We start from the raw sequence: 115,343 nt of genomic DNA, 5'->3' as shown, positions 1-115,343 counted from the left end.
CCGTGGTGGGCTACCTGCTGCAGGCGGTCGCGCTCGTGACGCTGCTCGAGGTCGCGCTCGGCCTCCTCGGGGCGTGAGGGGAACGGGCCCCGTGGCGCGACGACGCCGCGCCACGGTGATCGTCGGCGGAATCCCGGTAGAGGTCGAGCGCGGGGGCGTCCGCAGGCTCAACCTGCGCGTCCGCGCCGACGGGAGCGCCCGCCTCAGCGTGCCGGCGCGCGTGCCCGCCGAGGATGTGCGGCGCTTCCTCGCCGAGCACGAGGGGTGGCTGCGCGCCCACGTCGAGCGCCGCCTCGCCCGTCGCGCGGACGGAGCCGGCGCGGACGGCCTCGTCGCGCTGTGGGGGCGCCTCGTCGAGCTGCCCGGGGGCATCGCGCCCGACGAGCTCTGGCGCGACGAGCTCGAGCGCCGCCTCCCCGGGGTCGTCGAGCGCATGGAGGCCGCGACCGGCGCGCACGCGAGCGGGTGGCAGCTGCGCGCCATGTCCACGCGCTGGGGGTCCTGCACGCCGCGCACCGGACGGATCCGCGTGAACGTGCGCCTGGCCGCCTACCCGCCCACCTGCCTCGACTACGTGGTCGCCCACGAGCTCACACACCTGCTGGAGCCGAGTCACAACGAGCGGTTCCACGTCCTTCTCGCCCGCGCCTACCCCGACGAGGGCCTCGCCCGGGCCCTGCTGAGGCGCGACGCGCGGGACCTCGCCGCAACCGGCTTTTCTCGCCCCGGCAACGAGGCGGAAGCAGGGGGTCGGTAGGCTTTCCCAATCGTCACCCGTCGAGAGGAAGACCGTCCATGACCTCCCGCCCGCGCATCGCAACGACCATTCCGGCACCGGCCGGCGAGCGCGCGTGGTGGTGGACAAGGACGACCCTCATCCCGGGCTGACGACGGCCAGGCGCACGACGCTTACCCACAGAGGGCCCTCGGACTCAGTTCCGGGGGCCCTCTTTCGTGCGCGCACCCACCCTCGAGAGGAGCGAGACATGACCACGACCACCCCCTACCGCACCTACCTCAGCGAGCAGCAGATTCCCACGGCCTGGTACAACCTGCGCGCCGACATGCCCGAGAAGCCCGAGCCCATGCGCCTTCCCAGCGGCGCGGTCGCCACCCATGCCGACCTCGCCCCCGTCTTCGCCGACGCCCTCATCGACCAGGAGCTCGACGACGAGACCCCCTACGTGGAGATCCCCGGGCCCGTGCGCGAGATGTACAAGGTCTACCGCCCGAGCCCCGCGCACGGTTCTCGGCCCCGAAGCGTGCGTTTGGCTCGGGACTCGAGGCGCGCGGCGAGAAGCACGTGCTGGTTGCGGACGGTCCGGGGGCGGGAACCGTCCGTAACCCGCACGTATCCAGACTGCGTGCTGGTTGCGGTCGGAATCGGGCCCCAAACCGTCCGCAACCCGCACGTTCCCGAAACGCGTGCTGGTTGCGGTCGGAATCGGGCCCCAAACCGTCCGCAACCCGCACGCCCTCCCGACGAGAACGGCCCCGACGCCGAGCGTGAACTGCGCCCCAAAACTTGGACGCATAAATAATAGCCGCTATGCGGCGTCGCGAAGGGCCTGCTCCCGGAACTCCACCGGGGTCAGGCCCTTCAGCCTGACCTGGCGCCTCACGTGGTTCCAGTGATGGATGTAGGCCTCGAGGTCCGCCTTGAACCCCTCGAACGTGTCCCAGTCGCGCCCGCGGAGGAACTCGTCCTTGATGTGTCCGAACACCTGCTCGGTGGCGCCGTTGTCGATGCAGTTGCCCTTGCGCGACATGCTCTGGACGATCCCCATCCCCTCGAGCGCGGCGACGAACTCGGCGTGCTGGTACTGCCAGCCCATGTCCGTCTGCATGACCGGGCTGGCCCACGCGGGCTTGGCCTCCGCGAGCATGGAGAGCATCTCGCGCTGCTGCTCGAGGTCGGGGTGCTCCGAGATCGAGTGCGCCACGATCTCCTTGCTCCCGAAGTCGTACACCGGCGCGAGGTAGGCCTTGCCGAAGGAGAGCCTGAACTCGGTGACGTCCGTCCCCATCTTCTGCCACGGGCCGTCCGCCTCGAAGTCGCGCCCGAGCACGTTCTCGAACACCTCGCCGACGACGCCCCTGTAGGAGTTGTACCTGTGGTAGTCGGTCTCGCGGCGGATGCCGCAGCGCAGGCCCATCTCGCGCATCATCTTGAGGACGGTCTTGTCGGCTATGCGGGCGCCGTCCACGGCGCGCAGCTCCATGGCGACCTGGCGGTGCCCGACGCCGTTCGGGAGCCTCCCGAAGATCTCGGCGACGCGCGGCCGGAGCTCGGGCCTGGTCGGGCCCTTGGGGTGCGCGAGCGCGTAATAGTATGTGGACCTGGCGAGGCCGGCGGCCCCCAGCAGGTCGGCCAGGTCGTGCCCCAGCCCTGAAAGCTCGGCGACCGCTAGGGCCTTCTCCCGCCTCGGGAGCGCAGCTCCGCCTTCAGGGCTATCGATTTTTTTAGGTACGCCACCTGCGCCTCGAGCCTGCGGACCTCGCGCTCGAGCTCCTCCTCGCGCGTCGCCGGGGCGCCGGGAGCCTTGCGCGGCCTGCCCCTGGGCCTGGGCCGCAGGGCCTCCGCGCCGCCCGCGCGGTAGAGCCGGCACCACTCCTTCAGCGGCGACAGGCTCGCCACCCCGAAGCGCTCCATCGCCTCGGGCTTGGACATCCCGCCGTCGACCACGGCGCTCGCCGCGGCGACCTTCGTCTCGTAGTCGTACCTCGCCTTGCCCGCGCCCATCCTCAGCAGCCCGTCCCTTCCCGCGGCCCGGTAGGTGTACTGCCATTTTCTCACGGCCTCCTCGGGGACGCCGAGGAGGCCGGCAACGGCCGCCCTCCCCAGCCCCCTCGCGAAGAGGTCCGCGGCGCGCCCCCTGAGCGACGTGTCGTGCCTCAAGCGCTGGTCGGTCGACATGAGAAAGCCTCCCATCCCTCGGACTTTACTTTTCAGTCCAAGAAATGGGAGGCAGTTCAGCGGGCGCCGGGGCCGAGGAAGCGTCCTCTGCCAGAGGGGACTACTCGCCGCCGCAGTTCTTGCGCCCGAGCTCGCTCCACTCGGGCTCCTCGTCGGGAAGCGACCCGGCGTCCTTGCCGAAGAGCTCCCTCAGGCAGTTGTACGCCACGATGAGGCCGAGCACCACGAGCAGGATCGCGAAGACGAGCTGCAGGCCCGAGGTGGCGACCACGGCGGCACCGCTCGTCGCGAGGGCGCTCGCGCAGCCGATGATGCTCTGCACGAGCGAGGTGAACGTGCAGACCAGCAGAAACGCCACGGGCACGTAGAGCATCCAGCCCTTGCGCCCGGTGCACTTGCAGAAGACCGCCAGCATGATCATGGTCATGCCGCCGAGCAGCTGGTTGGAGGCGCCGAAGAGCGGCCAGATGTTGTTGTAGCCGCCGAAGGCGAGCGCAAGGCCGAGCGCCAGCGTGAGCACGGTGGCCACCCACGTGTTGGAGAAGAACCTCGCCGCGCCCGTTGCGTCGGCGCCCGCCTCCTCGGCGGCATCGTTGCTCTTGGAGAAGAACTCCTGGAACGAGAGGCGCCCGATGCGCGCCACCGCGTCGACGGAGGTGAGCGCGAGGGCCGAGACGCACATGGTCATGAAGACGGTGGCGAGCGTGGCGTCAACGCCGAAGGCCGTCATGCCGCGCGCCACGCCCTGCGAGAAGATCTGGAACGGCGTGCCCACGGCGGCGCCGAGCGCACCGCTCGTGTTGATCTGCGAGAACATGATCGCCGCGAAGACGATGGCGAGCACGCCCACGAAGGACTCGAGCACCATGGCGCCGTAGCCCACCGGCAGCGCGTCCCTCTCGCTCGAGAGCTGCTTCGAGGAGGTGTTGGTGGAGACGAGGCTGTGGAAGCCGGAGAGGGCCCCGCACGCCACGGAGACGAACAGCAGCGGGAAGAGGTAGGAGCCCTTGGCGGCGAGGGCGGAGACGTCGGCGACCATGGGGGCCGTCATCGTGGCCTGCCCGCCCGCGCCGAGCACGAAGATGCCCACGACGGCGCACGCAATCATGACGAGCATCATGATGGAGGTGAGGTAGTCGCGCGGCTGCTTGAGGGTCTGGATGGGCATGGCCGCGGCGAAGAGCAGGTAGACCGTGATGACCGCGAACCAGCCGAGCTTGTCGAGGTACACCGGGAACTGCATGCCCACGGCGAACATGAGCACGAAGAGCACCACGGCGAGCACGAGCTCCCTCCACCCGGAGAGGCCGAAGCGGCGGTTGATCCAGCCGAAGGCGATGGCGACGAAGGTGAACAGGATCGAGATGGTGCCGGCAGCGCCGCCCGCGTAGGAGGCGGACGCGTCGACGGCGCCCGCGGCGTCGAAGGTCGCCTTGAATGTGCCGGCGACCATGTCCACGAACGCGGCGATCACGATGATGGTGAAGAGCCAGCTGAACAGCAGGAACAGGCGACGGCCGGTGCGGCCGATGTACTTCTCGATCAGCTGGGCGAGCGACTTGCCGTTGTTGCGCACGGAGGCGTAGAGCGCGCCGAAGTCGTGCACGGCACCGAAGAAGATACCGCCCACGAGCACCCACAGCAGCACCGGCAGCCAGCCGAACATCATCGCGGCGATGGTGCCCGTGACGGGGCCGGCGCCGCAGATGGAGCTGAACTGGTGCGAGAAGGCCGTGAAGCACGAGGCGGGCGAGAAGTTCTTCCCGTCCTCCATGCGACGCGCGGGCGTGAGGGCCTGCTCGTCGATGCCCCACGTGCGCGCGAGCCAGCGTCCGTAGAGCAGGTACCCGGCGACCAGCACCACGGCCGCAACGAGCACGATGACGATTCCGTTCATGTTTCCCCCTTTTCTAAAACGTAGGAGCGGCGTACATGGTGCGCGCGCGAGATCGGACGCGCCTCCACGATTCCGACATAGTTTCGTGCCGCTAACCACCAAGAAACATACCGTTCACGGAAAGGGTCGACCGGGGTGCGCGGGGGCATCGGGGGCGAGGCGCCCGGCGAGCCGGTGACGAAAGCGTCACGGGACCGCGCGGGTCCCGGCACCTATACTCAAGGCACCTCGAAGATAGGAGAACCATGCACCTGCCGCACATCCTGCTCGCCGAGGACGACCCGCTCATCGTCGAGGGGCTCTCGGAGCTCCTGGCCAACGAGGGCTACGTCGTCGACTCCTCCCCCACGCAGTCCGGGGCGGTCGAGCTGGCGAGCAGACCGCACGCCAACTATGCGCTGGCCCTCGTCGACCTCACGCTCGCGCAGGGCAACGGCTTCGCCGTGTGCAACGCCATCAAGTCCGTCTCCCCCGGCGTCCCCGTGATCTTTCTCACCGCAGCCGACGACGAGCTCAACACCGTGACTGGCCTCTCGATGGGCGCCGACGACTACGTGGCCAAGCCCTTCCGCCCGCGCGAGCTCGTGGCGCGCATCCAGGCTGCCATCCGCCGCGCGCGGCCCGAGCGCGTGACGCTGCGCCTCGGCAGGGTGAGCATCGACCCCGACCGCGCCCACGTCGAGAAGGACGGTCGCGAGGTCGTCCTCTCCGCGCTCGAGTACCGGCTGCTGCTCCTCTTTGCCAAGAACGCCGGCCGGCTGGTGACGCGCGACATGATGCGCGACGCCCTCTGGGACGACGCGGGGGCATACGTGGAGGAGAACACGCTCTCGGTCTACATCAAGCGGCTGCGCGACAAGCTCGAGGACAACCCCTCCGATCCGCGCCTCATCGTGACCGTGCGGGGCCTCGGCTACCGCGCCGGGGACGAGGGGTAGGCTCCCGTGCTCCTGAGGAACCGCGAGGTCTGGCGAACGGTCGTGGCATTCGTCGCCGTGGGCGCCGTCGGGACCGCGGCAGCCTGGGGCGTCGCGGGGCGGGCGGCCGGGGCGTGCGTGGCGGCGACCTCCGCCGCGTTGCTGCTCGTGCTGGTCGTCGCCACCCGGGCGCGCTACCGGGCAATCGCTCGGCTGGCGGCGCAGGTCGACGACGTGCTGCACGGCGCGCGCGACGTGAGCTTCGAGCGCATGCGCGAGGGGGAGCTCGCCATTCTCGCCTCAGAGCTCGACAAGATGCGCGGCAGGCTGACCCTCGCGAACGAGGAGCTCGCCCATGAGAGAAACGCCCTCGCCGACGCGCTCGCCGACATATCGCACCAGCTCAAGACTCCCCTGACGTCGCTCGCCCTCATGACGTCGCTCGCGCGCCGCGAGCTCGCCGCCGAGGGCGGCCACGAGGGGGAGCTCGCGCGCCTGCGCACCATGGAGCGCCTCGAGGACCGCATCGAGTGGCTCGTCTCGAGCCTGCTCAAGCTCGCGCGCATCGACGCGGGCGTGGTGCGGCTCACACGGGGGCACGTGGACGGCGGCCAGCTCGTCGCGCGGGCGGCGGAGCCGCTTGCCGTGGCGTTCGACCTCGCCGACGTGCGGCTCGTGCGCAGCGTGGAGCCGGGCTCGGGCTTTCGGGGCGACATGGCCTGGACGGCGGAGGCGCTCGAGAACGTGCTCAAGAACTGCCTCGAGCACACGCCCGCCGGCGGCGAGGTGCGTGTGAGCTGCGCGGAGGACGCGCTCGCCTTCCGCCTGCGCGTGGAGGACACCGGCCCCGGCATCGCCGAGAAGGACCTGCCCCACGTCTTCGAGCGCTTCTATCGGGGCGAGCAGGGCGGCGGCGCGGAGGGGTCCGAGGTCGACCCCACGGGCGTGGGCATCGGCCTCGCGCTCGCCCGAAGCCTCGTCACCGCGCAGGGCGGCTCCATCCGGGCCGCCAACCGCCCGGGCGGCGGGGCCGTCTTCGACATCGTGTTCTTCAAGGCAACGGTCTAGCCGCCGCGCGGCGGGGGCGGCGCGCGGCGGGGGCAGCGTGGCGGCGCGCGGCGTGGCGGCGCCAGAAATGTCCGGCCATTGGGTACCCGCGCTCTCGAAAACGCCCAATCTGGCGAGAAGCCCCGGCAATTGGGTAGTCGCCCGACCGGTCGCTCGGCTCCCGTCGGCGCATGGCACCGCGCGGGGCACCCAACCACCGGGGAAACGTGGCAATCCCGACCCACGAGGCCGCATCGGGAGGCGTCCGCGCCTTCGCAGGGCCAGCGTCCGATGAGCCCGCCCGGTGCTCGCCACCCAATCGCCGGGGCTTCTTGCCCGGAAGGGCCGATAGCACGAGCAGGACCTGCGACGGCGCGAGCGGGCCCTGCGACGGCGCGAGCGGGCCCTGCGACGGCGCGGGCGGGGCGCGCGGCGGCGCGGGACCCGTCCGCCCCCGGCGCCGGCCGGTGACGAATCCGTCACGCGCGCGTCACGGCCGAGCAGGCGGCCTTCCCCATCATAGAATCGTCACTGAAAGCGCCTTCAGGGAGGCAGCATGGACATACTGCAGATAGAGCACCTCACCAAGACCTACGGCACGGGCGGCACCGCCGTGAGGGCCCTCGACGACGTGAGCTTCTCGGTTGGCGCCGGTGAGTTCGTGGCCATCATCGGCAGCTCCGGCTCGGGCAAGTCGACGCTGCTGCACCTCATCGGAGGGGTCGACCGGCCCACCTCGGGCACGGTGCGCCTGAACGGGGAGGACGTCTTCCAGCGCAGCGACGAGCAGCTCGCTGTCTTCCGGCGCCGTGAGGTGGGACTCGTCTACCAGTTCTACAACCTCGTCCCCGTGCTCGACGTGGTGGAGAACATGTGCCTACCCGTGCTCATGGACGGTCGCGCGGTCAACGAGAGGCGCCTCGCCAACATGCTCCACGTGCTCGGTCTCGAGGGGCGCGAGCACCACCTCCCCAACCAGCTCTCCGGAGGCCAGCAGCAGCGCGTGGCCATAGGCCGGGCCCTCATGAACGCGCCGGCCGTGGTGCTGGCCGACGAGCCCACGGGCAACCTCGACTCCAAGAACTCCGCCGACATCATGGCCCTGCTGCGCAAGTCCAACCGGGAGCTCGGCCAGACGCTCATCGTGATCACGCACGACGAGAACATCGCCCTCACGGCAGACCGCGTGATCGCGCTCGAGGACGGGCGGATCGCCTCCGACACGAGGGTGAGCTAACATGGCCGCCCACAGGCACGACCCGGGCGAGAAGGACCTGGCGCCGCGGCGCGCGGGAGGGCCCGCGCGGTCCGTGTTCGTGCGGTTCACGCTGCGCTCGCTCGCGGCCAACCGGGTGCGGACCGTGGTCTCGGTCATGGGCGTGGCCCTCTCCGTGGCGCTCATCGCCGCCGTGCTCACGAGCGTGGCCTCGCTCTCCGACATGCTCGTCCGGCGCACCGCGGCCGACGAGGGCTGGTGGTACGCGGAGGCGGCCGGCATCACCGAGCAGGGCCTCGAGCAGCTCGAGGAAGACCCGGAGGTCACGGACTGGGCAGCCGTGACCGACCTCGGCACCGTGTCCCTGGGCGAGAAGAACAGTGACCTCTTCGGCCCTTACCTCTACGCCAAGACCTGGCCCGCCGCCGGCGCCGGCAGCGACGCCAGCGAGCCGCTCCTCCAGGCGCCCGAGCTCGTGGCCGGCCGCGCGCCGGAGGCCGCGGGCGAGGTCGTCCTCCCCCACTACCTGCGCGGCGCCGAGCTCGAGCCCTGCGGCATCTCGACTTCGGACGGTGGCGCGATCCAGCTGGGCAGCACCGTCACGCTGGACCTGGGCACGCGGACCGTGGAGAACCTCGCCGACGGCAGCACCTACACGGCCACCTCCGTGAACGGCTCCTACGTCGACGAGACCACGCAGCGCGAGTCCTTCTCAGCCAATCTCGGCCGCATGGAGGCCACCGTCGTGGGCTTCTACCGCTCCTACGGCTTCTCGAGCACCATGGCGCTCCAGGGCAACAGCGCCTACGTCTACGACGACGGCAGCGCCCTCGCCGGCGCGCTCTCGGACGACTCCGCGGCCACCTGGGCATCCGCGGTCTTCCGCACCGCCGACCCGGCCAAGGCCGCAGACGTTGCGGCCGCACTTGCCGAGTCCTGCGACGCGGCGATGGGCAGCTCCGTGCACAGCTCCCTCATCCGCTGGATGGGCGCCACGCCGGACACCGCCATCTGGAACACGCTCTACCAGATCGCGGGCATCCTCGCCGCCGTGGTGGTCGTGGCCGGCGTCTCGCTCGTCTACAACAGCTTCGCCATCTCCGTGGCCGAGCGCACCCGTCAGTTCGGCCTGCTCTCCTCCCTCGGCGCGAGCCGCCGGCAGCTCCGCCGCACCGTGCTCGTGGAGGCGCTCGTGATCGGCGCCGTGGGCGTGCCTGCGGGCCTCGTGCTCGGGCTCGCCGGCTGCTACGTGGTCTTTGGCCTCGTGGGAGAGGGCCTCGCGGCGCTCGCCGGCGGCGGTGCGGCGCCGTCCATGGTCGTGAGCCCCGGGGCGCTGCTGGCAGCCGCGCTGCTCGGCCTCGTCACGCTGCTCGTGAGCGCGTGGGTGCCGGCAGTGCGCGCGAGCAGGGTCTCCGCCGTCGACGCCATCCGCCAGACGCAGGACGTGCACATGGGCCGCCGGGCGAGAAGAACCCGCCGCCCCGCGCTCGCGTCCGCGCGGCACGGCCGGGCCGGCGGCCCGCGACTCGGCCTCGCCGGGCAGCTCTTCGGCGTCCCCGGCTTCGTCGCGCACCGCAACCTCTCCCGAAGCTCGTCGAAGGGCAGGGTCACCGTGGCCGCGCTCGCCGTCTCGTGCGCGCTGCTCATCACCTCTGGCTCAATCGCCGACGTCATGGGCTACGCCACGGAGACCTCCGTGGACACCATGACGGGGCAGGACCTCCTGCTCTACCTCGACGCCACCGGCGCCGGGGCGGACCAGACGCTCGCGCTCGCCGATGGCAAGGTGGACGGGCACGGCATGCAGGAGGCGCTCGCCAGCTTCTACAACGAGGTCAAGGACGTGGACGGTGCGCACGCCAACGGCTATGCCACGAGCTACGTCGCCGAGGTCCTTCTCCCCGCGGGCATGGCCACGGACGACATGGCGGGGCTCGAGGGCAGCTACACGCACCTCGCGGACGGCTCGTGGTACGGCCAGGCCTACGTCGCGTTCCTGGACCAGGAGAGCTGGGACGCCTACGTCGACGAGCTCGGCCTCTCGCGCGACGAGTTCTGTGACCCTGCGCACCCGCGCGCCGTCGCGCTGAGCGCCTACAACATCCGCGGCGGCGAGACCTACGCGCGCCTCGCCCCGCTGGCCGCCGGCGGCACGGTGACGTCGCTCGAGTTTGCCGACCTCGACGGGCGCTTCGTCGACGGCCTGCGCGACGGCGCGGACGGCCAGCCCGAGGCTTACTACTACGACGACAGCGGCAACGAGCAGGCGCTGCCCCTCGACCAGGCCGTCGCCCGCGAGCAACAGATCGAGGTGGGTGCGCTCGCCGACCATGCCCCCGTGGGCGTGAGCCTGAGCGGCAGCCTCCAGCTCGTCCTGCCCGCCTCGGCCATCGAGCTCGCCGACACCATGGGCTACCTGCGCGCGAGCTGCTCGTTCTCCACGGACGGCGACGCCGCGCGCGCCTCGGACGCCCAGGAGGAGATTCAGGAGATTGCGGCCGACCACCCCGCGCTCGACGTCACCTACACCAACGTCGCCGAGGACAACCTGCAGAAGCGCCTCATGGCCACCGCCGTGAACACCTTCATCTACTGCTTTGCCGCCATCACCGGGCTCATCGCCGTGACCAATGTCTTCAACACGCTCGCCAACGCCCTGATCCTGCGCCGCCGCGAGTTCGCCGTGCTCAGGTCCATCGGCATGGGCGGGGGCGCCTTCCGCCGCATGATCGCCTACGAGTGCGCGAGCTACGCCCTGCGCGGACTTGCGCTCGGCTTCGCGCTGGCGCTCGTGGCCAACGTCGGGCTCTACGAGGCCATGGCGCTCTCCTTCTCCACCTACGAGTTCGCGCTGCCCTGGCCGCAGATCGCCCTCTCCGTCGTGGCGGTGCTCGCCGTGATCGCCGTGAGCGTGGCCTATGCCCTGCGCCGCTGCGGTGCCGCCGGCGTGGCCGAGGCCCTGAGGTCGGAGGTGCTCTGATGAAAAGGGACAGTCCCTTTTCATCATCCGTGTTCGCGCGGTTCACGCTGCGCTCGCTCGCGGCCAACCGCGTTCGCACCGCCGTGACCGTGGTGGGCATCGCCCTTGCGACCGGCCTGCTCATGGCCGTGCTCGCGAGCGTCACGAGCCTGCAGGCGGGGCTCGCCAACCAGAGCCGCGAGACGGACGGCGTCTGGCAGGTCAAGTTCCCCGCGACCGACGACGCCGAGCTCCAGAGCCTCCGCGACGTCGCCGGAGACCTCCTTGACCGCCTCGCGACCCAGCGGGACCTGGGCTCGGCCGCCTTCTCCGCGAGCGACGCCGAGCGCAACGGCACCTACCTCTCGGTGCTGGGCCTCCCGGTGGAGCAGGGCGGCACCGCGCGTGCCATGGGCGACGACGCCTACGAGGTCCTCCTCGCCCCCTCCGTCACGTCGGGCCGACTTCCCGAGAAGGGCGGCGAAATCGCGCTCACCTCGAACCTGCGAGGCATCGAGCTCACGCCCGGCGCCTCCGAGCTCCCGGGAATCGACGCCGGCGTGGTCGCCGACGGTCCGCTCGAGCTCGGCTCCCAGCTCACGCTCTCGCTTGGCCGGCGCGTCCAGCGCTACGAGGACGGCTCGGACGACGAGGTGGGCGCCGAGAGCAGCGTCATGTACCGGAGCGTCGTCTACGGGACGGACGCGGACGGCACCGCGGACATGGGGCAGGGCCAGATCTCCGAGACCCTCGAGGGCGTCAGCGCGCCGCGCACCTACACCGTGGTCGGCTTCGTCGAGCCCGATTGGACCATCCCGGGCTACATCGGCTACGTGAGCCCCGACCAGACCGGAGGGGCAGCCCTGCCGCGCACCAACGCGTACTTCTCCACCTCGTGCTCGAGCCGAGAGGAGCTCGACGAGCTCGTCGAGCGGCTGCGCCCCGCCGGGGGAGATCGCGCGTCGGTCCTCAACAGGGGCCTGCTCACCTACCAGGGGCTCGGCGGCGACCGGCTGATCTTCGACACCCTCGCCATGTTCGCCGCAACCCTCGCCGTGGTGATCGTGGTCGCGGCGGTCTCGCTCATCTCGAACGCCTTCACCATCTCCGTCTCCGAGCGCACGCGCCAGTTCGGCCTGCTCTCCTCGCTCGGCGCCTCGAGGCGACAGCTCAGGCGCACGGTCTTTGTCGAGGCGGGCGTGCTCGGGGCCGTCGGCATCCCGCTCGGCGTTGCCATCGGGATCGCGGGCGCCGCGGTCGCCTTCGCCGTAACGGGCGAGGGCTGGGCGCGCATGGTCGGCACCGACTCTGCGGTGACGCTCGTCGTGAGCCCGTGGAGCGTGGCGCTCACTGTCCTTCTCGCCTCGCTCACGCTGGTGGTGAGCGCGATGGTCCCCGCCGTGCGCGCCAGTCGCGTCTCGGCCGTGGACGCCATCCGTCAGTCGTCCGACGTCCGCCCGAGCAGGAGGCTGCGTCGCGTCTTTGCCCGGAGGACCCGCCCCGCAGACGACCTCTCCCCCGACGGCTCGCGGCCGCGCGGCCTCGCGGCGCGGCTCGGGGGCGTCCCCGCCTTCCTCGCCCGCCGCACCCTGCTGGTTTCCTCCAGCAAGGCGCGCGTCGCGGTGCTCTCGCTCGCCGTCTCCGTCACGCTGCTCGTGACGGCGGGCGTCGTGAACGACATGCTCACCGGCGCGACGGACGCGACCCAGCTGGGCTCCGCGACGTCGTTCGACCTCGAGCTCACCGTGGCGGACCGCCAGGACGAGCCGGAGGAGGGCGACGGGGCGGACCGGGGCGGATCAGTCTCTCTCGCCGCGGCCGACGACCTGCTCGCCCGCATAGGGCAGCTCGACGGCGTCGAGGGCGCCTCCTACTACGGAAGCCTCTCCGCCGCGATCCGGCTCTCGGGGGGCCTACTCGGCGGCGCGACGACCGCAGGCGGCGACCTCCCGGCGAGCGAGGTCGGCAACGTCGACGGGCAGGGCTACGCCTCGGCCGACGTCTTCCTCGTCGACGACGCCACGTGGCGCTCGCTCGCAGAGCGGGGCGTCCTGGGGGCCGAAGCCGCCGACCCGTCGCGTCTCAGCGCCCTTCTGGTCGGCACGGTCTACGCGAGCGACGGCTCGCGCTACGTCCAGAGCGAGCTGCTCCCCGCCCAGACGACGGGCGAGGTCGACCTGCTCGCGATCGACGAGCGCGCGGGCTACGAGAAGCCCCTCCTGGCATGGGGGGAGGACGGCACGGTCGTCTACTACGCCCCCGAGGACAGCTCCTCCGACCTCGAGGTCCCGCTGAGGGAGGCGGCGCGCGTCGTGACGAGCGTGCCGGTGACGGTCGTGGGACCCGACCTCGGCGAGGACTTCCCCCTGAGCCCGGGCCAGCTCTCCAGCCAGTTCCCCACCCTGGTGATGCCCGCGCGCGCCGTGCGGGAGTCGGGGGTCGCGCTCGACCCCATGGTCCAGAGCCTCTACACGCCGTGGGTGAGCGTGCTCGCGCGCCTCGAGGAGGGCGCCGACGACGCCGAGGCGCTGCGCCAGATGGAGGGCGCCGCTGAGCAGATCGGCGGCATCGACGTGCTCGGCTCCACCAACCTCGCCGCGACGCTGCGCGACGCGCGCGCCATGTCCTTCACCGTGCAGGTCTTCCTCTTCTGCTTTGCGGCGATCCTGGCGCTCATCGCGGTGGCCAACGTCTTCAACACCATCGCCTCCGGCATGATGCTGCGCACGCGCGAGTTCGCGGTGCTGCGCTCGGCCGGCATGGGCGAGCGGTCGTTCCGGAAGATGATCTTCGTGGAGTGCGCGGACTACGCGCTCAAGGGGCTCGTGCTGGGGGGCGCGCTGGCCCTGATCGTCGAGTGGTTCCTCTGGCAGGCCATGTCGCTTTCTGTGAGCGGCGTTGCGCTCGTGGTGCCGTGGGGTCACCTCGCGCTCGCGTTTGCCCTGGTCGTGGGGGTGCTCGCGGCAAGCGTCCTCTACGCGCTGAGAAAGACGCACGCCATGAACCTCGTGGAGGCCCTGCGCGCCGACGCACTCTAGGGTTTCTGTCAATCGGGGCCTGGCCCCGATTGACAGCTTCTGACCGGCCGCGCGCCGAGTAAGAGCTTTGTGCCAAAACAGGCCCCGCTGACGTCATATTTTGGTCAAAAGCTCTTACTCGGCGTCCTTGTGGGGTGTGCTGCCAGCGCGAATCCGGATACAATGCCCCCTCGGGACACGACACGCGACCGGAGGGACCCCACATGACCGCACCCCAGACGCCCCGCCTGCCCGAGGCTGTCATCTTCGACATGGACGGCACGCTCGTCGACACCGAGCGCGTGAGCCAGACCGCCTGGCGGCGCGCCGCCGCGGACTTTGGCCTCGAGGTTCCCGAGCGCATCTGGAACGCCTTCGTGGGCTGCAGCCTCCCCGACGCCCGCGCGATGATCGACGACGAGTTCGGCGACCCCGCGCTCACCGAGCGCCTCTTCGCCCACCAGCGCGACCTCTTCTTCGAGATCGAGGACGAGCAGCTCGAGCCCTGCACGGGCGCGCTCGAGGCCCTGCGCGCCGTGAGCGAGGCCGGCATCGCCGTCGCCCTCGCGACCTCGACCGCCCGCGAGCACGCCCTGCCCCTCATGGAGCGCTTTGGGATGGCCCCGTTCTTCTCGTCCATGACCTTTGGCGACCAGATCGAGCACGCCAAGCCCGCGCCCGACATCTACCTCGAGTCGGCACGGCGCCTGGGCCTCGACCCCACGACGTGCGCGGCGGTCGAGGACTCGGTGAACGGCGCGCTTGCGGCGTGCGCGGCCGGCATGGCGACCTACCTCGTGCCCGAGTGGGCGACGCCCACGCCCGAGCTGCTCGAGCGCTGCGAGGCGGTGCTGGGAAGCCTGCTCGAGCTGCCCGCGGCAATACTGGGCGCGTAGGGAGCGCGCGTCGACGCCGGGGCCCCGGAAGGCCCGAGCCGGACACGAGGGTGCGGACCGCGTGCGTCTCGAGGGCTCGAGGCGTCCGCGGCCCGCGCGCAGTCAAAAGACGTGCCGGCTGCGGGCGCCCTTCTCGGCCGGACCGTCCGCAGCCCGCGCGCTGTTGGCGGGCTACCGCTCCGCCGTGGGCGCGGGCGGCTCGCCGGCGTCGCGACCCGCCGAGCTCGCGGCGACCATCTGCTCGAACATGCCCGCCGTCTGCGAGAAGTCGCTCGGCAGCACCACCGTCGACGCCTTGCCCGTCTTGGCGAAGTCGCTCATCATCTCCGTCCACTGCGTGAACATGAAGAGCTGGTTCGCCTCGGCGTTGCCGACGCCCGTCTCCTGGATGGTCTCGAGCGACTCCTTGATGCCCGCCGCGATGGCCTTGCGCTGGTTGGCGATGCCCTCGCCGGCCTTCTCCATGGCCTCGGCCTCGGCCTGGGCCTCGGTCACGCGCCGGATGCGGTCGGCCTCGGCGAGGTCCTGGGCGGCGGCCTTGGTGCGCTGGGCGGCATTGATCTGGTTCATCGAGTCCTCGACCTCGGCCGGGAGCGCGATCTTGGTGATGAGCGTCGAGACGAGCGTGAAGCCGTAGGCGTCCATCTGCTCGGACACGGTGGCGTTGACGTCCTTGGCGATGTCGTCCTTCTTGGCGAAGACCTCGTCGAGCGTGTAGACCGGGATCGAGGAGCGCAGCGCGTCGGTGATGAAGTCGCGCATCTGCGCCACGGGCTGCTGGAGCATGTAGTAGCTCTTGTAGACGCCCGACTCCTGCGGGGTGGCGCCGCGCTCGTAGCTCACGTGGTACTGCGCGGAGACCTCGAGCCCGATGGTGACGTTGTCCTCGGTCTTGACGTCGATGTTGAAGCCGTTCTTCATGGTGCGGAGGCTGACCGTGGCCGCCTTGCGGTCCACGAAGGGGATCTTCACGTGGAAGCCCGCTCCCACGATCTTGTGGAACTTGCCCAGGCGCTCGATGATGACGGCGTGCTGCTGCTTGACGACGTAGAACAGGTTGCCCGTCACGAGACCGACGATGACGAAGATCGCGAGGACCACGAGCACAAGACCGATTAACTCGAACATAGGCACTCCCTAGAACGCCCCTAACGTGTCCCTAGCATACCCAACCTGCCGGACACAAATATAATGGGGACGATAATTTCGCCGTACGGAGGGGGCTGCCGTGGCAATGTCTCGATTCTCTCGCTCCAGCGACTCACAGATCGACCCCTTCAACGCGGGCGAGCCCGAGCTGCCCGGCGGCGAGCCCGAGCCGCTCGGCGAGGGGCCGGCGAGCGGGGCGGCCGACGTGGGCCCCGACTACGCCCCGCACGGGGACCCGACCGGCTCCCCCCACAAGCTGGAGGACGACTACCGCGCGCCCAGCACGGGAAAGCGTGACTACGACGCCCCCTCGACCGACGAGCCCCGGCGCCGACGGCGGCGCCCGGGCGGGCGCTCCGCCGCGGGCGGGGACGTGCAGAGAAGGACCTCGCGCGACCAGAGGCTGGTCACGCGCGTCGTCATCGCGATCGTCCTTCTCGTCGCCTTTGGGTCGAGCATCGTGAGCTGCGCGGCGAGCGTCCTGACCGATGCCGGCGAGGGCGCGGTCGACGCCGTCCAGAACCTCGGGGAGACGCTCTTCGGCGACGACTCCGACGGCGCGGACGACTGGACGGACTACGTCCCCGAGCAGGACGAGGGCGACCGCGCGGCCACCGAGGCCCTCCAGGCGCGCCTAGACCAGCTCGACCCCGGGCAGGGGCCCACCTTCGAGCAGGTGCGGACGTACTTCGAGCAGAAGATCCTCGACGTCGAGGGCCACAGCGCCGAGGAGCTCGGCGTCGACGCCTCCGCGTTCGCGCGCATGGTCGTCGGGGGGATCTCCCAAGCCAGGGCGGAGTACGCCTACGACTGGGGCGACGGCACGGCGACCGCCTACGCGAGCATCTCCGCGCTCGACGCCAACGACCTCTTCTGGGCCCTTGACGAGGCGGTGGGCGACTACCTCATCGAGCACGACCTCTGGGGCGAGGAGGTCATCGAGCCCACCGAGGAGCAGCGCTCGTACATGAGCGACGCGCTCAACGAGGCGCTCGAGGAGGTCGCGGCCGCGGAGCCGGACTCGTTCGGCCCCTACGGCATCGAGCTCGAACTCGTGGACGACGTCTGGGTCGTGAGCGAGCAGAGCCTCGCGGAGACACTCGAGATGGCGCTCTCGCTCTACTAGGCGTCGCGCCGCGCGCCGCCCGATTTCGCGCGCGGTGAATACGGCGGGCGCGGTTGGGGAACAAAAAAGTGTCTGAATCTTGAGGCGGCGGGAGACCGACCGCCCCCACCGCCACCGACGAGACCCCAAGGAGGCCCCATGGAAGAGACGAACACCCGAAGCCCGCAGGCCTCCGACCAGGGCATCTCTACGGCGATCCACTCCGGCATCTTCGAGGTGGCGGACTCCCCCAACGAGCTCGTGCCCGCCGCCGACGGACCCGCGCCCATCGAGGGGCGCCTGCGCAAGGCCCCGCTGCGCGTGCCCGAGAACTACGAGGCCTGCAGTGGCTTCACGCTCTTTGGGCGCCGCATCAAGACGCTCCTCTACTCCACCGACGTCGCGGCCATCCGCAACTCCAACGCCGACGCGATCTTCGCTGTCTACCCCTTCACCGCGCAGCCCGCCATCACGCAGGCGCTGCTCACGGTTGCGGAGGCCCCGCTCTTTGTGGGCGTGGGCGGCGGCACCACGACCGGCCGCCGAGCCGCCGAGCTCGCCGCCGTCTCCGAGATGCAGGGCGCCGCGGGCGTCGTGCTCAACTCCCCCGCCACGCCCGAGATGGTCGCCCAGGTCGCATCGACCGTCGACATTCCCGTGATCGCCACCATCACGCGCTTCGACAACGAGGCCGTCGAGAAGATCCAGTCCGGGGCGCGCATCATCAACGTGGCGGCGGGTCGTCGCACCGCCGAGGTCATCGCCGAGCTGCGCGCCGCGTTCCCGGCGCTGCCCATCATCGCCACCGGCGGCCGGGACGACGAGGCGGCGGCCGCGACGGTCGCCGCGGGCGCGAACGCGCTCATCTGGGCTCCTCCGAGCGTGGTGGAGCTGCAGCGAGACATGATGGTCCGCTACCGCGAGAAGGCCGAGGCCGCCGCGGAGGCGGCGGGCGAGGAGCAGCCGGTCGCCACCGTCGTGCCCGACATCACCGACATGCCCGTCGCCGACGTGCCCAACGGCGTCGTCGAGAGCGTGCCCGCCGACGTGGAGGCGTCCGAGCAGATCGGCGAGGAGGACTTCGTGAGCCCGTATCGCGGCAGGCTGCCGCGCCTGCCCTTCTTCGGCCGCCGCATCTACTACTAGGCGCATCGCACTAGGTGCATCGCGCGCTGGCCCGAGCCTCGCGCACGCTTCGGCGCTCGCCCGAGCCTGGCGCACGGCCTGAGACCCCAGAGCGTGCGAAAGACGCGGAGCATCAGCTCGCACCCCGGTTCGTCCGAGCCCAACGCACGTTCCGAGGCATGAAACCGTGCGCCTGGCTCGGTCCTGAGGAGCCTACTCGTCGGGTACGTACTCGAGGATGTCGCCGGGCTGGCAGCCGAGCTCACGGCAGATCGCGTCGAGCGTGGAGAAGCGCACCGCCGAGATCCTTCCCGTCTTGATGCGCGAGAGGTTGGCCTCGGTGAGACCAACCCTCTCGGCGAGGTCCTTGGAGCGCATCTTGCGGTCCGCGAGCACGCGGTCGAGGCGCAAAACGATCACAGCTCCCCCCTCACAGCGTCTCGTCGTCCTGCCGCTGCAGGATGCAGCCGTACTCGAACATCCGCGCGACGGCCATGAACAGCAGGCCCTCCGCGCAGCAGATGAAGTCGCCCGCCACGAGCGAGGCCGCCGCAAGGGCGGCCGTCACCACCGCCGCCACCCAGCAGAGCGCCGACGCCACCCTCGCCATGCGCCGGATCCTCAGGTCAGTCTGCTCGCGCGTGAGGCTGAGATCATCTGTTTTCCTCGTCATGGCGACCGCCTCCGTTCTCTGTGCTTCCTCTTGTCGTTCTTGTACCAAAAATTGTCGATAAACGACAAGTTGCGAGAAGTTTTCAGGTGAGCAGCACGTCGCTGGCGGCGAGCGTGCATAATGTACGGAATGCCATCCGACGCACGAGGGGAGCCACGCATGAGGGAGCTTGAGGGTCGCATTCGCCAGGACGGGATCGTGCGCGAGGGCAACGTCCTCAAGGTCGACAACTTCCTCAACCACCAGTGCGACGTGGCGCTCTACGACCACATGGGCGCCGAGTGGGCGCGTCTGTTCGCGGGCAAGCGCATCGACAAGATCCTCACGATCGAGGCGTCGGGCATCGGCATCGCCTGCGTGGCGGCCACGCACTTCGGCGGCGTGCCCGTGGTCTTCGCCCGCAAGACCGAGTCGAAGAACATGGACGGCGACCAGTACCGCACCAACATCAGGAGCTACACCAAGGGACGCGAGTACCAGGTCATCGTGGCCAAGCGCTTCCTCACCCGCGGCGAGCACGTACTCGTCATCGACGACTTCATGGCCATGGGCTGCGCCATGAACGGCCTGCTCGAGATCTGCGACGAGGCGGGCGTCATCGTGGAGGGCATCGGCATCGCCATCGAGAAGGGCTTCCAGCCCGGCGGCGCCCAGCTGCGCGAGCGTGGCTACCAGGTCGAGTCGCTCGCAATCGTGAAGTCCATGGACGCCTCCACGGGCGAGATCACGTTCGCCTAACGCTGTGCCGGGGATCCGCCCCGACTCCCCTTCAGCCGAAGCCCGACGCGCCCCGCCAGGCGCCTCTGCGGCCCTGTACCCAGAGTTGTATGCAGTTTCCTGGCTACGCCTCATGTATCACCTTGCAGGTAGCATTTCACTACCTGCTCTTTTTGCGTCCAGTCCCCGCGGATACTCGGGCTTCCTCAAAAAACTGCATACAACTGCCCATCCCGCCAGGCAGCAACATCACCCGTCAGCCCGCCGGCATCCCCCAGTCGAAAAACCCTGTTGACATATGAACGCGTGCTCATATAATCATGCGTAGCTAATACATGAGCGAGTGCTCATATATTCAGATGAAGGGAGCGACATGTCCGATGGGATTGCCGTCGGCGAGACGCCCGACGAGCTGCCCGACGAGGAGCTGCTCTATGACCTCGCCGACCTCTTCAAGGTCTTCAGCGACACCACGCGCATCAAGATCCTCTTCGCGCTCATGGGCCGCGAGCTCTGCGTGGCGGACATCGCCGAGCAGACCGGCACCACCCAGAGCGCCGTCAGCCACCAGCTGCGCACGCTCAAGCAGGCCCATCTGGTGAAGTTCGAGCGGGACGGCCGCAACGTGGTCTACTCGCTCGCCGACGACCACGTCTACACCATGCTCAACCAGGGCATGAGCCACATCTGCGAGTAGGAGATCGGATCGTGGGGCCGCGGCCCCGACAGCCATCCTCGGGAAGGGAACCACCATGCGCAAGTCATTCAAGCTCGACGAGATCGATTGCGCCAACTGCGCGAACAAGCTCCAGGACGCCATCGCGCGCCTCGACGGCGTCGACGAGGTCTCCGTCAACTTCATGACGCAGAAGCTCACGCTCACCGCCGCCGACGAGCGCTTCGACGACGTCCTCGACCGCGTGGTCGCGCTCGCCGCCGACATCGAGCCCGACTGCGAGATCGTGCGATAGCGCATCGGCCGCCCGGAGCGGTCCTTGTCGTGCCCTATATATGCACGTATGTTCATAGATTCATCTGGGAGCAAGCATGAACAAGAAGCTGCGCCGGTGGCGCAACAGGATCGTCCTCGCGATCGCCATCTTTGCCGCGATTCTTCTGGGCGAGCGACTCGGGTTGCTCGGGGCCCTCTTCGGCGGCGCCGAGCCCTACGTCGCCTTCGCCCTCTACCTGATACCGTTTCTCATCGCGGGGCACGACGTCCTCAGGAAGGCCTGGCGCAACATCCGACGGGGCGAGGCCTTCGACGAGGCGTTCCTCATGACGGTCGCCACCATCGGCGCCTTCGCCACGATCGCCTTCCCCGACGCGGAGCCCCAGATGGCCGAGGGCTGCGCCGTCATGCTGTTCTACCAGGTGGGCGAGATATTCCAGAGCTACGCCGTGGGACAGAGCCGCAAGTCGATCGCGGCCATGATGGACATCGCGCCCGACTACGCAAACGTCGAGCGCGACGGACGCCTCGAGCAGGTCGACCCGGGCGAGGTCGCCGTGGGCACCGTCATCGTGGTCAAGCCCGGCGAGCGCGTGCCCATCGACGGCGTCGTCACCGAGGGCGCGAGCCAGCTCGACACCGCCGCCCTCACCGGCGAGTCCGTCCCGCGCCACGTGGAGGCGGGCTCCGACGTGGTCTCCGGCTGCGTCAACATGACGGGGCTCCTGCGCGTGCGCACCACCAAACCCTTCGGCGAGTCGACCGTGAGCCGCATCCTCGAGCTCGTGGAGAACGCGAGCGAGAAGAAGGCGCGCACGGAGAACTTCATCACCCGCTTCGCCCGCGTCTACACGCCGATCGTGGTCTTCGCGGCCCTCGCGCTCGCCGTCGTCCCGCCGCTCGCGGGGATGGGACCCTGGAGCGACTGGGTGCTGCGCGGGCTCACGTTCCTCGTGGTGAGCTGCCCGTGCGCCCTCGTGATCAGCGTGCCGCTCAGCTTCTTCGGGGGCATCGGGGGCGCATCCCGCCTGGGAATCCTCGTGAAGGGGTCCAACTACCTGGAGCTCCTCTCGAAGGTCGACACCGTGGTCTTCGACAAGACGGGCACGCTCACCTCCGGGACCTTCAACGTGGTGGCGGTCCACCCCGAGGCGGGCGTCGACGCCGACTACGTGCTCTCGCGCGCGGCCCACGCCGAGGCGTTCTCGGACCACCCCATCGCCCTCTCCGTGCGCGCCGCGTACTCCGGCACGATCGACCGCCAGCGCGTCACCGACGTCACCGAGGAGTCCGGCCACGGCGTGCGGGCGAGCGTCGACGAGCACGTCGTGCTGGTCGGAAACGACAAGCTCATGGCCGAGCACGGCGCAAGCTGGCACGAGTGCGACCTCGCCGGGACCGTCCTGCACGTCACCGTCGACGGGACCTACGTGGGGCACATCGTGATCGCCGACGTGGTGAAGGACGACGCCGAGGCCGCCATCCGCGACCTCCACGCCGCCGGCGTGCGTCGCTGCGTCATGCTCACCGGCGACCGAGCCGACGTCGCCGAGGCGGTGGGCGGGCGCCTGGGAATCGACGAGGTGCGCGCGCAGCTCCTGCCGCAGGACAAGGTCAGCGAGGTGGAGCGCCTGCTCTCGAGCGAGAAGGACGGTGCGAGGCTCGCCTTCGTGGGGGACGGCATCAACGACGCCCCCGTGCTCATGCGCGCCGACGTGGGCATCGCCATGGGCGCCATGGGCTCGGACGCCGCGATCGAGGCGGCGGATGTGGTCCTCATGGACGACCGCCCCTCCAAGGTCGCGCTGGCCATGCGCGTGGCGAGAAGGACCATGCGCATCGTGTGGCAGAACATTATCTTCGCGCTGGGCGTCAAGATTGCCATCCTCGTGCTCGCGGCGCTCGGCATCGCCAACATGTGGCTCGCGGTCTTCGGCGACGTGGGCGTGGCGATGATCGCGATCCTGAACGCCATGCGCGCCATGCGCGTGGAGCGCTAGGCGGCACGGGCCGGACCGGGCGGCGGCGTCGGGCCGGGCGAAAGCCCGATACGGACGCACGGAACACGGTCGGGAACCGTGCGCGAAAGGCGGAGCATCAGGACCGCCCCAGCCTTGCCCGAGCCTCGCGCACGGTCCAGCGGCAGATTCCGTGCGAGAGGCTCGGGCTTCTATGCGAGAAGAACCATGAGCCCGAGCCCCGCGCACGGCCCGACGCCTAATTCCGTGCGAGAGGCTCGGGCCTTCCGACACGCGACCCCGGCGGCAGGCCCCGGCGCGCCCTAGAGGCGCTCGAGCTTGGTCGCGACCACGCGGCGCACGGACTCGTCGATCCTCTCCTCGGAGAGCTCGCCGGAGGCGACGGCGTCCAGGACGCCCTGGTAGGCCTCCTCGAGGTCCGCGGGCATGAGCACCATGTCCACGCCGGCGAGGAGCGGCTCGACGCCGAGGCGCCCCGCCGGCAGCGAGTCGGTCGCGGCACCCATGGCCATGGAGTCGGTGATGATGATCCCCTCGTAGCCGAGCTCGTCGCGCAGCAGGTCGCTCACAATCTCGCTGGAGAGCGTGGCGGGGTCGTCGTCGCCGGTGACGGCGGGCGTCGAGAGGTGCCCCACCATCACGAACGGCACGCCCGCCTCGATGGCGGCGACGAAGGGCCGAAGCTCCTCCGCGCGCATCTCGTCGAGGGTCCTCTCGGAGTAGATGCGCCCGTCGTGCGAGTCCCCGGCGGCGCCCCCGATGCCCGGGAAGTGCTTGGCGGCGCAGAGCACCCCGGCCTCGGAGAAGCCCTCGACCTGAGCCGCGACCATCGGGGCGACCGCGTCCGCCGTGGTGCCGAAGGAGCGCCGCCCCATCGTGCCGGCGGGGTTGCTCGCGATGTCGGCGTCGGGGGCGAAGTCGACGTTGAAGCCGAGGGCGCTCAGATAGGTGCCGACGTGCAGCGCGACCTCGCGGGCGTACCCCGCGTCCCCGGTTGACCCCACGTCGCGCATGTCGCCCACGTTGTCGACGCCAAAGCCGGGGTTGCCGCCCACGCGGGAGACGGTGCCCCCCTCCTCGTCGACGCACAGGAAGGGCGGGAGGCCCGTGAGCTCCTCGGAGTAGCGCGCGGTGTTCGAGAGCATCTCGCGCGTCTGGTCGGCGTCGAGGAGGTTTGCCGCAAAGTAGCAGATGCCGCCCACCGGCATAGACTCGAGCGCCCTCCGGGTGGCCTCTCCCGCTGCGACCTGCACGCCCACGCCCGTGAGCGCCTCCGGCTGGACGACGAAGAGCTGCGCCACCTTCTGCTCGAGCGTCATGCCCGAGACGACGCGGTCGACCTCCGAGGCGTCGGCGCCGTCGTCCGGGCGCGTCGCGTCGAGGTCGCGCACCGGGACCTCCCGGTCCCTCTCCCCCGCATCCGGGTCGGCGCCGTCGACGCCGGGCTCGCCCGCGCACGCGCCCAGGGCGAGCCCCAGGCACGACGTCGCCGCGACAAGGGCGCCGCGCCGGCTCGTCATCGCCCTCTTCAGCATCTGCTCCCCCTCGCAACGGGCGCTAGGCGCGCGCCAGGCGGTCCTCGACGATCCCCATGAGCACGTCGCCGAGCTCGTGGCCCGCGACGCGCATCATCTGCGGGAAGCGCGAGTAGCGCGTGAGGCCAGGCATCGAGTTGACCTCGTTGAAGACGACCTCGCCCCCGGGCGTGACGAAGAGATCGACGCGGGCCAGCCCCTCGCAGCCGAGCGCCTCGTAGACGGCGGTGCCCGCGTCGCGCACGCGCGCAAGCTCGTCGGCGCTCAGCTCCGCGGGGCAGCGCAGCTCGGTGTTGGCCCCGGGGTCCTTCTCGAGGTGGATGCGGAAGAAGCCGTCGTCGGGCACCACGATCTCGTCGGGCTCGCCCATCCAGGTGCCGCGGACCGCGTCGCCCACGATGGCGCAGCCAACCTCGACGCCGACGATCGCCTCCTCCACGGCGACCTTCTCGTCGAGCTCGAAGGCGGCGTCGAGGGCGGCCGCGTAGGCGGCCTCGTCCGCGGCGCGCGACACGCCGATCGAGGAGCCCCCGCGCGCGGGCTTCACGAAGACGGGGAATCCGCCGCAGGACCGCGCCGCGGCGGCGCGCTCCTCGTCGGAGCAGCCGCGCCAGAGCACCTCGCAGCGCGGGGAGCGCACCCCCGCGGAGGCGGCGAGGCGGTGCGCGGCGTCCTTGTCCATGCACACGGCGCTCGCCATGACTCCGCAGCCCACGTACGGCACGCCCGCGACCTCGAGGGCGCCCTGGACCGTGCCGTCCTCGCCGCCCTGGCCGTGCAGCACCGGCAGCGCGACGTCAACCGGGAGGCGGCGCGGCGCGCCCTCTCCGAGCTCGACGAGCCCCGCCCCCGGCACGAGCGCGACGGGCACGCAGTCGTGCCCCTCCCAGCCCGCCGTCAGCTCCGACGGGTCGCCGGAGTAGCGGAGCCAGCGCCCCTCACGCGTGATGCCAATGAGGACGAGGTCGCAGCGGTCGCCGAGCGCCGAGGCGACGTTGTCCGCGGACCTGCAGGAGATGTCGTGCTCGGTGGACACGCCGCCGAATATAAGAGCCACCCTGGTCATGTTGATCCTCCAAACGGGAAATGACGTGCGCCCATTATAGAGATGTGGGGCGTCGGGCGGCGCGGTATAGTTGAGGGGCCGAGAAGAACGTGTCTCCATAAGGAGGAACCATGTCCCAAGAGCGCAAGATCCTCAAGATCCTCTGCTTCCTGCTCGTCGTCTGCGCCGTCGCCTGCGTCGTCCTGGGCGTGACGGCCCTGCTCGGCTCCGGCTCCGCCGCGGCGGACCTCCAGGCGTGGTCGCTCGGCCTGGGCGTCTGGGGCGTTGCGGAGGGCGCGCTGGGGCTCCTGCTCTCCGGGGCGGGCATCCGGGGGGCCAACACGCCCCGACGCGCGGGAGCCGTCAAGGTGCCGGGCGTCGTGGTGGCCGTGCTGGCCGCCGCGGGAGCGGCGGCGTCGGCCGCGCGTCCCGACGGGCCGGACGTCGCGACGCTCGTGGCGGCCGTCGCTGCGCTCGCGCTCGCCGTGGGCTGCGTCGTCCTCTCCGGCAAGGTGGACGAGCAGGCGCAGCGCTAGGGCCCGAGTGCGCCCCCGGCGTCCCGGCCCCTGCGCAGGGTCCGGGACGCCGGGGGCGCGTGTCACCAGCCCTTCTCGCCAGTTACCTGCACAAGACATCGTATTCCATGTGTCAAAATATAACGTGAGTACGAGAAATACTAGCATATTGTCATAGTATCTATCATTTTGCGCGTATACGCTCTCTGGCGACTGAGCTACACTAGGCGCGTCCTGACCTGCCAGAGAGGACGTGCCGTGACCTCCCCCACTCCCAACCCGCTCCGGGCGTCCGTGCCCGTCCGGGAGCTCCTACCGCTCCTGGCCCTCACGCTCTCCGCGTTTCTCCTTAACACGTCGGAGTTCGTACCCATAGGGCTTCTGACGGACATAGCGGGGGCCTTCGGGCTCTCCGAGTCCGGCGCGGGCATGATGATCTCCCTTTATGCCTGGGCGGTCGCGGCGCTCTCGCTCCCTCTCATGATGGTGGCGAGCCGCGTCTCTCCCAAGGCGATCATCACCGCGGTGCTCACCCTCTTCTGCGCAGGCCAGGTCGCCTCGGCCCTTGCCCCCACCTTCGAGCTGCTCGTGATGGCGCGACTCATGGTGGCAGCCTCCCACGCCGTCTTCTGGTCCGTGGCGTCCCCCTTCGCCGTACGCGTGGCGGCACCGGAGCACTCCTCGCTCGCCATGTCCATGATCGTCACGGGAACCTCCGTCGCCATGATCTTCGGGCTTCCGCTTGGTCGCGCCCTGGGTATCGCCCTTGGCTGGCGCATGGCCTTCGCGTGCGTGTGCGCGATGGGCCTCGTGGCGCTCGCCGGGCTCGCCGCCTTCTTCCCGCGCCTTCAGAAGGGCGAGCCGTTCGGCATCTCCCGCCTTCCCGAGCTTGGTCGCAACCGCGCGCTCGTGGGCCTCTACGTGGCGACCGTCCTCTTTGCCACGGGCTACTACACCGCCTACAGCTACATCGAGCCCTTCCTTCAGCAAGTCGCAGCCCTGCCGGACGGGCTCATCACCGGTGCGCTCACCGTCTTTGGCGTGGCGGGGCTGGCCGGCAGCTGGCTCTTCGCGCGCCTCTTCGATGCGCATCGCACGGCCTTTCTCTCGGCCGCCATGATGGGAATCACCGTTGCCCTGCTCGCGCTCGCGCCGCTCTGCGGATGGCCCGCAGGGCCGTTTGTCTGCTGCATCGTCTGGGGGGCCTCCGCCACGGCATTCAACGTGGCAGCCCAAGCGGAGGTCATCCGCACGACCTCCGAGGAGGCCTCTCCCGTGGCCATGTCCGTCTTCTCGGGTCTCTTCAACGTCGGGATCGGCCTGGGGTCGGTCGTGGGAGGCGTCGTGTGCGACGGCCCCGGCATCGCCCTTGTGGGTGCGGTCGGCGGCGCCGTGGCATCGGCGGGAGCCCTGCTGTGCGTCTGCTGGCTGGGGCCCGAACTCCAGCGTGCGGGACGCAGGGCGTGAGGCGGACGGCGGACGGCCCGCTTCCCACCCCTCGTCACGAGCGCACGAGAAGACCCTCCTGGCCGAGTCGCCGGGGCCCCTCGCGCGCCCGTGACAGTGATAGACTTTCCCGCGCACCCGAGTCCAAAGGAGCGACAGATGCCCCATCCCGTCTTTGACCTGCACTGCGACACGGCTGACCGCCTGTCGTGGCACACCCTTCCCGCCGACATCCGTGCCACCTGCAAGATGGACTACTACGGCCCCGAGGACGAGGCCGACCCGGCGGGCTGCGAGCGGCTCGCGCGTAACCACTGCCACCTCTCGATCGAGGCGACGGTCGGCACGCCCTGGGCCCAGTGCATGGCGTGCTTCGTCCCCGACCAGCTCGACCCCGAGCAGGCCGCCCGCTTTGGCGACCACGTCCTCGGCTACGTCGAGCGGGAGGTCGCGGCGAGCGCGGGGGCGGCCCGCCTCGCCTCCTCCGTCGATGAGATTCGCGCCGGCCTCGCCGCGGGAGGGTTCGTCGCGGTGCGCACCATCGAGAACGCGCGGATGTTCGCCGCCGACCCCGGCCTCGTCGAGCGGCTCGCGCGACGCGGGGTCGTCATGGCATCGCTCTCGTGGAACGCCTCGGGGCCGCTCGCGAGCGGACACGACTCGCACGACGGGCTGACGCCCGCCGGGGTCGAGGCGATCTCGCTCATGGAGCGGGCGGGCATGGCGCTCGACGTCTCCCACCTCAACGACGAGTGCTTCGCCGACGTGTGCGCGCACGCCACGCGCCCCTTCGCGGCGAGCCACTCGAACTCGCGGGCGGTCTGCGGCCACCCCAGGAACCTCACCGACGACCAGTTCCGCGCGATCTGCGAGCGCGGGGGCGTCGTCGGCCTCAACTACTGCCGCGACTTCATTCGCGAGGACGGCGTCGACCCCGACTTCGACGACGTCGCTGCCCACGTCGAGCACTGGCTCGATCTCGGGGGCGAGGACGCGGTGGCGCTCGGGAGCGACTATGACGGCACCGACGTCCCCGGCTTTCTCGACGGGGCGCGGAGCATGCCCGCGTTCCAGGAGATGCTCGAGCGCCGCTTCGGGGAGACGGTCACGGCGAAGCTCTGCGCCGGCAACGCGCTCGCGTTCCTCGAGCGCGTCGAGCGCGGGTAGCCTTCGCGGGACCCCGGAGGCGGGGAATCGCCTCGCGCGGGCGCACACCGAGACGCGCCCCGCGGGACCCGGCGTCCGGGCGGCCCGCGGGGCGCGTCTCGGTGCGGCGGTGCCTCGGCTACGCGCTCTTCTCCGGGTAGCGCGGCGGCACGAGGCCGGCGCGCTCGAGCGAGACCACGATCGGCACGACCACCGCGAGCTGCAGCACGATGCCCACGAGGCTCGTCGCGAAGGAGGCGGCGACCCAGGCCTCGAGCGAGTAGGCGCCCGGCGAGAAGATCAGCGCGCGCAGCACGCCGTTGACCACGCGCCCCGCGACCATGGCGCCGACGAGCGAGATGTAGAGGTCGGCGGTGACGCGGCCGGTGCGCACGTACCTGGCGAGCAGCCCCGAGACGAGGCCGTAGGTGAGGAGCTCGCAGGTCATGGGAGGCAACATCGGCGCCGGGGGCATGCCCGTCAGGACGCCGGAGAGCACGGGTCCCAGGATGCCCGTCACGGCACCGGCGACGGGACCGGCGACGAGGCCGGAAATCATGACGGGGATGTGCATGGGCAGCCAGGTGGCCCCGGCGTTGGGGATGGAGTGGAAGGCCATCGGCAGCACGATGCACAGGGCCGCGCAGACCGCGGCGATGACGATTCTCTTGACCTGACTCATGGGCGTCACTCCCTTTCCTCCCCGCGGTCGGCCGGGCGCCCCGGGGAAATTCGGTACCCGCGCGCCTCCATGGCGACGGACAGCTCGTCGGCGCGCCGGAGCGCGGAGACGAAGATAGGCACGAGCAGCCGCACATAACTGACGACGCGTTGCATAATACCATGAGAAGCGACGCTACCACAACGTATAGTCTGCGCACGCATGAGCTGCCGGCTCTCGCGCAGCAGCGTCGGCACGAACTGGACGGTCACGCCCACCGCGAGCGCCGCCGCCTCGACGGGCAGGCCCAGGCGAGCGAGCGGGCGCAGGGCGGAGCGGACCCCGTCGACGAGCTCCTGCGGGCGCGTGGTCGCGGTGAGCAGCGTGCCCAGGACCACGACGAGCAGGGTCCGCGCCACGACGCGCGCGCCCTGCGAGAGGCCCGCCCACGTGAGGTGAAGCGGCCCCAGGTCCCAGAGCGCATCCTCGGCGCTGAAGAGCAGCGCGTTCATGACCAGCACCGCGAGCAGGAACCACCGAAGGCCCCAGGCCGCGCGACCCGCCGCGCGCCACCCCACGCGCGAGACGCCGACGAGGGCGGCGACGAGGGCGGCGACGAGGGCCAGCTCGAGCGGCGTCGTCGCCAGGACGACGAGCGCCACGAGGGCGAGAAGCCCGGCGAGCTTCGCCGCGGGCCGCGCGCGGTGCAGCGGCGAGTCGGCCCACACGTACCCCCCGATCGCCCTCATGCGCGCCCCCTCCCCCGCACGATGGCCCGGGCGAGCTCCTCCGCGTCGAGGGGGAGCCCCTCCACCGCGACGCCCGCTCGCCTGAGCGCCGCCGCCGCGCGAGCCGCGCACGACGCCTCGAGCCCGTGGTCGCGCATGAGCGCCGCGTCCCCCAGGAGCTCCCGGGCGGGTCCGTCGAGCGTCACGCGCCCGCCCTCGAGGCACACAACGCGGTCCGCGACCTCTGCGAGCGCATTGGCGTCGTGGCTCGCCATGACGACGGTTGCCCCCTCGTCGGCCGCGGCGCGCACCGCGGCAAGGCACGCCTCGCGCGCCCGCGGGTCGAGCCCCGCCGTCGGCTCGTCGAGGAGCAGGAGCGCCGGGCGAACGGCGAGCACGGAGGCGATGGCCACGCGGCGCTGCTGGCCCCCGGAGAGGGCGAACGGCGAGCGACGACCGAGCTCGTCGAGCGAGAGCCCCATGAGGTCGAGGGCCCACGCGGAGCGCTCCCGGGCCTCGGAGGAGGACGCCCCGCGCGCTCGGAGCCCGAAGGAGACCTCCTCTTCCACGGTCGGCTCGAAGAACTGGCGCTCGGGAATCTGGAAGACGAGCCCCGCCGATGCGCCGAGGAGCCGCCCTCCCGCGCCCCGCGCCGCGTCGAGGCCGTCCGCGAGCACCCTCCCCGAGTCGGGGGCGAGCACGCCGGCCACGGCCTCGAGCAGGGTGGTCTTCCCGGACCCGGTCTGCCCCATGAGGCCGGTGACCCCGCCCGAGAACTCGAGCGAGACGCCCTCGAGCGCCCGGGTGCGCCCTCCCGAGGCGTCCTCGAACGAGACGCAGACCTTGTCGAGCGTCACCCGCACAGCGCGCTCACCAGGCCCTCGACCGTGACCGGGGCGGGACCGTCGGCGGCGCCCATGCGGACGAGCTCCGCCCACGTGCGCGCCGCGAGGGGCTGCTCGAGGCCGGCGCGCTCGAGCAGCGCCGCGTCGGTCAGCACGTCCGCGGGGGCGCCCGACGCGAGAACCTCGCCCGCTCCCATGACCACCACGCGGTCCGCGCGCGCGGCGAGCTCCATGTCGTGCGTCACCCAGACGACGGTGGCGCCGAGCTCGCGGCGGACGCGCTCGACGGCGGCCATGAGCTCGTCGCGGCCCCGCGGGTCGATCATGGACGTCGCCTCGTCGAGGACGACGACCTCCGGGCCGCTCGCGAGCACCCCCGCGAGCGCGACGCGCTGCTGCTGCCCGCCCGAGAGCGCGTGCACGTCGCGCCGCTCGAAGCCCTCGAGCCCCACGGCACGGAGCGCCTCGAGGGCCGCCTCGCGGGCGCGCTCGCCCCCTGCTCCGAAGTTCTCGGGGCCAAAGGCGACGTCCTCCCCCACGACGGACGACACGAACTGGTTCTCGGGGTTCTGGAACACCATCCCGCAGGCGCGGCGCAGCTCCCAGAGGGTGCTCGGGTCCGACGCGTCGAGCCCCGCCACCCGAAGCGCCCCGGCCTGCAGCCCGACGAGGGCGTTGAGGTGGCGGGCGAGCGTCGTCTTGCCCGACCCGTTCTCCCCGACGACGGCGACGAGCTCCCCGCGGCGCACGTCGAGGTCCACGTCGCGCAGGTCGGGGCGCGCGGGCACGTAGGCGTGACGGATGCCGCGCGCCTCGATGACGCGGTCCTCGTCGCACCGGGCGCCCCCGGCGGCGGAGCCCTCGTCCTTCTCCCCGCGCATGTCCCACCCCCTTTATTGACAAACGGTCGCCTATTTTATCGCATGAGCGCCGGCAAGGTCGCGCGCGGCGGCCGGCCGGGCGAACGACGTCCGCTCCGTTGTGCACCCAAAAGTGCAACGCTTCACGCGGACGGGCCGTCTACCTGCGGTATCATGGGGTATTCCCAGAACATAACCCCAAGGAGGACACGTGCTCACGTTCGAGAAGTACGTCTGCCCCGCCACCCCGCGGGAGGCCTACGACCTCCTGCAGGAGAACCGGCTCGCCACCGTCATCGGAGGCATGATGTGGCTGCGCCTCGCGGACCGCACCGCGCCGCTCGGCATCGACCTCTCGCGCTGCGGGCTGGACGAGGTCGAGGAGACGCCGGACGCCTTCAGGATCGGCGCCATGGTCACGCTCGGGCAGCTGGAGCGCCACGAGCGCTTCTCCGCCGCGACCTGCGGCATCTTCGCCGAGGCGGTGCGCGACGTCGTGGGCACCCAGTTCAGGAACCTCGCCACGGTGGGCGGCTCGGTCTACGCGCGCATGGGCTTCTCGGACGTCGTGTGCGCGCTGCTCGCGCTCGACGCCGAGGTCGAGCTCGAGGGGGCCGGCGTCGTGCCCATCATCCCGTTCGTGGAGCGCGGGGCGAGGGGCGACATCCTCACGCACGTGATCGTGCGCAAGCATCGCTACCAGGGCGCCTTCGAGTCCGTCCGCAACGCGGCGACGGACTTCTCGGCACTGAACGCCGCGGCCGCCTGCTGGCAGGGGTCGTGGCACGTCGCGGTGGGCGCGCGCCCCAAGAAGGCCGCGCTGCTCACGGGCGGCGAGCGCACCCCGCTGCGCCGCGACTTCTCCCCCGCCGAGCTCGACGCCGTCTGCGAGCTCGCCGAGGGCCTCGACTACGGCTCCGACCTGCGCGGAACCGCCGAGTGGCGCCGCGCCGTGGCGCCGGCGCTCATCCGCCGCGCCGTCAGGCGAGCCGCCGACAAGCCCCGCGCCGACAAGGAGGCCTAAGCATGCTCGTCACCCTCACCCTGAACGGCGCGCGCCTCGAGCGGGACGTGCGGCCGGACATGACCCTCTTCGACTTCTGCCGAGCGCACGGGCTCAAGTCCGTGAAGTGCGCCTGCGAGACCTCCAACTGCGGCCTGTGCACGGTGCTGCTGGACGGCGAGCCGGTGCTCTCGTGCTCGGTCCCCATGGCGCGCGTCGACGGCCGCGAGGTCACCACGCTCGAGGGCATGCGCGACGGACGCCGGGAGCTGCTCGCCCGCTGCCTCGCCGAGGAGGGCGCGGAGCAGTGCGGCTTCTGCGCGCCGGGCACGGAGATGGCCGTGCTCGCGCTCGACGCCGCGAACCCGGGCGCCACCGACGAGGAGGTCCGCCGCTACCTCTCGGGCAACCTCTGCCGCTGCTCGGGATACGCGAGCCAGATGCGCGCGGTGCGCCGCTTCCTCGCCCGCCACGACAACGGCGGCGAGCTGCCGCCGCGCGCGGTGCCCGACGACTCCGTGACCGAGTCCGGCGAGCGCCACGCCCAGATCGCGCGCCCGGTGGCGAAGAAGGACTCCGACGCCCTGCTGGCCGGGCGCCCCGTCTACACGGCCGACCTCGCCCCCGAGGGCGCGCTCGTGGTGAAGCTCGTCCGCAGCCGCCACGCGCACGCCCTGGTCACGGACATCGACCTCGAGGCAGCCCGCGCGCTCCCCGGCGTCGTGGCCGTCTTCGGGCCGGACGACGTCCCGCACAGGCGCTTCACGCTCGCGGGCCAGTCCTTCCTCGAGCCGAGCCCCTACGACACCGTTCTTCTCGACCGCCACGTTCGATACGTGGGCGACGAGGTGGCGATGGTCGTGGCCGAGGACGAGGCCTCCGCATCCGCCGCGGTGCGCGCCGTCAAGGTGACCTACGAGCAGCTCCCCGCCATCGTGAGCGTCGAGGACGCGCTCGACAACCCCACCGTCATCCACGACGAGGACGACTGGGCCGCCGGCTCCGACACGTCCGGGGACCCTTCGCGCAACCTCGTGGCGCACGGCCAGCGCGTCCACGGCGACCTCGACGCCGCCCTCGCCTCCTCCGACGTGGTGATCGAGCGCACCTATCGCACCCAGGCCACCCAGCAGGCCATGATGGAGACGTTCCGCTCCTTCGCCTACACCGACGCCTTCGGACGGCTCACCGTGGTGAGCTCCACGCAGGTGCCCTTCCACATCCGTCGGCAGGTCGCCACGGCGCTGGGGATCCCCAAGAGCCAGGTGCGCGTGATCAAGCCGCGCGTGGGCGGCGGCTTCGGCGCCAAGCAGAGCGGGTGCAACGAGGCCTTCGCCGCGTGGGCCGCGCTCGCCACCGGGCGCCCCTGCGTGTGCACCTACACGCGCGAGGAGACCATGTGCTGCTCGAACACCCGCCACGAGATGGTGATGCGGGTGCGCGTGGGCGCCACGCGCGACGGCGAGATCCGCGCCATCGACCTCCACGCGCTCTCGAACGCCGGCGCGTACGGCTACCACGGCACCACCACGGTGACGCTCGTGGGCGGCAAGGCGCTGCCCATCTACAACCACGCCGCGGCGAGCCGCTTCACCTACGACGTGGTCTACACCAACACCACCCCGGGCGGTGCGTACCGCGGCTACGGGGCGACGCAGGGCTGCTTCGCCGTGGAGTCGGCCGTCAACGAGCTCGCCGACGAGCTCGGCATAGACCCGTGCGAGCTGCGCCTCAAGAACCTGGTCAAGCCAGGGGAGACCCTCTGGCAGCTCAACGACGAGAAGCTCCACAGCTGCCGGCTCGACGAGTGCCTCGGGCGCGCCATGGAGATGGTGGGCTGGGGCGACCGGCCCCTCTCGGAGGACCTCGGCGACCGCGTGCGCGGCATCGGCGTCGCCCTCACGATGCAGGGCTCCGGCATCGCCAACGTCGACATCGCCAACGTCGACATCCGCCTCGAGGACGACGGCTTCTACGTGCTGTCCATCGGCGCCACCGACGTGGGGACCGGCGCCGACACGATCCTGGCCCAGATGGCGGCCGAGGCCCTGGGCTGCGACGTCGACCGCGTCGTCACCAAGGGCGTCGACACCGACACCTCCCCCTTCGACACGGGCGCCTACGCGTCCTCGGGCACCTACACCACCGGCGGCGCCGTCGTGCGCGCGGCCGAGGACCTCGTGCGACAGATTCGCGAGCAGGCGGCGAGCTGGTGGGGCGTCGACGCGGCTGACGTGGAGTTCGACGGCGAGCGCGTGTGGGCGCTCGGCTCGGGCGCCCCGGGCGACCCCGAGCACCAGATGAGCGTCGCAGCCATGGCGAACAAGATGATCGGCTTCGGGATGCAGCCCGGCATGCTCGAGGGCCACGGCTCCAACGCCCAGCCGACCTCCCCGCCGCCCTACATGGCCGGCATCGCCGAGGTCGAGGTCGACAAGGCGACGGGCAGGGTCACGGTCACCGACTACGCCGCCGTCGTGGACTGCGGCACCGTGATCAACCCGGCGCTCGCGCGCGTCCAGGCGGAGGGCGGCATCGCCCAGGGCATCGGGATGGCGCTCACCGAGGACGTGCTCCGCGACGAGCGGGGCAACCTACGCACGGGGTCCTTCATGACCTACAAGATCCCCACCCGCATGGACGTGCCCGAGCCGCGGGTCGAGTTCATGCCGAGCTTCGAGCCCACGGGGCCCTTCGGCGCGAAGTCCATCGGCGAGGTCGTGATCAACACCCCGTCGCCCGCCATCATGAGCGCCGTGGCGCACGCGACCGGCCGATACGTCCGCGACCTGCCCATCACGCCGAGCAAGGTGCTCCTCGGGGAGTAGCCCGCACGGCCTGGCCCCATTCCGTCCGCGGCCCGCACGTTGTTGACGTACGTGCGGGCCGCGGACGCTTCGGGGCCCGATTCCGACCGCAACCCGCACGTTCCCACAACACGTGCTGGCTGCGGACGTTCCGGGGCCCGATTCCGACCGCAACCCGCACGAACCCCAGACACGTGCGGGTTCCGGACGTTTCGGGGTCCCAAAGTGACCGCAGCCCGCACGTTCTTCTCGGCTGGCCTCCGCGCCCGACCGGCGCGGGACGGCCCCCTCCCGCGCTAGAATTGGGGGGCATCGAACGTTCTCGCGGAGGTCGCATGTTCAAGCTCAGGAGGTACCTCGCGGGCCACTACGCGGAGTGCGTGGTCGCGCCGCTGTTCAAGGGGCTCGAGGCGCTGCTGCAGCTCCTCGTCCCGCTCGTGATGGCGCAGGTCATCGACGTCGGCATCGCAAGCCGCGACGCCTCCTACGTGCTCGCCCACGGCGCGCTGCTCGCAGGCGTCGGCGTCTTCGCCTGGGTCATCTCGGTCACGGCGCAGTTCTTCTGCTCGCGCCTCGCCTCCGCCTTCGGGACCGCCATGCGCGACGACCTCTTCGCCCACGTCCTGACCCTCTCGCGCGCCGACGTCGAGCGCATCGGCCGCGCGAGCCTCGTGACGCGCATCACCAACGACTCCCAGCAGGTGCAGGACGGCCTCAACATGTTCTTCCGCCTCATCCTGCGCTCCCCCTTCGTCACCTTCGGGACGGTGGTCGCGGCGTTTCTCGTCGACGGCGTCGAGGGGGCGGCGCTTCTCGCCGCCGTCATCGTCTCGGGCGCCATAGTCATGGGCTTCATGCGCGTGACCACGGGCCGCTACCGCCAGATACAGCGGGGCCTTGACGACGTCCAGCTGCGCGTCGCCGAGAATCTTGAGGGCGTGCGCGTCCTGCGCGCCTTCCGCCGCGAGGAGAGCGAGCGCTCCGACTTCGCCGGCGTCGCCGGGGCGGTCCGCGACCGGCAGGTGACGACCGGCGACATCTCCGCGCTCGTGAACCCGCTCACCTACGTCGCCATCAACTGCGGGCTCATCGCCCTGCTGTGGCTCGGCGGGCCCCGCGTGAGCGCCGGGACGCTCACCCAGGGCCAGCTCGTGGCGCTCGTGAGCTACGTGAGCCAGGCGCTCGTCGAGCTCCTCAAGCTCACCAACCTCATCATGCTGCTCTCCAAGGCGTCCGCCTGCGCGCGGCGCGTCAACGAGGTCTTCGAGACCGAGCCCTCCATGGCCGACGGCCCGCTCGAGGCGGTCCTCGCGCCCGACCGCCCCGCCGTCGCCTTCGACGACGTGAGCTTCACCTACCCGGGGGGCGCCGGGAGCGCCCTCAGCCACGTGAGCTTCGAGCTCATGGCGGGGCGGACGCTCGGCGTCATCGGGGGCACGGGCTCGGGGAAGTCCACCCTCGCGAGCCTCGTCATGCGATTCTACGACGCCACGTCCGGCTCGGTCCGCGTGGGGGGCGTCGCCGTGCGCGACCTCACGCGTCAGAGCCTGCGGCGCGTGGTGTCCCTCGTCGAGCAGGGCGCCACGCTCTTCTCGGGGACCATCGAGTCCAACCTTCGCTGGGGCGGGCCCGACGCGGGCGAGAAGGACCTCGAGGCGGCGCTCTCGACCGCGCAGGCCGCGGGCATCGCGGGAGGAAGGGAGGACGGCCTCGCCGCGGAGGTCGAGCAGTTCGGGCGGAACTTCTCGGGCGGCCAGCGCCAGCGCCTCGCCGTCGCCCGGACCCTCGCGCGCAGGCCGGGCGTGCTCGTGCTCGACGACGCGTCCTCCGCGCTCGACTTCGCGACCGACGCGGCCCTGCGCCGGGCGCTGAGGCGCGACTGCTCGGGCGCCGCGGTCATCCTCATCTCCCAGCGCGTGACCACCGTGCGCCACGCCGACCAGATACTCGTCCTCGACGGGGGCAGGCAGGTGGGGCTCGGGTCGCACGAGGAGCTGCTCGAGCGCTGCCCCGTCTACCGGGAGATCTGCGAGTCCCAGCTCAGCTCCGAGGAGGTGGCGCGATGAGTCGCGAGGCGAAGCTCGCCGCGGACGGCACCGTCCGTCGCATCGCGAGGCTCTTCTCGGCAGAGCGCGGAAAGGTGGCCGCTGCCGCCGGCCTCACGGCCTGCGTGGTCGTGGGGACCCTCGCGCTGCCCGTGCTCTCGGGCCGGGCGGTCGACTGCGTGGCGGGGCCCGGCAGGGTCGACTTTGCCGGGCTGCACGAGACCCTCGCGCTCATCGCCGTCGCGCTCGCCGCCACGGCGTGCTGCCAGTGGGCGCTCAGCGCCGTCACCAACCGCCTCGCCTTCGGGGCCGCGCTCGAGCTGCGCCGGCGCGCCTTCGACCACCTGCAGGAGCTGCCCCTCTCCTACCTCGACGCGCACGGGCACGGCGACCTGGCGAGCCGCATCGTGACCGACGCCGACATGCTCACCAACGGCCTGCTCATGGCCTTCCAGCAGCTTCCGACCGGCGTCCTCACCATCGTGGTGACGCTCGCCTTCATGTTCGCGCTCAACCCGGCGATCGCCGCCGTGGTGGCACTTCTCACGCCCGTCTCGATCTTCACCGCCCGCTTCATCGCCACGCACAGCGCGCGGCACTTCTCGGGGCAGACGCGCCTGCGCGGAGAGCTCACCGCCTACGTGGAGGAGATGGTCGGGGGCATCTCGGCCGTCGAGACCTTCGAGGTCCAGGACCGTGTCCACGCTCGCTTCGCCGCGACGGACGCCGCGCTCGGACAGGAGAGCTTCAAGGCCGTGTTCTTCTCGTCGCTCGTGAACCCGACCACGCGCTTCGCCAACGCCCTCGTCTACGCCGCCATCGGCATCTTCGGGGCGTTCGTCGCCATGTCGGGCGGCATCACCGTGGGTGGCCTCTCGGCCTTCCTCGGCTACGCGGACCAGTACGCCAAGCCCTTCAACGACATATCCGGCGTCGCCACCGAGCTGCAGAACTGCGTCGCCTGCGCGCGCCGCCTCTTCGACCTGCTCGACGAGCCCGCAGAGGACGCCGACGCCCTGGGCGCCGTCGCGCTCGCGGAGCCGCACGGCGAGGTGCGGCTCGACCACGTCGCCTTTGGCTACGACCCGGGCCGCCCGGTGCTGCGCGACGTGGACCTCGCGGTGCGGCCCGGCACGAGGGTCGCCCTCGTGGGCGAGACGGGCTGCGGCAAGACCACCCTCATCAACCTGCTCATGCGGTTCTACGACGTAAGCGGCGGCGCGGTGGTCGTGGACGGGCACGACGTGCGCGAGCTCGAGCGCGAGAGCCTGCGCGCCGGGTGGGGCATGGTCCTGCAGGACACCTGGCTGCGCAGGGCGACGGTGCGCGAGAACGTGGCGATGGGAAGGCCCGACGCCACGCTCGAGGAGGTGCGCGCCGCCTGCCGCGAGGCGTACGCGGACGACTTCGTCATGCGGCTGCCGCAGGGCTACGACACGGTGCTCGACGGCTCCGCATCGCTCTCCGCGGGGCAGCGGCAGCTGCTGTGCATCGCGCGCGTCGTCCTCGCGCGGCCCGCCATGCTCATCCTCGACGAGGCGACGAGCAACATCGACACCCGAACCGAGCTCCTGGTCCAGCGCGCGCTGGCGCGGCTCATGGAGGGTCGCACGAGCTTCGTGGTGGCGCACCGGCTCTCCACCGTGCGCGACGCAGACCTCATCTGCGTGGTCGCAGACGGGCGCATCGCGGAGCGCGGCACGCACGAGGAGCTGCTTGCCGCGGGCGGTCGCTACCGAGCGATCTACGAGGCACAGTTCGCGCCGACGGAATAGCGGGCGCGGCGTCATATGATGGATGGGGCCGCAGTGACGCGGCCGCCACGTGGCTGGAGACAAGTGAGGTCGACATGCGGCAATCAAGGGCGTTCTGGGCGGCGTTCGCGCTGCTGACGGGGGCGACCTCGCTGAGCGCGGCCAACCCGTGCGTGGGGGTGTTCGCCGTCTTCTACCTGGCGCTGGCGCTCGTCTCGCTTGTCGCCTACCTCGTCATGCGCTCCGGCGCGCGTCGCCTCGCGTCCGCCGCCGGGCGCACGGCGACCGACGGCGCGGGGGCAATCGACCGCGATGCGACGCGCAGGGGCGTCAGCCACATGAGCCGCGCGCTCTTTGGCATGGTCGCGCTCCTGTCGGTGGTGGTCGCCGTTGCGACCCTGCTGCTCACGATGCTCGGGCTGGACCCGCGCTCCGGCGGGAGGGCGATGCTCCCGGTGCAGTTGGCGCCGTTCGACACGGCGTTCGACCTCTGGGCGGTCTCCGCCGTCATGGGCGTGGTGGGCGGCGTCCTGCTCGTCACGGCGGGCAAGGACGTGCGCGCCTGGCTCGGCTCCGTCGCGTAGGCGGGGCGGCGCCCGCACGCGACGAAGCCGCGCCGACTACACGCAGGTCCAGCCTCCGTCGATGTAGATGGCCTGCCCGGTGGCGTGGCTCGACACAACCCTACAGCCCGTGGGCGGAGAGGCGCGAGTCTATCTCCCTGAGCGTGACGCGAGCCGCGAAGAGCTGACGGTACGTTGCCGTCTTCACCTTGCCCGCGGCGGCGAGCTCGGACATCTTCTCCCTGGTGCTCGCCAGCTCGGCACGCACGTCGCGGGCAAAGGACTCGTAGGCCGCCAGGCGCTCGACGTCCTCCGCGCCCAGACCCTCCCCCATCAGAAGTTCGCCCCGTTCCACCCAAAGTTGGGCGTGGAGCCGTAGCTGAGGTAGATGCGCTCCGGGTCGACCCCGAGCGCGCGGGACACCACGGGGGTGACCTCCTCCGTGAAGCGCTCCCACGCGGCCGCCGGGACCTCGGAGCGCGCAAAGACGCTCACCTCGACGAGGGCGGAGGGCCTGGAGTCGTCCCCTCCAAAGTACATGGGGGCCGACTCGTCGAAGACGCACATGAGCCACGCCTCCGACTTGCCCGGAACGGCCTCGATGGCCTTGCCGTACGCGGCCTTGAGGACCTCGCGGGCCTCGACGGGGATGGGCTCGGAGCAGTGGGTGTGAACGACGGGCATGACGTCCTCCTATCCAAGGGCATCGGCTTTTGGGTGCGGGCGCGCGACGGCAATCCCGCTCGCCCGCCCTACCATTGGCATCATAATATCACAATACTAGAACATGTGTACGTGTCTTTTCTCATGACCGGAGACACTTATGTCCGGAGCGGCACCTACCATGTCCGCAGGGACGCCAGGGAAGGAGGAGCTCATGTACGAGCCGTCACGTCACATCGCCACGTTCAACATCGCCGGCTTCCAGCACTGGGACGGCGCCACGGTCATCGATCAGCTCAAGGTGGGGTCCCCGCTCCAGCTCGTCACGGAGCCGGACAACCCCCACGACTCGGAGGCCGTCGCGATTCGCTGGCAGGGGACAAAGCTCGGCTACGTCCCCTCGGGCGAGAACCACCTCCCGTCGCTGCTCCTCCACTATGGTCACGCCGGGGTGCTCGAGTGTCGCGTGCTCAAGGTCGACCCTTCGGAAAGCCCCTGGAAGCAGGTCATGGTCGGCCTCTACCTCACTGATGCCCGCGACACCTGACGGAGCGCGAGCGAGGGTCGAGAGCGGGGCGCGCAGCCCCTTTCGCTGACGCATTCCGACCGTCCGTAGAAAAGCGGCCAGATAAAAAGTTCGCCCCGCATCGTCCGAGGACGGTGCGGGGGTAACTTTACGGGTAAGTCAGATAGCTGACTTCCCTTGTCTGGAGCCGCACCCTTCCCCAAGGTGAGCCGCTCTAGGGATAGTCTAGCACCTCTTCTCCCCTAATGAGGCAACATTCTATGGCCGGCAGAACCGTTCTCATTCAGAGCAAGGCGCACCTCAGCATCCAAGACGGCATGCTCAGCGTGAGGACCGACAGGGGAGCGACGACGCTTCCCCTTGAGGAAATCTGGGTCGTCATCGTTGAGTCCCATCAAACCACGCTCACCACCGCCTGCCTGTCAAAGCTCAACGACGCCGGCATAGGCGTGATGATCTGCGGGGACGACCACATGCCCAATGGGCTGCTGCTCCCCATCGGCGCCCACTCTCGACACGCGGCAATCGTCGAGGACCAGCTGACCATGACAAAGCCGCTTACCAAGCAGCTCTGGAAACGGGTCGTGCGGGCAAAGATCCTCAACCAGGCAGCCGTTCTCGATGAGCTCGGCCTCCCCTCCGGCACGGTCCGTGCGTTTGCGAGCGACGTCCTCTCTGGCGACACGAGCAATCGCGAGGGAGCCGCCGCCTCGGCATACTTCCAAGTCCTCATCGAGCACGGAACGCGACGGAGCAGCGCGTACAGCTCCGCGCTTGACTACGGCTACGGCGTGCTCAGGGCGGGAATCGGACGCGCGGCGGTCGGAGGAGGCTGGCTCGTCTCTCGGGGTATCCATCACCATAGCGTCTACAACGCCTTCAATCTCGTCGACGACCTCATCGAGCCCTTCAGGCCGCTCGTCGACCTCCTCGTCATGACGTATCACGTCACCGATCCCCTGACTCCGCAGAGCAAGGCGCTCCTCGCGCGCGTGTTTGAGCACGTCATGGTCATGGATGGCAAGCGGTGCAGCTGCGTGCAGTGCATCGAGGTCATGTTCTCGTCACTGCGGTCCGCCGTCCTGGAAAGGAACGCCGGGAGGCTCCTGCTCCCCAGGCTCGACGGGCTCGAGACCGTGCCGATCGAATAGGAGCGGAGATGAGGGTCATGAGGCTGCTCGTGATGTTTGACCTCCCCACGGGGAGCAAGGCGGAGAGGCGCTCCTACGCGGAGTTCCGAAAGTTCCTCGTGAAGGACGGCTACCACATGGAGCAATTCTCCATCTACTCTCGCCTCCTCCTGACGCGCGAGTCGTCGGCGGCCCATGTCGAGCGGCTGAGATGCAACCTGCCCCCCGCCGGCGTCGTGACCGTTCTCGAACTCACCGAGAAGCAGTACTCAAGCAGGCTCAGGCTTCTCAACACCAATCCCCCGACCTCGTCCCACGACGAGCAAGGAGCCCAGCTCACCCTGGTCCTCTAAGCGGGGGACCCAAATGGCACGGCGACCCTTTCCAGCTCGCCACTGAGGGGTCTCTTGTGTCCGGTCCATGTCCTATGGTGGTACCGTAGCTCGAGTCAGCACTCTTTCAGATTGGATTGCCATGCAGCCTGAGTCCGTTCGCCTCTTTGGAAAGCTTGGGGTTCGCCGCTACCTCGTCCTTGGACTCGATCCCGGGGTCGCCAGCTGCGGCTTTTCTCTCATCGACCTCCACAACCACGAGATTCTCGAGATGGGGTCCCGTCTCTTCGACTCGCCCGTCGTCCCCAAGACGCAGCAGAGCAAGGCGGCGGTGCGACGGGGCTTCCGCTCAACCCGTCGCAACCTCGACAGGACGCAGAATCGTCTGAAGCACTGCCTTCGCCTCCTCAAGGAGCAGGGCCTCGTCCCCGCCGGCGCCACCCCCGAGTTCTTCCACACCGCAAAAGGCGACCAACCGCCCATCAGGCTGAGGGTCGCCGGACTCGACCGGCTTCTCACCGACCGCGAGTGGGCGATCGTCCTGTACTCGCTCTGCAAGCGCCGCGGCTACATACCCCACGGTGAGGGCGGGGAGGGTGACGTCGACAGCGCAAGCGAGGACGGAAAGGTCCTCAAGGCCATAAGCCAGAACAAGAAGCTTCTCGCGGAGAGCGGTGCCAGAACCGTCGGTGAGTGGCTTGCTACGCAGCCGCGCAGCAGGAACCGCTCCGGGGAGTACGACAAGTGCGTCACCCACGCACAGCTCACCGATGAGGTGCGCGCGCTGTTCAGCGCGCAGAGGTCCTTCGGAAGCACGTCTGCCACGGAGGATCTCGAGGACGCCTATCTTGAGGTCTTCGACTGGGAGAAGCCCCGCGACGCGTTCGACAGGCGAAGCTACGAGCTCGTCGGCAACTGCGTGTACTTCCCCGGCGAGAAGCGCGCGGCGCGCTGCACGCTCACGAGCGAGCTCGTCTCCGCATACGGCGCCCTCGGCAACGTCACAATTCAGTTCCCCGACGGCACGACGCGCCCGCTCACCGCAAAGGAGCGCGACACCTTCATCGACACGCTCTTCTCCCCCTCCGCGCTCAAGGGCAACAAGGAGTGCAAGGTCAAGTTCTCCGACATCAGAAGGCGCCTCGACCTCGACGCCCGGACCTCGTTCAAGGGCATCTCGTCTGATGACGAGAAGAACCGCGAGGTATACCGGCCGCAAGGCTGGAGAACGCTGCGAAAGACGCTCGGCTCCGAGGGGACGGCCCTGCTCACGAGGTTTCTCGCCGACCGCGACCTCGCGGACGCGACGATGGAGGCCGTCGCGTACTCCTCGTCCCTCCCCGTCTTGAGCTCGCGTCTCGAGGAGCTTGAGCTCACCGATGACGAGGTCGCCCTCGTCGAGCGCCTCCCCTACTCGAGCCGTGCCCTCAACGGATACGGGTCCCGCTCCAAGAAGGCGCTTGACCTGCTGCTGGGCGCCTTCGAGGAACCCGAGGTACTCACTCTCACGGACGCCGAGACGGCCACTGGCCTTGATGAGCTTCGCAAGCACGGCTCAGCCGGCATCGAGCGGTCGACAAAGCTGATGCCGTACGCCGCATGGATCGCCCTCACCGGCCGCACCAACAACAACCCCGTCGTCCTCAGGGCGATGGCTCAGATGCGCAAGGTCGTCAACGCCGTCTGTGGTGAATGGGGCGTCCCCAACGAGATTCACGTCGAGCTCGCCCGCGAGCTCGCGCTACCCAAGAAGGCCAAGGACTCCATCGCCCGTGCCAACCGTCAGAACGAGAAGGATAACGAGCGCATCAGGAAGCAGATCTCCGAACTCACGGGGCGAGACCACGACCGGATCAAGAACTCACTTGTGGCAAAGTGGCGCCTCTGGGAGGAGCAGGGGAACTGCGACATCTACACGGGCGAGAGAATCGACGCCCTGCGGCTCGTCAATGACGACACGTACACCCAGGTCGACCATATCCTCCCCTTCTCTCGCACGGGAGACAACTCGCGCCACAACAAGGTGCTCGTCCTTGCCCACAGCAACCAGCTCAAGCGCGAGCGGTCTCCCTTCGAGTGGATGACCTCCGAGGAGGCGGGCGCGCCCGACTGGAACTCCTTTGTCGCATCCGTCCAAGAGAACCGCAGGATCAGCCCGCGGAAGCGTGGCTTCCTCCTCGAGCGCGACCTCATGTCTAAGGAGGGCGACTTCCAAAGCAGGAACCTGACGGACACGGCCTACATGGCCCGCGAGGTCTGCGCCTATCTCTCGGACTGCCTCGCCTTCCCGAACGACGGCAGGAAGGTTCACGTCGTGCCGACCAAGGGCACCGCCTCGGCGTGGCTCAGAAGGTCCTGGGGGCTCAACTTCGGCATGGCGGGGGAGAAGGACCGCTCGGACGACCGTCACCACGCAACGGATGCGTGCGTGATTGCCGCGTGCTCTCGCTCGCTCGTCATTCAGACGGCAAAGCTCTCCGAGCACCACTACACGCTCAACGAGCAGGGTCGCGACGAGGCGCTTCTTGGGTCTATGCCCTGGCCATCCTTTGCCGATGACGTCCGACAGATGCGCGAGAAGGTCATCCCGACCAGGTTTGTCCCCCGCGTCGGGTCGGGCGAGCTCTTTGAGCAGACGATCTACTCCTATGTCGGAACCGACGACAAGGGCAAGGACCTTCTCTCGGCAAAGGGCGGCAAGCCGAAGCCCGCTGGCAACGCAGTTGTCTCCGATGACGAGAAGTCCGCCATCAAGGTCGGAGGAATGATCTGCCTGCGCCTCTGGCACGATGTCGATGCCAGAAAGGGGCGTGGCCAGTGGTACGCCGACCCGATCTACTATGCCGACCTACCGGCTCTGCGAAACGGGACGTATGTGCCGCGGATTGCCCAAGCGCATAAGGGGAGAAAGACTTGGAAGCCCATTCCTGAGCGGGTCCTTTCCGGCAAACCGATTTGTCTCTATCTCGGAGATGCGGTGCGGGTTGACCATGAGATCGGCAGATTTTCTGGCTTTGACATCGATGCAGCCAATTGGTCACTAAAGAGTATTTACTCTGGGGAGAAGATTTGTTTTCCTTCTATTGGAAAGATTGATAATATAACTTTTCCAATTAAAATCACAGAGGATATCCTTGGTAGATGTTGGGGAAATTTGTAGGCATACTTTGTGACCGTCTCTCTCTTGCGAGAGACGGTCACATTTCATCAGTCATTGCCACGCACCCTTCCCCAAGGTGATACGCTCCTCGCCTACGGCTTCACCGCCGAGGACGTGTCTTGAGCACGCACCCTTCCCCAAGGTGATACGCTGCGCCGCGCCGTCGAGATGACCGAGTACCTGTCTTGAGCACGCACCCTTCCCCAAGGTGATACGCTGATGCCCTCGGCCATGCCCTCCATTGTGTAGTCTTGAGCACGCACCCTTCCCCAAGGTGATACGCTACGGGTCTTGTACTTGCCCGTGCGCGGGTCGTCTTGAGCACGCACCCTTCCCCAAGGTGATACGCTTCTACGCTCGTGGGCATGCGTCAAGCTATCGGTCTTGAGCACGCACCCTTCCCCAAGGTGATACGCTGATGGCGCCGCACTTGTGGCACACCCGGCAGTCTTGAGCACGCACCCTTCCCCAAGGTGATACGCTTGGGCAAGGATAGGGGTGCAAGCACCCCTAGTCTTGAGCACGCACCCTTCCCCAAGGTGATACGCTGGCGCTCATGGCAGCGTCTGCCGAGCCGGAGTCTTGAGCACGCACCCTTCCCCAAGGTGATACGCTGGAGTCGGAGACGCAGGAGATCAAGCACGTGTCTTGAGCACGCACCCTTCCCCAAGGTGATACGCTAAATGAACGGGGTACCGACATGGCGAAATGTGTCTTGAGCACGCACCCTTCCCCAAGGTGATACGCTGGCGGTGCTCCCGCCGTACTGGAAGACGTTGTCTTGAGCACGCACCCTTCCCCAAGGTGATACGCTCTCGCAGGCACGGAGCACCTTGTTCTCGGAGTCTTGAGCACGCACCCTTCCCCAAGGTGATACGCTATCACCATGAGCGGCAGCTTCGTCACGGTCGTCTTGAGCACGCACCCTTCCCCAAGGTGATACGCTCCCGCTGTCCGACTCGGTGCAGGTCTACCTGTCTTGAGCACGCACCCTTCCCCAAGGTGATACGCTCTTGCTGCCGTCCATATCCACAAGCTCTATGTCTTGAGCACGCACCCTTCCCCAAGGTGATACGCTCTTGCTGCCGTCCATATCCACAAGCTCTATGTCTTGAGCACGCACCCTTCCCCAAGGTGATACGCTATTGTCCTGATGCTCCTGCCAGTCCTGATAGTCTTGAGCACGCACCCTTCCCCAAGGTGATACGCTCTCTCGTCGAACTCGGCCCCGCACTCGGAGGTCTTGAGCACGCACCCTTCCCCAAGGTGATACGCTCGCTGCGCCTTGCATCACCGTTGCCATAGTGTCTTGAGCACGCACCCTTCCCCAAGGTGATACGCTAAATGTCGAACGTGAGCGAGATCGGGGACTGGTCTTGAGCACGCACCCTTCCCCAAGGTGATACGCTCACGCGGTCGACGGACCGGACGAGCTTACTGTCTTGAGCACGCACCCCTCCCCAAGGTGATACGCTTCGGGCGGGGTTGCCCCCGCCCTTGGTTTCGTCTTGAGCACGCACCCTTCCCCAAGGTGATACGCTCCCGGGTGTGGCGCCCTAGCTCGTCGGATGGTCTTGAGCACGCACCCTTCCCCAAGGTGATACGCTAGGACGGCCCTGACTGTCTCGCGCTCGTGCGTCTTGAGCACGCACCCTTCCCCAAGGTGATACGCTGAGTACGGCGACAGGGTCATCGACAGGTCAGTCTTGAGCACGCACCCTTCCCCAAGGTGATACGCTGGGTTCGTCTATGTATACCAATCGCCCGTTGTCTTGAGCACGCACCCTTCCCCAAGGTGATACGCTCACGGCGTCGACTACGGCATATGGCTTGAGGTCTTGAGCACGCACCCTTCCCCAAGGTGATACGCTTTCCGCTCCGGGCTGATAGACTCGCCATTCGTCTTGAGCACGCACCCTTCCCCAAGGTGATACGCTTCGTGGGGCCGTCTCCGTTGTGCGGAATGAGTCTTGAGCACGCACCCTTCCCCAAGGTGATACGCTCATCGACATGGCGTTGTCCTCGCCGAGTGAGTCTTGAGCACGCACCCTTCCCCAAGGTGATACGCTGGCACCAACGCCATCCAGCTCTGTAGCCGAGTCTTGAGCACGCACCCTTCCCCAAGGTGATACGCTGACACCATGCCAAAAACAACGGCGCTCAAAGTCTTGAGCACGCACCCTTCCCCAAGGTGATACGCTTGGAGGAGCGCGAGCCGGACGGCCTTCTCAGTCTTGAGCACGCACCCTTCCCCAAGGTGATACGCTCGCCGACGGCGTGCTCACCGTCCACGACAAGTCTTGAGCACGCACCCTTCCCCAAGGTGATACGCTATGTGGACTAGGGAGAACTGGAACACCATCGTCTTGAGCACGCACCCTTCCCCAAGGTGATACGCTCATCAAAGTATTCACGCAACAGCTCCTTGAGTCTTGAGCACGCACCCTTCCCCAAGGTGATACGCTGGCGGAGAGCTGCGTGCTCGCGGACGCGGAGTCTTGAGCACGCACCCTTCCCCAAGGTGATACGCTGCAACGTTGTGTTTCAGCTAATCACACCTAGTCTTGAGCACGCACCCTTCCCCAAGGTGATACGCTGCAACGTTGTGTTTCAGCTAATCACACCTAGTCTTGAGCACGCACCCTTCCCCAAGGTGATACGCTCTTGGTAGGGCATTCATGAAACCTCTGATAGTCTTGAGCACGCACCCTTCCCCAAGGTGATACGCTCTTCGCGTTCACGTCAACGATGATCGAGCAGTCTTGAGCACGCACCCTTCCCCAAGGTGATACGCTCTGACGCGTAGTGATCGACCCTCATGATTCGTCTTGAGCACGCACCCTTCCCCAAGGTGATACGCTTAACGTGCGCGCTCGCTGTCTTGTATACAAGTCTTGAGCACGCACCCTTCCCCAAGGTGATACGCTAGTAGCGAGGATATGGGAAGCCTCTTTCGCGTCTTGAGCACGCACCCTTCCCCAAGGTGATACGCTGGCGGTCGTGCGTGGGTACAGTACTGGCCGGTCTTGAGCACGCACCCTTCCCCAAGGTGATACGCTTTTCACTCCTTTCACCCGACGCGCAGCGCAGTCTTGAGCACGCACCCTTCCCCAAGGTGATACGCTGAGCATCGGCGTTATGGCGGACACGACCTGGTCTTGAGCACGCACCCTTCCCCAAGGTGATACGCTCAGCTCGTCCGCGCCCCACCACCACCACCAGTCTTGAGCACGCACCCTTCCCCAAGGTGATACGCTCAAGTATCTCGGAGGCGGCTCTCGCGGCGGGTCTTGAGCACGCACCCTTCCCCAAGGTGATACGCTCAAGCGTCAACGGCCCTGTCTCCACGTCGGGTCTTGAGCACGCACCCTTCCCCAAGGTGATACGCTGGAATCGTCCTGGTACTCGACCTTCTGGATGTCTTGAGCACGCACCCTTCCCCAAGGTGATACGCTGAGGAAGAGGAACAGGACATGACAGACGCAGTCTTGAGCACGCACCCTTCCCCAAGGTGATACGCTGCGGGGTCAATGAATCAGGGTCTGTCGGTCGTCTTGAGCACGCACCCTTCCCCAAGGTGATACGCTTGCACGACCTTCTGCCGCATGTCCTCGCCGGTCTTGAGCACGCACCCTTCCCCAAGGTGATACGCTTGGTTGGAACTGGGCGAGCGTGAACTACAAGTCTTGAGCACGCACCCTTCCCCAAGGTGATACGCTCGAGAGCGCGCACAGCACGGTGGCGATGAAGTCTTGAGCACGCACCCTTCCCCAAGGTGATACGCTGAAGGCGCCCCAGTTCATGCGCGGCTCGGTGTCTTGAGCACGCACCCTTCCCCAAGGTGATACGCTGGTAATCACGACCACGGCTGGCTCCCCGCGGTCTTGAGCACGCACCCTTCCCCAAGGTGATACGCTGAGTACGCGACCGAGGCCACGCTGAACGATGTCTTGAGCACGCACCCTTCCCCAAGGTGATACGCTACCTCTCGAACGCCACCGTTACGAACGAGAGTCTTGAGCACGCACCCTTCCCCAAGGTGATACGCTGTGCGGCACTACGACGCGAGCAGGAAGGCGGTCTTGAGCACGCACCCTTCCCCAAGGTGATACGCTGCTACCGTCGGACGTGACACCAGCGCCGTTGTCTTGAGCACGCACCCTTCCCCAAGGTGATACGCTGAGCAGATTTGCTCAGAGCTCGGCGACAGCGTCTTGAGCACGCACCCTTCCCCAAGGTGATACGCTTGCGGGCCGAGCGCGCAAGAGCCGGGCTCAGTCTTGAGCACGCACCCTTCCCCAAGGTGATACGCTGATGTCGCACTGGATGGTGCCGGTCACGGAGTCTTGAGCACGCACCCTTCCCCAAGGTGATACGCTCGACCGCGCTCGGGCCTTTCATCTGCTCGGGTCTTGAGCACGCACCCTTCCCCAAGGTGATACGCTCTTCCGGTCGTGTCGGCTGGCCCTCACGGTAGTCTTGAGCACGCACCCTTCCCCAAGGTGATACGCTGTGGTAGCTAACGTGACAGCCGAGCAGATTGTCTTGAGCACGCACCCTTCCCCAAGGTGATACGCTGGCGGTGTACGTGTCCTGATATGAGTCGACGTCTTGAGCACGCACCCTTCCCCAAGGTGATACGCTGGCGAGAGCGCGGAGCGCGACCTCGGCAAGGTCTTGAGCACGCACCCTTCCCCAAGGTGATACGCTGCAGGTGGTCGCGACGGCGTCGCAGACGCCTGTCTTGAGCACGCACCCTTCCCCAAGGTGATACGCTTGTTCGCGAACGGACGGCGCGACCCGCGCAGTCTTGAGCACGCACCCTTCCCCAAGGTGATACGCTGTCGGCGAGGTTCCGCTACCACAAGGAGGAGTCTTGAGCACGCACCCTTCCCCAAGGTGATACGCTGATGGCGTCGGTGATTGAGGTGACGGACTTGTCTTGAGCACGCACCCTTCCCCAAGGTGATACGCTGGACGAGAAGACCATGGCCACCATCAGGCTGTCTTGAGCACGCACCCTTCCCCAAGGTGATACGCTGCTGACGGCAAGCTCACCGCCCACGACAAGGTCTTGAGCACGCACCCTTCCCCAAGGTGATACGCTGGCATCGAGTGCGCCGTCATCGGCGACCCGGTCTTGAGCACGCACCCTTCCCCAAGGTGATACGCTCATCGAGTCGGCGCATATCCACGTCGGAGAGTCTTGAGCACGCACCCTTCCCCAAGGTGATACGCTTTGCCTATACGTGGATTGTACCCGCAGCTAGTCTTGAGCACGCACCCTTCCCCAAGGTGATACGCTGTCAGGATCGCCGAGCAGGAGGGCTTCACGGTCTTGAGCACGCACCCTTCCCCAAGGTGATACGCTATACAGCCAAGCGGTGGAGTCGACCGAGTCGTCTTGAGCACGCACCCTTCCCCAAGGTGATACGCTTGAGACGGGTGACGCCGCCACCTACCAGCTGTCTTGAGCACGCACCCTTCCCCAAGGTGATACGCTACCTCGACGCAGAAAACCCCTTTCAACAGGGGTTTTCTGCGTTGTGGAGACGAGCAAAATCGCGTGGAAGGCACCGATTCATCATGCTCGTCAACGGTTTTTATCCGTCTTGCAAGCCTGTCGCGGTGCCAATCATCAGCTGAATCCGTGTGTGGATTATGTGAGCGGCGCATCCGCCCCGAGGCACAAGCTATGAGTCCTCCAAGGAGACCTCGACGTCTAGGAATACCTTGACGATGCCGATCTCCGTTGGCCAGTTGTCGACGTACTGTGTCTCGACCGCGGTAACGGTACCCTGGACCCTTCCCCTCGACTCGAGGGAGCGAAGCGTTCCGATGTCGAGCCCGCCATCCTCGAGATGTGAGTCGAACTCGTGGCCCCTCGCGTCCCTGAGCGTGCAGACGGGGTAGACGGAGCCCGGGTAGCTCGACGGGGAGCAGGACTCGACGAGCTCGACTCGCTCCCCGACCGCAAGGGACTCGAGCGCCCTCATGGTTCGAGAGTCCTCCGCGCTGGGGATGCCAAGGGACTCCCACGTGAAGCAGCTCGTGAAGACAGCGCGGCCCACGTCCACCGTGATCGTCCCGCCATCACCCCCGCCCAGGCGGATGGCAGCAGGAAACATGCCCAGCGCGGACAGAAACGCCCGCCTGCTGACGCCCCCTCCCCCGGCGTCCACGCCTACTCACCCTCCACGCGGCGGCGAAGCTGCTTGACCTTGCCTCGGGCGCGCTTTGACTCGAGGCGCCGCCTGCGCTGGGACGCCGGCACGTGCGTCTTCTTGCGGGGCCGAGGCGGGCGGGCCCGCCGGCGGCACAGCTCGATGATCTTCTCGACGCAGCGCTCACGATTCTGGAGCTGGCTTCTCGACTCGCGAGACACCACGGTGATGCCCGTCGGCACATGGCGCATCCTCACCGCCGAGTCGGTGGTGTTCACGCCCTGCCCACCCGGGCCGGTCGCACGAAAGACCTGCACCTCGCAGTCACGCGCGATCTCCTGGGGCGTCTGCCGCGCGAAGGCGGCGTAGTCACGATATGTGAGCCCGTTCTTCTCCATGTGAACCATCCTACTCGAGATGGGCCGAGAAGAACCTAAGGTCGAGGGGAAGCCCTACAGCACGACCCCGGCCCTGACGCGCTCGACGGCGTCGTCGCCGAGATAGTGGCGCACGATCTCGAGCGCGAAGAGCATCGCGGTGCCGGCCCCCTGGCTGGTGATGACGTTGCCGTCGACCACGACCGGCTCGTCGGGCAGCAGCTCTGCGCCATGCTCGGCGAGCACGTGCTGGAAGCCCGGGTTGGACGTGGCGCGACGGCCCGTGAGCAGGCCAAGCTCGGCGAGGATCGACGGCGCGGCGCAGATGGCGGCAACGGGACGCCCCGCGGCGACGCGCGCCGATACCTCGGAGCAGAGCGGCTCGCAGGCACGCAGGTTGGGGGTCCCGGGAATCCCGCCGGGCAGCACCAGCATGTCGTAGTCCGCGAAGGAGAAGCCCTCGTCGGCGATGGAGCGCTTGCAGACGATGGTCACCTCGTGGGAGGAGGTGACCTCCCGATCCGGCGTGATGGCCACGGTGTCGCAGGGGATGCCGGCACGGAACAGCAGGTCCACGACCGTGAGCCCCTCGATCTCCTCGAGGCCCGGAGCAATGAGTACCGCGACGCGACTGTCGGTCTCCTGCCTGAACATGCGATCCCTCCTCGCTCGTGGCCCCCGGCGAGCCGGGGGCGCGGTCGTCCCTAGTCCTCGATGCCGGCGTTGATGGCGTCGGCGATTGCCTGCGGGTCGTCGGAGCCGCGCAGGAGGTTCTTGAAGTCGTCCTTCATGAGCAGGACCGCGGTCTTGGACAGGAGCTTGATGTGGGTAGTGCCCGCCTCGCCGCTCGGAACGAGCAGCGCGATGGCGATGTCCACCGGCTTGTCGTCAAAGCTCGGCCAGGAGACGGGGTGGTCGTTCTTGACGACGATCACCGAGGCCTCGGTGACGGCGGACGACTTGGCATGCGGCACGGCGAAGCCGTCGGTCATGCCGGTCTCGCCCAACTCCTCGCGCGCGACGAAGTCGTCATAGAGCATCTCGGCGTTGGTTGCGACGCCAAGCTCGACGGCCTTCTCCGCGATGAGGCTGAGCAGGTCCTCACGGGAGTTCTTGCTCTGGTTGACGAAGACGTTGGTGGCCTTGGCGAACTCGCTCACGAGTGACCTCCCTGTGGTCGGGCGCGCCCGTCGGGCGCCAGATGGACACGTCAATGATAGCCGTCTTGCCGCCGTCGCGGGGCGAGAGGCACCGCGACGAGCGCGGCCCTAGCGCGACGGGGGCTCGATCCCCAGGTGGTCGAAGGCGGCGAGCGTCGCCTGGCGGCCCTGGGGCGTGCGCACGATGAGGCCGCGCTGCAGCAGGTACGGCTCATAGACGTCCTCGAGCGTCGACGGGTCCTCGGAGACCGCGCTCGCCACCGTGGTGAGCCCCACGGGGCGGCCGCAGAACGTGCTGCACAGCGCCGTCAGGATGCGCACGTCCATGGTGTCGAGGCCCATGGCGTCGATCTCGAAGAACTCGAGCGCCTCTGCCGCCACCTCCCAGGTGATCTTGCCCTCGCGCTTGACCTGGGCGTAGTCGCGCACGCGCTTGAGCAGGCGGTTGGCGAGGCGCGGCGTCCCGCGCGAGCGCGAGGCGATCTCCTCGGCCCCCTGCTGGTCGATCTGCACGCCCAGGATCTTGGCGGAGCGGGTCACGATGACCGCGAGCTCCGAGGTGGTGTAGTAGTCGAGACGGTACGAGATGCCGAAGCGGTCGCGAAGCGGCCCGGTGAGCAGCCCCGTGCGCGTGGTCGCGCCCACGAGGGTGAAGCGCGGCACGTCGATCCTGATGGAGCGAGCCGCGGGCCCCTTCCCGATCACGATGTCGAGGAAGAAGTCCTCCATCGCGGGGTAGAGGATCTCCTCGATCTGGTGGTTGAGGCGATGTATCTCGTCGACGAACAAGACGTCCCCGGCCTCGAGGTTGGTGAGGATGGCGGCGAGGTCGCCCGCGCGCTCGATCGCGGGGCCCGAGGTGGTGTGCATCTTGGCGCCCATCTCGTTTGCCACGATCCCGGCGAGCGTGGTCTTGCCGAGTCCCGGGGGGCCCGAGAAGATCACGTGGTCGAGCGCCTCCCCGCGATCGCGCGCCGCCTGGATGAGCACGCGCAGGTTCTCGCGGACGCGCTCCTGCCCGATGTACTCGTCAAGCGCCCGGGGCCGCAGGGTCCGGTCCTGGTCGAGGTCGTCGGCGGTGAGCTCGCCCGAGACCTCGCGCGGCCCGGAGGGCCGCGGGGCGGTGGCTCCGGCGAACAGATCCTTCTCGCTCGCCTCCCACATCATCTACCACTCCCCAGCCTCCGCAGGGCGTACGCGAGCACCTGCTCGACCGTGACGGCGCCCGCCTCGGCGTGGCCCTCGAGCGCCAGCTCGGCCTCCTGGGAGGTGAAGCCCATGGAGAGCAGTGCCTCGGTGGCGTCCGCCTCCACGCCCGCCCCGACGGCCGAGGGCGACAGCGGCAGCGAGGCGGCGCCTGGCTCCGAGAGCCCCACGAGGCCCCTCAGCTCGGCGCTCTTGGAGAACACGTCGGAGAGCTCCACGATGAGGCGGCTCGCCTTCTTGCGGCCCACGCCGGGCACCTGCGCCATGCGCGCGGCGTCCTGTGTGGTCACCACCTGGGCGAGCGTGGCGGGAGAGAAGGTCGAGAGCACCGCGAGCGCGAGCTTGGAGCCCACGCCCGAGATGGCGCGGAGCTGGTCGAACAGCGCACGCTCCTCGCGCGAAGCGAAGCCGTAGAGCTCCATGGAGCCGTCGCGCACGACCATGCGGGCGAGCACGGTGACGCCCGACTCCCCCACGTGGGGCAGCGACGCCGCGGTGGTGGACGAGACGCCGAGCTCGAAGCCGACGCCTCCGACGTCGAGGACGATGTGGGTGGGCAGCACCTCGAGGAGCGTGCCGGTAAGCTGGACTATCACGTGAGGACCCTCCTTGCCTCCCCGAGGCTCGTGGTTCTGGTGACGTTGGCGTGGCAGACCGCGGCGGCGAGCGCGTCTGCGGCGTGGTCTGGCCGGGGCTCGTGGTCAAGCCCCAGGATGGTGCGAACCATGTACATGACCTGCCGCTTGTCGGCCGCACCGGTGCCAACGACCGCCTGCTTGATCTGCATGGGGGTGTACTCCCCCACCGAGAGCCCCGCCGTCGAGCAGGCGACGATGGCCGCCCCCCGGGCCTGCGCGGTGGCGATGGCGGACTTGGTGTTCTCCCCGAAGTAGATGCTCTCTATGGCGAGCTCCGTGGGGCCGTAGCGATCGATGACCTCCCTGAGCTCCCGATAGATGCGGCCGAGGCGCAGGTCGATGGGCTCCGCCGCGGTGGTGGTGACGCAGCCGTACGCGCGGGCGCGGCACATGGGCCCCCGCGTCTCCACCACACCCCAGCCCGTGTGGGCGAGCCCGGGGTCTATGCCGAGGATGACCATGCGCCCCCTCCCGGCGTCCGCAAGAATTAGAACGTTCGTTCTATCATAGCACACGGGGAGGCGCCGGCAAGGCTCAGTTCTCCGAGAAGGGCCCCTCCCAGAGGGGCTGCGGGGAGCCGCCCTGCGAGCCGTGGCGCCCGCCTCCCTCGCCCGCCTGCGGGCCGGACGGCGTGAAGCCCCCTCCCTGCGAGAAGTCCCTGAGATACCCCAGGAGGTCGCGCACGTCACGGTCGTGCGGCGCGCCGTCGCCCCGCGCGGGCCCCTCCGTGCGGGCGGGCTCGTCCTCCCCGACCGAGAGAGCGCGCGCCGCCTCCTCGACGCGGGAGCGCTCCTCGTCGGCGCGGACGCGGTCGGCCCAGGCGAGGCCGAGCGGGCCGGTCGCCTCGACGAGCGTCTTGGAGGTGACGGAGATGGCGAGGCCCGGGCGCGCGCGAACCGGCTCGAGCGCGCGAAGGCGCCCGACGATCGCGCAGACCGCCTCCTCGCGCCCGCGCTCCGCCACGATGTCGGAGACCGGGAGCTCCCACTCCAGGTAGCTCGAGAGCACGAGGTCGACGAACTCGAGGCGCACCTCGTCGGACGGCATGGACTCGAGACCGGGCACCTCCGGCACGCCCAGGGACGAGAACGCGGCGGCGGGGATGGCGGGCGAGATCGTGTTGCGCAGGTGCGCGAGCGCGACGACGTCGGACCGGTAGAGGTCGGCGAGCGGGCTCACGCGCGCGGCGCTGAGGGGGCGCACGGGGCCGAGGGCGAGCCCCGTCTTGTCCGAGGACCCCAGGGCAACGGCACCGGTGCGGCGGGCGAGGGCGGCGAGCCGGGCCTGCGCGAGGTCGAGCGCGGCATCGTGGTCCTTCTCGCCCGAGAGGTCCAGGCGCTCGACGCGGTCCCCGGGGATCCTCAACGCGCGCACGAGCCGCTCCGAGACCCCGTCGGCAGCGTCGTCCCCGGACGAGGCCACGAGCGCGCGAACGCGCGTGGGGCCGAGCGCATCGGTGGCGAGGGCGGCCACGAGCGAGGAGCCCAGCGTCCCGTCCACCACGAGGCACGCCTCGTCGCTTCCCATGAGGCTGCAGGCGTCCGCGAGGCCGCGGGTGAGCGCGCCCCAGGTCATGAGCGGCGCGTCGAAGACCTCGGGGGTGAGCGGGTCGCTCAGGGGACCCTCGGCGGACGCGTCGACGTCGCAGACAAGCAGGTCCTCCTCGAAGCTCGGCGCCTGCGCGGCGAGCTCCCCCCACGGCGCCAGGACGAAGCTCGACCCGCAGAAGACTTGCGCGTCGTAGCTGCCGACGGCGGACGCCCCCACGATCCAGGCGCCCGTCGCCTCGGCGTCGCCGAGGAAGCGCCCCTCCGTGAGCGAGCTGCCCATGGCGCTCGAGACGTCATCGGTCGCGAACCCGTACCCGGAGAGAAAGACGATCACGTCGACGTCGTACTGGTACTCGTCGTAGTCGTCGAGGTCGTCGTAGGTGAAGGCCACGCCCAGGCGCGCCCCGGCGAACTCCATCTCGGGAAGCGGCTGGGACTCGGGGCGCTCCGCGCCGTCGGAGGCGGCGACGGCCTCGAGGTACGCGGTGAGGCGCACGGGGACGATGGACCCGTCCGCGATGAGCATGGCCTCGGGCAACGGCACGCCGTCGACCTCGGTCAGCACGGGAACGAGGCACGGGCAGGCAAGCCTGTCGACGAGGTCGAGCAGGCACTCCGCCAGGTCGAGCAGGAACCCCTCTCGGTCGACGTAGGGGACCGGCGTGATTCCGCACAGCGCCGGCGCGGGGAAGACGAGCAGGTCGACGCCCTTCTTCGCCGCGCTCTCCGAGAGCTCCGCCATGCGCCGGGACGTCCCCTCGAAGTCGCCCGCGCTCGTGCTCATCTGGGCAATCGCTATCCTCATGCGTCCTCCCCCGCAGCTCGTCACCTGGCTCAATTGTGCCACACGTCACGCCTCGCCCATCCGCGACACAAAGACGGGCGGGGCGCCGCCGAAGCGGGCCCCGCCCGGGAGTCGCGTCGTCGCGAGGCTAGGCGCCGACCTCGGCCTTCCAGAGGCCGTGCAGGTTGCAGTAGGCGTAGACGGTGCCGCCCTCGGAGCAGCACGCGCCGAACTTGGTGCTGGGCTCGTCGCCCGGCTTGAGGTGCTTGAGGCAGAGCTTGCCGTCCGTGACGAGCGCGATCCACTCGATGTAGTGCTCCTCGAGCATGGGGTGGGCGACCTCGCCCACGGTGACGACGATGTGGTTGCCGTCCTTGGTGACGACGGGCACGTGCTTCTCGGTGGCGGCGTCGGTGGAGCCTGCGACGAGCAGCTCCATGGGCTCGCCGCAGCAGCTCGGAGTGACGCCCGCGTCCTTGACGACGGCGACGATGTTGCCGCAGTGGTTGCAGCGATAGAACTTGACCTCGGCCATGGTGGGTCCTCTCTCCCGATCACGGCGCCCTCTGCGCCGCGCACTATTCATATGGTACCCGCTTGCTCGCAATTCTTTCTCGACGCCGGCGATGGGCGCGTGAACGGCCCGAGCGGCAGGCGTACGGCAGCGGAGCGGTAGTCCTTGCCGGCGCGGCAGTAGCGGCAGCCGTTGGGTCAGGTGTCTTTGGTGTCGATGTCGCTTGCCTCGAAACAATGGCAGCCCGTATGCATGCAGTGATGCCCGAGCAGATGGAACTCCGCGTCGTCGGCGCGCACCAAGACGTCAAGCGCGAGGCAACCGCTCGGGCGGATGCCGTAGGAGCTGGAACACCCGTTGGCGCCGCACGCCTGGAGCCACAGGCAATGAACCACCATCTCGCCGAGCATCCGCACAAGCGTGTTCATGTCCCCCACTGCGAGCGGCGCGAGCTCGGACATGTTGAGGCGCAGATTCTTGTACATGTCTCCACGAACGAGAAGATGCGGCGGCCCACGTACAGCACGAGGACATCCGCCATGCGCGAGAAAGTCACGCGGTGGCGCTCGATTGTGTAGACGGGCGTGAGCAGCACCGGGTCGTAGCGCCAAGCCACGTGCTCGGGCTCCACCTTGTCGGTCAGCGCGATTAGCGTCTCCATGATCCACTCGATGTCCGGCACGCCCGACTTGATGTCGTCTTCGGAAGCCGTGCGGACAGCCTTTCCCGGAAATCATCCCCGCGACTGCGGGGAGCACGCCGCAGAGGCATCCTCAGAGCTGCAGCCGAGGGAATCATCCCCGCGTCTGCGGGGAGCACCAGGTCGGTCACGTCTACCAGCAGGGCGACCCGGGATCATCCCCGCGCCTGCGGGGAGCACCCGTTGACGACGCTGACGTTGGCCTTGCGCGGGGGATCATCCCCGCGTCTGCGGGGAGCACCTGACGATGCGCTCTCGACGCTCGCACGGCACGGGATCATCCCCGCGTCTGCGGGGAGCACGGCGAGATAGTGCCATGAGTCGCGATGCATCCGGGATCATCCCAGCGTCTGCGGGGAGCACCCGGCGGAGGCAAGTCCGCGCTCGCGCTCTACGGGATCATCCCCGCGTCTGCGGGGAGCACACGGCGTCGACCCGCTCGACTACGACGCGGGCGGGATCATCCCCGCGTCCGCGGGGAGCACCTGACGCCGCGCGAGTGTGAGAGGTTGCAGGGGGGATCATCCCCGCGTCTGCGGGGAGCACTTGCGCATGAGGCTGTGGCAGACCACCACGACGGGATCATCCTCGCGTCTGCGGGGAGCACAGGCTTTTACGTCCCCGGGCAAGCCCGGTTTAGGGATCATCCCCGCGTCTGCGGGGAGCACCCTCGGGAGTGTATCCGCGCGGGGCGGTCGCGGGGATCATCCCCGCGTCTGCGGGGAGCACTACCCCAGCTTCAGGTTGTCCAGCATGTCGTAGGGATCATCCCCGCGTCTGCGGGGAGCACCTCAGCGCCAACGACCACGACGCGTTGACTGTGGGATCATCCCCACGTCTGCGGGGAGCACGAGCGTTTACGTCCCCGGACAAGCCCGGTTTAGGGATCATCCCCGCGTCTGCGGGGAGCACGAGCTGGGGACGAGGCACCAGGACGCGCAGCCGGGATCATCCCCGCGTCTGCGGGGAGCACACCTCGGCGAACGTCCTCACCGACGGCTCGTCAGGATCATCCCCGCGTCTGCGGGGAGCAAGCGGGGGTCATCGGCACACTGCTCGTCGGCGCGGGATCATCCCCGCGTCTGCGGGGAGCACGCGTAGATGTCCGTCTTTCCGGCGACGGAGGTGGGATCATCCCCGCGTCTGCGGGGAGCACTTGCTCGCCCATCGCCGCCGTCTTGGCCTCTGGGGATCATCCCCGCGTCTGCGGGGAGCACATGTCCAACCTCACCGACGCCCTCACGCAGCCGGGATCATCCCCGCGTCTGCGGGGAGCACGGGCACCCCAGCGGGTAGCGGATGGCGCCCGCAGGATCATCCCCGCGTCTGCGGGGAGCACCTACTATGGGGCGCGACCCCCACGTCTCTCAAGGGATCATCCCCGCGTCTGCGGGGAGCACACGGTGTAGTGTGCGCGGCGTTTTGGGCGGGCGGGATCATCCCCGCGTCTGCGGGGAGCACATTCCGGCGAACGTTTCGAGCGCGACGCCGCTGGGATCATCCCCGCGTCTGCGGGGAGCACTCCGAGCTCGCGGACTTCGCTGCCCACACGCCGGGATCATCCCCGCGTCTGCGGGGAGCACCAAGACCTGCCAGACATCTGCCACACATGCGCGGGATCATCCCCGCGTCTGCGGGGAGCACAAGTCTTTACGTCCCCCGACAAGCCGAGTTTAGGGATCATCCCCGCGTCTGCGGGGAGCACACAGAACGAGACCGACGCCCGCAACCTCGAGCAGGATCATCCCCGCGTCTGCGGGGAGCACTTGTCAAAGTACGTGCATATGGGACTTTGAACGGGATCATCCCCGCGTCTGCGGGGAGCACCCGGGAAGCTGCTGGAACCACGAGATGATGTCGGGATCATCCCCGCGTCTGCGGGGAGCACAGGCGCTTCAGCTCCATCGTGTTCTTGGGGCAGGGATCATCCCCGCGTCTGCGGGGAGCACGCCTAGCGTGCGCGCGACCTATCCCATATGCAAGGATCATCCCCGCGTCTGCGGGGAGCACCTGGTGCATTTCTGCAGGTAGATGGCTTGTTGGGGATCATCCCCGCGTCTGCGGGGAGCACGCCATCCCGAGCGGCGGCTTGCAACGGGTCTCGGGATCATCCCCGCGTCTGCGGGGAGCACTGACCTAATTTCCGCGCCGTCACGGACTAAAAGGGATCATCCCCGCGTCTGCGGGGAGCACCCATTGGGTAGACGCGATGAGCGACGCGCCGAGGGATCATCCCCGCGTCTGCGGGGAGCACGGACACCAAGCCGGGTAGCGGATGGCGCCCGCGGGATCATCCCCGCGTCTGCGGGGAGCACACGTTGGGGTATCGGGTCTGCCGACGTCCGTAGGGATCATCCCCGCGTCTGCGGGGAGCACGCCTTGGTGGTGGGCTACTCGGTGGGGTGAGGATCATCCCCGCGTCTGCGGGGAGCACTGATAAATGGTGGCGTTTTGTGTTTTCGTTAGTGGATCATCCCCGCGTCTGCGGGGAGCACTGATAAATGGTGGCGTTTTGTGTTTTCGTTAGTGGATCATCCCCGCGTCTGCGGGGAGCACTCGTCCACGCGCTCGCACGCACGGAGCACCTTGGGATCATCCCCGCGTCTGCGGGGAGCACCTCGGGGTATGCTCGAAATACCAGCTCGAGGTCGGATTATCCCCGCGTCTGCGGGGAGCACAGCAGGGACTTGGCGCTGACCCAGCAGCCCCTGGGATCATCCCCGCGTCTGCGGGGAGCACGTCGCAGGCAAGACGGACATCTACGCGGTGCAGGGATCATCCCCGCGTCTGCGGGGAGCACAGGCGCTTCAGCTCCATCGTGTCCTTCGGGCAGGGATCATCCCCGCGTCTGCGGGGAGCACAAGTTGGAGTCTCGCGAGCAGAGCTGTATGGCGGGATCATCCCCGCGTCTGCGGGGAGCACGTGAAGGAGATCTCGGGCAGCGTCACCGTGGCGGGATCATCCCCGCGTCTGCGGGGAGCACTCAACAGCGTTCTTGTTGTACGACATGTACGAGGGATCATCCCCGCGTCTGCGGGGAGCACTCGATGACGTCCCGGACGCTGGACTGGACGGTGGGATCATCCCCGCGTCTGCGGGGAGCACTCTCACCACGTCCCTTACCGGCGCGTTCTCCCAGGGATCATCCCCGCGTCTGCGGGGAGCACCTCGGGGTATGCTCGAAATACCAGCTCGAGGTCGGATTATCCCCGCGTCTGCGGGGAGCACAGCAGGGACTTGGCGCTGACCCAGCAGCCCCTGGGATCATCCCCGCGTCTGCGGGGAGCACTCGCCGTCGCACTCGTCATCGACGTTTGCCATGGGATCATCCCCGCGTCTGCGGGGAGCACGCCTTATATCGCCTCACAGCGCCGCACACGACGGGATCATCCCCGCGTCTGCGGGGAGCACCGCGGCGGCGGCCATGCCGAGCAGCTGCTCCTGGGATCATCCCCGCGTCTGCGGGGAGCACCCCCATGTAGGTGAGATGCGCCTCGAAGCTGTGGGATCATCCCCGCGTCTGCGGGGAGCACTTTACGTTGTGGTTTATGGCGTTATGCCACCTGGGATCATCCCCGCGTCTGCGGGGAGCACGCGTCGACGTAGGTCTCGTCGTAGCTGATGACGGGATCATCCCCGCGTCTGCGGGGAGCACTTCACAATTCCTACAAATTCACGGCGCGCGTCGGGATCATCCCCGCGTCTGCGGGGAGCACAAGTCTTTACGTCCCCCGGCTTGCCGGGTTTAGGGATCATCCCCGCGTCTGCGGGGAGCACGAGGCGCTCTCGTTCTTCAACCCCCGCCACACGGGATCATCCCCGCGTCTGCGGGGAGCACTAGGTCTCGACGTCGCCCGAGTTGTAGATCGTGGGATCATCCCCGCGTCTGCGGGGAGCACAACATAGGGGAGGCGTCGGTGAGGCTGCTCTCGGGATCATCCCCGCGTCTGCGGGGAGCACTTAACCTAGGTTAACAATGAAAGTTAGCTCAAGGGATCATCCCCGCGTCTGCGGGGAGCACCGCCGACCGCAAGCTGAATTATGGATTTGTCGGGGATCATCCCCGCGTCTGCGGGGAGCACGCGTTCATGTGCCGCTCCGCCTCCGCCAGCACGGGATCATCCCCGCGTCTGCGGGGAGCACGTCGCAGGCAAGACGGACATCTACGCCGTCCAGGGATCATCCCCGCGTCTGCGGGGAGCACTTGATCGTGCCATTATTCCAGGCTGCGTAGTAGGGATCATCCCCGCGTCTGCGGGGAGCACTCGACCCTCACGATCTCGCCCGTCATAAGGTTGGGATCATCCCCGCGTCTGCGGGGAGCACTCCATGGAGTCGAGGCGCTTCAGCTCCATGGTGGGATCATCCCCGCGTCTGCGGGGAGCACTACGCAGGGTCGGGCGCTTCCGCCGTCGGCGGAGGATCATCCCCGCGTCTGCGGGGAGCACAAGAAGCCCGAGATGACGATGGTGTCCTCACCGGGATCATCCCCGCGTCTGCGGGGAGCACGCAATAGCAGTAGCAGCGAGGACAGTAGTCTTGGGATCATCCCCGCGTCTGCGGGGAGCACGGGTTCACGACCGAGTGGGCCGAGGGCGCGGAGGGATCATCCCCGCGTCTGCGGGGAGCACACGATGCGGTAGTAGGTCTCGACGTCTCCGCTGGGATCATCCCCGCGTCTGCGGGGAGCACCACGACGGCCACGGTCGGCGGAAACCTCGCGGAGGATCATCCCCGCGTCTGCGGGGAGCACGCGCGCTCCACGGCGCGAGGGACATGGGCGACAGGATCATCCCCGCGTCTGCGGGGAGCACGACGGTAGACGGAGCACGTCTCGCGGTCGGTCGGGATCATCCCCGCGTCTGCGGGGAGCACTTGCCCTGCGGGGACATGACGATGCCGTTGGCGGGATCATCCCCGCGTCTGCGGGGAGCACAGGGCGAGGGCGCGCAGGCTGCACAGCCGAGCGGGATCATCCCCGCGTCTGCGGGGAGCACCCTGTCGGCGTCGGCTCGGGCGGCTCCGGCTCGGGATCATCCCCGCGTCTGCGGGGAGCACACCAGACGCTCTGGACCATCGTCTTCGACTTCGGGATCATCCCCGCGTCTGCGGGGAGCACACACCGCCCACGGCGCCTTTCCGCCGGTCGGGGGGATCATCCCCGCGTCTGCGGGGAGCACCAACTATCACTCCAGCTCAGACGGCAAGCTTCAGGATCATCCCCGCGTCTGCGGGGAGCACCCAGCCAAGTAGTTGTCCACGTTCTCGTCCCAGGGATCATCCCCGCGTCTGCGGGGAGCACGTCACCAACCCCACGTTCCACGTCAACGACAAGGGATCATCCCCGCGTCTGCGGGGAGCACTGGTCGACGTCCTCGACCCAAAGACGGCGTACGGGATCATCCCCGCGTCTGCGGGGAGCACTCCGGGCCCGCCGTGAAGCTCCCGGTACCCGAGGGATCATCCCCGCGTCTGCGGGGAGCACGTGCCAACGCCGTCGGTGTAGACCTTGCTGTCGGGATCATCCCCGCGTCTGCGGGGAGCACTAGTACTTGCCGTACTCGTCGCCGTCGAGGGCGGGATCATCCCCGCGTCTGCGGGGAGCACCGAGAGGCCCTGCGCACGGAGATTTCGGCGGAGGGATCATCCCCGCGTCTGCGGGGAGCACTTGGCCTGCGTGATGGCCTCGGCGCTCGACGGGGGATCATCCCCGCGTCTGCGGGGAGCACGTCAACGACAAGTTCGTCAAGGTCGTGTGGCAGGGATCATCCCCGCGTCTGCGGGGAGCACCATTGGTTGCACGCGCGATGCGCGCCCTTGCAGGGATCATCCCCGCGTCTGCGGGGAGCACGGATTGATCGCAGCGCCCCGTTCGGCTCAGCCGGGATCATCCCCGCGTCTGCGGGGAGCACGCGCTCAAGCCGCTCGAGGAGGCGGCGGAGGTGGGATCATCCCCGCGTCTGCGGGGAGCACGCACACATGCTCATACGCGAGCGCGTTCACCAGGGATCATCCCCGCGTCTGCGGGGAGCACGGCGCTCGGTGTCAGTCGGCAGTTTCTCAGCCAGGATCATCCCCGCGTCTGCGGGGAGCACGGAGAGTCCCTCGGCGAGAGCGCCGGAAAGTCGGGATCATCCCCGCGTCTGCGGGGAGCACGAGGCCAGGGAGCCGACCGGGTAGCGCTCACCGGGATCATCCCCGCGTCTGCGGGGAGCACTCCACCTCAGCTAGAGAGTTAGCCTTCGGCACAGGATCATCCCCGCGTCTGCGGGGAGCACCCGGACGCGGAGACCAAGACGTACGACATACTAGGATCATCCCCGCGTCTGCGGGGAGCACCCCAGCTATCGAGCGACACAAGGTCCGAACCGGGGATCATCCCCGCGTCTGCGGGGAGCACACTTCTTCACCAGCTATTCTAGCAAGACGAGCGCGTCGTTTCTTTCACTTTATCCAGCACGAGAACCAGTGACCCCACCATCGGTCACCCACGAGAGCGGAACTTGTGTGCCTTCCGATGCTTCGAGGCACTACTCCATCCTGAGGGAAGCGCACCTGTCAGCGTGGCGTCTTCAGTCCCCATTGGTCGCTTGATGAGCCTCAGCCCCTCACAGTCCACGGGAGTCCAGTCAGGCTGGAACACCTCGAACTCGAGGTGCTGTTCGTTACGCGCGCTATAGACCATGATCGCACGGCCCGCCCTCACAAACGAGCACACGCGCTTCCAGAGTTGGTCGCGCACGCGGGCGGAGAGCCGTCCCACAAACACGCCGGGTGCTATCTCAAGCAACCAGCGAGTGAGGTCGCCCCTCGCCCCCGGAGGGCACGCCGTCAGCACCATGACCACCATCGGACACCACTCCTCCTAGTCGCCGTATTGCCGCCCCGCCGCGACCTCACCGTCCTTCTCATCCCAGAGCATGAGGCTGTCAGCAAGCTCGTCCTCGGTGGCCTCGTCCCCATCCGTGGAAAGTAGCGCAGTGATGTCCGTGACCAGCCGCTTCATGATGGAGAGGTCGTAGAGGGCGTCGCGCATGTTCTTACGTGTTGCAGAGCCCACGTCATCGGGGCCCTCTGCCGCCGTCCGAAACGCCACGGGAATCGAGAGCTCCGCCTTGTACAGATCGGCGATGTCGTACACGAACGAGCGCTCGTGGCCGGTGTGCACGAACCCAAGGCCCGGTGAGCAGCCCAGGGCGGCGATTACAGCATGGGTCACTCCGTAGAGACACACGTGCGCAGCCGAGAGCGCCTTGTTGATCTCAGACCCTGCATCGAAATCCTCGGGGTCGAACTCGCGACGACCCCACTCGACTCCGGTCTCGCGGGACCAGTGGCGATACGCCCTACGAATGCGCGCCCCCTCACGACCGCGAAGCTGCTGCATCGTGAGAGAACTCACATCCTCTCCGGGAAAGCGCATCTGGTACATCTGCCGCGCGACTGCCAGGCGCATCCTCGTGTTGGAGACGAGCCGCGCTTGTCGCATGAGCAGGCGGCTTGAGTGTGTGAGCGGCCTCCCGGATGCGTACATCCTCACGCCGCGCTCCCCCACCCAGATGACACTGGCGCCGTTCTCTCCTATCGTCGCCATCGCCTTGTGGGAGATAGTCGTCCCCGGTCCCAGCATGAGCGTGCCCAGCGTGGCAACGGGAATGCGAATGGTCCCCTCGTCATCCGTGATGGTGATGGCGTTCTCGGCCTGGTTCACCACGCAGTGTTCGAAGTACGCGAACGAGATGCGCTCGTCGGCGCGGACGAGGTCCGCCAGGACGGGCGGGACGGCGCCCGGCGTCGTCCCGCCCCCGAAGGTTCCTCCGGCTGCCGGGACGCCGCCCTGACCGTCACACATCGTCCGCACCCCGCGCGGGAGCGATGGTCAGAAGGCCGCAGCCAAAGCCGCGGGCGCGCCCCATGCCAAAGCCGAGCGCGTGCCTGAACGCGTCGGCATCTGTGACCTCGAGGATGCCATCGTACTGCGCCGTCGTAAGCGTCACCGTTTCGTCGTGCCGCCTGAAGCGCTCGACCCTGCGATTCGACACTGCCAGGCGCTCGAACCCCTCCTCCGTCCTGGCGATGCGAAATCCGCTCGCCTCTGCTCGACAGAGAAGCCAGGAGCGCTGCTGCGCTTCCGTCACGTGGCCTTGGATCGAGCCCACGATGCCCTCGCGCTGTCGGCGGCCCTTGTCCACCGCAGCCTTGCGCACGGGGTTTGCCTTGAGCCGGAACTGCCAAAGCTGACCGGCGGCAACGCACTTGAGGACGGGATCATAGTCCTTCGTGACCCACGAGAGGTCGGAGGCGTCGCCGGCTTGCACACATATGTGGGTGAGGTCGGGACGGCCCGGGCTCACGATGTAGAGCCATGCCTCGCTCGCGCTCCCGGGAACCTCGTCCAGGCGCCAGAGAATCCTTCCCCCCGCCGTCTCGCGCGGGGTGTCCGGGGCAAACGCACGCTCGACGGCCGCGTGAACCTTGTAGGGCGAGCTTGCGAACATCACCGCATCGAGACGCTCCAGGTCAAGGGTAACTCGTGATAGGTACATGGGTCACCTCACTCCATCCATCCCAGGGGGTCGTGCACGACGGCAGGCTCTGCGGGCACCGGAGTCGCGGCCCCGCTCGACTCACCGTCCGAGACCCCGCCCATCAAATCGGGGTTGGGCACCCTCAGCTTCGCAACAGGCCGACAGGCGTACCGGCGGCCGGTCACGCTATAGGAGAGCGGGTAGTCCGCCCAGCTCTCGCAGGACTCCCCGTCACGGGCGTCTGCCACCACGTCGAGCGTCGCCACAGCCTCATGGCGCGACTTGAAGCGCTCCGACGCCCTCCAGGGCTCCCTCGCCAGCGCCGCGCGAACGTCGTCCACGTTCTCGCGAACGCCCAGCGAGATGGGAAGGTCCGCCGGGCAGGACCTCCTGCCCAGGTAGAGCGGACGACGAGGCAGCCTCAGGGCCGCATCGAGGCGCGAGAGCAGCTCCCGGGGACCGGAGATTGCGACAAGGAAGCATGCGTCAGCGAGGTAGTAGCGGTCGGAGAGGGGCATGGGCTTGCCCCCGTCCATAGGGCGCTCCGTCTGGAAGTCCCTCATGAGCTCGCCCGGCTGCTCCACGCGCACGGCTAGCTCAAGCTGGGCAAGGTCGTCAACCGAGTCCTCCCTGGTGCGGCCGAGGGCGGAGGCGAGAAGGCCCACCACGCCGCTCTTTGTCGGCTCGCGCCTCGTCGTCCTTCTCGCATAGCGAGAGGAGTCGCCCCACGACTGCATGGGGCCGGCAAGGCGGATGAGAAGAACGGCCATGGTCACTCCTTTGCGAGGAGAGCCGCCTCGACGCTCTCGCGCACGGCCCCGACGAGCGCGTCAAAGGAGACGGCCTCCCCGAAGAACTCGAGCGCGGAGGGATCCACGCCATAGGAGACGTGCCAGCTCCTCACGGCTGGCCGGGAATAGGCGGCCTCGACCTGCTGCGCGCACGTGGCGAGGCGCTCCGCGGCAACCTGCGAGATGGAGCTGCCGTGCTCGGCATAGACCGGTCGCTCGAACGCTGAGACCAGGTTGATGGGCTGGTCGTCGCGCAGGGACACGACCACAACGCTCGGCAGCGTGCGGTTGGCAAAGGTGTTCTGCTTGCCCGTGGGCATGGACTTCGCGAACGCCTCCACGAAGGCTGCGGCACCGCGGGCGGCAGCCTCGCCGCTCTCCAGTTGTTCCATGAGGGAGTCGAGGTTCACGGTAGCGTAGCGGTAGAGCGTGGAGGAGTTGAAGCCCACCGTGCCAATCATCCCTGCGCCCGCGTTGTCATCCGCAGCGCAGTCATCCACCGCGGTGAAGTAGTCGTACTCCTGGGAAATCGCATTGACGGAGATGGCATGGGCCACCTGCGCGGACGCATCGACGTTGAACTCCGCCGCGTCGGCGAGCATGCGCCCGAAGAGCGCGATATCCACGGACTTGATGCCCTTGAACGCCTGCTGCACCTCCTTCTTGGACTTCCCCGGCTTCTTGGGGTCAACACCCTCGTCCGCCCAGGCAATGGCGGTGTCGGCTAGCTCGTCGAGCTCACGGTTGGCAATGAAGACCAAGTAGTCAGTGGCAAGCGTTCCCTCGTCGGAGCCCTTGCGGTCCGTTTCCTTGATCTTTATGCCCGTGGCGCCCAGAACGGCCCCTGCGAAGTCGTCCGCGCGATCTGCGAGGTCCTCGCGCTTGGCGGCGATGCGCTGCGCGATGAGCGGGACCACGAACTTTGTGCGGATGCCGAGCTCGCCCTCGGGCATGAGGTCCGAGAACATCTCGCGCATGGCGCGCTTCCACGCCTGGCTCGAGACGCGCGCCCTCAGGGTCCCACCATAGACGGCGGTCTTGGGGCTCCCCGTGTCATCGCGGTTGATGTTGCTGGGAGGGACGCTCTGCAGCGCATGGATGTCCAGATACATACGATGTACCTCCTAGAGTGTCGTGTCCTCGGCCGCGCCGGGGACAGAGCCGTCGTGCTCTCCGTCTGCCCCCTCGACGGAGGCGTGGTAGTCCCGTGCCCATCGCATGAATACCCTGTCGCGGGCATCGGGGAACTGCATCAGGAACAGGTCGCGCGTCAGCTGGTAGTAGTCGACGCAGACATCATTTGCCCGCATGAGGGTGACGAGGGCGCGCAGGTGATGCTCGGCGCCGCCGAGGTCGCGCGTTCCCTCGACGGCGCTCATACGCCGGCGCACCCCCTTGGACTTCTCGGGGTCGAACTCGATGCGGCGGCACGACCAGCCGAAGCCCCTCCGAGAATGCCGCTCGCCCCCGTCGGGAGCGCTCAGGGCCATGGGACGCTCCTTGGACTGCTGGTGATAGGCATAGAGCCGCAGCGCCGTCGTAACCGCCGCGAGTGCCCTCCCCTCGAGATGCTCGGGAACGTCCAACTCATCGAATCCGTCGAACAGGTCCGCCCCAACCGAGATCCACGAGGCGCCACCGGGCATCCCGAGTCTGCGCAGCCGCGCGAGCGAGGCGCGGGCGCTCGCGGCGTCGCCCCCCTTACCGAGGTAGGCGCGCTGCAGCCTCGAGACCTTTCTCTGGGCGAAAAGCGCCACGGCGCTCGCCCAGGCAGAGACTGGTGATGACATGAATCCCCCTTCCTAGGGCAGGGTCTTGGCGAGGGCGCCGTTGAGCCAGATGAGCGCCTTTCCCACGGAGACCCCGTTGCGCTCGGAGAAGAACGAGACGTGCCGCTCCGAGACGTATTCGCGGGCGAGGCGCCCGATGATCGACCTCGCGTCAGATCGCCACGAGGCGCAGTACTCCAGTACCCCCGCGTCGGGAAACGACGCGATGCGCGAACGGTACAGCCCGTCGAGCGCGTCATACGCCCGCTCGCGAACGTCCTCGCGGGAGGCCGAGGCGGCCGCATCCGAGTAGGACTCGTAGCGTCGCCAGTCGCCCTGGGAGCGCTCGACGTTCTGGACGAACTGTATGAGGTGGTTCACGGCCTTGTCGGTCTTCTCGATGACGTCGAGCATCTCGGACACGGCCTCAGAATCCCCACGAAGGAGCGCCGCACGCAGGTCGACGGAGTCTTCCATGGCATCATCCACGACGCTGCTCTGCGTGCCGTAGCTGAGTCCTTGGCAGACGATGCGCACGCTGAGACGCCAGTCATCGGCGCTCTGCATGTCCTGCAGCTCATCCATCCAGTTGATGACGCCAGGACGGAGGCGGTCATGCCCGTCGGCCACCGAGAGGAGGCCGGGGAGCCCGCGCCAGAGGGCGCGCGCCGTGTCGGGCGCCACGGGCATGAGCGGCACGGTGGCCGTACCCAGCTTCTTCTTCTGCTGCTGACTCTCGCGCCAGCCGGTCATCATCTCGAAACGCTGCCTGTTAGCAGGGACAAGGACGTCCCCGTAACTAATGATGACGCCACGAACGGCACGGCCGTCCTCGGTGGGCACGAGGCGCATCCGCCGACTCTGCCAGGTGAGCAGGTCAACAGGACCCGTCGGCTCTCTCTGGCACGTGTCCGGAGAGGGCACGTCTCGCTCCCAGGGAGGGAGGTCGCCCGACACGGCAACCGGGACGTTTTTTAGGAAGAGCACCCAGTTGAGAAGAAGCGTCTCGAAGAGGCTCCCGCCCTCGAGGTAGATTCCCCCGAGCGCCCCGCACCAACCCGTGCCGAGTGCGCCCTTGGGAGCGTACGCCTTCCCGCTCTTGGCTGACGTGTTGCCCACAACGGGCGACTTGATCCCGGCAACATCATAGGCCTGCGCGATCACGAGGTATCGCGCCGCAAGATCGAGCGGGAGCGTGTCGAGGTGCCTGAAACCCCGCATGGAGAAGAGGAACTTCTCCGGCTTGGGAACGTCGAGCATGAACTCGCTCACGGGGTCGAACTCCTTTGCCGAGCCCATGTAGGCGAGGCCCGGTACCTGATAGAACGGGTGCTTCGCGTCAAAGAGGTCGAACTCGCCGGAAAACTCCGCGAGATAGGCATCGATGCGATCCTCGTCGAACGAGCCGCTGGTGCGGAGTTCCTCCCAGAGGCCCGCGCGCGCCCGCTCGCCCCACTCCTCTGGAAGCGCGTAGATGCGGTAGACGAACGCGAGCAGCAGGCGCAGGAGTGCCAGCGACTCGCCGGGAATCTCCCCCGCGATGCGTCGGACGCGGTGAGCCCCGACCAGTGCCTCCCGTATCGAGAGGGAACCCGTGGTCCCGTCGAGCCGCTCGACGGGAATCCAAGGCTCGCGCAACAAGTCAAAGTGGGCGGTTGGTTGGTCCATGAATCCTCCCTTCGCCATGTGGTTGATGAAACGCTGTACAGATACCCCCACGTAGGTGGGGAACAAAGAGGTCAAATTCGCTTATCAAGGTTCAGTTCGCCAAAAGGCGAAAGCACGGGTTCGGGTCTGATTCGACCCCCAAAAGAAATATATCAGTCAACTGTTATGCGAGTTTGATATACAGTACTACAACCGGCGAACGGTCGACAATCCCTCCTCTCTGGTGTACCTCACCGTCACGCCGAGCACATCCGCCTCGAAGGCACCCGGCTCACCGTCGGCCTCCTCCAGGGCGAGCGCAAGCCTCCCCGCGAGCGTGGGCGCCTCCTGCCATGCCGCAACCCACCGCCCGCAGCCACGCTCGAGCTCGTCGATAAGCGCGCCGAGCTGCTGGGGGCGACAGAGGGAGCGCGGGAGCCTCACGGCGCACTGCGCCACCACCATCGCTAGCGAGCTGTCCGGCCCAAAGGCGGTGGGAACCACTTGCCCGCGCTCGATGCCGCGCTTCTCGTCTCCCACCCAGGGGAGTAGCCGCACCTCGTCCCCGCATCTGCGGACAAGAAGGACCTCAACGCTCTCCTGGGTGTCGCGCACCGCCCGCTGGCCCGCGTCCTCATTCAGACGTGCGTCGGAGCCGTCCTCGACGGCACGGTCAAAGAGGCCGGTGAGCGTCTTGCCGTCCCTCGCGAGGTCCCCGACGGACGGAAGCAGGAACGTACTCGCACGTATCTCCTGGTCTCGGCGCACGGCGCTGCGCCCCTCGCAGGCCGCGGCATACGCGTCGCGCCAGCCGGCGGGAAGCGAGTCCGCGGCGGACGGGCCGTAGGCCGTGCGCACCATCCGGGCGATGTCTCCCGGCAGGGAGATGAGTGCGGTGGCACCGTCGTGGCGGAGGCCGCTTACCGCAAGCGCCTCCATGAGGGACGCCTCGTCGTACACACGCGCGAGACCACGGGCGAACTCCGGCCCCCTCTCCCCCATGCCCGAAAGGCCGCGTACGAGACAGCGAGCACGTCGAAGGCGGGGCGGTCTGTCCTTCTCGTCTTCCCCTCGCGCGTGACGGTGAACGCGGCCGAGGCGCTGCACCAGGAGGTCGATGGGGGCCAGGTCGGTCACGAGCAGGTCGAAGTCGATGTCAAGCGACTGTTCGAGCACTTGCGTGCCAACCACGACAAGGCGCTCGGGCCGTCGCCCGTTGGCACGCGTCGCCCCGGGCCCCAGCAGGGCACGGAGCCGCGCCTCGTTACCCATACGGTCGACATCCATAAAGCGCGCATGGGTGAGTGCGACCTCCCCCTCTCCAAAGCGCTCGCGCAGGGCGCGGTAGGCAGCCTGGGCACGCATAACCGTATCGCAGATGACACCCGCAACGCCACCCTCCCGAAGCTCCTCCTCCAAGCGCGAGACGAGCGTGGCCTCGTCATCGGGTGCGAGCACCAGATCCACCTGCGTACCGTGCGCCGAGGGGGCGCACTCGACTCGCCTCAGGGCGTCTTCCGTCGCGACTGTGATGAGCGGGTAGGACTCGTCCACCGGCTCGACGCGAAGGGCGCCCTCTGCCGCTCCCGTGCGTGCCCCGTGGGAGCGCGAGGGTCGAGGAAGGTCGGCAAGAAGACCCCCGGATACCGCTGCGGGACGGCACGACGATGCCCGCCGACCCCTCTGGTACGCCGTGGTCAGGATGTCGCGCACGGAGACGGGCAGCGTGGCCGAAAGCAGGATGACGGGACATCCCCAGGCGCCCAGCCATTCGAGGACGCGCGCCAGGTACTGCTGCATGTAGCTGTCATAGGCGTGGCACTCGTCCACGATGACGACCTTTCCCGCCAAGGCGAGCTGCCTAAGCGAGAGATGACGCATGTCGAGCGCGCCCATGAGCACCTGGTCGACCGTGCACACCACGAAGCTCGCCAGCATGCCCTTCTTGCGACCACGCATCCAGTCCGACACCGCGACGCGCTCGTCGCGCCACGCGCCCTCGGTCGCGTCGATGCCCATCGGGGACAGCGCGCCCCTTAGGCGAGAGGCACAAACGAGACCCTGGTACTCCTCGTTGAGCTGCGCCTTGCCGTGCGCAAGGTAGACGCTCGTCTCCCCATGTGAGACGACGCGCTCGAGCCACGCGTGGACGCGTCCGAACATGGCATCCGTCGTTGCCATGGTGGGGAGCGCCACGACCGCGCCCCCGCACCCAAAGTGCGAGGCCAGAATCTCCGCCGCGGCGAGCGCCGCCTCGGTCTTGCCCTCGCCCATGGGCGCCTCGATCACCATGAGCGAGGGCTTCTCGATCTGACTCGCCGCCGCCATCGTCTCGCGCTGCACCGGCCGTGGCTCCGCGCCGACGGGAAGACCAAAGCGCTCGCAGAACCATGCGTCCGACGCATCGGGCCTCTCGCCCTCCCACCGTGGGGCGAGGCCGAGCTCGCGCCACGCCCGCAACGCACGCGTCTCGAGTGCTGCGTCGTCCATGACAGGATCGGCGGCACCCTCCGATTCGGCCCCGGGCACCAGGGGAATCAGCGGGAAGAGGTCCTGGTTGCTCGCGACCCAGTCCGCCATGATGACAAGACCGCAGGCGACTGACTCCGTTGGCGCATCCCAGACGCAGCCCCCAAGGCGAGCAAGGCCGTCCGGCGACAGGCCCGCCAGGTTTCTGGCGTGCTCAAGCAGCTCGCGCTGCACGGACTGCCACATCCTCCCGGCTGCATCCGACGTGGCGCCCATCTTCCTCGTGGCGTTGAACGCATCGTGGACTCGTCCTCGACCGGGCACGTTCCCATGATGCGCCCCCACCACGGAGCCCCAGGCATCGGAGTGGGCAGGAGACCAGCCAAAATCGCCTTGGAGGTAGCGCTCGAGCAGCACCTGGCCGGCTACGGGGTGGGTAGGGTGCCGCTCGCCAGAAAGATCGGCCTCCAGAAACAGCCCGGCGCGCTCAGGCTTCCAGGCAAGGCTCAGCGGCTCGCCGTTCCAGCCGCGCCCGCACGGCTTGGCCTGGAAGACCGGCGTTGCCTTGCCTATGTCGTGCACGCCTGCCAAGAAGACGAGGGAGCATCGTGCCAAGGCCGCGTCCCCGCCGCAGTGCCGTGCGAAGAGATGCTGCACGCTTCTGGGCACCCACTCGTCCCAGAGGCGCCCCATAGTGCGGGCGGCGTCGCTCAGGTGCACGTAGAGGGGCAGCCAGAGGTCCCCCTCCCCACCGTCGGACTTTGCCCAGAGCGACCGCGCCTGCCTAGAAAGCGCGCCCTCCCCACATGAGACGCCCGTCTCCCGCTCACTCGTCCCCATCTCGAGTTCCCTTCTCCCCGACCCGCCACGAATGGCGAGCGACCACGTCGAGGTAGGCGCTACCATGGCTCGGCGCGTCCCCCTCCGCACCGCGCCCCACCATCTCCCAGAAGCAGCGCAGCGTAGCCCTAGCGTCCTCGAGCGCGTCGTGCGCACGAAGATGACACCCGTAGCGCGCCGCGCAGGCCTCGAGGGGCACCCACGAGTACGAGCCGCGCGCCGCGTTCCACCGCCCCTCCACTGGCGCGTGCTCCCGCATGACGTCAAATACCCGAGCCCGTCCGGCGCCTATCCCCGCCTCGCGCAGAAACGACAGGTCAAAGGCAACGTTGTAGCCCACGACGAGGTCCGCCCTGGCAAGCTCCCCCGTCACCTCGCTCGCAATCGACCCCAGCGTGGGGCAGCCCCTCACCGCCTCCGGGGCGATGCCGTGCACGCGTTGCGCCGCCGGCCAGGCTCGCACGCGCGCTGGTCTCAGGAGCTGGCTCACGAGAACCTCACCGTCGCCGCGCACGACGGCGAGCTGCAGCACCTCGTCCCTCCGCGGATCCAGGCCGGTGGTCTCGACGTCAAGGCACACCACGGCCCTTCTCGAGAGCCCGCGGACCCACGACACGTCTCCCGTCCTATACCACAGCCCCATGTCTTCCCCAGCAACTCCGATTCCGTCCCGATGCGAGAACCATAGCAGGCTGACCGGACAAACAAGTGTCCAAGGGGCCGCATGTCATCCTCAATGCCCGTCAACGGAGGAGGCGGCCATACCCACAGACCCTCGCCGCGCGCAACGCCATTGTCTTCCGGTTTCCCATCTGCTGGCACAGCCCCCGGCACTGTTGCGCACCTGGACCGATGGGACCTATGGCTTCGGGTTGGGCCTACGGGAGCGATTCCGCACGCCTCGCCGCGGTGAGAAACGAACGCACGCAGTCCGGTTTTCTGAGCAGAAAAAGGCCATCTACCTGCCGTTTATCATATCTCGGCAAGTAGATGGCCACTTAGACTAGGCTGCCGTAGTAGGCACTGGCCTGGTCCAGGCGAGGACGCCCGTGCCGTCCCGCCTACGCCACCTTCACGTGGCCCTGGCGCCCGACGAGGTCGATCATCTCGGCCATGAGGACCATGTTGCGCGCGTCGATGCGGGTCGGCAGCTCCATGCGCATGACGTCGCCGCTCGACGACTCGACGCGCAGCTCCACGTGGTCGAGGCCCGGGTAGCGCCCGAGGATCTGCCCGAGGCTGTCCATGTAGGGGCGCGTGAGCAGGGCCGCCGGAATGTTGACCTCGAGGACCTTGGGGCGGTTCGAGCGCTCGTCGAGCACGAGCGGGTCGACCCCCATGCAGATCACCTGGTTGCCGCGGTCCCCTCGCTCGAGCTTGCCCTCCACCTTCACGAAGACGTCCCCCGAGCTCTCTCCGGTCTCCTCGTCGACCTGGCCGGCGAGGGTCGAGGCGCACTTCTTGTAGAGCTTGGGGAAGACCACGAGCGTGACCTCGCCCTCCATGTCCTCCAAGGTGACGATGGCCATGGAGTCGCCGTTCTTGGTGGTCTTCTTCTGCACCGCCGTGACCATGCCCGCGAGACGGATGACCTTGCCCTCGGGGACCTTGAAGCGCTCGTGGACGCCGCCGGAGGAGTCCGTGTACTCCTCGGCGACCTCGATGTCGGCGATCGTGTAGTCGCGGTTCTTGGCGAGGGCGTACTCGTAGGGGCGCAGCGGGTGGTCGGAGACGTAGAGGCCGAGCACCTCGTGCTCCTTGGCGAGCTTGACCGAGCGGTCCCACTCGACGCCGTCGGGCTCGGGAACGGTGTTCTCGAAGCCGGAGCCCTCCACGTCGCCAAAGAGGTCGAACATCGAGAACTGGCCGGCGGCGCGCTCCTTCTGGCGCTTGGTCGCCGCGTCAATGATGTTCTCGGGGTTGGCCTTGTCGACGAAGCGCATGAGCTGCATGCGGGTGTAGCCCGTCGAGTCGAAGGCGCCCGAGCAGATGAGCGCCTCGACCACGCGGCGGTTGGCCTGGCCCGTGTCCATGCGGTCGACGAAGTCGTGGAGATTGGCGAACGGACCGTTCTTCTCGCGCTCCTCCATGATCGCCTCGCCCACGCCCTCGCCCACGCCGCGGATGCCGGCGAAGCCGAAGCGCACGCCCTCGGGGACGGCCGTGAAGTCGCGGCCGGACTCGTTGATGTCGGGCGGCAGGATGGCCACGCCCTCGTGGCGATAGGCGGTGACGTAGTGGACGATCTTGTCGGTCTTGCCCATGTAGGACGTGAGGACCGAGGCCATGTACTCGCGCGGGTAGTGGGCCTTGAGCCAGGCGGTCTGCATGACGAGGATGGCGTAGCCCGCCGAGTGCGACTTGTTGAACGCGTAGGAGGCGAACTCGAGGACGTCGTCCCAGATGCGCTGGGCGATCTCCTTCTTGTAGCCGTTCTTGACGGCGCCGTTCATCCAGTGGTCGTAGGTGGTCTCGTCCTTTCCGTCGTCCCAGTGGAAGACGGTGGAGGTGAGGAGCTTGATCTTCTTCTTGGCCACCGGCTTTCTGATGCGCGAGTCCGACTCGCCGGCCGAAAATCCCGACATCTTCATCGAGATCTTCATGACCTGCTCCTGGTAGACCATGGTGCCGTAGGTCTCGCCCAGGATGTCGTCGAGGCGCGGGTCGTAGGAGACGGCCTCCTCGCGCCCGTTCATGCGGTTGATGTAGCTCGTGACCATGCCGGCGCCGAGCGGGCCCGGTCGGTACAGGGCGATAAGTGCCACGACCTGCTTGTACTCGGTGGGGCGCATGTTCTTGATCGTGGAGGTCATGCCCGCCGACTCGATCTGGAAGACGCCCGCGGTGCGACCCTCGCGCATGAGCTTGTAGATCTCGGGGTCGTCGAAGGGGATCTCGTCGACGTTGATGTCGATGCCGTGGTTGGCCTTGATGTTGGCGAGGGCCTTGGAGATGACCGTGAGGGTGCGCAGGCCCAGGAAGTCCATCTTGAGCAGGCCCATGTCGGCGACCGAGTGACCCTCGTACTGTGTGATCTCGACGCCGCCCTTGGTGTCGATCTTGGTGGGCACGTGGTCGTTGACGGGCGTGGGCGCGATGAGGACGGCGCAGGCGTGGACGCCCTCGCCGCGGTGCAGGCCCTCGATCGAGAGCGCCGCGTCGATGATCGAGCGGGAGTCCGCCTCCTTGTTGTAGGCCTCCTCGAAGTCGGGCGAGTACTGGTCGGGGGCCTTCTCGGACTTGTGCAGCGCGTGGTCGAGCGTGAGCTTGGGGTCGTTCGCGAGCATCTTGGAGAGCTTCTGGCCCTGCCACACGGGGAAGCCCAGCACGCGCGCGGCGTCGTTGATGGCCTGCTTCGCCTTGATCGTGGAGTAGGTGATGACGTGGCAGACGCGCTCGGGGCCGTAGAGCTGGCGAACGTGCTCCACGACCTCGAGGCGGCGCTCGTCGTCGAAGTCCATGTCGATATCGGGCATCTCGGAGCGCTGCGGCGAGAGGAAGCGCTCGAACATGAGGCCGTTGTCGAGCGGGTCGAAGGTGGTGATGTCCATCGCGTAGGCCACGATGGCGCCCGCCGCCGAGCCACGCCCGGGCCCCACGCCGATGCCGTTGCGCTTGGCCCAGCGCACGTACTCCTGGACGATCAGGAAGTAGTCCGCGAAGCCCTTCTCGCAGATGACCTTGTACTCGTACTCGAAGCGCTGCTTGACGTTCTCGCCGCCGATGGTGAGATCGCGCCAGTTCTCGCCGTAGCGGCGCGCGAGGCCCGTCTCGCACTCCTTGCGGAAGCGCTCCTCGGAGGTCTCCCCGGGATCGAGGTCGGGGAACTTGGGCAGGTACATGTGCGTCCAGTCGAGCTCGTAGTTGCACTTGGACGCGACCTCGAGCGTGTTGTCGATGACCTCGGGCGCCCACGAGAAGAGCTCGCGCATCTCGGCCTCGCTCTTGATGTAGAACTCGGTGCCGGTCATGCGCTTGCGGTTGTCGTCGTCGAGCTTGGAGGCGGTGCCGATGCAGGAGAGGACGTCCTGGGTGGGGGCGTCGTCTCTCGTGAGGTAGTGGTTGTCGTTGGTGGCGATGACCTTGATGCCCAGCTCGTGGCCCATCTTGAGGATCTGCTCGGAGAGGGTGCGGTCGGTGAACCCGCCCCAGTTGGGGTCCGCCAGGCCGTGGTCCTGGACCTCGAGGTAGAAGTCCTCCCCGAAGATCTCCTGGTAGGTGAGCGCCCAGCGGCGCGCCTCCTCCGGGCGGCCCTGGAAGAACATGCGCGGGATGATGCCCGAGACGCACGCCGACGTGCAGATGATGCCCTCGTGGTAGCGGCGCAGCATGTCGAGCGTGGTGCGCGGGTAGTAGTAGAACATCTCGCCGGAGGCGGCCTCGCTCATCATCTTCATGAGGTTGACGTAGCCCGTCTCGTTCTTGGCGAGCAGGATCAGGTGGTAGCGATGCTGTCGGGTGCCCTTCTCGATGCAGTCGTCCGTGATGAAGTAGGCCTCGCAGCCAAAGATCGGCTTGATCAGCAGACTCGGGCGGTTGGCGCGGACGGCCTCGAGGTCATGGGTCTCGTTCCAGACGGCGACGTCGGAGGCCCACTGGGCGTGGACGCGGTCGTGCGGGGCGGCGTCCTCGGCGTCGGGCTCGGGCTCCTCGAGCTCCCAGCCCTTCTGGAAGCACTCGACGTCGTGGCGCCACTGGCCCATGTCCTTCTGCGCGTCGTTGTACTTGCGGCACTCCATGTCGAAGTCCGGGATGCCGAACATGTAGCCGTGGTCGGTGAGCGCCAGGGCCGGCATCCCCAGGTCCACGGCGCGCTTGACCATGTCCGAGACGCGCGTGGCGGCGTCGAGGATCGAGAAGTCCGAGTGGTTGTGAAGGTGAACGAATGCCATGTGGTGGTTTCCCGTCAGCTTGGTGCCGCTCTCACGTCTCATAGAATACCTGTTTGCCGGCGTGCGGGGCGGCGGCGCGCGGGCGGCGCGAGCAGGCAGTTCTTGCTGACGCGCAGCTCAGGCGGGGCGAGAAAAACGTCGGAGCCACACAGACGACACGGGGCCGGGCGCACGGGCGACCATAACGGCGTCGAGTGCGCGCTCGCCTCCGCGCACTCGGCTCGATTCTTGTCCGAGCGGACAGAAAACCTGCCGAGTGCGCGGCGCAGGCGGGAAAGGAGCGCGCACTCGACGCCATTGCACGCAATCCCGCCGAGTGCGCGCCCCACGAGAGCGGGGTGACCCGTGCCGCGCCTATGCGCGGAACTCGTAGCGGGCGACGAGGGGCTCCCCCGGCGCGTCGGGGTCGTCGCGCTCGACGCACACGAAGGCGCAGCTCACCTGGTTGCACCCCTCGTCGAGCATCACCCCCGCGTAGAACTCGGCCTGCATGGCGTGGCGCTCGCGGACCTCGTCCTCCGAGAGGCCGGCGTCACCGGTCTTGTAGTCGACGACGAGCGCGCGACGCGCCGCCTCGTCGAGGCAGAGAAGGTCGATCGCCCCCTCGAGGTAGTCCCCGTGCGGGGAGTCGACCCGGCGGAAGAAGGGCACCTCCGCCCGGACGCTCGGCCACGAGAGAGCCTCGGCGCGCACCGACGACCCCTCCCAGCGCGCGAGCGCGGCGCGCAGGCGCCCCTCGGCGCGCGCGGAGAGGTTCCAGCGCCTCGCCTGGGACCGCACGCGCTCCTCCCCGACGACTCCCCCGCGCTCGACCATGGCCTGCGCGAGCTCGTGGAAGGCGGAGCCGAGGTTGGTGGCGCGGTCGGCGTCCGCGGTCGAGGGGGCGCCGAGCTCCTCGGCCTCGCGCTCGGCGGGCGTGGGGGTCGGGGCGGGGGCGCCCCCGGGCGCGAGGGGCGCGGGGGCGCCCGGGGAGGTGGAGACGCCCTCGCGGGGGCGCCAGGGGCGGGGCGCGGGGTCGGGCGCGCCCCCGGGCGCGAGGGACGCGCGGACGCTCGAGTAGCTGAAGACGCCCTCGCGGGCGCGCCAGGTGCGGGGCGCGGCGTCGGCCGCAGGCCCCTCCATCTCGTAGAGGTCGAAGGGCGCCGGGGCGTCCGGGGCGGGGCAGCCGGTCGCCGGCTCGCCGTCGAGCCCCCATCGGACGAGCTCGGCGGGGTCGCCGGGGAGCTCGCCGTCGAAGCCGGGGAGCGTCCCGGCGGAGTCCGCGACGACGCGGCTCAGCTCGCCCGTCCCCTCCCGGCCCAGGACCACGCAGCGCAGCCGCGCCGGCTGCGAGCCGCCGTAGTCCACGGCGCGGACGCCGGGCATGGGGTCCCAGCCCCCCGGGCACAGCGCGTCGAGCGCCCCGGCGGCGAGCTCGGAGCTGACGCCCTCCTTGCCCGACGACGCCGCCACGCCCACCACGAGCGCCTCGCGCGCGCGGGTGAGCGCCACGTAGAGCAGCCGGGCCCGCTCCTGCGCGTCGGCCTGCTCGTCGGCGGCGCGCATCGCGAGGTAACGCGCCGCGAGCGGCCGGGCCGCGCCGCGGTCGGCGCCCTCCTCGAGCTCCTCGGGGTCTATCCCCGCGAGCACGCGGGAGTCCAGGTCGGCGGGCCTCAGCACGAAGGCCCTGCCGCCGGCCTCGGGCGCGGTCGCCACGGACCCCTCGGAGCGACGGGCTCCCCAGCACTCCGCCACCGCGCAGACCCCGAACTCGAGGCCCTTGGAGGCGTGGATCGTCATGACGCGCACCGTGCCGCCGGAGGCGCCCTCGCCTCCGGCGAGCGAGGCGGGCGGGACCTTGGCCGCCTCGAGCCAGAGGTCGAACTCCGTCGCCGCGCGGGCGGCGCCGAGGCCCAGCTCCTCGGTGAGGTCCCGCACGTAGCGAACGGCGGCGAGCACGTTTGCCGCGCGGGCGAGCCCCTCGGCGCCGCCGGCCTCAAGCCGGGCGAGCCAGCCCGAGTCGCGAACCGCGTCGGCGCAGACGTCGGCGACCGGTCGCCACCTGACCTCGTCGAGGGCGCGCGCGAGGACCGCGTGCGCGCGCCGGAGCCGCTCGGAGGGCTCGGCGTCATGGAAGAACGTCATGTCGGCGAGGCCGCGGTCGATCGAGCGCTTGGTGGGCGCGTCGAGCTTGTCCTGAGCGCGCGTGCCGAGGTCGCAGAAGTCGCCCGCGTCCAGCCCGAACATCTCGCTCGCGAGCAGCGGAAAGAGCCCCGACTGCGTGTCCTTCGGGTTGGCGAGCGCGTGGAGCAGCGCCCGGACGACCCTGACCTCCTCGGTGCGCGTGAACGTGGAGCCTCCGGTGACCACGCACTCCATCCCGCGCGCCCGGATGGCATCGATGTAGGCGTCGGCGTGGGTGGTCACGCCCAGAAGGACCGCCATGTCGCCGGGGCGCTCGCCCGCGTCGCGGTAGCGCGCGAGGGCGTCCGCCACCTGCGCCGCCATGGCACCCACCTGATGGCGGGTCGGACGGCCCGACTGCCCCGGCCCCGCACAGACCTCAAGGTCCACGCGCGGCAGGCTCCGCGCGCGGTAGCGGTCCTCGCGATCCGGGTAGGCGTCGAGGTGCATGAAGTCGGACATGACGCCGCGAGGGCCCCCGCCGCCCGCGCACACGCGCTCCACGAGCGCGAGGACGTCGGCGTGGCTTCGGTAGTTGACGTCCAGGCGCACGGTGCCCGATGCCCCCACGCGCGCGCCGCGCCCGCGGAAGACGCCCACGTCCGCGCCGCGGAAGCGGTAGATCGACTGCTGGGCGTCGCCCACGGTGCACAGGTGCCGCTCCCCCTCCCCGGAGAGCAGCCCGATGAGCTCGAGCTGCATCTCGTCGGTGTCCTGGAACTCGTCGACCATGACCAGGCGGAAGCGCCCCGCGTAGTCGCGGCGGACCTCCTCGTGGTCGCGCACGGCGAGCAGCGCGCAGCGCACGAGGTCGTCGTTGTCGAGGCAGCCCTCGCGCCGCTTGAGGTCGCGATAGCGCGCCTCGACGCGGCGGGCGAGCTCCAGCAGCGCGCCCGCGAGCGGCGCCGACTCCTGGAAGGCCGCCTCCGCCCGCGCCAGCGAGAGCGCCGCCCTCGCCGCCCTGACCTCCTCCTTGATCGCGCCGCGCGCCTGGGGCAGCTCGATCGACGCGAGCGCCGAGGCGATCTCTCCCGGGGCGAGCCCGCGGCCGTCGCCGAGCGCGCGGAGGGCCTCGAGCGCCGGGGCGACCTTCGCCGCGGCCGCCTTGGTCAGCCGCTGGGCGCCGAGCTCCTCAACGCGCATCGCGAGGTCGCGCACGGCCGACGCGAGCGCCTCCGCCCCGCCCGGGGCCGGGCGCAGCGCGCCCACGCCGCCCGCGAGCGAGGCGCCCTCGCGCACGAGCCGCTCGACGACGCCCATGGCGCCGGTGTAGGAGCCCTGCGCCGTCATGGCGCCGAGCTGGTAGGCGGCGATGACGCCGGCGAACGCCTCGTCGGAGCGGGCGGAGCGCATGACGTCGTCGATCGCCGCGTCGAACAGCGCCCGCTGCCGGGAGTCGGCCACCACCGAGAAGGACGGGTCGAGCCCGAGGTCGAGCGCGTGGCGCGCAAGGATGCGCCGGCACATGCCGTGGATCGTCGATATCCAGGCGTCGTCCACCGCGAGCGACGCCTCCGTCATCCCGGCGCGGCGCAGCGTCGAGCGGACGCGCTCCTTGATCTCGCGCGCCGCAGCCTCGGTGAAGGTGATCACGAGCACCTGGTCGAGCCCGTCCAGGAAGGGCGCGCCGCCCTCCCCCGAGCCCGGCGAGAGCGCCCAGGCGATGCGGCGCGTGAGGGTGAACGTCTTGCCCGACCCCGCGCCAGCCTCCACGAACAGGGGCTCGTCGAGGGTCTGCGCGATCGCGCGCTGTCGGTCGTTGAGCCCCGCGAGCGAGATGCCGGCGCCCGCGGCCCGCTGGTTCTTGTCGCTCACTTCCTGAGCCTCCTCTCGCAGTTGAGGACCGGGCAGAACGAGCACGCGTCGGCGTCGACCGGGGCCGCCTCGATGTCGCCGGCGAGCATGCGCTCGATGCGCGCCGCGACGAGCTCCTCGCACGCGTCGAGAAGGGCCCCCATGCCGCCCTCGCCGCGCTCGCCGAAGCTCGCCGCGCGCGGAACCGACAGCCGCGGGAGGCGGCGCGCCGAGGGGGCGCGCTCCCCGAAGACGTTCTCGACGAGCTCCTCGTCGACGGCTCCGGCGAGGGCGTGGGAGCCCTTGGTGCAGAGGTAGACCGCCGCCCTCACGTCGAGCTGCGGGAACGCGCGCCTCACCACCTGCCCGTAGATGAGCGACTGCACGCGGCGCGGCAGGGCGAGGGGACCCTCGGGCGCGCCGTCGTCCCCGAAGACGTCGTACTCGCCGGCGAAGCCCGCGTCGGACTTGTGCTTGTAGTCGATGACCACGGCCTGGCCGTGGGCGTCCACGTCGATCCGGTCGATCGTGCCCGTGAGCAGGACGCCCGCGTACTCCACGCGCGCGCCGCCGCGACCGAAGCCCCACTCGAAGAAGCGCGGCTCGAATCCGTCGAGCATGGTCGACTCGAAGTCGAGAAGACCGAGGAGGTCGCGGCGCAGCCCCAGGAGCTGGCCCTGCTGCTGGGCGCTGTGGGGCACGAGGGCCTGCGGGAGCGGGCGGCGCCCGCGCTCGAGCTGGTACTGGTGCAGGAGGTGCGCGTCGAACTCCTCGGCGAGGACGGCGCGGGCCTCCTCGAGGGCGACGGGGTCCGCGACCGACGAGCCGGGCACGCGCGCGGCGGGGTCGAGCTGGGCGCGCGCCTCGAGCTCGGCCACCATCTCGCGATAGGGCGCCTGCTGCATGGCGTCGGCGCGCTCGGCGCGCGCGTCGGCGAGGGCACGGCCGCCGAGGGAGCGCTCCTGCGCGCGGGCGAGCAGCTCGCGGCGCGTCACCTCGAGGACGCGGTGCGCGAAGGTGCCCATCTCGGCGCCGCCGAAGGCCGCGTCCGCGTCGCGCAGGCGAAGGCGCCGCAGGCTGAACCACTTGTAGGGGCACTCGAGGTAGGTCTCTATCTGGGAGGCGGAGAGCAGGGGCCGGGCGTCCTCGACGGAGATGCCCTCGGGCGGGGGCGAGACGCAGGCGCGCTCCTCCGCCTCGAGGCGCCCGGCCGGCGCCACCTCCTCGCTGAGCTGCAGCGCGGCCGCCACGCCGGAGCGCGACGCGTTCTCGCGGACGGGGGTCTCCGCGCGGGAGGGGACGCTGTGCGGGCCGAGGGCGGACGCGAGGTCCTCGGCGTCGGCGTCGGCCTCGAGCCCGTAGCACGCCATGAGCTCCGTGAGCATGACCGAGGGGTAGCACTGCTTGCCGTCCGCCCCGAAGAGCGGACGCTCCAGGGCGAGCACGGAGCGCGGCGCCCCGGCGAGCGCCGCGAAGCGTGCGCGCGCGGCGTCCATGGCGCGCGGGGCGGGCTCGACGCTGTAGGCGAGCAGCAGCGCGGAGCAGACGTCGTCGGGCGCGCCGACCGCCGACTCCGACGAGCTCTGGCCGAGCAGCACGAGCGCGTCCGTCGAGCGAGGCGCGAGGCGCGCGGCCGCGCCGGGCGACATGATGCGGGCGGTGCAGACCGCGCCGTCGGGCGCGAGCTCGAGGCGCAGCGCAGCGCGGGCGCGCGAGAGCGCCTCCGACGCGAGCCCCACGAGCTCCTGGAGCGAGACGCGGTCGGCGGCCTGCGGGTCGGCCGTGACGCCGAGCTCCTTCAGGCTCCTGGCGACGCCGAGCACCGCGGAGAGGGCCGCCGTGGCGTCGGCGGCGAGGGGGGACGTGCGCCCCTCGCCCTGCACGTAGGGCGCGAGCAGCTTTGACGCCGCCGATCCGAGCCTGCCGCGCAGCAGCTCGCGCGTCGCCGCGGCGACCTCCGGGGAGACGTCGCGCTCGGACTGGAGCTGCTCGAGCACCGCGGCGGGGGTGAGCAGGCGGTTGGCGCGCCACGCCGCGTCGAGCGCGCGGGCTCGGGGCGCGTCGACGTGGGATATGTCGGAGAGGAGAAAGTCGGAGAGGTCTCGCGGCGGCCACCACGACATGTCCGCGAGGCGCACGCGAACCGTCCCCGCGCGCGGGGCGCCCGGGACCTCCTCTGCCGCGGGCCAGCCCTGGGCGAGCTCGGCGAGCCGCGCGACGCCACGGGCGAAGGAGAGGTAGGCGCGACCGCTCTCGAGCTCCTCCACGCGGACGGAGAGCTGGGCGCGCACGGCCACGCCGCGCGCCGAGAGGCGCCCCGAGAGCTCCGACCACGCCGCGCGCGGGTCGGGCGCCGCCAGCACGACCTCGCGCGCGCCGGCGTCGGCGAGGGAACGGACCTCGCGGCAGACGAGCTCGGGGCGGGCGGAGGGACCGGCGGGCAGCAGCACGCGCACGGCCCCGGTCGGCTCGACGGGCGCCGAGGTGTCTCCTATACACAACTCCGAGCCCAACAGACCTCTCTACAATTCGTATGTCGGCCTCTGCTTGGAAAAAAAAAAAATAACTTTAATGACGACGCCGTCCGTATGACTCAAACCTCCCACCTTATGAAGACCCCCCCCCCACCGCGGCGGGCCCCGGGCCCGGGGGGGGCGGCGGGGGCGGGGGGCGCGGGGGGCGCGGCGCGATGCCAGCGGGCTACCCGAGCCGCGAGAGGACGAGCCGGTAGCCGCCGCCCGCGCCGTTCAGGCACTTCGAGACGCGGCTCACCGTGGTTGACGAGGCGCCCGTCGCGCTGGAGACGTCGACGTAGGAGCTCCCCGCCGCGAGCATGCTCGCCACGCCGATCCGCTGGGAGAGGTCGTCGATCTCGCGCGGGGTGCACAGGTCGCGGAGAAGGGCCCACGCCTCCTCGGGCGTCTCGAGCGCGCAGAGCGCCCTCAGGAGCAGCTCGAGCTCGCCGTTCTTCTCGCCTGGCCGCGCCATGTCCCCTCCCCGTCGCACGCCGTCCCGAACACTTTAGCGCATTAAAGCGCCGCGCGCCAGGAGGGGCGGCGCGCATCGCGCGGGGGAGATTGGGGTACGCTACCCCTACCCGAACAAGGAGGTCCCATGAGCTTCATCGCACGCTGGATCGTCACCACCATCGCCTGCGCCGTCGCCATCTGGCTCGTCCCGGGCATCGTGCCCGTGGGGGGCACGTGGGTCGGAGCGGTCTTCTGCTCGCTCGTGCTCGCGCTGCTCAACGTGACCGTCAAGCCCGTGCTCCAGGCGCTCGCGATTCCGTTTACCATCGCCACGCTGGGAATCTTCTACCTCGTCGTGAACGCCGCCGTCCTGGAGCTTGCGAGCTGGCTCTCGCGCAACATCTTCCACGCCGGCATCGCGATCGACTCGCTCTTCTCCGCCATCCTGGGCGCGATCGTGATCTCGGTCGTGAGCTCGGTGGTCGGCGGCATCGTGGGCGACGACTGACGCCTCGGGAGCGGGCGACGGCTCAGGCGCCGCCCCCCGGGGCCGACGCGTCGGGCGCGCCGATGCGCCTCATCACGCGCTGCGCAACGTCAGCCGCCGCAGCAGACGCCCCGCGCGCCATCGCGTCCCGCGTCGCCTGGGCGGCCCCGCCCAGAAGCTCGCGGACGAGCCCCCACATCATCTCGCTCGTGCGCGCGTCGATGCCCCCGAGCGCCGAGAGCACCCGCTGCGCCGACGCGGGGCTCGAGAAGACGTCCTCGAAGCGGACCGCGCCGCCCGCGGCGAGCGCGTCGAAGAGCTCGTCGGTGAGGAGCCTGCGGTCCTCGAGCTCGAGGCGCGCGAGCCACGTGGAGAACGCGCGAGCCACGACCAGGCACTCGGGGTCCGGCCCTCCCGCGGCGACGAAGCCCGCCGGGCCGACCTGCCACGAGAGCGGGTCGTGCTGCAGCGAGCGGGAGGCGCTGCTCGCCACGACCTGCGCGGGCGCGTCGTCCGAGAAGAACCTCCCCACGACGCTGTAGGCGGGGATGATCCTCACGTAGCGCTCCCCCACCACGTCGTGGCAGCTCACGGGCATGACGGCCGGGTCCATGCCGGGGCCGTCGTTGCTGTAGACGCGCTCGATCGCCACCGCGTACGCGACGGGCGCCGCCGCCGTGGCGTACGCGGCGAGGTTGCCGCCCTTGGAGTGGCCGCCCACGCGCACGCGCCGGCCCTCGTCGGCGGCGCGGGCGAGCGCGCGCTCGAGGTAGGCCGCCGCGGCGCGCTGCGCCTCGGTCACGGCGAAGCTCAGGATGAAGTTCTCCCGCCAGCCGGCGAGCGTGGTGTCGGTGCCGCGGAAGGCCACGTAGAGCTCGCCGGAGCCGAGCTCGACCGTCACGGCGGCGAACTGCATCGCCCGCGCGTCGTCGCGCACGTCGACGTAGTCGCGCAGCAGCGCGCCGCCCAAGCGCGCGGAGCCGCCGAGCGCCGCCACGAAGCGCTCGTCGATCGTCGCGAGCGAGCGGACGCGCGAGGAGACGTCGCCCCCCGAGCGCGCGAGCAGCGCGGCGCACGCGTCCGTGACGCGGACGGGAGGCTCGCCGGGACCCCCCACGACGTCGGTGAGGTCCAGGTAGGCCAGCGTCGACAGCGCGAGGTTGTCGACGTCGTTGAAGGGCCGCTCCGCGAGCGTGATGTCCCCGCGCAGCTCGAGGTAGTCGTGCAGGTTCGCCATGCGTTCCTCCCCGGGAAGACGTCGACCCCCAGTATGCCCCAAGCGCGCCCGCGAGAAGGACGCGCGCCCGCGGCGATGGGGGGGGGCGGGGGCCGATTCCGTCCGCAGCCCGCACGCGCCTCGGGGTCGTGCGGGTTGCGGTCGATTCGGACCCCGATTCCGTCTGCAGCCCGCACGCGCCACGACCACGTGCGGGTTCTGGTCGATTCGGACCCCGATTCCGTCCGCAACCCGCACCTTCGGAGGCAGCCCGAAGCGATGGCGCCCGGCACCTCGCCGAGCACGCGGCTCGTGCGGGACACCGGGCGCCCCGTCGGCGCTGAGGCGCTACGTCGCGCTACGCCATCACCTTGCGGAAGAGCTCCACGACGGCCGCGTGGTCGGCCTCGCGCGGGTTGCCCGGGAAGCAGGCGTCGGCGAGGGCGTCGTCGGCGAGCTGGTCGAGGTCGGCCTCGACCAGGCCGTCGCAGGTCGGCTTGATGTCCACGTCGGCGGAGAGCTGGCGCACCGCGGCGATGGCGGCGTCGGCCGCCTCGTCGACGCTCATGCCGGCGGTGTCGACGCCCATGGCAGCGGCAACGTCGGCCAGGCGCTCGGCGACGACGGGCTTGTTGTACTCCATGGCAACGGGCAGCAGCATGGCGCAGGCGACGCCGTGCGGGGTGTCGTAGTGGGCGGAGAGGGTGTGCGCCATGGCATGGTCGATGCCGAGCCCGACGTTGGAGAAGCCCATGCCCGCGATGTACTGGCCGAGCGCCATGCCCTCGCGGCCGGCACCGGGCTCGCCGCTCTTGGCCTCGGCGACGGCGGCACGCAGGTTCTTTGAGATGACCTCGATGGCCTTGAGGTGGAACATGTCGGAGAGCTCCCAGGCGCCCTTGGTGGTGTAGCCCTCGATGGCGTGGGTGAGCGCGTCCATGCCGGTGGCGGCGGTGAGGCCGGCGGGCATGGAGGCCATCCTGTCGGGGTCGACGACCGCGACGTCGGGGATGTCGTTGACGTCGACGCAGACGAACTTGCGGACCTTCTCGGGGTCGGTGATCACGTAGTTGATCGTGACCTCGGCCGCGGTGCCGGCGGTGGTGGGAACGGCGATGGTGAAGACGGCGTGGTTCTTGGTGTCGGCCACGCCCTCGAGGGAGACGACGTCGGCGAACTCGGGGTTGGCGACGATGATGCCGATGCCCTTGGCGGTGTCCATGGAGGAGCCGCCGCCGATGGTCACGATGCAGTCCGCGCCGCATGCCTGGTAGGCGGCCACGCCGTCCTGGACGTTCTTGATCGTGGGGTTGGGCTTGATCTGGTCGTAGAGGCTCCAGGCGATCCCCGCCTCGTCGAGAAGGTCGGTCACCTTTGCCACGACGCCAAACTTCACGAGGTCGGGGTCGGAGCAGACGAAGGCCTTCTGGTACCCGCGGCGGGCGAGCTCGCCGGGGATCTCCCTGATCGCGCCCGCGCCGTGGTACGAGATGTTGTTGAGGACGAAGCGGTTGACTGCCATGCTGGTTCCCCCTTGGGTCGCTGCATGCCGGAAGGCCGGCGTTCCGCGCGTGATTATGCCCCCGCCCCGCCTCCCCGAGCCGACGAATCCGCGGACGGCGGGTCCTTCTCGGCGAGCACGGGAGGGCGCGCTTCGCCGGAATCTGACGCCGCGCCCCGGAAAGCCCGCCACGACGCGCGCCGGGTGGGGTAAGCTCGACTCGTCAGCACGACCGCACACACGGAGACCCCAGTGAACGAGAAGACCGCGTCGATAGCGACCGCCTACGCAGACCAGTGCCACGAGGAGGAGCTCGAGCTCCTGCGCACGCTCGCGCAGATTCCCGCCCCCTCGGGCCACGAGGAGCGGCGCGCCGAGTTCATCCGCGACTGGTGGCTCGAGCAGGGCGCCCCGGTGGGTGCCGTGCGCATCGACGAGGCCAAGAACGTGGTCCTGTCGCTGCCGGCGGGCCCGGGCGTCGCGCAGGACGACGGCTACGCCGTGTTTGCCGCCCACACCGACGTGGTCTTTCCCGACACCGAGCCGCTGCCGCTGGCCGAGAGCCCCACGCGCCTGCTCGCACCGGGCGTCGGCGACGACACGGCGAACCTCGTGGGGCTGATGCTCGCGGGGCGCTACCTGCTGCGCCACGGCGTCCCGCTCGACCGCCCGCTGCTCGTCGTGGCAAACAGCTGCGAGGAGGGGCTCGGCAACCTCGCCGGGACGCGCGAGCTCTTCCGCCACTACGCGGGGCGCGTGGCCGAGTTCACGTCGTTCGACCTCTACCTGGGGATGCACGTGGTCTCCGCCGTCGGGTCGCACCGCTGGCGCGTGCAGTGCCACACCGAGGGGGGCCACTCCTGGGAGAACTTCGGGCGCGACAACGCCATCGAGGCCCTCTGCTCCTTCATCGAGGACCTCTACGCGCTCGACCTCCCCACCGAGGCCAAGACCACCATCAACGTCGGGCGCTTCGTGGGCGGCACCACCGTGAACTCCATCGCCGAGGACGCGAGCGTGCTCGTGGAGTACCGCTCGGCGTCCGAGGAGTGCCTCGAGCAGATGTACGGCAAGTTCGTCGTCCTCGTGGAGGAGCACCTCAAGGAGCGGACGCGCATCGACGCCAAGCTCATCGGCCGGCGCCCCGCGTCCGGCGAGCACGTCCCCGACGGCCAGTGGGAGCTCATCGCTCGCACCGACGAGGTGCTGCGCGAGCTCGGCGGCGTCCAGCCCACCCACCAGGAGTCCTCGACCGACGCCAACGTCCCGCTCTCGCTGGGGATACCCGCCCACACCGTCGGAACCGTCGAGGGGGACCTGCTCCACACCCGCGAGGAGTGGATCGAGAAGGACAGCCTGCGCCGCGGCCTCGCCGTCATTCTCGCCCTCATGCTCGCCCACGCCACGTCGTGAGCGTCGGCGCCGGACGTCCGCTCGACATGCCGCCCCGCGGCACAAAAAAAGGAGCCCGCAGGCTCCTCCCCCGTGTGGGGTGTCGCGCCGACGCTACGCGGCGCACACGCACTTGACGAGCAGGTGCGAGTCCGCGTGGTTCTGCTCGTGGGAGGAGAACCACTCGTCAACGTCTCTGAACAGAAGCTTCGGGCTGTCGGCCCAGAAGCGGCGCTCGTGGCCGTCCATCAGCGCGCGGTACTCGCCGCTCATGAACCAGCCGTTGTGGCAGGCGTCGAGCACCTTGCGCTGACGCTTGCTCATTTCCTTGATCTTGGTCATGCCTTCCCTCCTTTCGTTTCTTGGACACGTTTGTTATACCCAATCATTCCGTTCGCCGAAAGTGTCTTGACAAAACGTTTACATCTCCTACACGAGTTCTTAAGACAACGTTAGGAGTCGCTTCAAGACTCGTTATGGAGGGCGGGGGCACCCTAGTCTACGTCGAGAAACGTTGGCTGGGAGGTATCGCATGACCCGCATGGCACCCGTCCGCTACACCCGTCGCCGCCAGGCGAGAAGAACCTCGGGGGCGCTGCTCGCCGCCCTGGGCGCCTGCGCGCTCGTCGCCGCGCTCGCGCTCGTGCTCGGTGCCCTGGCGCCGACCGCCGCCCCGGCGGCCTCCGGCGGCTCCGGAGAGCCCGCGACCTCGGACGCGCGCGGCGACTGGCGGCTCGGCAGCGTGCCCCGCCTCTACCAGACCGACCCCGCGTGGGCGGACGAGCCCTACGCCGGCGGCACCGTTCGCGAGAACGGCTGCGGCCCCACCTGCCTGTCCATGGTCTACGTCGCCCTCACCGGGCGGGACGACCTCGACCCGGCCGGGATGGCGGCCTTCTCGGAGCGCGGGGGCTACGTCTCGGACGGGATGACCACCTGGTCGCTCATGACCGACGGAGCCGCCGAGCTGGGCCTCGACTCCGAGGAGCTGCCCGCGGACGAGGGCACCGTGCGCGACGCGCTCGCGGCGGGCCGTCCCGTGATCTGCAGCGTGCGGCCGGGGGACTTCACCACCACGGGGCACTTCATCGTGCTCGCCGGGATCGCCGAGGACGGGTCCGTCATCGTCCGCGACCCCAACAGCGCCGAGCGCACCGCGAGGACCTGGGACCTCCAGCGCGTGATCGACCAGTGCGCGAACCTGTGGGCGTTCTCCGTCGCGTGACGCCCGCGTCACTCCCCCGCCGCCGCGCCCGCGGCGACGGGGAGCTCCACCGTGAACGTGGTCACGCCGGCCTCGCTCGCCGCCGAGATATCGCCGCCGTGAAGCTCCACGATCTCTCGGGCGATGGCCAGGCCCAGGCCGGCCCCGCCCGTCGCCGAGGCCCGCGACTCGTCGAGCCGGAAGAACCGGTCGAAGATCGCGCGGAGCTTGTGGCTGGGGATGGTGGCGCCCGTGTCGGAGACGCTCACGACCACGCGGTCGCCCTCGCGCCGCGCGCGCACGTCGATGGGGGTTCCCTCGTCGCTGTAGGCGATGGCGTTGCGCACGAGGTTGCCGAAGACGCGCGCCAGCCGGGCGGCGTCGGCCACGATCTCGAGGGGCTCGCCGGGGTCCTCGGCGGTGCGGTCGGTCCCCTCGACCTCCACGCGCGCGACGTTGCCGTGCGCGCCGAGCGCCGGGTAGAACTCGTCGGCCACCTGGGCGAGCAAGAACGCCAGGTCGACGGGGGCGAGCTCGAGCTCGATGTGGGTGAGGCTGTAGCGCGTGATGTCGAAGAACTCGTTCACGAGGCGCTCGAGCCGCAACGCCTTGTCGAGCGCCACCCCCGTGTAGCGGCACCGCTGCTCGGCGGGCATGTCCGGGACCTCGTCGAGCAGCGACAGGTAGCCGATGACCGAGGTGAGGGGCGTCTTGAGGTCGTGCGCCAGGTACGTGATGAGGTCGCTCCGGCGCGCCGCCTCGTCCTCGAGCCGCCGCGCCTGGTCCTCGCCGGCGCGCTTGACCTCGGACGCCACGAGCGCAAGGTCCTCCCAGCCCGACGGGAACGCCTCGCTCGCGCCGATGTCGTGCGCCATGAACGAGCGGAGCAGCTCCGCGGAGCGGGCGCGCTCCTCCCGACGCGCGCGGCGCTCGGCGAGGCACCACGAGACGACCGCCGCCAGGGCGATGGCGGCCGCCACGCAGACGCCCAGCTGCAGGAAGAAGTAGCGCGTCCCCACGATGTCGAGCACCACGCCCGCGGGGATGCCGAACTCGTTGAGGTTGTGGACGTTGAGGAACTGGCTCGACACCCAGTCGATGAAGACGCCGTTGAGCGCCTGGTCGACGAAGACGGTGAGCACGTTGTAGACCATGACGGCCCCGAGGACCGCGCAGCCGCCGATGACGACGGCTCGCAGCACGGAGCGCGACCGGGCCCGGACTGCGGACGCGTCCCGACCCTCCGGGGCGCCGGCCCACCCGGCGGGCGCGCCGCCCTTCTCGCTAGCGCTCAATCTTGTACCCCAATCCCCAGACGGTCCTGATGTAGGCGGGGTCCTCGAAGGAGTCCCCCATCTTCTCGCGGAGGTGCCGCACGTGCACCGTGATCGAGCCGGAGCCCCGCTCGTAGTAGGCGTCACCAAAGATGCCCTGGTAGAGCTCGCGCGCCGAGACGACCGCTCCGTCGGCCTCGAGGAGGATCCTCAGCAGCGAGAACTCCGTGGGCGTGAGCTGGAGCGGGCGCTCGTTGAGGGTCGCCTCGTGGGCGGGCACGTCGAGCACGAGGCCCCGGCACGTGATGACCTCACCGGACGGCTCTTTGTGACCGGGCGCGGCGTTGTAGGTCCGGTAGCGCCTGAGCTGCGCCTTCACGCGCGCCACGAGCTCGAGCGGGAGGAAGGGCTTGGTCACGTAGTCGTCGGCCCCCAGCGCGAGGCCGGCGATCTTGTCCGCCTGCTCGCCGCGCGCCGTGAGCATGATGACCGGGTAGGCGTGGCGCTCGCGGATGGCGCGGCACACCTCGAGACCGCTCGCACCGGGCAGCATCACGTCGAGGACCGCGAGGTCGATCGCGGGCCGCGCGTCATCGGTCACGCGAGCGAGCGCCGAGGACCCGTCGCCCAGGCACTCCACCTCGAATCCCTCCGCCTCCAGATACACCCGCACGAGCTCGCAGATCTCTCGCTCGTCGTCAACGACCAGAATGCGCGCACCCATGGCGACCTCCTTCCGACCCCCAAGCATACGCGAGCGCCCAGCGAGGGAGGCTAAGGCTTTCTTAAGGCGGGCGGGCAACGGCGCCGAAGTTGTATGCAGTATTTTGAGAGGCCCCGAGTAGAAGGTCGCCCGGACATCAGGAAAGCGCAGGCAGATAAATGCGACCGACGGAGCAGTACTTATGGTGGCCCCAGAAATCTGCATACAATGTGGCGCTTCTGCTCGTGGTGGGCCATACGGCGCGCCAACGCCGGCGCGAACGGGCCTCTGACATACAATCTCTGTATTTCAGGACGACAAACGGAGGCATCCTTGAATCTCAAGCAGCTCGGGTACTTCGTCGCCATCGCCGAGGAGGGGCAGATCACCGCCGCGGCGCGGCGGCTGCACATCTCTCAGCCGCCGCTCTCCTACGAGCTCGCCCAGCTCGAGCGCGAGCTCGACACGCAGCTCGTGCGGCGCGGGCCGCGCGGCGTGGCGCTCACCGACGCTGGCCGGCTCCTCTACGAGCGCGCCACGCGCATCCTCGCCATGGCGAACGCCACCGCGCGCGAGGTCTCGAGCCTTGGCAAGGGCCTCACCGGGACGCTGTGCCTCGCCGTCGCGCACTCCGCCACCGGGCTCGCGCCGGGACAGCGCCTGGCGGAGCTCGCCGCGCGCCACGCCGACGTCAGCCTCGAGCTGCGCGAGGGCGGCGTCCCCGAGGTCATCGAGCTCGTCGCGAGCGGCATCGCCGAGGTCGGCGTGGTCCGCACGCCCTTCCCTACCCAGGGGCTGCGCTGCCGCTACGCTCCCGCCGAGCCGCTCGTGGCCGTGATGCCGCCCGACCTCGAGCGCGGCCGCGAGCTCGAGGTCGGGCTCGCCGAGCTCGACGACGTCCCGCTCGTCTGCGACCGACGCCTCGCGCCGCAGCTCCCCGCGACGCCCTTCTGCCTCACGGACGACGAGCGGACCACGTGCTCGTGCGCGGCCGCCGGGCTCGGCGTCGGGCTGGTGCCCCAGTCGCTGCTCGCGGTGTGCGACACCGGCCCCTGCTTCATCAAGGCCCTCGTTGAGAGGGACCTCTGGTCGCGAGCCGCCGTCATCTGGAAGGCAGACCGATCGCTCTCCCCGCTCGCCGAGCGGGCGGTCGCGCTGCTCGGCGAGCTCGCCTGACCGAGGGTCGCGCTGCCCGTGCGGCGCGTCCGCGCGAGACGCCCCGACGCGCTCGAGCCCCGCGCGGACACGAAAACGCCCCCGGGCGGGAAAGGGTCCCGGGGGCATGGGGAGGGAAAGCTCCTTCTGCCGGCTACCTCGCGGCAGCCTCGTCGTCCTTCTCGGCCTGCGTTCGGGCGACCTCTGACTCGGGGGCGGGCTCCGAGTCGCCGGAGCCCTCCTCCATGCCCTCGCGCACGTTCTTGACCGTCTTGCCGATGGCGGACCCGAGCTTGGGCAGGTTCTTGGGCCCAAAGATGACGAGTACGACAAGCAGGATGACCACGAGCTCCATGGGACCGAGACCAAGAATCATGGGGGCCGCCTCCAGACGATCGACGGTTAGGTGCCTTGGGACCGTTCCATCCTAGCGCGGGGTCGGGCCATCGTAAAATACATATGAGTGGGCCCCGCCATACATCGATTGTATGGCGGGGCCTCGGAAGCTCGTGACGGGCGCGGGGAGCCTAGTCGAGCTCGCTCTGGTCGAACACGTGGAAGCCGGCCTTCTCGATGGCCCAGCTCGCCTCGGCGGCGCTCGCCGGGTCGGCGATCTTAAGCGCGAGCACGGCCATGTCGTCGGTCGTCGAGAAGCAGTAGAAGTACTCGATGTCGAGGTCGAGGTCGTCGAGCTTCTCGAGCAGGTCCGCCGCGCCGCCCGGGTGGTGCGGGACGGCGATCGCCATGACCTTCGTCTTGATGGCGCGGTACCCGCCCGCGTCGAGCGCCGAGAGCGCGGCGGCGGTGTCGCTGCAGATGATGCGCACGATGCCGTACTCGGTGGTGTCGGCGACGGAGAGCGCGGCCATGTTGATGTTGGCGTTGCCGAGCGTCCGGCACAGCGACGCGATGCGCCCGCGCTTGTTCTCGAGGAAGACGGTGATCTGGTCAATCATTACTTGATCCCCTTTCGCAGGTCGACGATGCGCTTTGCCTTGCCCTCGCTGCGCGCGATGGTCTTGGGCTCGACGAGCTTGACGCGCACGCCCACGGACAGCGCGGTCTTGAGGCGCGCCGAGATCTCCTTCTGCAGGCGCTCGACGGCGGCGACGGAGTCGAAGGCGAAGTCGGGGTTGACCTCGGCCTTGAGCGTGACGAGGTCGAGCGAGCGCTGGTCGGTGTCGATCTCGATCTGGTACCAGGAGGAGATCTGCGAGAACGTCTTCATGACGTCCTCGATCTGGCTCGGGAAGACGTTGACGCCGCGGATGATGAGCATGTCGTCCGTGCGGCCGTGGATGCGGTCGATGCGCCGGTGCGTGCAGCCGCAGGCGCACTCCCCCGGAAGGATGCGGGTGATGTCGCGCGTGCGATAGCGCACCACGGGCGACGCCTCGCGGTCGATCGTGGTGAGCACGAGCTCGCCCCACTCGCCGTCGGGCAGGACCTCGCCGGTGTTGGGGTCGATGATCTCGGCGTAGAAGTGGTCCTCGGCCAGGTGCAGGCCGTCCTGCTCCCAGCACTCGATGGCGACGCCCGGTCCCATGGTCTCGGTGAGGCCGTAGACGTCGAGCACGTGGTAGTTGATCTTGCGCTCGAGGTCGCGGCGGAAGTTGTCGGAGAAGGGCTCGGCGCCGTGGATGCCCGCGCGCAGGTGGAAGTCGCGTGCCGGGTCGATGCCCATCTCGAGGGCGGTGTCGGCGATGTGCATGGCGTAGCTGGGCGTGCAGCAGATGATCGTGGAGCCCATCTCCTTGAGCACGCGGATCTGGCGCTCCGTGTTTCCGGCGGACATGGGAATCGTCGTGGCACCCGAGTACAGGCCGCCGTAGTGCGCGCCGAGGCCGCCGGTGAACAGGCCGTAGCCGTAGCAGACGTGGACGACGTCGTCGGGGCCGCCGTCGGCGTACTCGATGCCGCGCGCGAAGCACTCGCCCCAGATCTCGAGGTCGTGCTGGGTGTAGCCGCCCACCGTCGCCACTCCGGTGGTGCCGGAGGACATGTGGATCTCCTTCACCTCGGACAGCGGCGTGGCGAACATCCCGTACGGGTAGTTGTCGCGCAGGTCCTGCTTGGTGACGAACGGCGCCCTCTGGAGGTCATCGAGGCTCTTGACCGCATACGGGTCGAAGCCCGCCTCGTCGAAGCTCCGCTTGTAGAACGGAACGTTCTCGTAGCACGCAATCACGGTCTTCTTGATGCCCTCGAGCTGGATCTGCTCGATCTGCTCGTGAGGCGCGCGGAGAATCTCCTGCATCTTGCCCATTGGCGCTCGCCCTTCCGTCGAACCTGAGAACTCGATGGGCTGATTCTAGGGCGAGAAGAACGGCGGCACGCGTCGCGTTCCCAAACGGAAACCTCCGTGACGCACGGCGCCCGCGCGACGTCAGCGCAACGTCAGCGCGACGTCAGCGCGGTGTCAGCGCGGCGTCTCCTCGAGGCGGGCGAGCACGACGCGGGTAGCGCGAATCGCCGCCGCCACGTTGTCGCGCGCGTCGTCGATCTTCTTCTGCACGTAGAGGTCGACGAACACGTTGTCAAAGAGCACGTCGAGCGTGGTCGCGAGCGCGCCCACGTCCATTCGCAGCACCTCGATGTCCGAGACGTCGCGAAGCTCGCGCGTGAAGGCGTAGAGGTCGTCGCGAGCGCGCTCGAGCGCCTCGCGCGCGCCGCCCAGCCTGACGTGCTTGATCACGCTCGAGATGGCGCCGCCAAGAAAGAGGTCGAAGGCGCCCCAGTTGCTCGCGCTCTCCAGCGCGTCCTCCGCCTCCTCGAGGCTCGCGAGCGCGCGGCGCCCCGCGACCACGGCCTCGTCGGCCTCGCGCTGCTGACCTGGCGTCATGGCTCTCCCCTCCCCGTGTCTGCGCCGACCTCGCCGGGCGCCGGCGCCTTCTAGGGATGCGCCGTTGGCGGATGCGTCCCGCACCTTGTCACGGAAAAGTGTAAGAATTCAGCTACTTGTGGACAAGAGGAAGGAACACCCATGCTTCGAGTCGGACTTCTCACGAGCGGCGGCGACTGCCAGGCGCTCAACGCCACCATGCGCGGCATCGTCAAGACCCTCTACCGCCAGTCGGACGAGCCGGTCGAGGTCTATGGCTTCGAGGACGGCTACCAGGGCCTCATCTACGAGCGCTACCGCATGATGGACAACCGCGACTTCTCCGGCCTGCTCACCCGCGGCGGCACCGTGCTCGGCACGAGCCGCACCCCGTTCAAGCTGCTCGACACGCCCGAGGCCGACGGCGTGAACAAGGTGCAGGCCATGAAGGACACCTACCGCAAGCTCAAGCTCGACTGCCTATTCATGCTCGGCGGCAACGGCTCCACCAAGACGGCCAACCGCCTCTCGCAGGAGGGCCTGAACGTCATCGCGCTGCCCAAGACGATCGACAACGACACGTTCGGCACCGACATAACCTTCGGCTTCACGAGCTCGGTCGAGGTCGCCACGCGCTGCATCGACGAGATCCACACGACCGCGAGCTCCCACGGCCGCGTCTTCGTGATCGAGATCATGGGCCACAAGGTCGGCTGGATCCCGCTCTACGCTGGCGTGGCCGGCGGCGCCGACGTCATCCTCATCCCCGAGATCCCCTATGACATCGAGAACGTCATCCGCGTGATCGAGGACCGCGACAAGGCGGGCGCCCGCTTCACCATCATCGTGGTCGCCGAGGGCGCCATCTCCAAGGAGGAGGCCGCGCTCTCCAAGAAGGAGTACAAGAAGCTCGTGGCTGCGCGCACCACGCCCTCGATCGCCTACGACATCGCCGCCGAGATCGACAAGCGCACCGGCCGCGAGATCCGCATCGCGGTTCCCGGCCACACCCAGCGCGGCGGCACCCCCGACGCCCAGGACCGCATCTTCGCAACGCAGTGCGGCGCCGAGGCGGCCCTCGCCTGCCTCAAGGGCAAGTTCGGCGTCATGATCGCCCAGGTCAACGGAAAGATGTGCCGCGTGCCGCTCGCCGACGTCGCCGGCAAGCTCAAGTACGTCGACCCCAAGAGCGACCTCGTCAAGGAGGCCAAGGCCCTCGGCATCAGCTTCGGCGACGAGTAGGCTGTGCCCTCGCACAAACGCCCGCCCGCGTGCGGGGCCTCTTCTGGGGCCCCGCACCTTTTTTGTGGCGCCCGGCGAGAAGTACGCTCTTCTCGCAGCGTCGACCGAGGGGGGCACCCTACGGCGGAGCGCCCGCGGAGCCGCTCAGCGCTGCGCGAGCACGATGGCCGTGGCGACGCCGCGCTCGTTGGTGATCGAGACCAGGAGCTCGGTGACCCCGGCCTCGGCGAGCACCGGGGCGAGGGGGCCCGTCGTGGTGACGTGCGGGCAGCCGTTGTCGTCATCGAGGGTCTCGACGCAGCGGAAGTCGAAGCCCGAGGCGGTGTGCTGGGCGAGCGCCTTGAAGACCGCCTCCTTGACGGCGAACTTCCCCGCCAGGCACGACGCGGCGTCGCGGCGCGCGAGGGCCTGCGCCCGCTCGGCGTCGCTGAAGGTGCGCCGGAGGAAGGCGCCGTCCGGGGCGGCGACGAGCCTCGCCATCTCCTCGATGTCGACGGAGTCTATGCCGATTCCACGTATCATGCGAGCAGTCTATCACGCCGCCGCACAATTCCGGAATTGTGGCCCCTAACGAGAAGCATAGTCCCAGGGTTTCTGTCCGGTCGCCGGAGTACGCTCGCGGCGCAGGGCACGACGGCGTGGGGAGGTCGCGATGGCGAGCATGACGGGCAGGGACGTGGCGGCGGCGAACGGCGGGGACGGGACGCTGGTCGACTGGATGGCGCGCTTCGGCACCGAGGAGGCCTGCGAGGAGGAGCTGCTGCGCAGGATGTTCCCGGAGGGGTTCCGCTGCCCCTCCTGCGGGCACGCCAGGTGCGCCCGGGTCAGGGGCCGGGCGCGCAAGTGGCAGTGCACGCGCTGCTCCAGGCAGTTCTCCGTCACGGCGGGCACCGCGATGAGGGGCACCAAGCTGCCGCTGGTCAAGTGGTTCCTCGCCGCCTACCTGATGACGCACTCCAAGCGCGGGGTCTCCGCGATCGAGCTCGCGAGGCACCTCGGGGTCTCCGAGCGCACCGCCGGCTACGTGCTGCTGCGCCTCCGCGGCGCCATGGCCAGATCGGAGTCCGTTCAAGCGGCTTGACGGCACCGTCGAGGTCGACGAGATGTACCTCGGGGCGACGGTCGCCGGGAGGGTGGGCCGCGGCTGCGAGAAGGTGCCCCTGCTCGTCGCCGTCGAGGCCCCCGGCCCGCGCGGCCCGGGCCGCTGCTCGGTCAGGGTCGCCTCCGACGTGACGGCGGGCTCCTACCGGGAGTTCCTCCGCGCCCGCGTCAGCGTGCTCGCCCGCGTGCGCTTCGACGGCTTCCTGCCCATAGGCTGCGCGGTCGCGTCGTGGCCGCGCGCCGAGGCCGGCAGGTCGCCCTCGGGCGGGGCGCCGGGGACGTGGCTGCGCCTGGCGCACAAGGTGATCTCCAACCTGCGCGCTTACGCCCAGGGGACCTACCACGGGCTCTCGAGGACGCGGACGCAGGGCTTCGTGGACGAGTTCTGCTGGAGGTACTCGCACCGCGCCCCGGGAGGGCCCGGGATCGCCTCGGAGCTGCTGGGGGAGGCCGCGCGCGGTCACGTGCCGAGGGCCGACCTGCTCTCCTCGACGTTCTCGGCGCAGGGCCCGGGCAGGAGGTTCAGGAACGCGGGGCGGGAGCGCCGCGAGAACGAGGAGTGGGTCGCGGCGGCGATCGCCGAGGCGGCGAAGGAGCGGATGGCTAACTATGCCGCTCGTTAGGGGCCACAATTCCGGAATTGTGCGGACAGGACCGCGCACTGGGCCGATTTCCTGACCGCGAGAAGGACCTCATCTGGGGAAACCCCGACGCTCGTCCCCGGGACCCCCCGCCCCGCCGCACAATTCAGGAATTGTGCGGCGGGGGGCGCGCAGTCGAGGCGTTTCCTGACCGGCCGCCGCCAACAGGCCCTTCTCCCCCGGGCTCCTCCTCGGCGCCGCACAATCTCGGAATTGTGCGGATGGGGGCGGCTGGACGGGGCGACGGAGCGGCGGGGCGGCTGGATAGAGGGCGCAAAGCCGCGGCGCCGGCGTGAGCGCAGCGCCGACATGGCGCAGGCCCGCTAGCCGAGCTCCGCCCCGTCGGCGCCATCGATCACGAGGTCCGCGCCATAGAACGCCTCGAGCGCCGCGATCCCGAGGGCCGTGTCGCGCGCGCCCGCGGTCTCGAAGACGGAGTGCATCGCGAGCTGCGGGAGACCCACGTCCACGGCGTGGACGCTCACCTGGGAGTTGGAGAGGTTGCCGAGCGTCGAGCCCCCCGCCATGTCGGAGCGGTTGGCAAAGCTCTGGTGCGGCACGCCCGCGCGGTCGAGAAGGGCCACGAGCAGCGCCCGGCTGAAGGCGTCGGTGCAGTAGTGCTGGTTCGCGGCCTCCTTGACGACTAGGCCGCCGTTGAGCCGGCAGCGGTTCGCCTCGTCGTACCTCTCGGGGTGATTGGGGTGGACGGCGTGGGCGTTGTCGCAGCTCACGAGCATCGAGGCGGCGAGGGCGCGGCGGTGCTCCTCGGGCGTGCGCCCGAGCGCGGAGCTCGTGCGCAGCAGCGTGTCCGCGAGGAGGGTGGACATGGCGCCCTGCTTGGTGAGCGATCCGACCTCCTCATTGTCGAAGCACGCGAAGACGCTCACGTCGCGCGCGTTGTCCGTCGAGAGGAACGCGCTCAGCGCGACGTAGGCGCACTGCAGGTCGTCGAGGCGCCCGCCCGAGACGAACTCGTCGGCCTGTCCCCAGACGCGCGGCTCCTCGTGGGCCACGAGGAAGAGGTCGTGCGCGAGGACGTCGGCGGCATCAGCCCCCGCGGCGGCGGCGACCATCTCGAGGAAGGAGCCGGGGCCGAGCTCCCCGGCCGAGAAGAGCGGGCAGAGGTCGACCGCGCGGTTGAGCTGCGGGGCGAGTCCGGAGGACCGGTCGAGGTGGATGGCGAGGCTCGGGATGAGGCAGACGTCGCGCTCGATGTTGACGAGGCGGCTCTCGACGCGCGCCCCGGAGCGCACGAGGACGCGCCCGGCGAGGCCGAGCGGCCGGTCGAGCCAGGTGTGGTCGATCATCCCCCCGTACGCCTCGACGTCGAGGCGCAGGGCGCCCTCGGGCCCGGGGAGCTCGGGCGACGACTTGACCTTGTAGGTGGGCGAGTCGCCGTGCGCGACGGCCATCTGGAAGTGGTGGGGCGCCCTGCGGGACGGGGTGCCGAGCTCGTCGCCCACCTTCAGGGCGACGACGCTCGAGTTGTTGCGGACGACGTAGTAGCGGCCACCCGGCGCCATCTCCCAGGCGTCCGCCTCGTGCAGGCGGGTGAAGCCGGCCCCGTCGAGGCGGCGGCAGATCTCGGCGGCGGTGTGGAACATGCTCGGGCACGCGCGGACGAACTCGACGAGCCCGTCGGCGGCGCTCCTCACGCTCTCGTTCATGGGAACCCCTTCGGTCGCGACGTTTTGCGACCGCCTAGGCTAGCACACGCCCGCCCGCTACGCGAGCATGTTGCGCTCGGCGAACTCCGCCTGGACCGTGGCGAGCATGAGCTCCACGTCGTCGAGTCCGAGGTGGCGCTCGGACTCCCCCGCCTTGAGGGTACCGCGCCTGCGCGCCCAGCTCTCGAGCGAGGCGGGCCGCTGCTCGTGCGGCAGGACGCGCGTCTCCGGGTCGACGCGCCGGCAGATGTCGCGCGAGTCGATCACCGTCACGCGCCCCGCCTTGCGCGCCTCGGCGTAGCCGTCTATGTGCAGCGTGAACCAGGAGTCCTCGAATGCCGCGTTGTGCGCCATGAACGGGTAGGCGGTGAGCGTGGCGAGCAGCGCCTCCTGCACCTTGCGGTCCTCGCGGAAGGGCGTCCTGCCCTCGAGGTCCGACCACGAGATCTTGTGGATGTCGGCGAGCGGCACGCCCTTCTCGGCGTACATCTGGGGCAGGCCGAAGTAGCCCGCGAACGGGTCGTGCGGCTTGGCCTTGGGGCCGATGGTCATGAACTCGAGGCCGACGTTGATGATGTAGCCGCGCGCCGGGTCGCGGTCGGTGGTCTCGATGTCGATGCCCACCACCATGCCCGAGACCGGCGCGTCCACCCACGCCACGTTGAGGTCGCGCGCGTCGGGGCCCGAGAGGGCGGCGACCTGCGCGTCGGTTCGGTGCTGCAGCACCGCGACGGCATGGATGAGCTCGGCCGGGGACAGCCCGCGCGAGAGGCTCGAGGGGTTCACGTCGCGCAGCCGCTCGATGCCGTAGCGGTCGCAGACGTCGCGGTTGCGGTCGGCGAGCGAGCGGACGAGGTCGAAGGAGAACGGCTCCCTGCCCGCGGGGGCCTCGGCCCACGCGGCGCGCAGCACCCCGAGGGCCTCCTCGTTTCTGGCCCGCTCCGCCGAGAGCGAGGCGTCGTCGGCGAGAAAGCCCGGGAAGACGAAGGCGCTGGCGCACTCTATGGCTTGGCTGAGGTCCACGGCTACCCGCTTTCGCTCGAGGATGGGGTCGGCCGCCGGGACGCGCCCGGCGACCCTCTAGGCTAGCACGACGCCCGCAGCGGCGCGCCGGGCGGGCTCGGCCGCACGCCCGGTGCGTCCGTCGGCGCTACTCGGCGTAGAACACGCGGCCCTCGCGGCGCGGCCGGCCCACGCCCTCCGCGGCGGGATAGCCCAGCACGCAGTGGCCGATGCCCTCCCACTCGCCCTCGATGCCCAGCCCCGCGAGGATCGCGCGACCCTCGTCGGTGTCGAACTCCTGGCGGGCGCGGTGCACCCAGCAGCTCCCCAGCCCGAGCGCGTGGGCGGCAAGCATGAGGTTGCCCATCACGAGGCTGCCGTCGTAGACGCGGTTCGCCTGGTCGCGCGGCGCCAGCACCACGAGCACAACCGGCGCGCCGAAGAACGGGTCGGGCCCGTCCGGGGCGCCGAGCACCTCAGCGTTCATGCGCGAGAGCCGCGCACGGAGCTCGGGGTCGGTCACGACAAGAACGATGGGCCCCTGAAGGTTCCTGCCGCTCGGCGCCCACAGCCCGGCCTCGACCACCTGGTCGATCAGCTCGCGGGGCGGCATCTCGTCGGTGTAGGAGCGCACGCTGCGACGACTCTTGATTGCCTCGATGACCTCGTTCATGGCATCCTCCTCGGCTCGCGGGCCCGGGCGGGCCCCTTGGCCCATCTTAGCGCGCCGACCGGGCGCGCGGGCGCCCCGGCCGCGAGCGGGGAGGGCGAGAAGAACGTTGGCTTGCGGGAGTTTTCGGGCGGGAAGCCGCGATGCCCTATCATGAGGTGCAGGTAAGCCCCGTGTCATCAAAGGATAATCATGCTCCTCGCCATGCCCCTCGCAGCGCTTCTCGTCCTTGTCGCCTTCGGTGCCCTCTACGTGCGCAGACGCCGGGCGCGAGGGGCTCGCCCCTCCGTGCGCACGCTCGCATGGCTCGTCGCGCCCGTCGCCGCGCTCGCGGTCGCGACGACGTGGTGCGCGCTCGGCCTCTACGAGGGGGGCGCCGCGGAGCTCGGGTGCCTCTGCGCCTCGTCGCTGCTGGCCGGGGCCGCCGCGCTGCTGCGCGGGCGCGCGACCGCCCGCGTCGACCTGCTCGCCACGACCAACCCCGCGGCGGCCGCGCCCCTGCGCGCGCTCGCCAGCGTGGTCGCGGTGCTCGCGTGCACGGTGCTCGGCTTCCTGGCGATGGAGCTCACCTACAACGAGCTCGCGCTCTCCATCGCGCTCAACTACGCCGCCATCGAGATGGCGATCGTCCTCGGCGCTACCCTCGTCCTGTTCTTCCTCCTCCAGCGTCGGGGGGCGGGCCCGGCGATCGTCGTGGCGCTGTGCTGGGTCATCGGCCTCGCCCAGTACTTCGTCGCCCGATTCAAGGCCTCCGCGCTCCTGCCCAACGACCTCTTCGTCCTGCAGACCGCGGCTGCCGTGAGCGGCAGCTACGTCTACGCCGTGAGCGGGCGGGTGCTCGTCGGGCTCTCCTGCGTCATGCTCGCCGTCGCGGTCTGCTCGCTCGTCGCGGCGGCGCGGCCGCGCAGCGCCCAGGCGGCCGTGCGCGCGAGGCTCGTCAACCTCGGGTGCGCGCTCGCCTCCCTCGTCGCCCTCTGCGCGGGCGTGACGGTCCCGAGCTACTTCGACGACCTCGGCGTGGGCATGGAGTACTGGTACTCGCTCGACTACTACGAGCGCCAGGGCTTCCTCACCACCTTCGTCGCCGTCGCCCAGGACCTCCCCATCGACGTCCCCGAGGGCTACACGGCCGAGGAGGCGAGCCAGACCGAGCAGCTGCGCGCCGCGGCCTACGACGGGGGGGCAGGGGCGAGCGAGGACGCCCAGGTCGCGCGCGAGCAGTTCGAGGAGCTGCGCCCCACCGTCATCTGCATCATGAACGAGACCTTCGCCGACCTCAGCTCGCTCGACGGCGAGAGCTGGGGCTACGAGGGACCCGAGCGCTACCGCTCCATCGACGACGCCGTCCTCACCGGCGACCTCTCGGTGTCCGTGCTCGGCGGCGGCACCTGCAACTCCGAGTTCGAGTTCCTCACGGGAGTCCCCCTCGCCTTCGTCGGCGACGGCAAGTACCCCTACTCGCTCTACGACCTCTCCGGCGCCCCGAGCCTCGCCAGGCAGTTCTCCGAGCTCGGCTACGCGACGACCGCCCTGCACCCCAACTACGCCTCCAACTGGAACCGCGACCGCGTCTACGAGGCGCTCGGCTTCGACCGCTTCCTCTCGATCGACGACTTCCAGGGTGCCGAGACCTTCCACAGCGGCGTCTCCGACGAGGCGACCTACGAGAAGATCCTCGAGCTGCTCGAGCAGGACGACGGGCCGCAGCTCATCTTCGACGTCACCATGCAGAACCACTCCGCCTACGACCAGGAGAACATCGGCGAGGTCGAGCAGTACCACATCGACGGGCTGAGCAGCTACGACAACGACCGGCTCTCCGAGTACCTCGCGTGCATCGAGGAGTCCGACCGGGCGCTCGCCGAGTTCGTGGACGAGCTGCGCGAGCTCGACCGGCCCGTGGTGCTCTGCTTCTTCGGGGACCACCAGCCCGCCCTCTCCACCATCGTGAACGACGCACTCTTCCCCGGCGAGGACGAGCTCGCGCACGGCCTGCGCACCCACGAGACGACCTACGTCATCTGGGCCAACTACGACGTCGCCGGCAGCGGGCAGGCCTCCGAGCGCCTCGACACGAGCGTCTGCTACCTCGGCGCGCTCCTCGCCGAGGCCGTGGGCGCGCCGCTCACCGACTACCAGAAGGCCGAGCTCACCGTGCGCGAGGAGCTCCCCGCCGTGAGCCTCGTGGGCACCTGCCTCGCGGACGGCTCGTGGCTCGCCTACGGCAGCGACGACGTCCCCGCCTCCTACGACGACCTGGCGAACATGACGTACCTGGAGTTTGCGAGCACGCTCTCGTAGGGAAGCCCCTCGCCCCTCCCCCGCACTATCATAAGAGGGTTGCCGCCCCGAGGCCCGCGCTCGCGGGGCGGCGTGCCCGCGCACCTTCCCCGGAGGCCCCATGCTCGAGTCAACCCCGCTCATCCCCCTCGCCGCGCTCGCGGCCGTCGTCGCCGCGGCCGCCCTCGTCGTCCGTCGCGCCCTCGCGCGCGGCAGGCGCCCCCGCCCCGCCGACCTCGCCTGGCTCGCGCCCGCGGTCGTCGCGCTCGTGGCGTGCGCGGCGGTGGTCGGCCTCGGCCTCTTCGAGCGCGAGGGGGACGGGCTCACGCTCGTGGCCCTCTCGCTCGCGGCGCTCCTCGAGGCGGCCTGCGCCCTGCTGCGCCGGCCCCTCCTCGACGCCCTCGAGCGCCTCGGCGGGCGCGGCGGGCGGTGGCGCGCCGCCGCCGAGCTGCTGCGGGCGGGCATCGCCGCGGGGGCCCTCGCCCTCAGCTGCGCCCTCGGCTGGCTCGCGCTCGAGCTCCCCTGGAACGGCCGCATCCTCGACATGGAGCCGCTCTACCCGTCGCTCGAGGTCGCGATGATCCTCGGGGCGCTCGTCCTTCTCTACTTCCTCTTCCAGCGCCGCGGCGCCGGCATGGCCGTGGGCGTGGGCGCGCTCAGCCTCGTCGGCATCGCGCAGTTCTTCGTCGCGCGGTTCAAGGACGCGGCGATCATGCCCAACGACCTGCTCGCGCTCGGCACCGCGGCCGAGGTGAGCGGGGGCTACGTCTACTCGGTCGACCACCTCGTCCTGCTGGGCGTGTCGTGCGCCCTCGTGGCCATGGCCGCCTGCGCGCTCGTCGCCCCCTCGCGCTGCGCCACGCGCGAGCAGCTCGGCGTCAACGCGCTCGGCAACGTCATCGCCGCCCTCGCCGCGGCGAGCTGCCTGTGGGGCCTCGTGACCACGGACCTCGGCGAGGCGTTCGGCCTCCAGGTCTCCTACTGGGACTCGCTGCAGTCCTACGAGGGCCACGGCTTCCTCCCCTCGTTCGTGAGGGTCGCGCAGGACCTGCCCATCGACCGCCCGGAGGGCTACGACGAGCGGGACGCCGCCGACCTCGAGCGCGCCTACGCCGACGAGTACGACGACGGGCGCGGCTCCACGCTGCCGCGCGCCGCCGCCGAGGCGCAGTTCGAGCGGGAGCTCCCGAGCATCGTCTGCGTCATGGACGAGACCTTCTCGGACCTCTCGATCTACGACGGCCTCGGGGTGGGCTACCAGGGGCCCGAGTTCTACCGCTCGCTCGTCTCCGACGCCGGCACGCTCAGCCAGGGCAGCCTCGCGGTCTCGGTGCTCGGCGGGGGCACCTGCAACACCGAGTTCGAGTTCCTGACGGGAGTGCCGCTGGCCTACGTGGGCAACGGCAAGTACCCCTTCATGCTCTATGACATGTCCGAGGCGCCGAGCCTGCCCGCCCAGCTCGCCGAGCTCGGCTACGCAACGACGGCGATCCACCCCAACAGCCCCACCAACTGGAACCGCCAGAGCGTCTACGACGCCCTCGGCTTCGACGAGTTCCTCTCGTTCGAGGACTTCAAGACCGGCACCGGTGACGAGGAGTTCGCAGGCGTGGACTTCTATCATGGCGCGATCTCGGACGGGGCGACCTTCGACAAGGTCCTCGAGCTGCTGCGATCGAGCGACGAGCCGCAGTTCATCTTCGACGTCACCATGCAGAACCACAGCGGGTACCTGCAGAACAACGTGCCGCTCGAGGACCTCCCCGGCTACGAGCCGGAGGGGCTCGACGCCGAGACCACCGCCGAGCTCGGCGAGTACCTCGCCTGCATCACCGCGTCCGACCGCGACCTCGCCGCGTTCGTCGAGGAGCTGCGCCAGCTCGACCGCCCGGTGATCCTGCTCTACTTCGGCGACCACCAGCCCGGCTTCTCGCCCGAGCTCGCCGACGCGCTCATGCCCGACGCGAGCGAGCAGGACAAGCTCCGGCTCATCTACTCGACCACCTACACCATCTGGGCCAACTACGACGTGGCGGGCAGCGCCGTCGGCGGGGTCGAGACGGACTCCGCGGGCCCGGCCCAGCTGGCGGCGATGCTGCTCGACGCCGCAGGGGCGCCCCTCACCGACTACCAGAAGGCCCAGATGGTCGCCCGCGAGGACGTGCCCGCGGCGAGCCTCATCGGCACCGAGCTCGCAACCGGAGCGTGGATTCCGCTCGACGACGGCGAGGGCGACGACATCAGGCTGCCGCAGGCGTATGCGGACATGCGGACGATCAGCTACCTCGAGTTCGGCTCCAAGCAGGAGTAGCTCGGGCGCGCCACCCGGCGGCGGCCTCCGCCCAGACGAGGGGGGGGGCGAGCCACCCGGGCACGGCGGCTCGCCCCCCGTCACGCAGGCTGTTGCGGGACTATGCGACGCTCACGGGGATCTCCACGTCACCCACCGTCACGCTCACGATATCGTCCGCGTCCACGATGCGGTCGTAGGTCGTCGCCTTGGAGACGGTGGTCGTGCCGTCATCGCGCTTCGCCGAAGAGCCGTTGGCGTCCGTGGCGTCGAACGTCGTCCCATCAGCGAAGGTCACGATCACAGGGAGGCCCATCACAGCAGCCTGCTCGGCCAGGGCCTCGTCGCTCACCTCGCCGGGAAGCGCAAGGTCGCGCGTCTGCCGGTCGATTGTGTAGTCCACCGTGACGCCGAGGGAGGACACCGCCACGGCGTCAATCGTAACGTTCGAGCCCTGCCACGTTGTTGTCTGGCCCGCTGGCAGGTCGACGGTCGTGTCCACGTAGTTCATCTCAAACTTGAGGTTCCAGTTGCCGGCCGCCAGGGTCTTGAACTCCCCCTCATCGGTGAAAATCTCGAGCTTGCTCATCGAGAAGCGCGCCGTGCGGCCCACAATGCCCGCGTCGTTCCACGTTTGTACCCCCATGACCTGCACGAGCTGCAGCGTGTTGTCACCGGGGTCGGCATCGTAGAGCCGGACGAGACCGCCGCCGCTCATCGCGCCGTCCACGCGCAGGAAGGCGTCCCCCACGTACGTCAGGGTGCCGCCCTCGTGAAACTCGAGCTCCTCGAGCGCGGTAGGATCGTCGAACTCGATCGAGTAGGCCACGGCGTAGTTGAACCGGTCGCCCGCCACGGCCTCGGCCGTCACGGTGACGCCGTTCGAGGTCGCGCTCGCACCGATCGGCCGACCCACGTCGTTCAGGAGCTCGGTCTGGGCCGGCGCGCCGCCGAAGACGTCCGAGAGCACGTCGGCCGGGTTGGGCAGCACGCCCGTCGCCACGGCGACGGTGGCGCCCCCGCCCAGCACGAGGGCAAGCGCGAGGCCGGCGGCGACGCGCGCCCAGCGGTGCGCCCGGGGGCGGGCGGGACGGGTCAGGGCCTCGGCGAGACGCCCGGACGGCGCGTCCTTCTTGGCGCCCCCCTCCGCAGCGACCCTCCGCAGATTCGCGGCCATGCGGGCCTTGGCCTCGTCGGGGAAGCGCAGCTCGTCCAGCGAGCTGGTGTAGGAGTCAAGCGGGGAAGTCATCGTATTCTCCCATCAGGTCTTCTCTCAGCCGGGCGCGGGCGCGACTCAGGCGCCGGCGCACGGCAACGTCGGTGGAGCCCGTGATGGCGGCAATCTGGCGCGTGGGGTAGCCCTCGTAATAGTGCAGGTAGACCGCCTCGCGCTGCGGGAGCGGAAGCGCCATCACGGCATTGAGCACGCGGTCGTCGCGCCGCCGGAGCGCGTCCTCGCCCGGCCCCTGCGGCGCGACCGGCTCCGGGACGGCGTCGAGGTCCGCCTCGGGGTGTGCCCCGCGGTCGCGCAGCAGGTTCTTGCAGGCGTTCGACGCGACGCGAATGACCCACGCGCGCTCGTGGCCGGCGTCGCGGAACGGCTCCTCGCGGCAGATGAGCTTCGTGAGCGTGTCCTGGCAGACGTCTTCCGCGTCGGCAGTCGAGCGCAGGTAGGTGTAGCACACGCGCAGGACGAGGTCGGCGTAGTCACGCACGAGCCGCTCGGGATCGCGATCCGGTGCGGTGCGGGGGATCTGCATCGACCAGCCTCCTCTCTCTTCGTCGGGTGTCTCCTCGGAGCCGCAGCTGCCCTGCCCCTCATCTACTACACACGGGCGGGAATGAAATGTGACGGGAAGACCGGAGGGGTTTCGCTGCCCGCGCGCGAGCTGGTGCCCCGCACCGTCCCGCGAGACCCGCCCGACATGCCCCGAACACGAAAACAGCTCAGAGCGAATATGCTCTGAGCTGCGAGAAGTTGGTGGGCGTTACAAGATTTGAACTTGTGACCTCTTCCGTGTCAGGGAAGCGCTCTCCCCCTGAGCTAAACGCCCTTATGTGTTCCGGCTGCGTTGGGGACCGCAGCGCGAGGGATATATTAGCAAGGGTCCCACTCCGAATGCAAGCGTCTTTTTGGACTTTTTTGAAATTGGTCCTCGGGACGCCCGAGGTGCCGCGGCGACGGGTCGGCGGAACTCCCCGGCGCGGCTCCGGGGCGAGGGCGCGAGACGACGTCCCAGACGCGCTACGCGCCCTTCTGCGCCTTCTTCTTGGCCGCGGCGGCCTTGCCGGCGGCGATGCGCGCCTCGACGTCCGAGGCGCCCGCTCCCGTGCCCGTGCCGGCGCCGGAGGGCGCCTTCTTCTTGGCGCCCGGCTTCACCGTGACGCCGCCGCGCCCGCGACCGAGCCCCCTGCCGGACCCGGAGCCGCCCTTGCCGCCAACCGCGCCGCGCAGGCGCTTCCAGACCCGCTTGGCGCGCCGGTTGATGGACTCCCCGCTCGTGGAGCGCAGGCCCATGCACGGCGCGGCGATGATGACGGGGAGCAGGTACTCGATCGCGCGCCAGATCACGAAGCCGGCCGTGAGGTGGACGCCGTACATCCCCTTGAAGAGGTAGGCGAAGCCGACCTCCGCGCCGCCCGCGCCGCCCGGCAGCGGCACGGCGTTCACGAGCAGCTCGAGCATCGACCCCGACGCGAGGCACACCAGGAAGTCCGCGGGCTCGCCGAAGGAGCGCAGCACGAAGTAGGGCAGCGCGTACATGCAGCCCAGCTGCAGCAGCGTCACCACCATCGTGGCGAGCATCTCCGGCACGTTGCGCGCGGCGCGCTTGAAGGCGCGCGAGAACTCCATGACCTGCGTGTTCACAACCTCGTAGTACTTCTCGTACTTATCGTCCTTGAGCCACTTGCGGCGGTTGGCGAAGCGCAGCGCCCAGTTGCCCACGGCCATGACCGGGCGGGGCAGCAGGCACAGGGCGATGAAGCCGCCCACCTGCACGACCTTGAAGCCAAAGAGGAAGAGGCCGATGAGCGTGACGTCACCGAAGGTCTCGTAGAAATACCCGCCGCAGAAGAGCAGCATGATGGCGGCGAAGACGCCCTCGCCCGTCTCGTAGATAATCGTTCGCGTGAAGTTGAGCGCGCTCGCCGCCCCGGCCGACATGCCCGCGCGCGTGAGGCGAAAGATCTGCGCGGGGGGCGCCCCCGCGCTGTTGGGCGTGAGGCGCATGAAGAAGACGCCCGACGCCTCGACGCTCATCAGGTCGCGAATGCCCACCGGGCAATCGGGGTCGGCCGCCACGGAGAGCACGTAGGCCAGGATGCCGAAGACGTAGTAGAACAGGAAGCACACCACGCCCGCGACGATCCACGAGAGGTCGACGCCGGCAAGCGACGACACGAACTCGTCGACCTGCCCGGAGAAGACGAGGTAGAGGGCGTAGGCAATCGCCACGGCACCCAGGAAGACCACGGTCTTCCTGACCTGGCCGAGCGACTTCTTGTCGGCGGCGCGGTCCTCGGCGGAGACCGAGCGGACGGCGGAGACCTTGAGGGCGACCTTCTTGGCCGCGCCGGTGGGGCCCTTGGCCTTGGCCGCGCCGGAGGTGCCCGGCGCCTTGGCGGGCCCGGAGGGGGCCTTGGCCGCAGCGGCCGCCTTGGGACTGTCGTGCTTCTCTGCCACCGCGCTCCAGACGTCGTCGCTCATCGCTCGTTGGACTAGTGTAGCGCGCCGCGCGCCGCCGCACGTCCCGCACGGTCGGCAAGCGGCGGTCTGCGCCTATTCTCCCTCTCTCCAGCCGCGCCCCACGTCGACCCACCCGCGCGCGCCCGAGACGCGCTCGAGCTCGTCGAGCGTGAGCTCGATGGCGGAGTTCGAGCTGCCCGCCGCGGGCCACACGGTCTCGAAGCGACGCAGGGACTCGTCGAGAAAGACCTCCACCCCGTCGTTCACGCCGAAGGGGCACACGCCGCCCACGGCATGGCCCACGAGCTCGGCGGCTTGCTCGGCCGAGAGCATCTTGGCCTTGCAGTGGAACGTCGCCTTGAACGCCTGGTTGTTCACGCGGGCGTCGCCGGCGAAGAGCACGAGCGTGGGCGTCTCGGCGACCATGAAGCTCAGCGTCTTCGCGATGCGCGCGGGCTCGACGCCCACTGCCCTCGCGGCGAGCTCCACCGTGGCGCTCGACTCGTCGAACTCGCGGATCCTGTCGGCCAGGCCGAACCGCTCGAGGTGCTCGCGCGCCCTCTCCATTGACATGGTCCCTCCTTAGCGACCGGCGGGGACGAGCCCCGCCCCCTTTTGCACGACTCCCCCGCCGAGGCAGCGGAGCCCCTGGTATATGACCGCGGACTGTCCCGGGGCCACGCGACGCGCCGGCTCGTCGAAGCGCACGGTCGCCGTGCGGGACGCCCCGTCGGCCTCGACCCACGCCTCGCGCAGCTCCCCGGTGTGCCGGGTGCGGACGAGGTAGCGCCCCGAGGCGGGCGGCTCGCCCGAGACCCAGCGGGCGTCGCCGAGCGAGAGCTCCCGGCAGAAGAGCGCCGGGCTCCGTCGGTCGGCGGTCACGTAGACGACGTTCTTCTCCACGTCCGTGTCCACGACGTAGCGCGCGGGGCCGCCGCCGAGGTCGAGGCCCCGGCGCTGCCCCACGGTGAACAGGAACGCCCCGTCATGGCGCCCGAGCACGCGACCGCTCTCCCACTCCACGACGTCGCCCGCGCGCCGCTCGAGGGCGTCGAGCAGGAAGGGGCGGATGCCGACCGGCCCCACGAAGCATATGCCGTCGGAGTCGGGCTTCCCCTCCACGCCGAGCCCGCGCTCGGCGCACATGCGGCGCACCAGGGCCTTGTCGCCCACCTCGCCGATGGGCAGGAGCGCCCGGGAGAGGGCCTCCTCGGCGACGCGCCACAGGAAGTAGGTCTGGTCCTTGTGCTCGTCGAGCGCGCGCAGCAGCCGCACGCGGCCGTCCTCCGCGCGCTCGACGCGTCCGTAGTGGCCCGTCGCGACGAAGTCCGCCCCGCGCTCGAGCGCGCGCTCGACGAACGTCCCGAACTTGATGGTCTGGTTGCACATGACGTCGGGGTTGGGGGTGAGCCCGCGGGCGTAGGCGTCCACGAGGTAGTCGACCACCGTCGAGCGGTACTCCTCCTCGCAGTCCCAGACCTCGAGTCCCACGCCCAGGCGAACGGCGACGCGCTCGGCGTCCGCGAGCTCGTCGGCCCAGGGGCACCGGAAGCCGGGGAGGTCGCGCGACCAGTTGCGCATGTAGACCGCCGTGACGTCGTACCCCCGCTCGACGAGCAGCGCGCACGCGAGGGCGGAGTCCACGCCCCCGGACAGGCCGCAGAAGACCCGCGCGCCGCGAGCCGGGAGCGCGCCCGCGCGCGCCGCCTCAGCGCCCGCCACGAGCGCCTCCCTCCGGCTCCCCCGCGCCGCGAGCCCGCGGGCCCCCGGTCGCGCCCCAGCCGAGCGAGGACACGCGCTCGAGCTGGCGGGCGTCGTCGAGCCCCAGGCGCGTCGCCTCGGCGCGCACGGCCCCCGCGATCGCGTCGACCGCATAGTCCACGTCGGCCTCGGTGGTGGGGCGTCCGACCGTCAGGCGCAGGCTCCCCTCGGCGAGCTCGCGCGGCATCCCCACCGCCTCGAGCACGTGGGAGACGCGCATGCGGCTGGCGGCGCAGGCCGACCCGGTGCCCACTGAGACGCCCGCGCGCTCGAGGGCGATCACGAGGCGGCGCGCCTCCACGCCGGCGAACGAGACGTGCAGCAGGCCCGGCAGGCGGCGCTTGGGGTTGCGCGGCCCGGAGACCACCGCCCACGGCACGCGCTCGCAGATGCCCGCGCGCAGCCGCTCGCGCAGCGCGGCGAGGCGACGCGCCTCCTGCGGGCGGCGCTCGCACGCCAGCTCGAGGGCGCGCGCGAAGCCCACGACGCCCATGACGTTCTCGGTGCCCGAGCGGACGCCGCCCTCCTGGCCGCCCCCGAAGACGAGCGGGCGCAGCCGGACGTCGTCCGCCGCCCAGAGCAGGCCGACCTGCTTGGGCCCGTAGACCTTGGCGGCGGAGAGCGTCATGAGGTCGCAGCCGAGCGAGCTCACGTTGACCGAGAGCGCTCCCGCCGCCTGCGAGGCGTCCGTGTGCAGGTAGATGGGGCGGTGCTCGCCCTCCTCGAGGCGTCGGGCGCGCTCGGCGGCCACCACCCGCGCGATCTCGCGGACGGGCTGGACGCAGCCGAGCTCGCCGTTCGCCAGCTCGACGGAGACGAGCTCGGTGTCGGGCCTGATGGCTCGCGCGACCGCGGCGGGGTCCACGAGGCCGTCGGCCCCCACGCGCACGGTGCGGCGCGCGTGCGTGCCCGCGCAGGCCAGGACGCTCTCGTGCTCGACCGCGTCGACGACCACGTGCCCCT

At 69.5% G+C, this 115,343-nt stretch carries 92 protein-coding genes, 1 tRNA gene, 1 pseudogene and 2 CRISPR repeat arrays (2 of these 96 running past the window's edge); of the genes and pseudogenes, 36 read left to right on the top strand and 58 right to left on the bottom strand.

Translation table 11 applies throughout. From position 1 onward, the window contains the following. The 3 genes from BQ7106_RS11225 to BQ7106_RS11105 all read left to right on the top strand — a co-directional run. A protein-coding gene (locus BQ7106_RS11225) for a helix-turn-helix domain-containing protein (protein WP_072370051.1) crosses the window boundary here: on the top strand, positions 1 to 77 show its end. 517 nt of this gene lie to the left of the window's left edge; the window shows 77 of its 594 coding nt (coding positions 518-594); its start codon lies off the left edge, out of view; it ends in the stop codon at positions 75 to 77. A gap of 14 nt (positions 78 to 91) precedes the next feature. Beyond that, complete coding sequence (locus BQ7106_RS11220) at positions 92 to 757, top strand: M48 family metallopeptidase (protein ID WP_072370048.1); 666 nt, start codon at positions 92 to 94, stop codon at positions 755 to 757. Between the two features lie 229 nt (positions 758 to 986). Further along, positions 987 to 1,541, top strand: coding sequence for a hypothetical protein (locus BQ7106_RS11105; RefSeq protein ID WP_205407640.1), 555 nt, complete (start codon positions 987 to 989; stop codon positions 1,539 to 1,541). Between the two features lie 6 nt (positions 1,542 to 1,547). Here BQ7106_RS11105 and BQ7106_RS01240 read toward each other — a convergent pair whose 3' ends face one another. From BQ7106_RS01240 to BQ7106_RS01230, 3 genes are all read right to left on the bottom strand, one after another. Continuing rightward, the gene (locus BQ7106_RS01240; RefSeq protein ID WP_240307406.1) at positions 1,548 to 2,366 is read right to left on the bottom strand and encodes an IS3 family transposase; all 819 of its coding nucleotides are present in this window, start codon (positions 2,364 to 2,366) and stop codon (positions 1,548 to 1,550) included. Positions 2,367 to 2,407: 41 nt separating this feature from the next. Then, positions 2,408 to 2,917: a helix-turn-helix domain-containing protein gene (locus BQ7106_RS11215; protein WP_072370045.1), complete on the bottom strand. Its 510-nt coding sequence runs from the start codon at positions 2,915 to 2,917 to the stop codon at positions 2,408 to 2,410. Between the two features lie 100 nt (positions 2,918 to 3,017). Next, positions 3,018 to 4,814 carry a carbon starvation CstA family protein gene (locus BQ7106_RS01230; RefSeq protein WP_072370042.1) on the bottom strand — a complete coding sequence of 599 codons (1,797 nt, stop codon included), beginning with the start codon at positions 4,812 to 4,814 and terminating at the stop codon, positions 3,018 to 3,020. A gap of 245 nt (positions 4,815 to 5,059) precedes the next feature. On the opposite strand from BQ7106_RS01230, the gene BQ7106_RS01225 reads away from it, so the two are divergent. The 6 genes from BQ7106_RS01225 to BQ7106_RS01200 all read left to right on the top strand — a co-directional run bounded on the left by BQ7106_RS01225 (position 5,060) and on the right by BQ7106_RS01200 (position 14,866). Then, positions 5,060 to 5,752, top strand: coding sequence for a response regulator transcription factor (locus tag BQ7106_RS01225; RefSeq protein WP_072370038.1), 693 nt, complete (start codon positions 5,060 to 5,062; stop codon positions 5,750 to 5,752). Positions 5,753 to 5,758: 6 nt separating this feature from the next. Beyond that, on the top strand, positions 5,759 to 6,799 hold the full coding sequence (locus tag BQ7106_RS01220; RefSeq protein ID WP_072370035.1) for a sensor histidine kinase: 1,041 nt from the start codon (positions 5,759 to 5,761) through the stop codon (positions 6,797 to 6,799). Positions 6,800 to 7,334: 535 nt separating this feature from the next. Next, positions 7,335 to 8,015, top strand: coding sequence for an ABC transporter ATP-binding protein (locus tag BQ7106_RS01215; RefSeq protein ID WP_072370030.1), 681 nt, complete (start codon positions 7,335 to 7,337; stop codon positions 8,013 to 8,015). Between the two features lies 1 nt (position 8,016). Continuing rightward, positions 8,017 to 10,974, top strand: coding sequence for an ABC transporter permease (locus BQ7106_RS01210; protein WP_083526821.1), 2,958 nt, complete (start codon positions 8,017 to 8,019; stop codon positions 10,972 to 10,974). Next, the gene (locus tag BQ7106_RS01205; RefSeq protein WP_083526820.1) at positions 10,974 to 13,991 is read left to right on the top strand and encodes an ABC transporter permease; all 3,018 of its coding nucleotides are present in this window, start codon (positions 10,974 to 10,976) and stop codon (positions 13,989 to 13,991) included. Before BQ7106_RS01210 ends, BQ7106_RS01205 begins: the two co-directional genes overlap by 1 nt. Positions 13,992 to 14,194: 203 nt before the next feature. Then, the gene (locus BQ7106_RS01200; RefSeq protein ID WP_072370017.1) at positions 14,195 to 14,866 is read left to right on the top strand and encodes an HAD family hydrolase; all 672 of its coding nucleotides are present in this window, start codon (positions 14,195 to 14,197) and stop codon (positions 14,864 to 14,866) included. Positions 14,867 to 15,037: 171 nt separating this feature from the next. Here BQ7106_RS01200 and BQ7106_RS01195 read toward each other — a convergent pair whose 3' ends face one another. Further along, positions 15,038 to 15,994: an SPFH domain-containing protein gene (locus BQ7106_RS01195; protein WP_072370014.1), complete on the bottom strand. Its 957-nt coding sequence runs from the start codon at positions 15,992 to 15,994 to the stop codon at positions 15,038 to 15,040. 100 nt (positions 15,995 to 16,094) lie between these two features. Between BQ7106_RS01195 and BQ7106_RS10960 the strand changes: the two genes are divergently transcribed. Together BQ7106_RS10960 and BQ7106_RS01185 are read left to right on the top strand one after the other, a co-directional pair. Then, entirely contained in the window at positions 16,095 to 17,141 is a 1,047-nt protein-coding gene (locus tag BQ7106_RS10960) for a hypothetical protein (RefSeq protein WP_159431254.1), read from the top strand. A gap of 138 nt (positions 17,142 to 17,279) precedes the next feature. Beyond that, positions 17,280 to 18,266, top strand: coding sequence for a beta/alpha barrel domain-containing protein (locus BQ7106_RS01185; protein ID WP_072370008.1), 987 nt, complete (start codon positions 17,280 to 17,282; stop codon positions 18,264 to 18,266). A gap of 192 nt (positions 18,267 to 18,458) precedes the next feature. Here BQ7106_RS01185 and BQ7106_RS01180 read toward each other — a convergent pair whose 3' ends face one another. Continuing rightward, the gene (locus tag BQ7106_RS01180) at positions 18,459 to 18,665 is read right to left on the bottom strand and encodes a helix-turn-helix domain-containing protein (RefSeq protein WP_072370004.1); all 207 of its coding nucleotides are present in this window, start codon (positions 18,663 to 18,665) and stop codon (positions 18,459 to 18,461) included. A gap of 10 nt (positions 18,666 to 18,675) precedes the next feature. After that, positions 18,676 to 18,918, bottom strand: coding sequence for a hypothetical protein (locus BQ7106_RS01175; RefSeq protein WP_072370001.1), 243 nt, complete (start codon positions 18,916 to 18,918; stop codon positions 18,676 to 18,678). 159 nt (positions 18,919 to 19,077) lie between these two features. Between BQ7106_RS01175 and BQ7106_RS01170 the strand changes: the two genes are divergently transcribed. From BQ7106_RS01170 to BQ7106_RS01155, 4 genes are all read left to right on the top strand, one after another. After that, a complete protein-coding gene (locus BQ7106_RS01170) occupies positions 19,078 to 19,656 on the top strand; it encodes a xanthine phosphoribosyltransferase (protein WP_072369998.1) in 579 nt (192 codons plus the stop codon). Positions 19,657 to 20,008: 352 nt separating this feature from the next. Continuing rightward, on the top strand, positions 20,009 to 20,332 hold the full coding sequence (locus BQ7106_RS01165) for an ArsR/SmtB family transcription factor (RefSeq protein WP_072369995.1): 324 nt from the start codon (positions 20,009 to 20,011) through the stop codon (positions 20,330 to 20,332). A 55-nt stretch (positions 20,333 to 20,387) separates the two neighbouring features. Beyond that, entirely contained in the window at positions 20,388 to 20,606 is a 219-nt protein-coding gene (locus BQ7106_RS01160; protein ID WP_072369992.1) for a cation transporter, read from the top strand. A gap of 76 nt (positions 20,607 to 20,682) precedes the next feature. After that, a complete protein-coding gene (locus BQ7106_RS01155; protein WP_072369989.1) occupies positions 20,683 to 22,587 on the top strand; it encodes a heavy metal translocating P-type ATPase in 1,905 nt (634 codons plus the stop codon). Between the two features lie 281 nt (positions 22,588 to 22,868). Here BQ7106_RS01155 and BQ7106_RS01150 read toward each other — a convergent pair whose 3' ends face one another. Both BQ7106_RS01150 and BQ7106_RS01145 read right to left on the bottom strand, forming a co-directional pair. Then, positions 22,869 to 24,101 (bottom strand): glycoside hydrolase family 3 protein, encoded by a 1,233-nt coding sequence (locus BQ7106_RS01150; RefSeq protein ID WP_083526819.1) that lies wholly within the window; start codon positions 24,099 to 24,101, stop codon positions 22,869 to 22,871. Between the two features lie 22 nt (positions 24,102 to 24,123). Then, positions 24,124 to 25,167, bottom strand: a complete 1,044-nt coding sequence (locus tag BQ7106_RS01145; RefSeq protein WP_083526818.1) for a D-alanine--D-alanine ligase family protein — start codon at positions 25,165 to 25,167, stop codon at positions 24,124 to 24,126. A 110-nt stretch (positions 25,168 to 25,277) separates the two neighbouring features. Here BQ7106_RS01145 and BQ7106_RS01140 point away from each other — a divergent pair, with 110 nt between their 5' ends. The 3 genes from BQ7106_RS01140 (at position 25,278) to BQ7106_RS01130 (ending at position 28,274) form a co-directional block, all read left to right on the top strand. Then, positions 25,278 to 25,682, top strand: coding sequence for a hypothetical protein (locus tag BQ7106_RS01140; protein WP_072369982.1), 405 nt, complete (start codon positions 25,278 to 25,280; stop codon positions 25,680 to 25,682). A gap of 237 nt (positions 25,683 to 25,919) precedes the next feature. After that, a complete protein-coding gene (locus BQ7106_RS01135; RefSeq protein WP_072369979.1) occupies positions 25,920 to 27,128 on the top strand; it encodes an MFS transporter in 1,209 nt (402 codons plus the stop codon). Positions 27,129 to 27,266: 138 nt separating this feature from the next. Beyond that, a complete protein-coding gene (locus tag BQ7106_RS01130) occupies positions 27,267 to 28,274 on the top strand; it encodes a dipeptidase (protein WP_072369976.1) in 1,008 nt (335 codons plus the stop codon). A gap of 118 nt (positions 28,275 to 28,392) precedes the next feature. Here the strand turns inward: BQ7106_RS01130 and BQ7106_RS01125 are convergent, their stop codons facing one another. From BQ7106_RS01125 to BQ7106_RS01110, 4 genes are read right to left on the bottom strand one after another with little or no spacing between them, the layout of a single operon-like run. Next, a complete protein-coding gene (locus BQ7106_RS01125; protein ID WP_072370557.1) occupies positions 28,393 to 28,935 on the bottom strand; it encodes an ECF transporter S component in 543 nt (180 codons plus the stop codon). A gap of 5 nt (positions 28,936 to 28,940) precedes the next feature. Beyond that, positions 28,941 to 29,663: an energy-coupling factor transporter transmembrane component T family protein gene (locus tag BQ7106_RS01120; RefSeq protein WP_072369973.1), complete on the bottom strand. Its 723-nt coding sequence runs from the start codon at positions 29,661 to 29,663 to the stop codon at positions 28,941 to 28,943. After that, on the bottom strand, positions 29,660 to 30,499 hold the full coding sequence (locus BQ7106_RS01115) for an energy-coupling factor ABC transporter ATP-binding protein (protein ID WP_159431253.1): 840 nt from the start codon (positions 30,497 to 30,499) through the stop codon (positions 29,660 to 29,662). The genes BQ7106_RS01120 and BQ7106_RS01115 overlap by 4 nt, the downstream gene beginning before the upstream one ends. After that, entirely contained in the window at positions 30,496 to 31,368 is an 873-nt protein-coding gene (locus tag BQ7106_RS01110; protein WP_072369967.1) for an ATP-binding cassette domain-containing protein, read from the bottom strand. Before BQ7106_RS01110 ends, BQ7106_RS01115 begins: the two co-directional genes overlap by 4 nt. 190 nt (positions 31,369 to 31,558) lie before the next feature. Between BQ7106_RS01110 and BQ7106_RS01105 the strand changes: the two genes are divergently transcribed. From BQ7106_RS01105 to BQ7106_RS01085, 5 genes are all read left to right on the top strand, one after another. Further along, a complete protein-coding gene (locus tag BQ7106_RS01105) occupies positions 31,559 to 32,371 on the top strand; it encodes an FAD binding domain-containing protein (RefSeq protein ID WP_072369964.1) in 813 nt (270 codons plus the stop codon). 2 nt (positions 32,372 to 32,373) lie between these two features. Then, on the top strand, positions 32,374 to 35,178 hold the full coding sequence (locus tag BQ7106_RS01100) for a molybdopterin-dependent oxidoreductase (RefSeq protein ID WP_072369961.1): 2,805 nt from the start codon (positions 32,374 to 32,376) through the stop codon (positions 35,176 to 35,178). Positions 35,179 to 35,492: 314 nt separating this feature from the next. Beyond that, the gene (locus tag BQ7106_RS01095; RefSeq protein WP_072369958.1) at positions 35,493 to 37,223 is read left to right on the top strand and encodes an ABC transporter ATP-binding protein; all 1,731 of its coding nucleotides are present in this window, start codon (positions 35,493 to 35,495) and stop codon (positions 37,221 to 37,223) included. Further along, entirely contained in the window at positions 37,220 to 38,977 is a 1,758-nt protein-coding gene (locus tag BQ7106_RS01090; protein ID WP_072369955.1) for an ABC transporter ATP-binding protein, read from the top strand. Before BQ7106_RS01095 ends, BQ7106_RS01090 begins: the two co-directional genes overlap by 4 nt. Before the next feature lie 74 nt (positions 38,978 to 39,051). Next, positions 39,052 to 39,540, top strand: a complete 489-nt coding sequence (locus BQ7106_RS01085; RefSeq protein WP_072369952.1) for a hypothetical protein — start codon at positions 39,052 to 39,054, stop codon at positions 39,538 to 39,540. A 100-nt stretch (positions 39,541 to 39,640) separates the two neighbouring features. Here the strand turns inward: BQ7106_RS01085 and BQ7106_RS01080 are convergent, their stop codons facing one another. Then, positions 39,641 to 39,853: a hypothetical protein gene (locus BQ7106_RS01080; RefSeq protein ID WP_072369949.1), complete on the bottom strand. Its 213-nt coding sequence runs from the start codon at positions 39,851 to 39,853 to the stop codon at positions 39,641 to 39,643. Beyond that, positions 39,853 to 40,203, bottom strand: a complete 351-nt coding sequence (locus BQ7106_RS01075; RefSeq protein WP_072369946.1) for a tautomerase family protein — start codon at positions 40,201 to 40,203, stop codon at positions 39,853 to 39,855. The genes BQ7106_RS01080 and BQ7106_RS01075 overlap by 1 nt, the downstream gene beginning before the upstream one ends. 193 nt (positions 40,204 to 40,396) lie before the next feature. Here BQ7106_RS01075 and BQ7106_RS01070 point away from each other — a divergent pair, with 193 nt between their 5' ends. The 4 genes from BQ7106_RS01070 to cas9 all read left to right on the top strand — a co-directional run bounded on the left by BQ7106_RS01070 (position 40,397) and on the right by cas9 (position 45,330). Beyond that, positions 40,397 to 40,729 (top strand): HIRAN domain-containing protein, encoded by a 333-nt coding sequence (locus BQ7106_RS01070; RefSeq protein WP_072369943.1) that lies wholly within the window; start codon positions 40,397 to 40,399, stop codon positions 40,727 to 40,729. Between the two features lie 239 nt (positions 40,730 to 40,968). Further along, positions 40,969 to 41,859: a type II CRISPR-associated endonuclease Cas1 gene (gene cas1, locus BQ7106_RS01065; RefSeq protein WP_072369940.1), complete on the top strand. Its 891-nt coding sequence runs from the start codon at positions 40,969 to 40,971 to the stop codon at positions 41,857 to 41,859. Between the two features lie 8 nt (positions 41,860 to 41,867). After that, complete coding sequence (gene cas2, locus BQ7106_RS01060; RefSeq protein WP_072369937.1) at positions 41,868 to 42,191, top strand: CRISPR-associated endonuclease Cas2; 324 nt, start codon at positions 41,868 to 41,870, stop codon at positions 42,189 to 42,191. A 121-nt stretch (positions 42,192 to 42,312) separates the two neighbouring features. After that, a complete protein-coding gene (gene cas9, locus BQ7106_RS01055) occupies positions 42,313 to 45,330 on the top strand; it encodes a type II CRISPR RNA-guided endonuclease Cas9 (RefSeq protein WP_072369933.1) in 3,018 nt (1,005 codons plus the stop codon). A 50-nt stretch (positions 45,331 to 45,380) separates the two neighbouring features. Beyond that, positions 45,381 to 50,833: a CRISPR direct-repeat array (repeat unit 36 nt; unit sequence GTCTTGAGCACGCACCCTTCCCCAAGGTGATACGCT). Between the two features lie 190 nt (positions 50,834 to 51,023). Here the strand turns inward: cas9 and BQ7106_RS01050 are convergent. The 24 genes and pseudogenes from BQ7106_RS01050 to BQ7106_RS00935 all read right to left on the bottom strand — a co-directional run bounded on the left by BQ7106_RS01050 (position 51,024) and on the right by BQ7106_RS00935 (position 86,304). Further along, entirely contained in the window at positions 51,024 to 51,512 is a 489-nt protein-coding gene (locus BQ7106_RS01050; protein WP_072369929.1) for a hypothetical protein, read from the bottom strand. A 2-nt stretch (positions 51,513 to 51,514) separates the two neighbouring features. Continuing rightward, positions 51,515 to 51,823: pseudogene (locus BQ7106_RS01045) on the bottom strand (peptide chain release factor-like protein); the annotation flags it as partial. Between the two features lie 123 nt (positions 51,824 to 51,946). Then, complete coding sequence (locus BQ7106_RS01040; RefSeq protein ID WP_072369923.1) at positions 51,947 to 52,525, bottom strand: DJ-1 family glyoxalase III; 579 nt, start codon at positions 52,523 to 52,525, stop codon at positions 51,947 to 51,949. Between the two features lie 50 nt (positions 52,526 to 52,575). Continuing rightward, the gene (locus BQ7106_RS01035; RefSeq protein WP_072369920.1) at positions 52,576 to 53,031 is read right to left on the bottom strand and encodes a PTS sugar transporter subunit IIA; all 456 of its coding nucleotides are present in this window, start codon (positions 53,029 to 53,031) and stop codon (positions 52,576 to 52,578) included. A gap of 108 nt (positions 53,032 to 53,139) precedes the next feature. Further along, the gene (gene ruvB, locus BQ7106_RS01030; protein ID WP_072369917.1) at positions 53,140 to 54,195 is read right to left on the bottom strand and encodes a Holliday junction branch migration DNA helicase RuvB; all 1,056 of its coding nucleotides are present in this window, start codon (positions 54,193 to 54,195) and stop codon (positions 53,140 to 53,142) included. Next, positions 54,195 to 54,833 (bottom strand): Holliday junction branch migration protein RuvA, encoded by a 639-nt coding sequence (ruvA, locus tag BQ7106_RS01025; protein WP_072369914.1) that lies wholly within the window; start codon positions 54,831 to 54,833, stop codon positions 54,195 to 54,197. Before ruvA ends, ruvB begins: the two co-directional genes overlap by 1 nt. Continuing rightward, complete coding sequence (gene ruvC, locus BQ7106_RS01020; protein WP_072369911.1) at positions 54,830 to 55,336, bottom strand: crossover junction endodeoxyribonuclease RuvC; 507 nt, start codon at positions 55,334 to 55,336, stop codon at positions 54,830 to 54,832. The genes ruvA and ruvC overlap by 4 nt, the downstream gene beginning before the upstream one ends. Positions 55,337 to 55,409: 73 nt before the next feature. Beyond that, positions 55,410 to 57,230 (bottom strand): nitrilase-related carbon-nitrogen hydrolase, encoded by a 1,821-nt coding sequence (locus BQ7106_RS01015; protein WP_072369908.1) that lies wholly within the window; start codon positions 57,228 to 57,230, stop codon positions 55,410 to 55,412. Between the two features lie 127 nt (positions 57,231 to 57,357). Beyond that, positions 57,358 to 57,744, bottom strand: coding sequence for a desulfoferrodoxin (locus BQ7106_RS01010; protein ID WP_072369905.1), 387 nt, complete (start codon positions 57,742 to 57,744; stop codon positions 57,358 to 57,360). 176 nt (positions 57,745 to 57,920) lie between these two features. Next, complete coding sequence (locus BQ7106_RS01005; protein ID WP_129583753.1) at positions 57,921 to 58,208, bottom strand: hypothetical protein; 288 nt, start codon at positions 58,206 to 58,208, stop codon at positions 57,921 to 57,923. Then, on the bottom strand, positions 58,148 to 58,384 hold the full coding sequence (locus BQ7106_RS01000) for a DUF1848 family protein (RefSeq protein WP_240307392.1): 237 nt from the start codon (positions 58,382 to 58,384) through the stop codon (positions 58,148 to 58,150). Before BQ7106_RS01000 ends, BQ7106_RS01005 begins: the two co-directional genes overlap by 61 nt. A gap of 68 nt (positions 58,385 to 58,452) precedes the next feature. Continuing rightward, positions 58,453 to 64,823: a CRISPR direct-repeat array (repeat unit 29 nt; unit sequence GGGATCATCCCCGCGTCTGCGGGGAGCAC). A gap of 84 nt (positions 64,824 to 64,907) precedes the next feature. Next, complete coding sequence (gene cas2e, locus BQ7106_RS00995; protein ID WP_240307404.1) at positions 64,908 to 65,264, bottom strand: type I-E CRISPR-associated endoribonuclease Cas2e; 357 nt, start codon at positions 65,262 to 65,264, stop codon at positions 64,908 to 64,910. A 24-nt stretch (positions 65,265 to 65,288) separates the two neighbouring features. Next, the gene (cas1e, locus tag BQ7106_RS00990; protein ID WP_072369896.1) at positions 65,289 to 66,275 is read right to left on the bottom strand and encodes a type I-E CRISPR-associated endonuclease Cas1e; all 987 of its coding nucleotides are present in this window, start codon (positions 66,273 to 66,275) and stop codon (positions 65,289 to 65,291) included. Beyond that, the gene (cas6e, locus tag BQ7106_RS00985) at positions 66,268 to 66,969 is read right to left on the bottom strand and encodes a type I-E CRISPR-associated protein Cas6/Cse3/CasE (RefSeq protein WP_072369893.1); all 702 of its coding nucleotides are present in this window, start codon (positions 66,967 to 66,969) and stop codon (positions 66,268 to 66,270) included. Before cas6e ends, cas1e begins: the two co-directional genes overlap by 8 nt. Positions 66,970 to 66,977: 8 nt before the next feature. Beyond that, complete coding sequence (gene cas5e, locus BQ7106_RS00980) at positions 66,978 to 67,721, bottom strand: type I-E CRISPR-associated protein Cas5/CasD (protein ID WP_072369889.1); 744 nt, start codon at positions 67,719 to 67,721, stop codon at positions 66,978 to 66,980. A 2-nt stretch (positions 67,722 to 67,723) separates the two neighbouring features. Beyond that, positions 67,724 to 68,854, bottom strand: a complete 1,131-nt coding sequence (gene cas7e / locus BQ7106_RS00975; RefSeq protein WP_072369886.1) for a type I-E CRISPR-associated protein Cas7/Cse4/CasC — start codon at positions 68,852 to 68,854, stop codon at positions 67,724 to 67,726. A gap of 12 nt (positions 68,855 to 68,866) precedes the next feature. Then, positions 68,867 to 69,532, bottom strand: a complete 666-nt coding sequence (gene casB, locus BQ7106_RS00970) for a type I-E CRISPR-associated protein Cse2/CasB (RefSeq protein ID WP_072369883.1) — start codon at positions 69,530 to 69,532, stop codon at positions 68,867 to 68,869. A 12-nt stretch (positions 69,533 to 69,544) separates the two neighbouring features. Further along, the gene (gene casA, locus BQ7106_RS00965; protein ID WP_072369880.1) at positions 69,545 to 71,179 is read right to left on the bottom strand and encodes a type I-E CRISPR-associated protein Cse1/CasA; all 1,635 of its coding nucleotides are present in this window, start codon (positions 71,177 to 71,179) and stop codon (positions 69,545 to 69,547) included. 186 nt (positions 71,180 to 71,365) lie between these two features. Then, entirely contained in the window at positions 71,366 to 74,467 is a 3,102-nt protein-coding gene (locus BQ7106_RS00960) for a CRISPR-associated helicase/endonuclease Cas3 (RefSeq protein WP_072369877.1), read from the bottom strand. Further along, on the bottom strand, positions 74,454 to 75,110 hold the full coding sequence (locus BQ7106_RS00955; protein WP_072369874.1) for a 3'-5' exonuclease: 657 nt from the start codon (positions 75,108 to 75,110) through the stop codon (positions 74,454 to 74,456). The genes BQ7106_RS00960 and BQ7106_RS00955 overlap by 14 nt, the downstream gene beginning before the upstream one ends. A 418-nt stretch (positions 75,111 to 75,528) precedes the next feature. After that, entirely contained in the window at positions 75,529 to 79,359 is a 3,831-nt protein-coding gene (gene dnaE / locus BQ7106_RS00950; RefSeq protein ID WP_072370553.1) for a DNA polymerase III subunit alpha, read from the bottom strand. Positions 79,360 to 79,713: 354 nt separating this feature from the next. Continuing rightward, complete coding sequence (locus BQ7106_RS00945) at positions 79,714 to 83,337, bottom strand: UvrD-helicase domain-containing protein (RefSeq protein WP_240307391.1); 3,624 nt, start codon at positions 83,335 to 83,337, stop codon at positions 79,714 to 79,716. Continuing rightward, entirely contained in the window at positions 83,334 to 85,817 is a 2,484-nt protein-coding gene (locus BQ7106_RS00940) for a PD-(D/E)XK nuclease family protein (protein WP_129583752.1), read from the bottom strand. The genes BQ7106_RS00945 and BQ7106_RS00940 overlap by 4 nt, the downstream gene beginning before the upstream one ends. Before the next feature lie 199 nt (positions 85,818 to 86,016). After that, positions 86,017 to 86,304, bottom strand: a complete 288-nt coding sequence (locus BQ7106_RS00935; RefSeq protein ID WP_072369868.1) for a YerC/YecD family TrpR-related protein — start codon at positions 86,302 to 86,304, stop codon at positions 86,017 to 86,019. Between the two features lie 126 nt (positions 86,305 to 86,430). Here BQ7106_RS00935 and BQ7106_RS00930 point away from each other — a divergent pair, with 126 nt between their 5' ends. Next, positions 86,431 to 86,793: a phage holin family protein gene (locus BQ7106_RS00930; RefSeq protein ID WP_072369865.1), complete on the top strand. Its 363-nt coding sequence runs from the start codon at positions 86,431 to 86,433 to the stop codon at positions 86,791 to 86,793. A gap of 22 nt (positions 86,794 to 86,815) precedes the next feature. On the opposite strand, the gene BQ7106_RS00925 is transcribed toward BQ7106_RS00930, so the two are convergent. After that, entirely contained in the window at positions 86,816 to 88,009 is a 1,194-nt protein-coding gene (locus BQ7106_RS00925; protein ID WP_072369861.1) for an Mbeg1-like protein, read from the bottom strand. Between the two features lie 337 nt (positions 88,010 to 88,346). Further along, complete coding sequence (gene fucO / locus BQ7106_RS00920; protein WP_072369858.1) at positions 88,347 to 89,510, bottom strand: lactaldehyde reductase; 1,164 nt, start codon at positions 89,508 to 89,510, stop codon at positions 88,347 to 88,349. Positions 89,511 to 89,741: 231 nt separating this feature from the next. On the opposite strand from fucO, the gene BQ7106_RS00915 reads away from it, so the two are divergent. Further along, positions 89,742 to 90,902, top strand: a complete 1,161-nt coding sequence (locus tag BQ7106_RS00915; RefSeq protein WP_072369855.1) for a M20/M25/M40 family metallo-hydrolase — start codon at positions 89,742 to 89,744, stop codon at positions 90,900 to 90,902. A 93-nt stretch (positions 90,903 to 90,995) separates the two neighbouring features. Here BQ7106_RS00915 and BQ7106_RS00910 read toward each other — a convergent pair whose 3' ends face one another. After that, positions 90,996 to 91,223, bottom strand: coding sequence for a hypothetical protein (locus BQ7106_RS00910; RefSeq protein WP_072369852.1), 228 nt, complete (start codon positions 91,221 to 91,223; stop codon positions 90,996 to 90,998). 190 nt (positions 91,224 to 91,413) lie between these two features. On the opposite strand from BQ7106_RS00910, the gene BQ7106_RS00905 reads away from it, so the two are divergent. Further along, complete coding sequence (locus BQ7106_RS00905; protein ID WP_129583751.1) at positions 91,414 to 92,106, top strand: C39 family peptidase; 693 nt, start codon at positions 91,414 to 91,416, stop codon at positions 92,104 to 92,106. 8 nt (positions 92,107 to 92,114) lie between these two features. Here BQ7106_RS00905 and BQ7106_RS00900 read toward each other — a convergent pair whose 3' ends face one another. After that, on the bottom strand, positions 92,115 to 93,380 hold the full coding sequence (locus BQ7106_RS00900; protein ID WP_205407638.1) for a sensor histidine kinase: 1,266 nt from the start codon (positions 93,378 to 93,380) through the stop codon (positions 92,115 to 92,117). Beyond that, a complete protein-coding gene (locus BQ7106_RS00895; protein WP_072369847.1) occupies positions 93,370 to 94,083 on the bottom strand; it encodes a response regulator transcription factor in 714 nt (237 codons plus the stop codon). The genes BQ7106_RS00900 and BQ7106_RS00895 overlap by 11 nt, the downstream gene beginning before the upstream one ends. 312 nt (positions 94,084 to 94,395) lie before the next feature. Between BQ7106_RS00895 and BQ7106_RS00890 the strand changes: the two genes are divergently transcribed. Next, positions 94,396 to 95,238, top strand: coding sequence for a LysR family transcriptional regulator (locus BQ7106_RS00890; protein ID WP_072369846.1), 843 nt, complete (start codon positions 94,396 to 94,398; stop codon positions 95,236 to 95,238). Positions 95,239 to 95,371: 133 nt separating this feature from the next. Here the strand turns inward: BQ7106_RS00890 and BQ7106_RS00885 are convergent, their stop codons facing one another. The 4 genes from BQ7106_RS00885 to BQ7106_RS00870 form a co-directional block, all read right to left on the bottom strand. Beyond that, positions 95,372 to 95,593: a Sec-independent protein translocase subunit TatA/TatB gene (locus tag BQ7106_RS00885; protein WP_072369845.1), complete on the bottom strand. Its 222-nt coding sequence runs from the start codon at positions 95,591 to 95,593 to the stop codon at positions 95,372 to 95,374. Between the two features lie 151 nt (positions 95,594 to 95,744). Beyond that, on the bottom strand, positions 95,745 to 96,173 hold the full coding sequence (locus tag BQ7106_RS00880; protein WP_072369844.1) for an amino acid-binding protein: 429 nt from the start codon (positions 96,171 to 96,173) through the stop codon (positions 95,745 to 95,747). Continuing rightward, positions 96,173 to 97,483, bottom strand: a complete 1,311-nt coding sequence (locus tag BQ7106_RS00875) for a phenylacetate--CoA ligase family protein (RefSeq protein ID WP_072369843.1) — start codon at positions 97,481 to 97,483, stop codon at positions 96,173 to 96,175. The genes BQ7106_RS00880 and BQ7106_RS00875 overlap by 1 nt, the downstream gene beginning before the upstream one ends. A 153-nt stretch (positions 97,484 to 97,636) precedes the next feature. Beyond that, positions 97,637 to 98,059 (bottom strand): hypothetical protein, encoded by a 423-nt coding sequence (locus BQ7106_RS00870; RefSeq protein WP_072369841.1) that lies wholly within the window; start codon positions 98,057 to 98,059, stop codon positions 97,637 to 97,639. Between the two features lie 141 nt (positions 98,060 to 98,200). On the opposite strand from BQ7106_RS00870, the gene BQ7106_RS00865 reads away from it, so the two are divergent. Then, positions 98,201 to 99,280: a 6-phosphofructokinase gene (locus tag BQ7106_RS00865; RefSeq protein ID WP_072369839.1), complete on the top strand. Its 1,080-nt coding sequence runs from the start codon at positions 98,201 to 98,203 to the stop codon at positions 99,278 to 99,280. A gap of 144 nt (positions 99,281 to 99,424) precedes the next feature. Here BQ7106_RS00865 and acpS read toward each other — a convergent pair whose 3' ends face one another. Further along, positions 99,425 to 99,802, bottom strand: coding sequence for a holo-ACP synthase (gene acpS / locus BQ7106_RS00860; RefSeq protein ID WP_072369836.1), 378 nt, complete (start codon positions 99,800 to 99,802; stop codon positions 99,425 to 99,427). Between the two features lie 130 nt (positions 99,803 to 99,932). Between acpS and BQ7106_RS00855 the strand changes: the two genes are divergently transcribed. Both BQ7106_RS00855 and BQ7106_RS00850 read left to right on the top strand, forming a co-directional pair. Next, positions 99,933 to 100,361, top strand: a complete 429-nt coding sequence (locus BQ7106_RS00855; RefSeq protein WP_072369833.1) for a transposase — start codon at positions 99,933 to 99,935, stop codon at positions 100,359 to 100,361. Positions 100,362 to 100,383: 22 nt separating this feature from the next. Continuing rightward, on the top strand, positions 100,384 to 101,004 hold the full coding sequence (locus tag BQ7106_RS00850; RefSeq protein ID WP_072369829.1) for a transposase: 621 nt from the start codon (positions 100,384 to 100,386) through the stop codon (positions 101,002 to 101,004). Positions 101,005 to 101,345: 341 nt separating this feature from the next. Here BQ7106_RS00850 and BQ7106_RS00845 read toward each other — a convergent pair whose 3' ends face one another. The 3 genes from BQ7106_RS00845 to BQ7106_RS00835 form a co-directional block, all read right to left on the bottom strand. Next, a complete protein-coding gene (locus tag BQ7106_RS00845; RefSeq protein WP_072369826.1) occupies positions 101,346 to 102,689 on the bottom strand; it encodes a M18 family aminopeptidase in 1,344 nt (447 codons plus the stop codon). A 57-nt stretch (positions 102,690 to 102,746) separates the two neighbouring features. Next, a complete protein-coding gene (locus tag BQ7106_RS00840; protein WP_072369823.1) occupies positions 102,747 to 103,712 on the bottom strand; it encodes a 3'-5' exonuclease in 966 nt (321 codons plus the stop codon). Positions 103,713 to 103,839: 127 nt separating this feature from the next. Beyond that, positions 103,840 to 104,364 (bottom strand): nitroreductase, encoded by a 525-nt coding sequence (locus BQ7106_RS00835; RefSeq protein ID WP_072369820.1) that lies wholly within the window; start codon positions 104,362 to 104,364, stop codon positions 103,840 to 103,842. A 189-nt stretch (positions 104,365 to 104,553) separates the two neighbouring features. Here BQ7106_RS00835 and BQ7106_RS00830 point away from each other — a divergent pair, with 189 nt between their 5' ends. Next, a complete protein-coding gene (locus tag BQ7106_RS00830; protein WP_072369816.1) occupies positions 104,554 to 106,662 on the top strand; it encodes an LTA synthase family protein in 2,109 nt (702 codons plus the stop codon). A gap of 100 nt (positions 106,663 to 106,762) precedes the next feature. Further along, the gene (locus BQ7106_RS00825; RefSeq protein WP_072369813.1) at positions 106,763 to 108,952 is read left to right on the top strand and encodes an LTA synthase family protein; all 2,190 of its coding nucleotides are present in this window, start codon (positions 106,763 to 106,765) and stop codon (positions 108,950 to 108,952) included. Between the two features lie 100 nt (positions 108,953 to 109,052). Here BQ7106_RS00825 and BQ7106_RS00820 read toward each other — a convergent pair whose 3' ends face one another. From BQ7106_RS00820 to BQ7106_RS00790, 7 genes are all read right to left on the bottom strand, one after another. Next, positions 109,053 to 110,180, bottom strand: a complete 1,128-nt coding sequence (locus BQ7106_RS00820; RefSeq protein ID WP_072369809.1) for a DUF4179 domain-containing protein — start codon at positions 110,178 to 110,180, stop codon at positions 109,053 to 109,055. After that, positions 110,164 to 110,691 (bottom strand): RNA polymerase sigma factor, encoded by a 528-nt coding sequence (locus BQ7106_RS00815; protein ID WP_072369806.1) that lies wholly within the window; start codon positions 110,689 to 110,691, stop codon positions 110,164 to 110,166. The genes BQ7106_RS00820 and BQ7106_RS00815 overlap by 17 nt, the downstream gene beginning before the upstream one ends. A gap of 219 nt (positions 110,692 to 110,910) precedes the next feature. After that, positions 110,911 to 110,985, bottom strand: a tRNA-Val gene (locus tag BQ7106_RS00810). 191 nt (positions 110,986 to 111,176) lie between these two features. After that, complete coding sequence (locus tag BQ7106_RS00805; protein WP_072369803.1) at positions 111,177 to 112,640, bottom strand: lysylphosphatidylglycerol synthase transmembrane domain-containing protein; 1,464 nt, start codon at positions 112,638 to 112,640, stop codon at positions 111,177 to 111,179. A 72-nt stretch (positions 112,641 to 112,712) separates the two neighbouring features. Continuing rightward, on the bottom strand, positions 112,713 to 113,192 hold the full coding sequence (locus BQ7106_RS00800) for a YbaK/EbsC family protein (RefSeq protein ID WP_072369799.1): 480 nt from the start codon (positions 113,190 to 113,192) through the stop codon (positions 112,713 to 112,715). A 9-nt stretch (positions 113,193 to 113,201) separates the two neighbouring features. Next, positions 113,202 to 114,341: a tRNA 2-thiouridine(34) synthase MnmA gene (gene mnmA, locus BQ7106_RS00795; RefSeq protein ID WP_072369796.1), complete on the bottom strand. Its 1,140-nt coding sequence runs from the start codon at positions 114,339 to 114,341 to the stop codon at positions 113,202 to 113,204. After that, positions 114,328 to 115,343, bottom strand: the 3' portion of a protein-coding gene (locus BQ7106_RS00790) for a cysteine desulfurase family protein (RefSeq protein ID WP_072369792.1). It continues 256 nt past the right edge of the window; 1,016 of the gene's 1,272 nt are visible here — the last part of the coding sequence; its start codon lies off the right edge, out of view; the stop codon is at positions 114,328 to 114,330. Before BQ7106_RS00790 ends, mnmA begins: the two co-directional genes overlap by 14 nt.

The sequence above is a fragment of the Thermophilibacter mediterraneus genome (assembly GCF_900119385.1).
GTDB lineage: Bacteria > Actinomycetota > Coriobacteriia > Coriobacteriales > Atopobiaceae > Thermophilibacter > Thermophilibacter mediterraneus.
The sequence above is the reverse complement of the archived record's forward strand: the minus strand, read 5'-3'. Positions and strand labels throughout refer to the sequence as shown.

Bases quoted from the DNA above. Each gene is read 5' to 3' on its own strand.
- BQ7106_RS00870 (WP_072369841.1), bottom strand. From the start codon at position 98,059: ATGACGCCAGGTCAGCAGCGCGAGGCCGACGAGGCCGTGGTCGCGGGG.
- BQ7106_RS01155 (WP_072369989.1), top strand. From the start codon at position 20,683: ATGAACAAGAAGCTGCGCCGGTGGCGCAACAGGATCGTCCTCGCGATC.
- BQ7106_RS01230 (WP_072370042.1), bottom strand. From the start codon at position 4,814: ATGAACGGAATCGTCATCGTGCTCGTTGCGGCCGTGGTGCTGGTCGCC.
- BQ7106_RS01215 (WP_072370030.1), top strand. From the start codon at position 7,335: ATGGACATACTGCAGATAGAGCACCTCACCAAGACCTACGGCACGGGC.
- BQ7106_RS00960 (WP_072369877.1), bottom strand. From the start codon at position 74,467: ATGGGGACGAGTGAGCGGGAGACGGGCGTCTCATGTGGGGAGGGCGCG.
- BQ7106_RS01000 (WP_240307392.1), bottom strand. From the start codon at position 58,384: ATGGAGACGCTAATCGCGCTGACCGACAAGGTGGAGCCCGAGCACGTG.
- BQ7106_RS01225 (WP_072370038.1), top strand. From the start codon at position 5,060: ATGCACCTGCCGCACATCCTGCTCGCCGAGGACGACCCGCTCATCGTC.
- cas9 (WP_072369933.1), top strand. From the start codon at position 42,313: ATGCAGCCTGAGTCCGTTCGCCTCTTTGGAAAGCTTGGGGTTCGCCGC.
- BQ7106_RS11215 (WP_072370045.1), bottom strand. From the start codon at position 2,917: ATGTCGACCGACCAGCGCTTGAGGCACGACACGTCGCTCAGGGGGCGC.
- BQ7106_RS00885 (WP_072369845.1), bottom strand. From the start codon at position 95,593: ATGATTCTTGGTCTCGGTCCCATGGAGCTCGTGGTCATCCTGCTTGTC.
- cas2e (WP_240307404.1), bottom strand. From the start codon at position 65,264: ATGGTGCTGACGGCGTGCCCTCCGGGGGCGAGGGGCGACCTCACTCGC.
- BQ7106_RS00875 (WP_072369843.1), bottom strand. From the start codon at position 97,483: ATGGGCAAGATGCAGGAGATTCTCCGCGCGCCTCACGAGCAGATCGAG.
- BQ7106_RS01140 (WP_072369982.1), top strand. From the start codon at position 25,278: ATGTCCCAAGAGCGCAAGATCCTCAAGATCCTCTGCTTCCTGCTCGTC.
- BQ7106_RS00835 (WP_072369820.1), bottom strand. From the start codon at position 104,364: ATGAACGAGGTCATCGAGGCAATCAAGAGTCGTCGCAGCGTGCGCTCC.
- BQ7106_RS01200 (WP_072370017.1), top strand. From the start codon at position 14,195: ATGACCGCACCCCAGACGCCCCGCCTGCCCGAGGCTGTCATCTTCGAC.
- BQ7106_RS01010 (WP_072369905.1), bottom strand. From the start codon at position 57,744: ATGGCCGAGGTCAAGTTCTATCGCTGCAACCACTGCGGCAACATCGTC.
- BQ7106_RS00865 (WP_072369839.1), top strand. From the start codon at position 98,201: ATGCTTCGAGTCGGACTTCTCACGAGCGGCGGCGACTGCCAGGCGCTC.
- BQ7106_RS01160 (WP_072369992.1), top strand. From the start codon at position 20,388: ATGCGCAAGTCATTCAAGCTCGACGAGATCGATTGCGCCAACTGCGCG.
- cas6e (WP_072369893.1), bottom strand. From the start codon at position 66,969: ATGTACCTATCACGAGTTACCCTTGACCTGGAGCGTCTCGATGCGGTG.
- BQ7106_RS01170 (WP_072369998.1), top strand. From the start codon at position 19,078: ATGAGGGAGCTTGAGGGTCGCATTCGCCAGGACGGGATCGTGCGCGAG.
- BQ7106_RS00910 (WP_072369852.1), bottom strand. From the start codon at position 91,223: ATGACCAAGATCAAGGAAATGAGCAAGCGTCAGCGCAAGGTGCTCGAC.
- BQ7106_RS01015 (WP_072369908.1), bottom strand. From the start codon at position 57,230: ATGAGGATAGCGATTGCCCAGATGAGCACGAGCGCGGGCGACTTCGAG.
- BQ7106_RS01090 (WP_072369955.1), top strand. From the start codon at position 37,220: ATGAGTCGCGAGGCGAAGCTCGCCGCGGACGGCACCGTCCGTCGCATC.
- BQ7106_RS00845 (WP_072369826.1), bottom strand. From the start codon at position 102,689: ATGAACGAGAGCGTGAGGAGCGCCGCCGACGGGCTCGTCGAGTTCGTC.
- BQ7106_RS00815 (WP_072369806.1), bottom strand. From the start codon at position 110,691: ATGCAGATCCCCCGCACCGCACCGGATCGCGATCCCGAGCGGCTCGTG.
- BQ7106_RS00925 (WP_072369861.1), bottom strand. From the start codon at position 88,009: ATGGCGAACCTGCACGACTACCTCGAGCTGCGCGGGGACATCACGCTC.
- BQ7106_RS01070 (WP_072369943.1), top strand. From the start codon at position 40,397: ATGTACGAGCCGTCACGTCACATCGCCACGTTCAACATCGCCGGCTTC.
- BQ7106_RS01080 (WP_072369949.1), bottom strand. From the start codon at position 39,853: ATGGGGGAGGGTCTGGGCGCGGAGGACGTCGAGCGCCTGGCGGCCTAC.
- BQ7106_RS00820 (WP_072369809.1), bottom strand. From the start codon at position 110,180: ATGACTTCCCCGCTTGACTCCTACACCAGCTCGCTGGACGAGCTGCGC.
- BQ7106_RS01130 (WP_072369976.1), top strand. From the start codon at position 27,267: ATGCCCCATCCCGTCTTTGACCTGCACTGCGACACGGCTGACCGCCTG.
- BQ7106_RS01120 (WP_072369973.1), bottom strand. From the start codon at position 29,663: ATGAGGGCGATCGGGGGGTACGTGTGGGCCGACTCGCCGCTGCACCGC.
- fucO (WP_072369858.1), bottom strand. From the start codon at position 89,510: ATGGCAGTCAACCGCTTCGTCCTCAACAACATCTCGTACCACGGCGCG.
- ruvB (WP_072369917.1), bottom strand. From the start codon at position 54,195: ATGTGGGAGGCGAGCGAGAAGGATCTGTTCGCCGGAGCCACCGCCCCG.
- BQ7106_RS01185 (WP_072370008.1), top strand. From the start codon at position 17,280: ATGGAAGAGACGAACACCCGAAGCCCGCAGGCCTCCGACCAGGGCATC.
- casA (WP_072369880.1), bottom strand. From the start codon at position 71,179: ATGGACCAACCAACCGCCCACTTTGACTTGTTGCGCGAGCCTTGGATT.
- cas1e (WP_072369896.1), bottom strand. From the start codon at position 66,275: ATGTGTGACGGTCAGGGCGGCGTCCCGGCAGCCGGAGGAACCTTCGGG.
- ruvC (WP_072369911.1), bottom strand. From the start codon at position 55,336: ATGGTCATCCTCGGCATAGACCCCGGGCTCGCCCACACGGGCTGGGGT.
- dnaE (WP_072370553.1), bottom strand. From the start codon at position 79,359: ATGGCATTCGTTCACCTTCACAACCACTCGGACTTCTCGATCCTCGAC.
- BQ7106_RS00800 (WP_072369799.1), bottom strand. From the start codon at position 113,192: ATGTCAATGGAGAGGGCGCGCGAGCACCTCGAGCGGTTCGGCCTGGCC.
- BQ7106_RS01205 (WP_083526820.1), top strand. From the start codon at position 10,974: ATGAAAAGGGACAGTCCCTTTTCATCATCCGTGTTCGCGCGGTTCACG.
- BQ7106_RS01075 (WP_072369946.1), bottom strand. From the start codon at position 40,203: ATGCCCGTCGTTCACACCCACTGCTCCGAGCCCATCCCCGTCGAGGCC.
- casB (WP_072369883.1), bottom strand. From the start codon at position 69,532: ATGTCATCACCAGTCTCTGCCTGGGCGAGCGCCGTGGCGCTTTTCGCC.
- BQ7106_RS00855 (WP_072369833.1), top strand. From the start codon at position 99,933: ATGGCGAGCATGACGGGCAGGGACGTGGCGGCGGCGAACGGCGGGGAC.
- BQ7106_RS00955 (WP_072369874.1), bottom strand. From the start codon at position 75,110: ATGGGGCTGTGGTATAGGACGGGAGACGTGTCGTGGGTCCGCGGGCTC.
- BQ7106_RS00850 (WP_072369829.1), top strand. From the start codon at position 100,384: ATGTACCTCGGGGCGACGGTCGCCGGGAGGGTGGGCCGCGGCTGCGAG.
- BQ7106_RS01110 (WP_072369967.1), bottom strand. From the start codon at position 31,368: ATGCGCGGGGAGAAGGACGAGGGCTCCGCCGCCGGGGGCGCCCGGTGC.
- BQ7106_RS01095 (WP_072369958.1), top strand. From the start codon at position 35,493: ATGTTCAAGCTCAGGAGGTACCTCGCGGGCCACTACGCGGAGTGCGTG.
- BQ7106_RS01005 (WP_129583753.1), bottom strand. From the start codon at position 58,208: ATGTACAAGAATCTGCGCCTCAACATGTCCGAGCTCGCGCCGCTCGCA.
- BQ7106_RS01175 (WP_072370001.1), bottom strand. From the start codon at position 18,918: ATGACGAGGAAAACAGATGATCTCAGCCTCACGCGCGAGCAGACTGAC.
- BQ7106_RS00905 (WP_129583751.1), top strand. From the start codon at position 91,414: ATGACCCGCATGGCACCCGTCCGCTACACCCGTCGCCGCCAGGCGAGA.
- BQ7106_RS01195 (WP_072370014.1), bottom strand. From the start codon at position 15,994: ATGTTCGAGTTAATCGGTCTTGTGCTCGTGGTCCTCGCGATCTTCGTC.
- BQ7106_RS01145 (WP_083526818.1), bottom strand. From the start codon at position 25,167: ATGACCAGGGTGGCTCTTATATTCGGCGGCGTGTCCACCGAGCACGAC.
- BQ7106_RS01100 (WP_072369961.1), top strand. From the start codon at position 32,374: ATGCTCGTCACCCTCACCCTGAACGGCGCGCGCCTCGAGCGGGACGTG.
- BQ7106_RS01125 (WP_072370557.1), bottom strand. From the start codon at position 28,935: ATGAGTCAGGTCAAGAGAATCGTCATCGCCGCGGTCTGCGCGGCCCTG.
- BQ7106_RS01210 (WP_083526821.1), top strand. From the start codon at position 8,017: ATGGCCGCCCACAGGCACGACCCGGGCGAGAAGGACCTGGCGCCGCGG.
- BQ7106_RS00935 (WP_072369868.1), bottom strand. From the start codon at position 86,304: ATGGCGCGGCCAGGCGAGAAGAACGGCGAGCTCGAGCTGCTCCTGAGG.
- BQ7106_RS01150 (WP_083526819.1), bottom strand. From the start codon at position 24,101: ATGCTGAAGAGGGCGATGACGAGCCGGCGCGGCGCCCTTGTCGCGGCG.
- BQ7106_RS00805 (WP_072369803.1), bottom strand. From the start codon at position 112,640: ATGAGCGACGACGTCTGGAGCGCGGTGGCAGAGAAGCACGACAGTCCC.
- BQ7106_RS01085 (WP_072369952.1), top strand. From the start codon at position 39,052: ATGCGGCAATCAAGGGCGTTCTGGGCGGCGTTCGCGCTGCTGACGGGG.
- BQ7106_RS00880 (WP_072369844.1), bottom strand. From the start codon at position 96,173: ATGATTGACCAGATCACCGTCTTCCTCGAGAACAAGCGCGGGCGCATC.
- cas2 (WP_072369937.1), top strand. From the start codon at position 41,868: ATGAGGGTCATGAGGCTGCTCGTGATGTTTGACCTCCCCACGGGGAGC.
- cas5e (WP_072369889.1), bottom strand. From the start codon at position 67,721: ATGGCCGTTCTTCTCATCCGCCTTGCCGGCCCCATGCAGTCGTGGGGC.
- cas7e (WP_072369886.1), bottom strand. From the start codon at position 68,854: ATGTATCTGGACATCCATGCGCTGCAGAGCGTCCCTCCCAGCAACATC.
- acpS (WP_072369836.1), bottom strand. From the start codon at position 99,802: ATGATACGTGGAATCGGCATAGACTCCGTCGACATCGAGGAGATGGCG.
- BQ7106_RS00895 (WP_072369847.1), bottom strand. From the start codon at position 94,083: ATGGGTGCGCGCATTCTGGTCGTTGACGACGAGCGAGAGATCTGCGAG.
- BQ7106_RS00830 (WP_072369816.1), top strand. From the start codon at position 104,554: ATGCTCCTCGCCATGCCCCTCGCAGCGCTTCTCGTCCTTGTCGCCTTC.
- BQ7106_RS01040 (WP_072369923.1), bottom strand. From the start codon at position 52,525: ATGTTCAGGCAGGAGACCGACAGTCGCGTCGCGGTACTCATTGCTCCG.
- BQ7106_RS00930 (WP_072369865.1), top strand. From the start codon at position 86,431: ATGAGCTTCATCGCACGCTGGATCGTCACCACCATCGCCTGCGCCGTC.
- BQ7106_RS01165 (WP_072369995.1), top strand. From the start codon at position 20,009: ATGTCCGATGGGATTGCCGTCGGCGAGACGCCCGACGAGCTGCCCGAC.
- BQ7106_RS00825 (WP_072369813.1), top strand. From the start codon at position 106,763: ATGCTCGAGTCAACCCCGCTCATCCCCCTCGCCGCGCTCGCGGCCGTC.
- cas1 (WP_072369940.1), top strand. From the start codon at position 40,969: ATGGCCGGCAGAACCGTTCTCATTCAGAGCAAGGCGCACCTCAGCATC.
- BQ7106_RS11105 (WP_205407640.1), top strand. From the start codon at position 987: ATGACCACGACCACCCCCTACCGCACCTACCTCAGCGAGCAGCAGATT.